Raw genomic sequence first — 115,343 nt, 5'->3', positions numbered from 1 at the left:
TGCCGTCTGCCATCGACCCCGGCGCTACTGCGAGCCGGCGCTTCCCGCCGCCGACGGCGGTTCCTTGGTGGGGTTGACCGCGGGGGTCGCGGGTGCCGCCGCGCCAGGCAGCGCCTCGCCCTTCATGGAGGCCCGGATCTGCTCGAGACGGCTGTGGCCGGCCATCTGGACGGTGGCCTGCTGGACCTCGAGCATCCGGCCGTGCACCGAGTTCTGCGCGAGCTCGGCGGATCCGAGCGCGGTGGCGTAACGACGCTCGATCTTCTCGCGGACCGCGTCGAGACTCGGCGTGGTGCCGGGCGCGGCGAGCGTCGAGTCCATCGAGCGCAGGGACTCGCTCACGCGCTCCTGCATCTTGGCCTGCTCGAGCTGGCTGAGCAGCTTGGTGCGCTCGGCCACCTTCTGCTGGAGAGCCATCGCGTTCTGCTCGACGGCCTTCTTCGCCTGCGCCGCAGCCTGCAGCGACTGATCGTGCAGCACCTTCAGATCCTCGACGGACTGCTCGGCGGTCACCAGCTGGGCCGCGAACGCCTCCGCGGCGTTCGTGTACTGGATGGCCTTCTCGGTGTCGCCGGCGGCGTTGGCCTGATCCGCCATGAGCACGGCCTGCCGCGCGCTCGCGTTGAGCTTCTCGACCTCGTCGAGCTGACGGTTGAGTTTCATCTCGAGCTGACGCTGATTGCCGATGACGGACGCGGCCTGCTGGGACAGTGCCTGGTGCTGGCGCTGCGCGTCCTCGATCGCCTGCTGAATCTGGACCTTCGGATCGGCCTTCTCATCGATCTTCGAGTTGAAGAGCGCCATCAGGTACTTCCAACCCTTGACGAACGGATTAGCCATGGGAGTGATCCTGCCTCCATCTGGTACGCCGCGGCGAACGCGACCCGGTGCGCGGCCCTCGCGCACCGTTTCCGGTCGGCCGTGTGATCCCCGCGTACCCGGCCGCCGTGTGTCCCGAGCCACCCCCCGGTGGTGACCCGAATTGTGTCGCTTTCGGCCGCGTCCGGCCAGGCCGGCGCGGTCCGTCCTCCATGTTATGCGGCGGCCAGCGCGCGTGCCGCCGGCGGCGGGATCACCACACGCGTGTCCTGCGCCACGAGCGCCGCGTGCTCGGCGGCGCGGGCGTCCGAGTCCCGGGACTTCGGCTCGGCCCCGAGACCTGCCGCCGCCCCGACCGGGGTCCGGCCGCGGGCGGGAACCGCATCGGCAAGCGACTCACTGACGTCGAAGAGCACGTCGGACAAGGGGACGTCGAGGGCGTCGCAGATCGCGGCGAGCAGTTCGCTCGACGCCTCCTTGCGCCCGCGTTCGATCTCGGAGAGGTAGCCGAGGCTGACCCGGGCGCTGCTGGAGACCTCACGCAGGGTGCGGCTCTGCGAAACGCGGGTGCGCCGAAGACTGTCACCGATTGCCTCACGCAACAACAGCGCCATCCCATCCTCCTTCGTCCGTCGTCGCTCAACCCGTCAACGCACGACGCACGTCGCCGGGTTCCCGGCTCCCCGCCCGGGCACGAAAACCCTGCCGGGCGCGGCTCCGCACGGGTCCGGCTGCCACCGGTACCGCGGTGTCAAGACACTACATCCCCGCGGCGCCGCGCACGCGGGTGAGTAGGCCCGACACGGCGGCACGGGCAGCGCCGGCCCGGATGTCCCACCGGTCCCCGCGCACCGGCGGGCGGGTGACCACCGTGCCGCCCGGCCCGGCGATCCCGAGATACAGCGTGCCCGGCGGGTGCCCGTCCTGCGGGTCCGGTCCGGCCACGCCGGTGATGCCCACGCCCCACGTCGCTCCGCAGCGAGCCGCTGCGCCCTCGGCCAGGGCCGCGGCGGTGGACTCGGAGACCGGCCCGTCCGCCGCGAGCCGTTCCGGGTCCACCCCGCCCAGGGTGGACTTGAGGTCGGTGGCGTAGACGATCAGCCCCCCGCGCAGCACCACGCTGGCGCCGGGTACCCCGGCGATCGTCGCCGCAATCAGCCCGGCCGTGAGTGATTCGGCCGTGGCCACCGTCTGCCGCCGCGCGGCCAGGGTCGCGACCAGCTCCGCGGCCGCGGTGCCGGGAACGAGCGGGTCGGGCACCGCCTCACTCCCCGTGCTGTTGTTCGACGCGGTGCACCCCGGCGCGCAGCCGCGCCGCCTGGACCACGTAGTCGATGCCGGTGCCCACCGTCAGGATCACCGCAAGTCCCATGAGGGCGACGGCGAAGGGCATCGCCGCCTCCGGCAGCGGCAGCAGGTACAGCACGATCGCGAGCGTCTGGACCAGGGTCTTGGCCTTCCCGCCGCGGCTGGCGGGGATCACCGCGTGCCGCAGCACGAAGAAGCGCAGCGCCGTGACGCCGAGCTCGCGGGCCGCGATGATGCCGGTCACCCACCACGACAGGTCACCGAGCAGCGACAGGCCCACGAGGGCGGCGCCGATGAGCGCCTTGTCGGCGATCGGATCGGCGAGCTTGCCGAAATCGGTCACGAGTCCGTACTTGCGGGCGAGCTGTCCGTCGATGCGGTCCGTGATCGCCGCGACGGCGAACACACCCGTCGCGGCGATGCGCCACGCGACGTCGTGACCGTCGCCCACGAACAGCACCAGAAGGAAGACCGGCACCAGAACGATCCGCAGCATGGTGAGGATGTTGGCGATGTTCCACAGCGGGACCGGCTCCGCGGCCGCGGGGGCATGCGGCCCGGGAGCCGCCGCCGCACCGCCGGTTCCGGCCACCTCCGGATGCGGCGCGCTCACGCCGGCCTCCGCGCCACGGACGTCGCCGCAGGACGAGGCGGACCCGGGTCCGCCGGGGCGACACGTAAGCATGGGGATCCGACCGGCACACGGACACAATATCGGTAGAGCGACCGGCTACTGTTCACCACTATGACTTCGCGGACGACGGACCAGGAGACTCACGACCGCATCCTCGTACGACGTGCGCGAACCGGCGACATTCCGGAGATCAAGCGGCTGGTCGACATCTACTCGGGCAAGATCCTCCTGGAAAAGAACCTCGTCACGCTGTACGAGGCCGTGCAGGAGTTCTGGGTGGCCGAGACGGCGGGCACCGTGGTCGGCTGCGGGGCCCTGCACGTGCTGTGGTCCGACCTGGGCGAGATCCGGACCGTCGCAGTGGATCCCCGGGTCAAGGGTCGCGGGGTCGGCCATCTCGTGGTGTCCCGCCTGATCGACGTCGCCCGCGAACTCGAACTCGAACGGCTGTTCGTGCTCACGTTCGAGGTCGAGTTCTTCGGCCGGCACGGATTCACCGAGATCGACGGCACACCCGTCACCGCCGAGGTGTACGCGGAGATGTGCCGCTCGTACGACACCGGTGTCGCCGAGTTCCTGGATCTGAGCTACGTCAAACCGAACACCCTCGGAAACACCCGGATGCTGCTCACGCTCTGAGCCGCCCCCTTCCGCCCACCTGTCACGAATGCGAGGACCCATGCCCCTGTTCGCCGTCGAGTACACCTACTCCGAGGCCACCGCGAGCGGCCGCGACGAGCACCGGCCCGCCCACCGCGGCTGGCTCGGCGAACTCGTCGAGGCCGGGACGGTGCGCGCGACCGGCCCGTGGGCCGACGGGTCCGGCGCACTGATCGTCGTCGAGGCCGCGGACGAGCCCGCGGTGCGGGAGGTCGTGGCTCAGGATCCGTTCGCCCGTCAGGGGCTGCTCGACGAGGTCCGGATCACGCAGTGGCTCCCGGTAATGGGCGTCTTCAACGACTGACGCCCGTCACCGGCGCGGCGGGAAGGTCAGGTGAGGTCGGCCTTCTCGCTGCGCGTCTTGAGCAGGCTCGCGACGGTCGTCACCACCAGCACGCCGACGATCACGCCCAGCGACAGCCAGGTCGAGATCTCCGGCACCGCGACGTGCTCACCGCCGTTGACGAACGACAGGGTGTTCTCGTGCAGCGCGTGCAGCACCAGCTTGACGCCGATGAACGCGAGGATCACGGACAGGCCGTAGGACAGGTAGACCAACCGCTCGAGCAGACCGCCGATGAGGAAGAACAGCTGCCGCAGGCCCATCAGGGCGAACGCGTTGGCGGTGAACACCAGGTAGGGCTCGCTGGTGAGGCCGTAGATCGCCGGGATCGAGTCGAGCGCGAACAGGATGTCGGTGAAGCCGATGGCGGCGAGGGCGAGCAGCATCGGGGTGGCGAAGCGCTTGCCGTCGATCCGGGTGAACAGCTTGTCGCCGTGGTACTCGTCGGTGGTCGGGTACACCTTGCGGACCAGCGAGACGATGCGGTTCTCCCGCTCCTTCTCGTGCTCGACCTCGTCTCCGTGCTCGCGGATCAGCTTGATCGCGGTGTAGATGAGGAACGCCCCGAACAGGTAGAACACCCAGCTGTAGGCGTTGATGGCCGCGGCACCCACGGCGATGAACGCCCCGCGCATCACGAGCGCCAGGACGATGCCGATCGTGAGCACCTTCTGCTGGTACTCGCGCGGCACCGCGAAGGTCGACATGATGATGACGAACACGAACAGGTTGTCGACGCTGAGGGCCTTCTCGGTGACGTAACCGGCGAAGTACTCACCGCCGTACGTCGGCCCCCAGATCGCGAACACCACGACGCCGAACACCACGGCGAGGCCGATGAACACCGCTGACCAGAAGCCTGACTCGCGCAGCGACGGCGCGTGCGGTTTGCGGACGTGGGCGTAGAAGTCGAAGACGAAGAGCCCGAGAATCACCAGGATGGTGACGATCCAGGTGAGCGGGGTGACATGCATCGGCAGATATTCCTCCGGTAGGTACAGCTAACCACCGGAGGTCTCTCCCACCTCGGATCGCAGCTCGACGGTGCGGCTTCGAGGTCGGCAGCCCCGGAACGACATCGGTGTCGCACGTGTTGACGGAACTGCCGCGGGTTAGGGGATACTCCCCTCCACGTCTCCCATTCAACCACACGCGGGTCGCGGCATCGAACCGTGCCGCCGGCCCTACTCCGCCGGCGCCGACGCCTCCCCGTCCCCGCCGCCGCGGATCGAGAACAGCAGGCCGTCGAGTTCCTCCGGTTTGACCAGGACCTCCCGCGCCTTGGACCCCTCGCTGGGACCGACGACGCCGCGGGTCTCCATCAGATCCATCAGCCGACCCGCCTTCGCGAAGCCGACGCGCAGCTTGCGCTGCAGCATCGACGTCGAACCGAACTGGCTCGACACCACCAGCTCGACCGCCTGCAGGAGAACGTCGAGGTCGTCGCCGATGTCGGGGTCGACGTCCTTCTTCTCGCCCGCCTTCGCCGTCGTGACGCCCTCGGTGTACTCCGGTTCCTTCTGGTTCTTGGCGAAGTCGACGACGGCCGCGATCTCCTCGTCGGTGATGAACGCGCCCTGCATCCGGATCGGCTTTCCGGCGCCCATCGGCAGGAACAGGCCGTCGCCCATGCCGATGAGCTTCTCGGCACCGGGCTGGTCGAGGATGACCCGGGAGTCGGTCAGCGACGACGTGGCGAACGCGAGCCGCGACGGCACGTTCGTCTTGATCAGGCCGGTCACGACGTCCACCGAGGGCCGCTGCGTGGCGAGCACCAGATGGATGCCGGCGGCGCGGGCCTTCTGGGTGATCCGCACGATCGCGTCCTCCACGTCGCGCGGGGCCGTCATCATCAGGTCGGCGAGCTCGTCGACGATCGCCAGGATGTACGGGTAGGGCCGGTAGACGCGCTCGCTGCCGAGCGGCGCGGTGATCTCGCCGGACCTGACCTTGGTGTTGAAGTCGTCGATGTGCCGCACCCGGTTGGCCTGCATGTCCTGGTAGCGCTGTTCCATCTCCTCCACCAGCCACGCGAGGGCGGCGGCCGCCTTCTTCGGCTGGGTGATGATGGGCGTGATCAGGTGCGGGATGCCCTCGTAGGGCGTGAGCTCGACCATCTTCGGGTCGATGAGGATCATCCGGACCTCGTCCGGCGTGGCGCGCACGAGCAGCGACACCAGCATCGAGTTGACGAAGCTCGACTTGCCGGAGCCGGTGGAGCCGGCGACCAGCAGGTGCGGCATCTTCGCCAGGTTCGCGCAGACGAAGTCGCCCTCGATGTCCTTGCCGAGCCCGATCACCAGCGGGTGGTGGTCTTTGCGGGTCGACGGTGCGGCGAGCACATCGGCGAGACGCACCAGCTCACGATCCGAGTTCGGGACCTCGATGCCGACCGCGGACTTGCCGGGGATCGGCGCGAGCAGTCGCACGTTGTCGGTGGCCACGGCGTAGGCGATGTTGCGGGCGAGTGCGGTGATCTTCTCGACCTTCACACCCGGGCCGAGTTCCACCTCGTACCGCGTGACCGTCGGGCCGCGGGTGAAGCCGGTGACGGCGGCGTCGATCTTGAACTGCTCGAGCACCTCGGTGATGGCCTCGATCATCTGATCGTTCGCCGAGCTGTGCTGCTTGGGTGGGTCGCCCTCGAGCAGCAGCCCGAGCGACGGCAGGGTGTAGTCGCCCTCGACCACCCGATCGGGCACGAGCGGCTCGAGCTTGTCGTCGGCGGGTGGCTCCTCCGCCGGCGGGACCGGTGCGGGGGCCGCCTTGGGCCGGGTGCGGGCCCGCGGCGGTTCCGGCGCCGGGTCCGGTTCGGGTTCGGGTGCCGGCGGCGTGGCGGGCGCCGGATCCGGCTCCCACAGGGGCAGCACCTCGGTGCGGGCGTCGCCGTCGAACTCGTCCGTGGGGTAGTTCTCGACCGGGGTGCGCCGCCGGGTCCGGGTGCGCCGCTCGACGGGATAGCCGTCGGCGTCGAACAGGGTCGGGTCGCGCTCCGGGTCGTAGCCGCCGGCAGGGTCCGGGTCGTACTCGCCGTACTCGTCGTCGGCTCGGTAGTGCAGACCGAAGTAGTCGCGGAACATGCCGGGCAGTTCCCGGATCGTCGTGCCGGTGAGCAGCAGGATCCCGAAGCCGGCCGCCATCAGCAGCAACGGAACCGACAGCCACACCGTCAGACCGTCGGTGAGGGGTCCGCCCACCAGGTAGCCGACGAACCCGGCGCCGCCCTCGCGGCCCGGGCCGTCGTCCGGCATACCCGAGGCGATGTGCCACAGGCCGAGTGCGGGAAGCGCGACGAGCAGCGACCCGAGGACGAGCCGGGGCCGGATCTCCGGCCGCGGCTCGGTGCGCATGAGGACGACGGCGATCACGAGGCCGGCCAGCGGCAGCACCGCGCTGGCGCCGCCGACGACCGCGCGGACTGCGGTCTCGAGCCAGCCCCCGAGCGGGCCACCGACCGCGAACCAGACGGTGCCGGCGACGACGACGCTCGCGGCGATGAGCCCGAGGGCGATGCCGTCGCGGCGGTGGCCGTGCTCGACCTCCGTCACCCTGCCCATCGTGCGGGTGGTGGCGCCCACACCGCGGGCGATCATCGTCCAGCCGCTCCCGATCCCGCGACCGAGCGTGTGCAGGACGCTGCCCCGCGACGAGCGGGCGGGCGCCTTGCGCCGGGGGGTGGTGGCGCGGGCCGGGCGCCGCGCGGCCGGTTGCCGGCGGGTCGTCGGGGCGGGCTTGCGGGTGCTGCTCTTCGTCCGCGACGACGAGCCCGCGGCGGCGGACGAGCCGCGCGCGCCCGACCTCGACCGTGAGGTCGTTGACGACGATCCGCGGGCACCCGACTTTCCTGCCATACCCGTCAGGTTAGTCGCAATGTCCACAACCGAACCATCCGCAACACCGGCATCAGCCGCACGCGGTGGTCACACCGGCGCCGGGACGGATCAGATGCCGCGACCGGATGCGGCGACCTCCGCGACGTCGGCCGCCTCCCCGGACGTCTCGACGCGCACCTCGTCGCGGCCGAACGCATGCAGGAGCAGCTCGGCGGGTTCGCCGCGCAGGACCACGGTGCGCGGCCCGCGACGCCGGACCGTCGCGCGGGTGCCGTCGGGGCGTTCGAACACCACCGTGACGTCGGTGCCGCGATAGCCGCGCCGGCCGACCTGCCGGGCCATCTGCCACAGGCGGTCCTGGGTCGACGGGTCGAGCGGTCGCGGCTCCCACCCGGGCGCGGCGCGCCGCACGTCCTCGTGGTGGACGAACATCTCCGCGGCATTGGCGAGTCCGTCGACGAGGTACAGCGGCGACCAGATCGGCGGTCCGGACTCGATGTCGGCGAGCAGTTGCTCCCACGACCCTCCCGCCGCCTCGGCGCGCACCCGCTCGGTGTGCCCGGCCAGGGGTGGCAGGACGATGCCTGGCATCGTGTCGATCCGGCGTTCGCGGACCACGAGGTGGGCGGCGAGGTCCCGGGCGGTCCAGTCCCCGCACAGGGTGGGGGCGTCGGGACCGGTCTGTGTCATGGTGCGGACGAGTGCGTGTCGTTCGTCACGGGCGAGGCTCACGCGGCCCACTGTAGTGCCGGACCGGTCCGGTAGCGCCGGACCGTCCGGCACGGCAGGGTGCGGTTGCGCCAGCGCGGCTACGCCGGGCCCGGGACGGTGATCACCGTCGGCACGATCATCGGCCGGCGACGGTAGGTGTCGGACACCCAGCGCCCGACGACACGGCGGATCGCCTGGGCGATGCGGTGGGCGTCGTCGATACCCTCGGCGGCGAGCTCGTTGAGGACCTTGTCCACGAGTTGCGCGGCCTCGGAGAGCGCTCCCGGGTCGTCGGAGAAGCCGCGGCCGGACACCCCCGGGGTGCTCACGGCGCGACCGTTCTCGTCCACGGCGACGGAGATGGAGATGAAGCCGCCCTCGCCGAGGATCAACCGGTCCGACAGGGTCGATTCGCCGACGTCACCGACGGACAGGCCGTCGACGTAGACGTGGCCGACGGGTACCTGTCCGACGATCTCCGCGAGCCCGTCGACGAGGTCGACGACCACGCCGTCCTCGGCGAGCACGATCCGGTCCCGCGGCACCCCGGTCGCTTCGGCCAGCGCCGCGTTGGCCCGCAGGTGCCGCCATTCGCCGTGCACCGGCATCGCATTCGTCGGGCGCACCGCGTTGTACAGGTACAGCAGCTCGCCCGCGGAGGCGTGGCCGGAGACGTGCACCTTCGCGTTCTGCTGGGTGACGACGGTGGCGCCTCGCTTGGCGAGGCCGTTGACGACCGCGAACACCGAATTCTCGTTGCCCGGGATCAGGGAGGAAGCCAGGATGACGAGATCGTCGGCCTTGATGTTGATCTGGCGGTGCTCGCCGCGCGCCATGCGCGACAGCGCGGACAGCGGTTCACCCTGCGAGCCGGTGGAGATCAGCACGAGCCGGTTGTCGGGCAATGTCGCGGCGGTGTCGAGATCGACGACGAGCCCGTCCGGCACCCGCAGGTAGCCGAGGTCCTGCGCGATCTGCATGTTGCGCACCATCGACCGTCCGACGAAGGCGATGCGGCGGTTGTACCGCCCGGCGACGTCGACGACCTGCTGGATGCGGTGCACGTGGCTGGCGAAGGACGCGACGATCACGCGCTGGGTGGCCTTGCCGATGACGTTGTCCAGGACGCCGCCGATCTCGCGTTCGGGCATCACGAAGCCCGGCACCTCGGCGTTGGTGGAGTCGACGAGGAACAGGTCGACGCCCTCGTCGCCGAGCCGGGAGAATCCGGCGAGGTCGGTGAGGCGGCCGTCGAGCGGCAACTGGTCGAGCTTGATGTCGCCGGTGTGCAGAACGAGCCCGGCCTCGGTGCGGACGGCGACGGCGAGCGCGTCCGGGATCGAGTGGTTGACGGCGAAGTACTCGCACTCGAACGGGCCGTGCGTGGTCTTGTCCCCCTCGACGACTTCGACGAGGTTGGGCCGCAGCCGGTGCTCGCGGCATTTCGCGGCGACGAGCGCGAGGGTGAACTTCGAGCCCACGACCGGGATGTCGGGACGCAGGCGCAGCAGGAACGGCACCGCCCCGATGTGATCCTCGTGTCCGTGGGTGAGGACGACGGCTTCGACGTCGTCCATGCGGTCCTCGATGTGCCGGAAGTCCGGCAGGATCAGGTCGACGCCGGGCTGCTGGTCCTCGGGGAAGAGCACGCCGCAGTCGATGACGAGGAGCCGGCCCTGATGCTCGAAGACCGTCATGTTGCGGCCGATTTCGCCGATGCCGCCGAGCGCGACGACGCGCAGGCCCTTCGGCGGCGCCTTCGGCGGGGTGCCGAGGCGCCCCGACATGTCCGCCACCTTGCGCGGATCGGGCCGCTGGGTGTTGGCCGAGGTCTGCACGGTCCGGCGCGCGGGCCGGCCGCTGGGCGGTCCGGCGTTGCGGGTGGCGCGGCCCCGGCCGCGCGACGGGCGGCTCACGCGAGCACCCCCGCGGCGTGCAGATCCGCGGCGAGCGCGTCGATCTGCGCAGAGGTCGGCGCCACCTGGGGCAGGCGCGGCTCGCCGACGTCGAGACCCATCAACCGCAGACCTGCCTTCGACGCGCTCACCCCGCCGAGGCGGGAGACGGCGCGCAGGATCGGCATGAGGCTCAGGTTGACCGCGCGGGCGCGGACGAGGTCGCCGGCCTGGAAGGCGTCGTACAGCTCGCGCAGCCGGCCGGGAACGAGATGCCCGATGACACTGACGAATCCGACGGCGCCGACGGACAGCCACGGCAGGTTCAGCGGGTCGTCGCCGGAGTAGAACTTCAGGTCGGTGGTGCCGATGAGTTCGGCACCGGCGTTGAGGTCGCCCTTGGCGTCCTTGACCGCCACGATGCGCGGATGCTCCGCGAGCCGTCGCAGCGTCTCCGTTTCGATCGGCACGACCGAGCGCGGTGGGATGTCGTAGAGCATGACCGGCAGGTCGGTGGCGTTCGCGACGGCCGTGAAGTGGGCGTAGAGCCCGGCCTGCGGCGGCCGCGAGTAGTACGGAGTGACGACGAGCAGGCCGTGGGCGCCGGCCCGCGCGGCGTCGCGGGCGAGTTCGACGCTGTGGGCGGTGTCGTTGCTGCCGGCGCCGGCGATGATCTTCGCGCGGTCCCCCACCGCGGCGAGCACGGCGCGCATCAGCTCGAGCTTCTCGTTCTCGGTGGTGGTCGGCGATTCGCCGGTGGTGCCCGCGAGAACCAGCGCATCGCAGCCGCCGTCGACCAGGTAGGCGGCAAGACGCACACCCGCGTCCACGTCGAGCTTGCCGTCGGCGGTGAACGGGGTCACCATCGCTGTGGCGATGGTGCCGAACGGAAGCTCGACAGCAGAAGCGGAATCACCGTTGGTCATGGTCAGAAGGCTACCGCGTGACGGGGGCTGTTCCACACACACCTGCCGGTCAGGTGTCGGCGGCGAAGGCGCTGGCGGCGACCTCGGAGCCGTCGGGCAGGCGGGTGATGGTGAAGTCGCCGAAGATGTTCGGCGCGGCGTCCTGCAGCTGACGCAGGCACTCGACGGCGAGGCGGCGGATCTCGACGTCGGCGTGCTCGGTTGCGCGCATGGCCACGAAGTGCCGCCAGGACCGGTAGTTGCCGGTGACGACGACGCGGGTCTCGGTGGCGTTGGGCAGCACCGATCGCGCGGCCTCGCGGGCCTGTTTCGCGCGGATCGGCCCCTCGGGCAGGTGGGACAGTTTCGCGTCGAGCGCGTCGAGCAGTTCGATGTACGCGGCCCGGCTGGACTCGGCGGCGGCGAGGAACAGTTCCTCGAGCCGCGGATCCCCCGCCACGGCCGGCGGGACCACGACCGGCGCGTCGCTGCCGCGGACGAACCGCTGGGACAGCTGGGAGTAGGAGAAGTGCCGGTGCCGGATGAGCTCGTGGGTGCAGGACCGGGAGATGCCGGTGATGTAGAAGCTCACCGAACCGTGCTCGAGCACGGACAGGTGCCCGACGGTGAGCAGGTGGCGTAGGTACCCGGCGTTCGTGGCCGTGCGCGGGTTGGGCTTGGACCAGCTCTGGTAGCAGGCCCGGCCGGCGAACTCGGCGAGCGCCTCCCCGCCGTCGGCGTCGGTCTCCCAGGGCACGTCGGCGGGCGGGACGAACTCGGTCTTGGCCACCAGCCTGACCTTCAGCGTGACGGGCTCGGGCGCCATCGGTTCTCCTCCAGGTTGTCGATCCAGTCGAACCGTAGCGCCGCCGCGGGCGGCACCGGATGCGGGCCGCGTGTTGACGTCTTGACTGACATCATCGTTGACATCAGTATGGCGTCATGAACCTGGACCCGTACCTGGACGCGATCACCGAGTCCCTCGTCGCCGCCGCGGAGCTCGGCGACGAACAGACCCGCCGGACCGCGGCAGCCCTCGCCACAGCGGTCGCCGCGCCCGCCCGCCTGGCCGTGCTGCGGGCACTGTCGGACATGGCGGCGGAGGTCTCGAAGGAGCTCGGCGACCGGGTGGTCACCGTGCGTCTCGACGGCAGCGCGGCGGTGCTCGAGGTGCACACGGATGCGCCCACCGAAACCACAGGCACCGCACCGACTTTCGAGGACGTCACCGGGGACATCAGCCGGGTGACGCTGCGCCTCGTCGAGCAGATCAAGGCACGCGCCGAGGAGGCGGCGGCCCAGAACGGCGTGTCACTGAACTCGTGGGTGTCGCAGGCCGTCCAGGGGGCGCTGCGCGAGCAGATGCGGTATCAGCGCCGCGCCGACGAGCGCGCCGCGACGCGTCGCGCCGAGGAGACCGGGCCCGGCCCGTCCGCTACGTCGGAACCGTCCGAGCGCAAGGACGGTTGAGCGGGAGGCCGTGCGGTACATTGCCGACGCACGTCACCCGAAAGACGAGGAAGTGAGCCCATGGCCGTCAGCAGTTCCAGCAGTTTCGAGATCAAGGCCGACCCGGGTCGCGTGATGGCGGGAATCGCCGCGGTCGACCGGCTGCCGGAGTGGTCCGGGCCCCACAAGACCGTCGTCGTCGAGACCACCCACCCGGACGGCCGCCCGCACCGTGTGCGCATGACCGTCTCCATCATCGGTCTCCACGACGAGCAGGTGGTGGACTACTACTGGAACGGCGACGAATCGATGTCCTGGACCCTGGTCGAGAGCCACCAGCAGCACCAGCAGGACGGCACCTACACCCTCACCGCCACCGAGAGCGGCACCTGCGTCGACTTCACCCTCACGATCGATCCGAAGATCCCGCTGCCCGGCTTCATGGTCAAGAAGGCGCAGAAGATGGCGATGGAGACCGCCGAGCGGGGCTTGACGAAGTTCGTCGAGCAGCAGCTCTGACGCACCGCGCGGTGTCCGGTGCCTGCGACGTCCCGGACGGTCAGCACTCCTCCGACACGGACACCGCGACGGTCGCCCCGAGTTCGTAGCAGCGTTCACGGACCTTTGCGTCGATCGGCCCGGTGATCTCGAGATCCTCCGTGACCTGCGCCAAGGCGAGGCCGGTGACGAGTTTGCGCACCGAGGCGACGGCGCCCGCGGTGTCGTTGTTGCCGTGTACCCACAACCCGTACGGCCGGCCCGCGACGGCGTCGAGGCACGGGTAGTAGACGGTGTCGAAGAAGTGCTTGAGTGCCCCCGACATGTATCCGAAGTTCGCGGTGGTGCCGAACACGTAACCGTCGGCGGCGAGCACGTCCGGCACGGTCGCGCCCAGCGCCGGCACCGTCCGCACCCGCACGCCCACGATGTCGGGGTCACGCGCCCCGGCCAGCACCGCCTCGAGCAGTTCGCGGGTCGACGGGGACGGAGTGTGGTGGACGACGAGCAGAGTGCGCTCACCGTCGGCGGGGGCCTCGGTCACACCCTGCAGGGTACGTCGCCGACCGATCGGTGTCCCTGCCCCGCAACGACAACCGCAACCGCGGTCAGGCTTCGGCCGGGGCGTGGACCGAGCGAATGTATCGCCCGCTACCGCTGAGGAGATGAACGATACATTCGCTCGACGCCGGGGCGCATGATCAATCGGCGGACTGCGTGCGCTCGAGCTTCTCGAGCGCGACGGCCCGGCGCATGGTCTCCCGGGCCCGGCCGCGGTCGCCGGCGTAGTCGTACGCGCGGGCGAGACGGTAGGAGTTGCGCCAGTTGTCCGGGTCGGCCTCCCACTCCTTCTTGACCCGCTCGAACAGGGCGTCGGCGGCGTCGCGGTCGATCCGGCCCGACGGCCGGCGCGGCAGGTCGCGCACGTCGAGTTCGAGGCCCTCCTCGTGGATCCGCCGGGACAGGTGCTGGTGCTGGAAACCGGCCCGCACGGTGGCGTAGACGATCCACACGCCCACCAACGGCAGCAGCAGCACGCCGATGCCGAGCCCGACGGCCGCGGCGTTGCCGGAGCGCACCAGTTCGAGCCCGCGCCCGCCGAGCAGCACGAAGTAGAACCCCAGCGCGACGACGATGAAGGCGATCGGCGCGAGGACCTTGACCAGGTCGCCCCTCACAGGTCGAGGAGGGGGTCGATGCCGACGGTGAGGCCGGGCCGGCCCCCGATCTCGCGCACGCCGAGCAGCACGCCGGGCGCGAAGGAGGACCGGTCGATCGAGTCGTGGCGGATGGTCAGGGTCTCGCCCTGGGTGCCGAGCAGCACCTCCTGGTGTGCGACGAGCCCGGCCAGACGCACGGAGTGCACCCGCACCCCCTCCACGTCGGCGCCGCGGGCACCCTCGAGTTCGGTGCTGGTGGCGTCGGGGCTGCGGCCCACACCGGCCGCGGCGCGGGCCTGCGCGATGAGCGCCGCGGTGCGGTAGGCCGTGCCCGACGGCGCGTCCGCCTTGTTGGGGTGGTGCAGCTCGATGACCTCGACGGAGTCGAAGAACCGCGCGGCGGCCTGCGCAAAGCGCATCGACAGCACGGCACCGATCGCGAAGTTCGGCGCGATCAGGACGCCGACCTCCGGCTGCGCGGCCAGCCAGCCGCGGACCCGGTCCAGTCGTGCGTCGTCGAATCCGGTAGTGCCGACGACGGCGTGGATGCCGTGCTCGACGAGGAACTGCAGGTTGCCCATCACCACATCGGGGTGGGTGAAGTCCACCACCACCTGCGCCCGGGAGGCGACGAAGTCGTCGAGGCTGTCGCCCCGGTCGACCGCAGCAACGAGCTCGAGGTCGGCGGCCGCCTCGACGGCCGCGCAGATCGCCTGCCCGACCTTGCCCTTGGCGCCGAGCACACCCACCCGAATTGCTGCTGCGTTCACTTGACTCTCCACGCTTCCTCGTCCGATCGCCGTCCCGCAGCAGCCTACGCAACCGGACGACCTCGACCGTGCTCAGCCCGCGGTCACGCGACGAGGACGCGCACCGAGGCGGGCAGGTCCCGGGGCCGGCGGTACGGTCCGGCGACGGCCGCGGCGAACGGCCGGTGCAGCAGTTCGGCGGCGACGGCGCGGACCTCCGCCGCACTCACCGACGAGATCCGCTCGAGCGTCTCGGTGACGCTCCAGTGCGTGCCGTAGCTCAGTTCGCTGCGTCCGATCCGGTTCATCCGGGCCCCGGTGTCCTCGAGGCCGAGGACCAGAGCCCCGCGCAGCGAACCCTTGGCGCGGGCGCACTCGGCCTCGGTGACGCCGTTCTCGGCGACATCGGCGAGCACCTCGCGGACGAGCGCGGCGACCTCACCGAGGTTCTCGGGCTGGCAGCCGGCGTAGACGGAGAACGCGCCGGTGTCGGCGAAGGTGTCCACACCCGAGTACACCGAGTAGGCGAGGCCGCGCTTCTCCCGGATCTCCTGGAACAGCCGTGAGCTCAAGCCGCCGCCGACGGCGGTGTTGAGCACCGACAGCGCCCAGCGCCGGTGGTCGTGGCGGCCGAAGGATCGCACGCCGACCGCCAGGTGGGCCTGCTCGCCGTCGCGGTCGGTGATGCTCAGCGTCGGCGTCGTACGCAGGCGGAGACTGCCCTCGCGGCGCGGGGCGGCGGTCGTGGCGGGGTCGAGGTGCCCGGCGAACGCGCGACGGACCAGTTCCACGGTGTGGTCGTGATCGACATTGCCGGCGACGGCGACGACCATGCGGTCCGGCGTGTACCGCCGCACGTGGAACGAGTGCAACTGGGTACGGGTCATCGCCTCGATCGATTCGACCGAGCCGATGATCGGACGGCCGATCGGGTGGTCGCCGTACAGTGCGGTGAGGAACGCGTCGCCGAGCAGATCCTCGGGATCGTCGTCGCGCATTGCGATCTCCTCGAGGACGACCTGCCGTTCGACGTCGACGTCGGCGCTGCGGCAACGGCCGCGCAGCACGACGTCGGCGACGAGGTCGACGGCCAGGGGCAGATCGTCGTCGAGCACGTGGGCGTAGAAGCAGGTGTGCTCCTTCGCGGTGAACGCGTTGAGCTCGCCGCCGACCCCGTCGACGAGTTCGGCGATGTCGAGCGCGGTCCGGGTCGGGGTGGCCTTGAACAGCAGGTGCTCGAGGAAGTGGGCGGCACCGGCGACGGAGGGCTGCTCGTCGCGGGAGCCGACGCCCACCCAGACGCCGACGGCGGCCGAGCGCACGCCGGGCACGTGCTCGGTGACGACGCGGAGCCCCCCGGGCAGGTGGGTGCGCCGAACCCCGGAGTCGGGCTCGGTGGGTGCCGACGCGGAGGCGACGACGGACGAAACGGCGGCGGACGGAGCGGCGGCGGAGCGGCGGGTGGCGGCCATGAAGATGTTCGACGGTCCTACAGGCGAGTGGGTGTGCTGGACGGAACATCTCACACTACACGCGCCGCCGCGCACCCCTTCCGGTCACCACCCGCGGCGGTGCGGCCGCGACCCGACCAGCTGCCCCTTGGGGGCGACGTCCCTGCTGCGGTAGACCACGTAGGGGCGGAACAGGTATCCGACGGGCGCGCTGAAGGCGTGCACCAGGCGGGTGAACGGCCACAGCGCGAACAGGGCCAGGGCGATCAGCGCATGGAGCTGGAACGACAGGGGTGCCTGCACCATGAGGTCGCCGCGCGGCTGCAGGATCCAGATGGAGCGGAACCACGGCGAGACGGTCTCGCGGTAGTTGTGCTCCTCCCCCACCACACCCGAGCCCATCAGGGTCGTGGCGAGTCCCGCGACGATCGCGGCGACGAGCACCACGTACATCAGCTTGTCGTTGGAGGTGGTGGCCATGAAGACCGGTCCGCGGGTGCGGCGGCGGTAGATCAGCAACAGGATCCCGACGAGGGTGGCGATCCCGGCGACGGTGCCCAGCGTCACCGCCTGCACGTGGTACGCGTGCTGGCTCAGACCGATCGCATCGGTCCACGACTGCGGGATGAGCAGACCGATGACGTGCCCCACGATCACCACGAGGATGCCGAAGTGGAACATCGGGCTGGCGATGCGCAGCAGCTTGCTCTCGTAGAGCTGCGACGAGCGGGTGGTCCAGCCGAACTTGTCGTAGCGGTAGCGCCACCACGTGCCGACGACCACCACGGCGATGGTGACGTACGGCACGACGTCCCAGAAGATCTCCCCTGCGGACATGGTCAGTCGACTCCTTCGGCTCGGGTCTGGGCCGAGACGGTTGCGGTCCGGCGCGGTGGGACGGTGAGGGTGAACGGTTCGAGGCCGATCGCCTCGGCCGGCGGCCCGGCCTCCGCGAGCTGCCGGGCGCGGCGCTCTTCCTGATCGCCGACCGGGGGCAATGTCGCGCACACCGCCTCGATCGCCGCCGCATACGGGGAATCGCGTTCGCCGAGCGCGACCCGGAGCACGTCGATCGGGATGCGGTGCGCGGCGAGCAGCTGCTCCCCCGCGTCCGGGTCGACGGTCGCGGCGAATTCGAGCACCACCGGGAGGTGATCGGGCGCCTCCCCGGGCGGTGGCTCCGCGCCGGCGTCGCGGTAGGCCTGCGCGAACGCGTGGATCGCCGCGCCCCGGTTGCGGGTGTCGCCGCCGGTCCAGTACGTGAGGTACATCGTCGAGCGCCGGCGCATGTCGAACGTGTCGACGTAGTCGGCCTGCGCGGCGAAGGGATCGCCGTCGCGCAGGGCGGCGAGGGTTCGGCCCAGCAGCTCCGCCGGTTCCCCGGTGATGTGCCCGAGAAGCCGGTCGACGGTCGCGAGACGGGACGGCAGTCGCTCGTCGGGGTACGCCAGCAGCAGCGACGCCGCCTGCCGGATCAGCCGGTGCTGCAGGTGCCGCGATGCGGTGTCGCGCGCGCCACGGCGCAGCAGCCCCCTCATCGCCCGCTCCCCCGGTTCTCGACTCGATGCCCGGCCGGGAACAGGCCCTGGGGCACGCCCTTGCCGTCCCAGTTGAGCAGGTTCACGCGGGAGGGATTCGACGCGTTCGCCGCCATCCCCTCGGAGGTCTGCCGCTGCCGGAGCGCGTGGAAGGTTTCCACCGCGACGGGAACGGGACCTCCGCTGGCCTCGCCGAACGGCCCGGAGTCGTACATGCCGGGGCCGCCCTCGAACGACAACGCGCAGTCGGTGGCGGATTCCTCGAGCTGGTGGCCGTCGGCCGCGTAGGCGGTCGGGATCACGTACCGCTCGTCGTACTTGGCGAGGGCGAGCAATCGGTACATCTCGTACATCTGCTCCTCGGTCATGCCGACGGCGTCGGGGATGTCCGGCCGCGTGTCCCGGCCCAGGTTGATGTCGCGCATGTACGAGCGCATCGCGGCGAGCCGGTGCAGCACCGCTTCGACGGCGTCGGTGTCGCCCGCCGTGAACAGTCCCGCCAGGTACTCGATCGGGATGCGCAGCGATTCGAGCGCACCGAACAGGTTCCCGATGTCCTCGCCGTCGTGGCCGTCGCGGGTCACCGCGTCGACGACCGGCGAGAGCGGCGGCACGTACCAGACCATCGGCATCGTGCGGTACTCCGGGTGCAGCGGCAGCGCAACCCGATACGTGTTGATCAGCGCGTACACGGGCGACCGCTGGGCGGCCTCGATCCACTCGTCGGAGATGCCCTCGGCGCGGGCGCCGGCGATCACCTCCGGGTCGTGGGGGTCGAGCAGCACCTGCCGCTGTGCCTCGTAGAGGTCCTTCTCGTCCTCGACGGACGCGGCCTCGAGCACCCGGTCGACGTCGTAGAGCACGAGCCCGATGTACCGCAGCCGGCCCACGCAGGTTTCCGCGCACACGGTGGGCAGGCCTACCTCCACGCGCGGGTAGCACAGCGTGCACTTCTCGGCCTTGCCGGTCTTGTGGTTGAAGTACACCTTCTTGTAGGGGCAGCCGGACACGCACATCCGCCAGCCGCGGCAGCGGTCCTGGTCGACGAGAACGATGCCGTCCTCGACACGCTTGTACATCGCTCCCGAGGGGCACGACGAGACGCACGACGGATTCAGGCAGTGCTCGCAGATACGCGGCAGGTAGAACATGAAGGTCTGTTCGAGTTCGAGCCGGACCTGCTCGCCGACCTTCTTCAGCACCGGGTCGGCGGGGACGATCTCCGGCGAGCCGCCGAGGTCGTCGTCCCAGTTCGCCGACCATTCGACCTTCATCGGCTTGCCGCTGATCAGGCTGCGCGGCGGCGCCACGGGGATCTGGTCGCCGAGCGGCGCGGTGGTGAGGTTCTCGTAGTCGTAGGTCCACGGTTCGTAGTAGTCGCCGATCGCCGGCATCTTCGGGTTCGAGAAGATCCGGAACAGCTTGTTCCACCGGCCGCCGTCGCGCAGCCGCAGCCGGCCGTTCCGGTCGCGGATCCATCCGCCGCGCCAGCGTTCCTGGTCCTCGTACATACGGGGATATCCCAGGCCGGGCCGGGTCTCGACGTTGTTGAACCACACGTATTCGGTGCCGGAGCGGTTGGTCCAGGCCTGTTTGCAGGTGACCGAGCACGTGTGGCAGCCGATGCACTTGTCGAGGTTCATGACCATCGCCATCTGGGCCATCACCTTCATGCCGGCCTCGCTTCCCGGATCGTGGTCGTGGGCGTCGACATCAGTACGTGACCTCCTGCGACCGGCGGCGTACGACCGTCACCTCGTCGCGTTGATTTCCGGTGGGGCCGAGGTAGTTGAACGCGAACGACGTCTGCGCGTAGCCACCCGCCAGGTGGGTGGGCTTGATCAGGATCCTCGTGAGCGAGTTGTGGATGCCGCCGCGGGTACCGGTGGTCTCGGTGAGCGGCACGTCGATGGTGCGTTCCTGCGCGTGGTAGACGTACACGACGCCGTCGGGCATGCGGTGCGAGACGATCGCGCGGCACACCACGACGCCGTTGCGGTTGACGGCCTCGACCCAGTCGTTGTCACGCACCGAGATCTTCGCCGCGTCCCCCGGGCTCATCCACATGGTCGGACCGCCCCGCGAGAGGGACAGCATGAACAGGTTGTCCTGGTACTCGGAGTGGATCGACCACTTCGAGTGCGGGGTGAGGTACCGCACGGTCAGTCCGACGCCGTCGCCGCTGCCCACGGCGGGCTCGCCGAACAGGCGCGACATGTCCAGCGGCGGACGGTAGGTCGGCAACTGCTCGCCGAGTTCCTCGATCCAGTCGTGATCGACGTAGAAGTGCATGCGGCCGGTGAGCGTGTGAAACGGTTTGAGTTCCTCGATGTTCACCGTGAACGGCGCGTAGCGGCGCCCGCCGGTCTCGCTGCCGGACCATTCCGGGCTGGTGATCACCGGGACCGGCCGGGCCTGGGTGTCGGCGTAGGTGATGCGGCGTTCCTCGCTGCCCTCGGCGAGGTGCACGAGCCGGCGGCCGGTGCGCTTCTCGAGTTCACGGAAGCCCTCGACGGCGAGCCGGCCGTTCGAGGTGCCCGACAGCGCGAGGATGACATCGGCCATCCGTTCGGCGCTCGTGACCGCCGGGCGGCCTTCCCCCGCACCGGAATTCATCACACCGAACGTCGCGGCGAGCTCCGCGACCTCCTGCACCGGACGTGTCGTGACGCCCTTGGTGGTCAGGCCGAGGGTGTCGACGAGCGGCCCGAGAGTCGACCATTTGTCGGCGATCGCGGTGTAGTCCCGTTCGACCACCGCGAGCGGGCCCATGGCCCGGCCCGGCACCGGCACCTCCCCGGTGACGCGCCAATCCTTCTCCGTGCCCGACGGATACGCCATCGCGCCCGGCGTGTCGTGCTGCAGTGTGCCGAGCACGATGTCGGTGCGGGTTCCGAGATGCTTCGCCGCCAGCGCGCTGAACACCTTCGCGATGGCGCCGAAGGCCTCGTAGTCGGAACGCGTTTCCCACGGAGGGTCGATCGCGGGACTGAAGGCGTGGATGTAGGGGTGCATGTCGGTGCTCGACAGGTCGCCCTTCTCGTACCACGTCGCGGCAGGCAGCACCACGTCGGAGAACAGCGTGGTCGACGTCATCCGGAAGTCGATCGACATCAGCAGGTCGAGCTTGCCCTCGGGCAGGTCGTCCGGCCAGGCGACGTCGTGCGGGCGCAGGTCCGGACCGGTCGGCACGCCCTGGATGTTCGAGTCGGTCCCGAGCAGGTGCCGCAGGAAGTACTCGTTGCCCTTGCTGGACGAGCCGAGCAGGTTGGACCGCCACACGTTGAGCACCCGCGGCCAGTTGCGCGGGTTGTCCGGGTCGGTGACCGACAGTTTCACCTCGCCGCTCGCGAGTTTCCGGGCGACGTACGCGGGGATGTCCACGCCCGCAGCCCGCGCCTCGTCGGCGATCTCGTGGGTGTTGCGGTCGAACTGCGGGTAGAACGGGGTCCACCCCATCGCGACCGCGGAGGTCATCACGTCCATCGTGTGCTTGTCCCGGAACCGGCCGCGGCCCAGCGGGCTCGCCAGCGCGTCGGCGCGGTACCCGTCGTAGCGCCACTGGTCGGTGTGGACGTACCAGTACGACGTACCGGCCATCTGCCGCGGCGGCCGGCTCCAGTCGGTGCCCATCGCCATCGCAGCCCAGCCGGTGACGGGCCGGCACTTCTCCTGCCCGACGTAGTGGGCCCAGCCACCCCCGTTGCGGCCCATCGACCCGGTGAGAAGGAGCAACGCCAGCACCGCCCGGTAGGTCGCGTCACCATGGAACCACTGGCAGATGCCGGCACCCATGATGATCATCGACCGGCCGCCGGATTCCTCCGCGTTGCGCGCGAACTCCTTCGCGATCCGGATCGCCTGGGCGGCGGGAACTCCCGTGATGCCTTCCTGCCACGCCGGGGTGTAGGGGACGGCGGGATCGTCGTAGCCGGTCGGCCACACGCCCGGTAGGCCCGGACGGGAGACGCCGTACTGCGCAAGCATGAGGTCGAACACGGTGCACACCAGGTGTCCTCCGACGCGCCGCACCGGCACTCCGCGCTCGATGCTCGCCCCGTGCCCGTCGACCGTGTCGAAGCTCGGCAGGTGCACCGTCACCGCGTCCTCGCCGGCGATGCCGCCGGGATGCGCGACGGTCAGTGCCGGCACGAGGTCGCCCAGATCGAGGTTCCACTTGCCGATGCCGTCGTCGCCGTACCGGTAGCCGAGCGAACCGTACGGAACCGCCACGGTGTCGGTCGCACCGTCGAGCAGCGCCGGCTTGAACGCCGCGTTCTCCACGTCCCGACCGAGGTCGGCCGCGGTGAGGTTCTTGCCCGGGACGAGCCGGCCGTCGCGTTCCTCGAGTTTCACGAGGAACGGCAGGTCGGTGTACTGCCGGACGTAGTCGACGAAGAAGGGGACCCGCTGCTCGACGTAGAACTCGGTCAGCAGCACGTGGCCCATCGCCATCGCCAGCGCGCCGTCGGTGCCCGCCGCGCACGGCATCCATTCGTCGGCGAACTTCGTGTTGTCGGCGTAGTCGGGACTCACGGTCACGACCTTCGTGCCGCGGTAGCGGACCTCGGCCATCCAGTGCGCGTCGGGTGTGCGCGTGACCGGCACGTTCGATCCCCACATCATGAGGTAGGCCGCGTCCCACCAGTCGCCGGATTCGGGCACGTCGGTCTGGTCCCCGAACACCTGCGGAGAGGCGACGGGAAGGTCGGCGTACCAGTCGTAGAAGGACGTCATGACGCCGCCGATCAGCTCGACGAACCGGGAACCGGCAGCGAAGGACACCATCGACATCGCGGGGATCGGCGAGAAGCCGGCCACCCGGTCGGGTCCGTATTCCCGGACGGTGTGCACGTGGGCCGCCGCAATCATCTCGGTCGCCTCGGCCCACGTCACCCGGACCAGGCCGCCCTTGCCGCGGGCCCGCTGGTAACGGCGGCGCCGTTCGGGATCGCCCTGGATGTCGGCCCACGCCAGAACGGGATCGCCGAGCCGCGCCCTGGCCTCGCGGTACATCTCGACGAGCACGCCGCGGGCGTACGGGTAGCGCACCCGCGTCGGCGAGTACGTGTACCACGAGAACGCAGCGCCGCGGGGACAGCCGCGCGGTTCGTACTCGGGGCGGTCGGGGCCCACCGTGGGGTAGTCGGTTTCCTGCGTCTCCCACGTGATGATCCCGTCCTTGACGTAGATCTTCCATGAGCACGAACCGGTGCAGTTGACGCCGTGGGTGGACCGGACCACCTTGTCGTGACTCCACCGATCCCGGTAGAAGATGTCGCCTTCGCGTCCGCCGCGGCGGGTGACGGTCCGGCCGTCTCCGGAGATCTCCCCCGGGGTGAAGAACCGTCCGCTGCTGCGCAGCAACTCTTCGGCGGCACCGCCGGTGTGCTGGGTTGTCACGTCATCTCCCGTCGGGTCGCGTCGTGGTGGTCGTGCCGGCCCCGGGTGTGTCGCGCGCGGCGTTCTCGTGGGCCCTCAGCTTGACCGCGGTGTAGAGCAGGGCGACGAGGGCGGTGACGACGAGCAGCGCCAGTCCCACCGTGTAGTCGTTGTCGGCGGGGTCGTAGGTCGCGCCCATGACCAGCGGCGGGAAGTAGCCGCCGAGCCCCCCGGCCGCGGCGACGATGCCGGTGACCGATCCCACGGACTTCGCGGGGGAACGTCGTGCGACCCAGGCGAAGACACCGCCGGTGCCGACGCCGAGGAAGACCGCGAGCAGGATGAAGTCGGTGGCCGCCCACACCTCCGGCGGCGGCTGCAGGATCGCGATGGCGGCCATCACCGCGGTCCCGGCGAACGAGACGAGCACGACGGGCTTGGGTCCGATCCGGTCGGACAGGGCACCGCCGATCGGCCGCGCGATCACCGCGGCGAGGGCGAACGCCGCGGTGCGGGCGCCCGCGTCGACGGCGGAAAAGCCGTAGACGGTCTTGATGTAGGTGGGCAGGTAGTTGCTGAAGGCCACGAATCCGCCGAACACCACGGCGTAGAGGAACGACATCTCCCACGTGACCCGCAGTTTCAGTGCCGCAGCAAGTTTCGGTCCGACAGGGTCGGTGTTCGGGTGGAAGTCCGGGGAGTTGCGCATCACGAGGACGCACACGCCGGCGGTGACGGCGAGGGCGGCCGCGACGATGACATGCGTCGCGAGGAGCCCGAACCAGTTCACGAAGCGTGGGGTGAAGAATGCCGAGAGCGCGGTGCCGACCATGCCGGCGCCGAAAACACCCGTGGCGAAGCCGCGGCGGGCGGGTTCGTACCAGTTGTTCGCGAACGGGATTCCGACCGCGAAGATCGTGCCCGCGATGCCGAGGAAGAACCCGCAGACCAGCAGGAGCGGGTACGACCCGGCCTCGGCCGCGAAACCCACTGCGATCACGGGCAGGATCGACAGGAGGGAGATCGCGATGAACATGATCCGTCCGCCGTGGCGGTCGGTGAGCGAACCGACGGCGATGCGGCCGAGCGAACCGACCAGGATCGGCGTCGCGACCAGCATCGACGCCTGCGAGCTGCTGAGGGACAGCTCACCCGCGTAGGTGGTGGACAGCGGGCCGATCATGTTCCAGGCCCAGAAATTGATGGCGGAAACCCAGGTGGCCAGCGCCAGGTTCGGTCCCCGGCCGGAACCGGGGACACGCTCCGTTGCGGTGTTCACGTCCCCAGAGAACCACCCTCAGGCAACGAGCGAGCCGCTTTGAGGGAAAAGGTGCATGGCGGGCCGGCGGTGGGGACATGCGAACGGTTCCGCCCCGGAATACGGCACGTGGAGTCACCGAACATATTGTGCGTCAACACAGTACAACGATCCGGTCACGCCGGGGCGAATGTCCCGGACCCCGGGGCGCGACCCGGCCGATGCCCGACGCGTGCCTTCCCCCGGAAACACGGCCGCGGCCCCGCACCTTCCGAGGGTGCGGGGCCGCGGTGCGACTCGGAGGCCGGACTACTGCTGCGTGTCCTCGGCCGCGGGAGCCTCGGGTGTCTCGCCCGAAGCGTCGGCGGTGTCCTCGTCGGGCACCGGCACCAGGCTGATCTTGCCCCGGTTGTCGATGTCGGCGATCTCCACGCGGATCTTCGAGCCCACGTTGACGACGTCCTCGACCTTGGCGATGCGCTTGCCGTTGCCGAGCTTGCTGATGTGCACCAGGCCGTCGCGGCCCGGCAGCAGCGAGACGAACGCGCCGAACGCCGTGGTCTTGACCACGGTGCCCAGGAAGCGTTCGCCCACCTTCGGCAGTTGCGGGTTCGCGATGGCGTTGATCTTGTCGATCGCGGCCTGCGCGGACGGGCCGTCGGCGGCACCGACGTACACCGTGCCGTCGTCCTCGATGGAGATGTTCGCGCCGGTCTCCTCGGTGATCGAGTTGATCATCTTGCCCTTGGGGCCGATGACCTCGCCGATCTTGTCGACCGGGACCTTGATGGTGGTGATCCGGGGCGCGAACGGGCTCATCTCGTCCGGGGTCTCGATGGCCTCGGCCATCACCTCGAGGATGGTGGCGCGGGCGTCGTGCGCCTGCGACAGCGCCCCGGCGAGCACCTGCGACGGGATCCCGTCGAGCTTGGTGTCGAGCTGCAGCGCGGTGACGAAATCCTTCGTGCCGGCCACCTTGAAGTCCATGTCACCGAACGCGTCCTCGGCGCCGAGGATGTCGGTCAGCGCGACGTAGCGGGTCTCACCGTCGACCTCGTCGGAGACCAGGCCCATCGCGATGCCCGCGACCGGGGCCTTGAGCGGCACACCGGCGTTGAGCAGCGACAGCGTCGAGGCACACACCGAGCCCATCGAGGTGGAGCCGTTCGAGCTGAGCGCCTCGGAGACCTGACGGATCGCGTAGGGGAACTCCTCCTGGCTGGGCAGGACCGGGATCAGGGCCCGCTCGGCGAGGGCGCCGTGGCCGATCTCGCGGCGCTTCGGCGAGCCGACGCGGCCGGTCTCACCGGTGGAGTACGGCGGGAAGTTGTAGTGGTGCATGTACCGCTTGCTGGTCTCGGGACCGAGCGAATCGATCTGCTGCGCCATCTTCACCATGTCCAGCGTGGTGACACCCATGATCTGGGTCTCGCCACGCTCGAACAGCGCCGAGCCGTGGGCCCGGGGCACGATCGCGACCTCGGCGGACAGGGCGCGGATGTCCGTGATGCCGCGGCCGTCGATGCGGAACTTGTCCCGCAGGATCCGCTGGCGGACCAGCTTCTTGGTGAGCGAGCGGAACGCCGCGCCGATCTCCTTCTCACGGCCCTCGAAGTTGGGGGCCACCTGCTCGAGGACCTCGACCTTGACCTCGTCGGTCCGCTCGTCGCGCTCCTGCTTGCCGGCGATGGTCAGCGCCTCGGCCAGCTTGGTCGACGCGGCGGCCTCGACGGCCTCGTACACGTCGGCTTCGTAGGCCGGGAACAGCGGGAAGTCACCGGTGGGCTTCGCGGCCGCGGCGGCGAGCTGCTGCTGGGCGACGCACAGCCGCGCGATGAACGGCTTGGCGGCCTCGAGACCCTCGGCGACGACGGTCTCGGTCGGCGCCTGCGCACCGCCGGCGACCAGCTCGACGACGTTCTCGGTGGCCTCGGCCTCGACCATCATGATCGCGACGTCGGCGGTGTCGGGGTTGTCGCCGCCACCCACGATGCGACCCGCGACCACCATGTCGAACACGGCGTTCTCGAGCTGCTCGACCGTCGGGAACGCGACCCACTGGCCGGTCTTGTTCTCCTCGGAGGTGATCAGCGCGACCCGCACGCCGCCGACCGGGCCGGAGAACGGCAGGCCGGCGATCTGGGTGGACGCCGACGCGGCGTTGATCGCGACGACGTCGTACAGGTCGTTCGGGTTCAGGCTGAGCACCGTCACCACGACCTGGATCTCGTTGCGCAGGCCGTCGACGAAGGACGGGCGCAGCGGCCGGTCGATGAGGCGACAGGTCAGGATCGCGTCGGTGGAGGGCCGGCCCTCGCGACGGAAGAACGAGCCGGGGATGCGGCCCGCGGCGTACATGCGCTCCTCGACGTCCACCGTCAGCGGGAAGAAGTCGAAGTGCTCCTTGGGCTGCTTGCTGGCGCTCGTCGCCGACAGCAGCATGGTCTCGTCGTCGAGGTACGCGACGACGGAGCCGGCGGCCTGCTGGGCGAGGCGGCCGGTCTCGAAACGAATCTGGCGGGTGCCGAAGGACCCGTTGTCGAGGACTGCGACGGACTCGAACACGCCCTCGTCGACCTCGACTGCTGAATTGCTGGTCATCTCTACTCTTCTCTTCCCTCTCGTCTTCGCCGTACCCGCGCGGGCGCCACAACCCTCGTGGCTGCGGCTGCGCACCGATCGCCCGTGCCCGCGTCTCACGGGCCGAGCGTGCGGAGGCGGTCGTCGATCGAAACCGTCCGGACCGGGTCCGGAAGGTCACTACCGAAGACCGACACCGTCGGTGCATACGGTTCCGCGGGCGGTGTCGCCGTCCGCGGGTGCCGCTGCCGGTGTCCGGTGGGCACGTCACCCACCTCCGGCCGCGCAGCGGCCAAACACCGATAGCCAACGAGGCTCAGTCTAAGCATTGCCTCGTTGGCTATCGGAAAGATCAGCGAACGCAGATCGCGTCGTCGCTTCGCCGCGCTCCTATCGGCGCAGACCCAGACGCTGGATCAGCGAACGGTAGCGGTTGACGTCGACCTTCTCGACGTACTTGAGCAGCCGGCGACGACGACCGACCAGCAGCAGCAGGCCGCGGCGGGAGTGGTGGTCGTGCTTGTGCTGCTTCAGGTGCTCGGTCAGGTCCTGGATGCGCTTGGTGAGCATCGCGACCTGCGCCTCGGGCGATCCGGTGTCGGTCTCGTGGAGGCCGTACTCGCCGAGGATCTGCTTCTTCTGCTCGGTGGTCAATGCCACTGGGATACTCCTGATCGATGATGTCCGCGCGCTTCGTGGAACGGGCCGATGCCCGTCGGTGCGGCCACCGCGAACCGCAGCACACACCAGCGGATGAGCGTACCAGAGGGGCAGGTGCCGGCCCCGGCCACCCTCAGCCGCGGGCTCCGGTGCCGGATCGGCGGCCTCCGGTGGCCTCGATCACCTCGGCGAACGCCTCCTCGAGGAGGGTCGCGTACCGATCGAGATCCGGCATCAGCAGCGGGGAGCTCATGACCGTGACGGCGAACGCTTCGCCGGCCCGGCTGAAGGAGTGCACCAGACCCATCCCCGGGCGGAGGGACTGGATGCCCGCGACGAAACGGAACGTTCCGCCGTGGTAGGTCCAGTCGGCGTCGGCGCCACAGTCGACACTGGTGACCGCGGTCTCGGCGGGTGCCGCGAACCCGCCCGCCGACGCCGCACGGTCGCGCCGGTCCGCCGCCCGGCGGTACAGCGGATACGGCACCGCGCCCGCACCCGCGAGGCGGTGCAGCACCTCGGGGGACGTCGCGACCCGCCGTTCGCCCGCGAGTGCGTCGGCCACGGCCGCCACCCGGTCGCGGGGATCGGCGACCTCGGTACACAACGGAACGATCGCGGCGGTCAGCCGATTGACGCCCAGCGCGGCACCGGCCGCGCCGACCGCGACCGGAACCGCGACGTGGGCGCCGACGACGGGCCGGCCGCGCTCGCCGAAGTAACGCTGCATCGCGAGGGACACCGCTGCCAGGCCCATCGCCGTCACGGTGTAGGTCCGGCCGACGAGACTGCCCAGGTCGGGCCGCACGATCCGGATCACCCGGTCGGGCCCGGGCGCCCCGGCGAGCACCGCTGCGGGCCGCGCCGCCGGGGACGGGACCGTCGGGGCGTCCGCGGACCGCGCCGACGCCGCGCGCCGCACCAGGACCGCGCCGAGCGTCAGGTAGCCGAGCCGCAGGTACCAGCGGGCGAAGCGCGCCACACCCGAGACCGCTGCGGCGACGTGCTGCGGTCGCGCCGCGGCCGGCGGTAGGCCGGGAACGCGCAGCGGTTGCCCGTCCGCGCCGAACAGCGCGCCGAGGAAGGCGGGCAGCGCCGAGCCTGCCATCACGGCGTGACTGACCTGCAGCACGACGACCGTCACGGTCGCGCCCGGATCGTCCGGGTCGGCCACCGCGACGAAGACGTGCAGGCACCACGCGCGCCGCCGGACGTCCAGCGGGTCCGCGCACAGGTCGGCGATGGCGTCGATGCACGCGGTGAATGAGCCGCCGGCCCACTCGTGGCACTCGATGCGCTCCTCGGGCGGCAGCTGCGCCCGCACCCAGTACGGATAGTCCAGCCGGCCGGGCGCCTCGACGACCCGCCGGTCCAGCACGGTCAGCAGATGCGCCCGGGAGCGCAGGTGAGCGGACGCGTCCTCGGGGCCGCGGATCGCACCGTCCCGCTCGTCGAACACGACGAAGGCGGACCAGTCGGTCGGCCGGTCCGATTTCGACTCGTGATAGTTCGCGGCGTCCGCCCAGGTCAGGCGCGCGTGTCGCCACTGACGTATCGACACACCGGGAATTGTCCCCGATCCGGGCGGGGCCCGGACCGGAACGGCCCTAGCCGCGAGTGCGCTCGAGCACCTCGCGGGCCCGCTCGGCGTCGCGGTGCATCGCCGAGATGAGAGCCTCCACCGATTCGAACCGCTCCATGCCGCGCAGCCGCTCGACGAAGTCGACCGCGACGTGCTGGCCGTACAGGTCGGCCTCCTCGTCGAGGACGAACGCCTCCACGGTGCGGGTGCGCCCGGAGAAGGTCGGATTGGTGCCCACCGACACCGCCGCGAGGTACCGCTCCCCCGGCGTGACGGTGCCGAGCCCCCCGGTGCCCGGGCCGAGGACGGTGAACCAGCAGGCGTAGACGCCGTCCGCGGGGATGGCCGAGTACATGGGCGGCGCGACGTTCGCGGTGGGGAAGCCGAGATCGCGGCCGCGGCCGTCCCCGTGCACCACGACGCCCTCGACGCGGTGCGGGCGGCCCAGCGCGTCGGCCGCGGCGGCGACGTCGCCGGCGTCGACGCACGAGCGGATGTAGGTGGAGGAGAACGTCACCGCATGTTCGCTGAGCAAGGTCAGGCCCTGAACGGCGAAGCCGAAGCGCTCGCCGATGGTGCGCAGCAGGTCGACGTTGCCGGCGGCCTTCTTGCCGAAGGTGAAGTTCTCGCCCACGACGACCTCGGCGACGTGGAGCCGCTCGACGAGGATCTCGTGGGCGTACCGCTCCGGGGACAGCTTCATGAACTCGGGGGTGAACGGCATGACGCAGAAGACGTCGATGCCGAGCTCCTCGGCCAGTTCTGCCCGCCGCGCGAGGGTCGTGAGCTGCGCCGGGTGACTGCCCGGCCGCACGACCTCCATCGGGTGCGGGTCGAACGTCATCAGGACGCTGGCTGTGCCGCGTTCCTTCGCCGACTTCACTGCCCGCGCGATCAGCTGCTGGTGCCCGCGGTGCACACCGTCGAACACCCCGATCGTCAGGACACAACGACCCCAATCCGCGGGAATTTCGTCGAGACCTCGCCATCTCTGCACAAGCGCAGCCTACGACCCGGCGGCCGGACGGTCATCTCCGGCTCGCCCGGGGCGTCGCATGGACAACGCCGACGGCACACCGCCATAATTTCGGTATGCCGAACATTTTCGTTGGACTCCGCAAAATCGCCGTGGCGTTCGCGGCCACGGCGATCCTGGCGGGCTGCAGCTCGGCGCAGAGTTCCGACGACGACCGCCCCCTGGTGCTGACCACCTTCACGGTGCTCGCGGACATGGCCCGCAACGTCGCCGGGGAACACCTGCGGGTCGAGTCGATCACCAAGGTCGGTGCCGAGGTCCACGGCTACGAGCCCACCCCGGGCGACCTCCGCTACGCCACCCGGGCCGACCTCGTCCTCGACAACGGCCTGGGCCTCGAGCGCTGGTTCGAACAGTTCCTCGCCGACACCGACGCCGCCCACGCCGTCCTCAGCGAGGGCGTGCCGCCGCTGCCGATCGGCGAGGACGCCTACGCGGGGCGGCACAACCCGCACGCGTGGATGTCCCCGTTGGCGGCCCAGACGTACGTCGACAACATCGCCGCCGCGTTCGCCGAGCTCGACCCCGAGCACGCCTCCGACTACGCCGCCAACGCCGCGGCGTACCGCGCCGAACTGCAGGCGGTGCACGAACAGCTCGTCGCCGACCTGGCCGTGCTGCCGCCGAATCACCGAGCGCTGGTCACCTGCGAGGGCGCCTTCAGCTACCTGGCCCGCGACGCCGGCCTGAGCGAGGCGTACCTGTGGGCGGTCAACGCCGACCAGCAGGGCACCCCCCAGCAGATCGCCCGTACGGTCGACTTCGTCCGGGCCAACGCCGTGCCCGCCGTGTTCTGTGAGTCCACCGTCTCGGACAAGGCCCAGCGGCAGGTCGCCGAGGACACCGGTGCCCGGTTCGGCGGAACCCTGTACGTCGACTCGCTCTCCGAGCCGGACGGCCCCGTGCCGACCTACCTCGAGCTGCTCCGGCACGACGTCCGCACCATCACCGAAGGGCTGCGCCCATGACCGCGACACCCGCCCCCGCACTGGCCGTCTCCCGCCTGAGCGTGCACTACCGCACCGTCACCGCGCTCGACGGCGTCGACCTGACCCTCGCCACCGGCCGGGTGTGCGGGCTCGTCGGCACCAACGGCTCGGGCAAGTCGACCCTCTTCAAGGCGATCATGGGCATCGTGCGGCCGAGCGCCGGCACCGTGTCCATCGGCGGCGCCGACACCGTCACCGCCCGCAAGGCCGGAGCCGTCGCGTACGTGCCGCAGAGCGAGGCCGTCGACTGGGACTTCCCCATCAGCGTGGGCGAAGTCGTGATGACGGGCCGCTACGGCCACCAGAACTGGCTGCGCCGGCCGCGGCCTGCCGACCACGCCGCGGTCCGGGCCGCGCTCGAACGCGTCGACATGGCCGGCTACGAGCAGCGGCAGATCGGGCAGCTCTCGGGCGGTCAGCGCAAGCGGGTCTTCGTCGCCCGCGCCATCGCCCAGGGCGCTCCCCTGTTGCTGCTCGACGAGCCGTTCGCCGGGGTGGACAAGCGCACCGAGGCGGCGCTGACCGGCGTGATCCGGGACCTCGCCGGCTCCGGGCACACGGTCCTCGTCGCCACCCACGACCTCGCCGGGCTGTCGACGCTGTGCGACGAGGCCGCGCTGCTGCAGCGTCGCATCCTCGTGCACGGCGCCCCGGAGGAGGTGCTCCGGCCGGAGAACCTCGCCCGCGCCTTCGGCGTCGACCCGCTGGTGCCGACCCCTTACGTTCCCCAGGAGGCGCGGTGAACCTCGTCGAACTGATCGTCGAACCGCTGCAGTACGGCTTCATGCAGCGTGCGCTCGTCGTCGCGGTGGCCGCCACGGTCGTGTGTGCCCTGCTCAGCTGCTGGCTCGTCCTCATCGGCTGGTCGCTGATGGGCGACGCCGTCTCCCACGCCGTGCTGCCGGGGGTGGTGCTGGCCTACCTGGTGGGGGCACCGTTCGCCCTGGGCGCGTTGCTGTTCGCCGGGGCCGCCGTCGCCCTGATCGGGCTCGTGCGCAGCACCACCAAGGTCAAGGAGGACGCCGCGATCGGCGTGGTGTTCACGACGCTGTTCGCCCTCGGCGTCGTCCTGATCTCCAAGAACCCGAGCCAGGTGGACCTGCACCACGTGCTCTTCGGCAACCTGCTGGGCCTGGCCACCGAGGACATGTGGCAGGTCACCGCCCTCGCGGTGGTGGTGCTCGTCGTGCTGATCGCCAAGCGCCGCGACCTGACCCTGTTCGCGTTCGACCGGGGGCAGGCCCACGCCCTCGGGATCTCCCCGGCCCGGCTGTCCGCCCTGTTGCTCGCTCTCCTCGCGGTCACCATCGTCGCCGCCATCCAGGCCGTCGGGGTGATCCTCGTCGTGGCGATGCTGATCATCCCCGGTGCGACGGCGTACCTGCTCACCGAACGGCTGTCGCGGATGCTGGTGCTCGCCCCCACCCTGGCCGCGCTGACATCGGCGGCCGGGGTGTACGTCAGCTACTACACCGACGCCTCCACCGGCGGTGTCGTCGTCCTGGCGCAGGCCGTCGTGTTCACGGTGGCCTACCTCTTCTCGCCGCACCAGGGACTGATCACCGGGGCGCTGCGGCGGCGGGCACGGCTGCGCGACGCGGATGAATCCGCGGTGAGACTTGCCTAAGCTGTCCCCGTGGGCGAGAGAAGCGGGACGACCGAGGTGGCGACGGCGGACACGCTGACGCCGGTCGCGCAGGACTACCTCAAGATCATCTGGACCGTGCGGGAATGGTCGGGGGAGAAGGTCTCGACGAAGCTGCTCGCGGAGAAGCTCGGAGTGTCGGCGTCGACCGTCTCCGAGGCCGTCCGCAAGCTCGCCGATCAGGGCCTCGTCGACCACGCCCGCTACGGCGCGATCTCCCTCACGGACTCCGGGCGCGCCGCCGCCGTGGCCATGGTCCGCAAGCACCGTCTGCTCGAGACGTATCTGGTCCAGGAACTCGGCTACGGCTGGGACGAGGTGCACGACGAGGCCGAGGTCCTCGAGCACGCCGTCTCCGACCGGCTCGTCGCCGCCATCGACGCCAAGCTCGGCCATCCCGAGCGGGACCCGCACGGCGACCCGATCCCGGCGGACGACGGCACGATCCCCACTCCCCCGGCCCGGCAGCTCAGCGCGTTCGTCGACGGCGAGCACGGCCGCGTCGCCCGCATCTCGGACGCGGACCCGGCGATGCTGCGCTACTTCGACGACGTGGGCATAGCCCTCGACACCGACATCCGGGTCGTCGAACGCCGCGACTTCGCGGGCACCGTCTCGGTCCGCATCGGCGGCGACGGCGGCACCACGGTCGACCTCGGGCATCCCGCGGCCGACGCGATCTGGCTGGTGTAGGCGGCCGCGGCGCCGGTGTGTCCTTCGGGCGGCGGGAGCAGCCCGAAGGACACACCGCTACATGGTGGCCGGGCGCACGACGAACACTGCCGAGGCCCGCTTGCCCTTCTCCTGCAGCAGCGCCGCGGCCCGGCCGGACGGGTCGATCGCCGCGTACACGCCGGGAATCCCCACCGGATCCAGCCATCGGCCGTTCGCCAGCAGTTCCGCCTCCGCCGCGGTGACGTCGCGGCACGGGAACGCGGTGCGGACGGCTGCGTCGATGTCCAGGCTCACGGCCGGGCTCTCCTCGAGCTGGGCGAGCGTGCGGGCGTGCTCGAGCCCGAACGGGCCGACCCGGGTGCGCCGCAGCGCCGTCAGGTGCGCGCCGACGCCCAGGGCGGCCCCCAGATCCCGGGCCAGCGCCCGGATGTAGGTGCCGGACGAGCACTCCACCTCGACGTCGAGATCGACGAACCCGTCCGAGGTGGTCCGCCGGGACAGCACCTCGAACCGCGAGACCGTGACCGGCCGGGCCGCGAGCTCGACGGTCTCCCCCTCGCGCATCCGGGCGTAGGCGCGCTTGCCGTCGATCTTGATCGCGCTGACACTGGCAGGCACCTGGGAGATCTCCCCCGTGAGCGCGGCGACGGCCGCCGCGATCGCCTCGTCCGCGACGGCGGAGGCGTCGGTGGTCGCGAGCACCTCACCCTCGGCGTCGTCGGTGACGGTGCTCTGCCCGAGCCGGATCGTCGCCGAATACGCCTTGGTGGTGAGGGCGAGCAGGCCCAGCATCTTCGTCGCGCGCTCCACCCCGAGCACGAGCACGCCCGTCGCCATCGGGTCGAGGGTGCCGGCATGACCGACCTTGCGGGTGCCGAGCAGCCGCCGGCAGCGGGCCACCACGTCGTGGCTGGTCATACCCGGGTCCTTGTCGACGACGAGCAGGCCGGCACGGGCAAGGGCGGGGTTCTCGGAGGCAGACACGGGGCCCGATTCTGCCACCTGCCGCGGCGGCCCCGGTGTCAGTGCACGACGATCGCGGTGAGCACCAGCCCGTCGGCGATCAACCACCGCCCGTCGAACGCCGACAGCGGCGCACCGTCGCGGGTGTCGCCGGGTACGAGCAGGTCGGAACGGAACGTGCCCGACGCGGCCGCGCCCGGTACGGCGGCCGCGCCGTCGCGCTCGAACGTGATGTGGGCGTCCTCGAAGCCCAGCCAGCGCCCGGTGAGCGGGAACCACGCCTTGTAGGTGGCCTCCTTGGCACAGAAGAGCAGGCGGTCCCAGTGCAGGCTCGGCTCGGTGCCGGCGAGCCAGGTGCGCTCCTGCGGCAGGGACACCGCCTCGAGCACCCCGTCGGGCAGGGGACCGTGCGGCTCCGCGTCGATCCCCAGCGACCGCACCTGCAGCGCGTAGGCCAGGACGGCGCCGCGGTAACCGTCGCAGTGGGTGAGGCTGCCGACGACTCCCCGCGGCCATACGGGCGCCCCCTTGTCGCCCTTGAGCACCGGCCCGGGCTCCATCCCGAGCTGCCGCATGGCGAGCCGCGCGCAGTGCCGCGCCCCCGCGAACTCCCGTCGCCGCTTGTCCACCGCACGGGCGACGAGCGCCTCCTCCTGCGGGTGCGGCCGCAGGCCGGGCGGGTCCTCGAACAACTCCGCGGCGGCGATGCCGTCGGGCAGGATCCGGGTGATCAGCCCGGTGCGGGTCGAGGTCGTCGGGTCGGTCATCGCAGCTCCCCAGTGCGCGTGTTCTGTGCAGCGCGCTCAGCGCGCATCTTCTCGACTTCGGCTTCCATCTCGGGGGTCACCCGGAAGTGCCCGCCCCACTTGTTCAGCGATCCCGGCGGATACTCCGGCACCGGCAGGATCTGGCGCAGCAGCGGCTCGGGCAGACCCCGGCGCTGCCATTCCCGTGGGTAGCCGAGGGAGACCTCCTCGAAGCGGACGCCGTCGTAGTACGTGGTGCGCGGGATGTGCAGGTGTCCGTACACGGCGCACAACGCGCGGTAGCGCAGGTGCCAATCGGCGGTCTCGGTGGTGCCACACCAGAGGGAGAACTCCGGGTAGAACAGCATCCGGGTGGGTTCGCGGACCAGTGGGAAGTGGTTGATCAGCACCGTCGGCAGCGCCGGGTCGAGGGCGTCGAGGCGCTTGCGGGTGTCGTCGAGCCGCACGCGGCACCACACGTCGCGGGTGACGTACGGGTCGGGTGAGAGGAGGAACTCGTCGGTGGCGACGACGTTGCGTTCGCGGGCGAGCGCCAGGCCCTCGGCCTTCGTCGTGGTGCCCTCGGGCAGGAACGAGTAGTCGTAGAGCAGGAACATCGGCACGAGCGTCACCGGCCCACCCTCCCCGTGCCACACGGGATACGGGTCCTCCGGGGTGAGCACGTCGAGTTCGCGGCACATCGTCACGAGGTAGTCGTACCGGGCGGCGCCGTGCATCTGCACCGGGTCCTTGGCGGTGGTCCACAGCTCGTGGTTGCCGGGAACCCAGATCACCTTGGCGAAACGGCTGCGCAGCAGCGACAGCGCCCAGCGGATGTCGTCGGACTTCTCGGCGACGTCGCCGGCGACGATCAACCAGTCGTCCGGGGATTCGGGGTGCAGATCCTCGGTGACGGGGCGATTGCCTCGATGCCCGACGTGGATGTCGCTGACCGCCCAGAGTTTCCCCGTCACCGGTCCTGCCCTTCTGTCTCGTCCCGTACCGTCTCGCGCCGGATCTGCCGGTCCGCACCGGCGACGGCCCACCGCCCCGACCGGGTCCGCCAGACCACGGCCGCCATGCGGAACACGATGAACACCGTAAGCCCCGTCCAGATACCCGCGAGCCCCCAGCCCCACACCAGCGAGCACCAGACGACGGGCAGGAAGCCGAACAGCGCGGACGCGAGCGTGGCAGTGCGCAGGAAGGCGGCGTCACCGGCGCCGAGCAGCACCCCGTCGAGCGCGAACACCACTCCGGCGGCGGGCATGAGCGCGACGAAGAACCACCAGGCGACGTCGATCTGCTCGAGGACCGCCGGATCGTCGGTGAACAGCGCCGGGATCACGTCGCCGCCGAGCAGGAACGCCAGGGCCAGGCCGGTGGCGAACACCGTAGACCAGGCGGTGATCCGCCAGGCCAGGCGCTTCGCGCCGGACCGGGCCCCCGCCCCGAGCGCCGCACCCACCAGGGCCTGCGCGGCGACGGCGAGCGAGTCGAGGGTGAGCGCGACGAAGTTCCACAGCTGCAGCACCACCTGGTGCGCCGCGACGGCCGCGGCACCGAAGCGGGCCGCCACCGCGGCCGCGGACAGGAAGCACGCCTGGAAGGCGAGGCTGCGGGCGATCAGATCGCGGCCGAGGCGCAACTGCGCCACGATCACCGCGCGACGAGGCCGCCGCGGCACACCGGCCCGGAGCAGTGCCCCGACGAACAGGGCCGCGGAGACACCCTGTCCGGCGACGTTGGCGACGGCGGAACCGGCGAGTTCCCAGCGGGGGGCGCCGAGCAGGCCGTGCACGAGCACCGGGCACAGCACCGCCGAGAGCGCGAGCCCGGCGAGCACGTACCGCAGCGGGCGGGCGGTGTCCTGCACGCCTCGCATCCAGCCGTTGCCGGCGAGCCCGACGAGGATCAGCGGTGCGCCGAACAGGGCGACCCGCAGCCACGACACCGCGGCGTCGGCGATCTCCGGGTCCCCGGCGATCAGCGCGGCCACCGGTTCCGCCAGTACCTGCCCGACGAGCAGGATCGCGGTGCCGACACCGAGCGCGAGCCAGGTGGCCTGCACACCCTCGGCGACGGCGGCGTCGCGCCGGCCGGCGCCGTGGAGGCGGGCGGCGCGGGCCGTGGTCCCGTAGGACAGGAAGGTCAGCTGGGTGCTGACCTGGGCGAGGACGAGGCCGCCGATGGCGAGGCCCGCGAGCGCGAGCGCGCCGAGCCGGCCGACGACGGCGATGTCGAACAGGAGGTACAGCGGCTCGGCGGCGAGCACCCCGAGGGCCGGCACCGCGAGCCCGAGGATGCGCCGGGCGGTGGCCTCGGGGACGACGTGCGGGGGCGCGTCCGGTTCCGGGCCGGCGGTGTCCCGCGGTTGCGGCGCCGGCACCGTCAGTCCAGGGCCGCGCGCAGCGCCGTGACGACCCGGTCGCGGTCGCCGTACGCGGTGTATCCGGATGCGAACCGATGCCCACCTCCGCCGAGGGCGGTGGCGGCGACGGAGACGTCGACGGCGTTCTTCGAGCGCAGCGATACCGTCCACACGTCCGGGCCGCACTCCTTGAACACGGCGGCGACCTCCGCTTCGGCGGTGGTCCGGACGATGTCGATGACGCTTTCGACCTCCTCGGCGCCGAGGTGCACCGAATCGGCGCGCAGCACCGTCGCGTGGACGAGTCCGCGTCCGCCGGCGGCGTCGGGAACGAGCGTCGCCGACGCGAGCACCCGCGACAGCATCGGCAGCCACCCGAAGGGGTGCGTGTCGAGGAGCCGTCGCGTGATGGCGGCCCCGTCGATGCCGGTGGCCAGCAGGCGCTCGGCCAGACGGTGTCCCCCGGCGCGTCCCCACCGGAACGAGCCGGTGTCGGTGACCAGCCCCGCGTACAGGCAGTGGGCGAGGTCCGCGTCGATCTCCACGCCCCACTCGTCGAACAGCTCGGCGAGCACGGCGGTGGTGGATTCGGCGGCCTCGTCGATCAGATTGTGGGTGCCGAACCGGGTGTTGGAGCGGTGGTGGTCGATCACCAGGGTGTGCTTCGCGCCTGCCAGCCGGTCCGCGAGATGCCCGAGCCGGCCGGCCGTGCCGCAGTCCACGGTGACGAGCAGGTCGACCTCGCGGCGCACCTGCCCGGCGGGCACCCGCAGGTGCCCGCCGGGCAGGTCGCGCATCGACGCCGGGACGGCGGCCGGCGACGCGAACGCCACCTGCACCGGAATGCCGCGCCGCTCGAGCACCGTGCCGAGTGCCAGGCCGCTGGCGAAGGTGTCGGCGTCGGGCTGGACGTGGCAGAGGATCGTCACCGAGGTGGCGTCCTCGAGGAGCGCGACGGCGTCGCGCAGATCGACCGCCGTGGCGGCCTGGATCGACTCGGCCATCGGTGCGCTACAGGTCGTCACCGTCGTCGGGACGCACCCGTGGTTCCTTGTAGGGATCCGGCTCGCCGGCGGGAGCGGCGCCCTCGCGGGCCTTGGCGAGTTCCTCGTCGGCGGCCCGTGCCCGTTCGAGGAGTTCCTCCATGTGCCGGGCGGTGTCCGGCACGGTGTCGGTGACGAAGGTCAGGGTGGGGGTGAACCGCACCCCGGTGCCCGCCCCGACCTTCGAGCGCAGCACGCCCTTGGCCTTCTCCAGGCCTGCGGCGGCCGCGGCCAGGTCGGGTTCGGTGTCCAGGTCCTCGCCGCGGACCGTGTAGTAGACGGTGGCGTCGTGCAGATCCGCGGTGACCTTCGCATCGGTCACGGTGACGAACGCCAGCCGCGGATCCTTGATCTCGTGATCGATGGCCGTGGCGACGATCGTGGCGATGCGCTTGGCCAGTCGACGTGCCCGTGCTGGATCGGCCATGTCAGTCGGTTCCTCTCCCCGGCCGCCGGCGGCGACCACATGTTTGTTCCACCGGTCCGGTCAGTCCTCCGGACCGAAAATTCTTCGCCGCACGGAGAGCAGCTGCAACTCCGGGCGGCCGGCGACGAGCCGCTCGCACGTGTCGAGCACCTCGTTGAGATAGGGCACCGCCGATGCGGCCACCGCCACGCCGATCTCGGCGCGACGGTAGAGGTCCTGGTCGCCGGTCTCGGCGGCGCTTACCGCCATCCGCCGCAGCTCGGCGAGGACGGGCCGGATCACGGACCGCTTCTGCTTGAGCGAGCGCACGTCACCGAGCAGGACGTCCAGTTCCAGTGCCCCGAGATACATCCACCCTCCGGTGTCGTCCGGTGCCGGTCCTCCGGCACGCCGACGGCGGCGGGCGATCATCTCGCCCACCGCCGCCGACGAGGCCGTCGGTTGTGTCCGGCTGCGTCAGTCGCGCGGCTTCTCGCGCAGCTCGTACGCCTCGATCACGTCACCGATCTTGATGTCGGAGTAGGTGACCGTCAGACCGCACTCGAAGCCTTCCCGCACCTCGGTCACATCGTCCTTCTCGCGCCGCAGCGACGAGATGGTGACCGTCTCGGCGACCACGTTGTTGTCGCGGAGCAGACGGGCCTTCGCGTTGCGCTTGACGACACCCGACTGGACCATGCAGCCCGCGATGTTGCCGACCTTGGACGACTTGAAGATCGCCCGGATCTCGGCGCGGCCGAGCTCGACCTCCTCGTAGATCGGCTTGAGCATGCCCTTGAGGGCCTTCTCCACCTCGTCGATCGCCTGGTAGATGATCGAGTAGTAGCGGATGTCGACGCCCTCGCGGTTGGCGAGCTCGGTGGCCTTGCCCTCGGCGCGGACGTTGAAGCCGATGATCACGGCGTTCGACGCGGCGGCCAGGTTGACGTTGGTCTCGGTGACACCACCGACACCGCGGTCGATGACCCGCAGGCGCACCTCGTCGCCGACCTCGATGCCCATGAGGGCCTCCTCGAGGGCTTCGACCGTACCGGCGTTGTCGCCCTTGAGGATGAGGTTGAGCTCGTTGTGCTCCTTGAGCGCGGCATCGAGGTCCTCGAGGCTGATCCGCTTGCGGCTCTTGGCGGCCAGCGCGTTGCGCTTGCGCGCATTGCGGCGGTCCGCGATCTGCCGTGCGATGCGGTCCTCCTCGACGACGACGAGGTTGTCACCGGCGCCGGGCACCGACGTGAAGCCGATGACCTGGACCGGACGCGACGGGAACGCCTCGAGGACGTCGTCGCCGTGCTCGTCCACCATTCGGCGGACACGGCCGTACGCGTCGCCCGCGACGATCGAGTCGCCCACGCGCAGCGTGCCGCGCTGGACCAGGACGGTGGCCACGGGGCCGCGGCCGCGGTCGAGGTGCGCCTCGATCGCGACGCCCTGCGCCTCCATGTCCGGGTTGGCCCGCAGGTCGAGGGACGCGTCCGCGGTGAGCAGCACGGCCTCGAGCAGCTGGTCGATGTTCAGGCCCTGCTTCGCCGAGATGTCGACGAACATGGTGTCGCCGCCGTACTCCTCGGTGACCAGGCCGTACTCGGTGAGCTGCTGGCGGATCTTCTGGGGGTTCGCACCCTCCTTGTCGATCTTGTTCACCGCGACCACGATCGGCACGTCCGCAGCCTGCGCGTGGTTGATCGCCTCCACCGTCTGCGGCATGACGCCGTCGTCGGCCGCGACCACGAGGATCGCGATGTCGGTCGACTTCGCGCCGCGGGCACGCATGGCGGTGAACGCCTCGTGACCCGGGGTGTCGATGAAGGTGATCAGCCGGTCTTCGCCGTTGAGGTGGGTCATCACCTGGTAGGCGCCGATGTGCTGGGTGATGCCGCCGGCCTCGCCCTCGCGGACGTTGGCCTTGCGGATCGTGTCGAGCAGGCGGGTCTTGCCGTGGTCGACGTGACCCATGACGGTCACCACCGGCGGACGCTGCACGAGGTCTTCCTCGGTGCCCTCGTCCTCGCCGTAGGTGATGTCGAACGACTCGAGCAGCTCGCGGTCCTCGTCCTCGGGGCTGACGACCTGAACGTTGTAGTTCATCTCCGAGCCGAGCAGCTCGAGGGTCTCGTCGTTCACCGACTGAGTGGCCGTGACCATCTCACCGAGGTTGAACAGCGCCTGGACCAGGGCCGACGGGTTCGCGTCGATCTTCTCCGCGAAGTCGGACAGCGACGCGCCGCGGGCGAGACGGATGGTCTCGCCGTTGCCGCGCGGCAGCCGCACACCACCGACCGACGGTGCCTGCATCGAATCGTATTCCTGCCGCTTCTGCCGCTTCGACTTGCGGCCACGGCGCGGAGCGCCACCGGGACGACCGAAGGCACCCGCGGTTCCGCCGCGGCCACCACGGCCGGCGCCACCGCCACCGCCACCGGGACGACCGCGGAAACCACCGGCGGCACCGGCACCGGCACCGGCGCCGGGAGCACCGCCACCGCCACCGCGGTAACCGCCGCCGCCACCAGCGCCGGCCGGACGTCCGCCGGGCGCGCCGGGACGGCCGGGACGACCGGTCGGGCCGGGACGCGCAGCACGCTGCGGCATCGCGGCCGGGTTCGGACGCGGGGGCATCGAGCCGGGGGACGGCCGGGGACCGCCCTGGCCGGGAGCCGGACGGGGACCGCCGGGACCGGCCGCGGGGCGACCCTGACCGGGAGCCGGACGGGCACCGCCGGGACCGGCCGCGGGGCGACCCTGACCGGGAGCCGGACGGGCACCGCCGGGACCGGCCGCGGGGCGACCCTGACCGGGAACCGGACGCGGCGCGCCCGGACGCGGCGCGGGCCGCTCCGCGGGTGCGGACGAGTACGGATTGTTGCCGACGCGCGGCGGCTTCGGGCCGGGACGGGGACCGCCCGGCTTGGGGCCGGCGCTCGGAGCCTGCGGAGCCTGAGCCTGCGGGGCCGGAGCCTGCGGAGCCGGCGCCTGCGGAGCGGCCTGCGCGGCCGGAGCCTGCGGGGTGGCCGGCTTCGGGGCAGCCGGGCGCGGAGCGCCGGGCTTGGGGCCGGGTGCGGCGGGGCGCGAAGCCGGAGCCGGACTCGGCGCGGGGGTTGCGGCCTCGGGCTTCGGGGCCGGGGCGGGTGCCGGCGCGGCCTGGGCGGGCGCTGCCGGACGGGGACCGGGGCGCGGCGCCCCGGGCTTGGGGGCTGCCGCCGACGGAGCTGCGCCGTCGCCGTTCGCCTTCGCGAAAGATTCGCGCAGTCGACGCGCGACCGGCGGCTCGACCGTCGAGGACGCCGACTTCACGAATTCGCCCTGTTCCTTCAAACGGGCGAGAAGTTCCTTACTGGTGACACCGAGTTCCTTGGCCAACTCGTGTACACGGGCCTTGCCTGCCACTGCTCTCCTCACTGATGAGGTCGAGCGGCTGGTGCCCGCACGACCTCGGGTTATCTCCGATGGACGTTCATCGCTGGTGCTTCACGGTGTGCTCATGAGTGCTTGTACCTGTTCTTCTCAGAGTTGGTGTCCCCGGTCCGGCGCGTATCGCTACGCCGAGTCCTCCTCGTTCCGGACCCCGACCAGCTGAACAAGCGCAGACGGGTCGATTGTTCCCGACACCCTCAGCGCTCTGCCGAATGCTCGACGCCGTTCCGCCTGACCGAGGCATTCCGGATCGGGGTGCATCCACGCGCCCCGACCGGGCATCCTCCGCCCCGGGTCCGGCACCAGCACGAAGCCTGACGGCTCCGTCGCCCGCGCCACAACCCTCAGCAGATCGGCAGCCAGCACCCGCTGCCGACACCCGACACAGGTGCGCACCGGACCGGTGCGCTCTCGGTCGGCCGAGGGCAGCTCATGCTGAGCCATCGACCACTCTACCGCTGATCGGGCCGGAACCGTGCATTCCACGCCTATCTGCCTGTCGCGGGCGATCCCGCCGACGCCGGACCGCCGGCCGCGGCATCGCTGCGGATGTCGATCCGCCACCCGGTCAGCCGCGCGGCCAGCCGGGCATTCTGCCCTTCCTTGCCGATCGCGAGGGACAGCTGGTAGTCGGGAACGACGACCCGCGCGGCGCGCGCGTCGGGGTCGACGACTGTGACGGATACCACCTTCGAGGGGGACAGCGCGTTACCGACGAACTTCGCCGGATCCTCGTCGAAGTCGATGATGTCGATCTTCTCGTCACCGAGTTCGCGCATGACGTTGCGCACCCGCTGCCCCATCGGGCCGATGCACGCGCCCTTGGCGTTCAATCCCGGCACCCGTGAGTGGACGGCGATCTTGGAGCGATGGCCGGCCTCCCGCGCGACGGCGACGATCTCCACCGACCCGTCCGCGATCTCCGGCACCTCGAGGGCGAAGAGCTTGCGCACCAGGTTGGGGTGCGTCCGCGACAGGGTGATCTGCGGGCCGCGCTGCCCCCGCGACACCCCGACCACGTAGCACCGGATCCGGTCGCCGTGCTCGTACGTCTCGCCGGGCACCTGCTCGGCCGGCGGGATCAGCCCTTCGGTGCCGGTGGTCTCGGCGCCGATCTTCACCACGACCATGCCGCGGGCGTTGGCGCGGGTGTCGCGCTGGACCACACCGGCGACGACCTCGCCCTCGTGTGTCGCGAACTCCCCGAACCGCTGCTCGTGCTCGGCATCGCGGATGCGCTGCATGATCACCTGGCGGGCGGTGGTCGCCGCGATGCGACCGAAGCCCTCCGGGGTGTCGTCCCACTCGGAGACGAGGTTGCCGTCCGCGTCGAACTCCTGCGCCATCACCCGCACGGCACCGGTCCGGCGGTCCACGTCGACACTCGCGTGCGGCTGGTGCCCGTCGGTATGCCGATAGGCCGTGAGCAGGGCCGTCTGGATCGTCTCGATCAGCGCATCGAACGGGATGTTCTTGTCGGCCTCGAGGACCTTCAGGGCTGCGATGTCGATATTCACTTGTCCACCTTCACTTCGTCCGTGCCGTTGTAGTCCGTGCCGCTCTCGTCGTCCGGGTCGTCGCCGTCGCCCTCGGCGATCTCGCCGGCACGCACCCGGCCGTCCGGCAGGCCGCCCGCGAGCTCGAGTTCGCGCGGATTCGGCGCGTTGAACTCCACCTCGACGACGGCGCGGCGCACCTCCGCGAGCGGGATCGCCCGCACCGAGGGCCCACTGCGGCCGGGAACGACGATCCGGACCTCGTCCCCGACGAGCTCGCCGATGCGGCCGACGATCGTCTCGTCGTCCAGTTCGATCCGGGCCTTGCGGGCCTGGGACCGGCGCCAGTGCCGCTCGCGGGTGAGCGGGCGGCCGATGCCGGGGCTGGTCACCTCGAGCACGTAGGGCGACTCGCCGAAATCGGAGACGGCGTCGAACGCCTCGGAGACCAGGGTGCTCAGGCGGGCGGCCTCGTCGAGGCTCAACCCGGCGTCGCTGTCGACGAACAGCCGCACCGTGCTGTGCTTGCCCGCAGACGTGATCACCACGTCCTCGAGGTCGTATCCCTCGCGCTCGATCGGGCCGGAGACGAGTTCGGCAATTCTCTCCGGGGGCGGCACCGGCATCGCGACAGGCTCCTCGTTCAGTTGTGATCGCAGCGGACGTCATGCCGGCGCACGAGCGGACCGGCAGGTATTCAAGGGTATCGCGCATCCGGCGCTCCCGTGACCAACCCCCCGCGGCCCGACCACCGTCGGATCCGCCCGGACCGGGCTGGCACGATGGTGCGGTGCCGACGCCCGCATCCTCACCGCCCGTGTCCCGACGCACCGTGCTGCGCTGGTCCGGCGCCGCGCTCGGCGGCGTCGGTGCGCTCGCCGTCGCCGGGTGCGGCGCCGGCACGGACGACGGCGCCGGGGAGGTCGATCCCCTGATCGCCCAGGCCGAGCGGGCGCGCGTCGACGCCGCGACCGCCGGTCTGCTCGTCGCGCTGCTCCCCGACCGGGCGGGCGCCCTGAATGCCGTCGGCGCCGAGCGCACGACCCACGCCCAGGTCCTCGACGCCGAGGTGGCCCGGCTCGCCGGGGCCGACCCGGCGTCGACCACCACGGCGTCGACCACCACGGCGTCGACCACCACGACGACGACCGTGGCCCCGGCCGCGGATCCACCCACCCTCGACCTGCTGCGCGAGCGACTGAACGGCTCCCAGCGGGCCGCCGCGGACCTGGCCCGCACCCTGCAGGGCTACCGGGCGGGCCTGCTCGCCTCGATCAGCGCCGCGTGCGCCGTGCACAAGGGGGTGCTGCTGCCGTGAGTTCACAGTCGCTGGGCGTCGAGCAGCAGGCCCTCGTGGACGCGTTGAACGCCGAGTACGCCGCGGTGTTCGGCTACGGCATCGTCGCCGCGTTCTCCAATCCCGCCCGCGCGGCCGAGGTGTCGGCGGACACCGCCGCCCACCGGGCCCGGCGCGACGCCACCACGGACGCGCTGCGGGCCGCCGCCGTCACCCCGCCCACCGCGGCCGCCGGGTACACGACGCCCTTCCCGGTGACCGACGCGGTTTCCGCCGCACAGTTGGCGGTGCAGATCGAGACCGATGTCGCGGTGGCGTGGCGCTCCGTCGTCGAGCGGGCACGCAGCGAGCACACCCGCGGGGCGGCGATCGAGGCGCTCACCGAGTCCGCGATGCGGGCGGCCCGGTGGCGCGCGAACCTAGGGGTCGTCCCGCCGTCCGTCGCGCTGCCCGGGCAGCCCTGACCTCGACCGGGACGCCGCGGCATCCGCTCGCGCCGACCGCGGGCGAAGTGCTCAGTCGGTCACGACCGCTATCGCGAAGCCGTCCCAGCCCTTTGCGCCGACGGTCTGCAGCGCGGTCGCGTCGAGCCGGGGGTCGGTGGCCATGAGTTCCAGCACCTCTCGGGCGCCGCGCACCCGCTGGTCGTCGAGATCGGCGTTGGTGACCGAACCGCCGCGGATCACGTTGTCGACGACGATGACGGTGCCGGGGCGGCCGAGCCGCAGCGCCCACCGCACGTAGTGCGGGTTGTTCTCCTTGTCCGCATCGACGAACACCAGGTCGAACGGGGCCCCGCCCTCGAGGGACGGCAGGGTGTCGAGGGCGGCGCCCACCCGGATGTCGACCCGCTCCCCCACGCCGGCGCGATCGAGGTTGGCGCGCGCGACCTCGGCGTGCCGGGGCTCGTACTCGAGGGTCACCACGCGCCCGTCGTCGCCGACGGCCCGCGCGAGCCAGATGGTGGAGTACCCGCCGAGCGTGCCGATCTCGAGGATGCGCCGCGCACCGCGGATCCGCGCCAGCAGATGCAGGAACTTGCCCTGCACGGGTGCGACGTCGATCGGCGGCAGGCCCGCCGCGGTGTTCGCCGCGAGCGCGTCCTCGAGCTGAGGGTCGGCCCCGATCAGGGTGTCGGTCAGGTAGGCGTCGGTGCGCTCCCAGTCGTCCATGGCATCAGTGTGGTGCCCCGGTGGCCCGCACGCGATCCCGAGGGCCACCGGGGGTGCTACTACGCGCCGAGGATCTCCTTCAGGGCCGCATCGGCCGGCACCTCGCGGGACTCGCCGCTGAACCGGTCGCGCAGCTCGACCTTGCCGTCGGCCCAGCCGCGGCCGACGACGACGACCAGCGGCACGCCGAGCAGCTCGGAGTCCTTGAACTTCACGCCGGGCGAGGCCTTGCGATCGTCGAGCAGCACCTCGACGCCCGCCTTGTCGAGCTCGGCGGCCAGATTCTCGGCACCCTCCCGGGCCGCCTCGTCCTTGTTCGCGATCACCAGGTGCACCCCGAACGGGGCGACCTCGGCGGGCCACCGCAGGCCCTTGTCGTCGTGCTGCTGCTCGGCGATCACGGCGACGAGCCGGGAGACACCGACGCCGTAGGAACCCATGGTCGGGCGCACCGGCTTGCCGTTCTCGCCGAGCACGTCGACGGCGAAGGCGTCGGTGTACTTGCGGCCGAGCTGGAACACGTGGCCGATCTCGATGCCGCGCGCCGACACGAGCGGGCCCGCACCGTCCGGGGACGGGTCACCGTCGCGCACCTCGGCGGCCTCGATGGTCCCGTCCGGGGTGAAGTCGCGCCCGGCGACGAGTCCGACGACGTGCCTGCCGGGCTCGTCGGCGCCGGTGATCCACGACGTGCCGTTTCCGACACGCGGATCGACGAGGTAACGAACTCCGTTGTCGAGCAACGCTTTCGGACCGATGTACCCCTTGACGAGGAACGGGTTGGCCGCGAAGTCGGCGTCCGTGAGCAGCTCGTACTCGGCCGGCTCGAGCGAGGCGCCGAGCCGCTTGTCGTCGACCTCCCGGTCGCCGGGGATGCCGATGCCGAGCAGTTCCCACTCCCCGCCGGGTCGCCGCGTCTTGACGAGGATGTTCTTGAGGGTGTCGGCGGCGGTCACCGGGCGGTCGAGCGCACCGTTGGCCCACTCGACGAGAGTGTCGATGGTCGGGGTGTCCGGGGTGTCGTGCACCACCGCCTCGGGCAGCCCGTCGAACGGAACCGGCTCGGGGGCCAGGGTCTCGACGGCCTCGACGTTCGCGGCGTAGCCCGACTCGAGGCAGCGCACGTACGTGTCCTCGCCCGCGTCGCTCTCGGCGAGGAATTCCTCCGACGCGCTGCCGCCCATGGCGCCCGACGTCGCGGAGACGACCACGTACTTCACGCCGAGTCGGGCGAAGATCCGCTCGTAGGCGTCACGATGCGCCCGGTACGACTCGGCCAGGCCCTCGTCGGTGAGGTCGAAGCTGTAGGAGTCCTTCATCACGAACTCGCGGCCGCGGAGGATGCCGGCACGGGGACGTTCCTCGTCGCGGTACTTCGTCTGGATCTGGTACAGGGTGACCGGAAAATCCTTGTACGAGTTGTATTCACCCTTGACGGTGAGCGCGAACATCTCCTCGTGGGTGGGGCCGAGCAGGTAGTCGGCGCCCTTGCGGTCCTGGAGCCGGAACAACCCGTCGCCGTACTCGGTCCACCGGTTCGTGGTCTCGTAGGGGTCGCGCGGCAGCAGCGCCGGCAGCGAGATCTCCTGCCCACCGATCGCGTTCATCTCCTCGCGCACGACACGCTCGACCTGCCGCAGTACCCGCAGACCCAGCGGCAGCCACGAGTACACCCCCGGGGCGATGCGGCGGACGTAGCCGGCGCGCACGAGCAGCTTGTGGCTGGCGACCTCGGCGTCGGCCGGGTCGTCGCGGAGGGTGCGGAGAAACAGGTGCGACATGCGGGTGATCACGGGAGAGCAGCCTACCTGCCGCCCCGGAACCGACCTCGGTACGGTTACCGCTTGTGCTGGTGCTTCTGCCTCCCTCCGAAACCAAGTCCGACGGCGGCGACGGTGCGCCCCTCGACCTGGGCGAGCTGTCGATGCCGCAACTGACCGCGACCCGCGAGGAGCTGGTGCAGGCGCTCGTCGACCTGGCCGCGGATCCGGAGGCGTCGAGCCTTGCCCTGGGCCTGGGTCCCACGCAGGCGGACGAGATCGAACGCAACGCCAAGCTGTGGGTCTCGCCCACCCGGCCGGCTCTCGCGCGCTACACCGGGGTGCTGTTCGACGCCCTCGACGCCGGCTCGTTCACCCGGGCGCAGCGGGAGAAGGCCCACCGGCGACTCGCGATCGGGTCGGCCCTGTTCGGCGCGGTGCGCGCGGGCGATCCCATCCCGGCCTATCGCCTGTCGGGCGGATCGAAGCTGCCCGGCGTCGGGACCCTCGCGTCGCTGTGGCGGCCGGAGCTGAGCGGCGCCCTGGCCGCCGAGGCCGCCGGGCAGCTCGTGGTGGACCTGCGGTCGGGGGTGTACCGGCAGCTCGGGCCCGTCCCCGGCGCGGTCACCGCGACCGTGCTCACCGAGCAGCCCGACGGGAGCCGCAAGGTGGTCAGTCACTTCAACAAGCACCACAAGGGCCTGCTGGCCCGCGCGCTCGTACTGACCCGCGCGGAGCCGGCCGACGTCGACGGTGCCGCCCGCGTCGCGGCCCGGGCGGGCCTGCGGGTCGAGGTGGCGTCAGCCACCGAACTGGTGATCCTGACCTGACTGCGGCACGCGCCGGGTGTCCTGCACCGCGGTGAGGAACCGGTGCGCCGGGTGCCAGAAGCTACCGAGCACGGCCGCCACCCGAGGGTCGGCGGACCCGGCGGCCGATCGCTGCAGTTCGGCCAGCCGGTCGGCGCACTCGCCGCAGGCCTCGTCGAATCGGACGGGTTCGGCGAATCGGGCGGGGTCGGCGGCGGCGTCCCCGATCCGGTCCACGAGCTCGGCCAGGGCTGTCAGGAGAGCAGGCACCGAGCAGCGCGCCGCGTCGTCCGCCCCGTCGAGAACGCCGTCCGACGCCGCCTCCGCCACGCGGGCGAGTTCGCGGAGCGCCGGCACGGCGTACCACAGCCGGTCGAGGACGTCGTCGGAGGCCGAGGCCTGATCCCGGACCCGGGCCGCGATCGGGCGCGGATTGAGCCGCACACTCTCTCGTGCCCACTGCGACGACTCCGCCGCGCGGTCCATCATCCGGTCGATCTCCCCCGTGCGACGCACCCAGCCCCCGGGCCCCGGACCCGCCTCGTCGCCCAGCCCGGCGGCCATGTCACACAGCAGGGATCGGGCCTCACGGGCGAGTACCCCGAGTTCGTCCCCGACCGGGTAGACCGGCGGGAACAGCGCCGCGGTCACCACGAGTCCGCACGCTGCCCCGATCGCCGTCTCGAGCAGCCGCTCCCCCAGCATCACGGGGCTGCCGGCGGCGCCCGTCGCGATCACCAGCAACGCGGTGATCGCCACCCAGATCCCGTTCGAACCGAACCGCCGCCAGCGGCCGACGAACCAGCCGACGAGCACCACGACGCCGATCGCCGCCGTCTGCCCCGGCACCAGCCATTCCGCCGTTGCCGCGAGTAGCACGCCGGCGACGACCGTTCCGATCTGCACCACCGCCTGCCGGAGGGACCGGAACACCGTGGTCTCGACGAGGAACACCGCGACGTAAGGGGCGAGGAAGGCCTGCGGCAGCGTCAGCCACTCGGCGGCGACGAGCCACGCGAGGACCGCCGCGAGGGCCGACTTCAGCGCCTGCGCGGCGACGTACCGCTCGTGCCCGCGCACGCGTACCGCGCGTGCGGTCCACGTCGCCGGGAACCGCATCCACTCGGTGATGGTCGACAACATGTCCGTCGGCTACCCCGCCGCTGGGGCCGGGCACACCTCGGCGGCAGGGCCGGTACGGGGCTACGCGCCCTGCGCCGCCTTCTCCGCCACCTGGGCCTGCGCCACCTGCTCGGGGGTGAAGCGGATGAACAGCGCCGCGGCACCCGCGATCACGGCGCACACCGCACAGCCGACGAGGGCGAAGAGGTAGCCCTCCCCCAGCGCGTAGAGCTGGCCGGGATCCATGTCGGCGACGGCGCCGGACGTGCCGCCCAGCGACAGGGTCCGCGACGTGGCCATCGCGCCGATCACGGCCAGGCCGATGGGGCCGCCGAGGGTCTGCGCCACCTGGGCGATCGCCGCGAGCGGGCCGATCTCGTGCGAGCCGACGCCGGCGATCGCGCACAGCGGCAGCGGCACCACGGCCAGGCCCACCCCGAACCCGACGACGAGCACCAGGACGAACAGCGTCGGCAGGTAGGCGACGGTGTGCGACATCGTCGAGCCGTACAGGAGGCTGACCGCCATGATCAGCGCCCCGGTGACGACCAGCCAGCGGGGCCGCACCCGCACCGCCAGCTTCGACGCGACCGCCGCGGCGGCGCCCAGGCCGAAGGCGAAGGGCACGAACGCCAGGCCGGCCTGGAGCGGCGAATAGCCGAGGATGTCCTGCACGAACAGGGCGACGAACGCGGCGAGGCTGAACATGACGGCACCGGCGAAGAAGATGGACACGAACGTCGCGACCCGGTCCGCGTTGCGGAACAGCACGAACGGCAGCAGCGGGTTCTCGGCGCGGCGCTCGACGACGAGGAACACCGCGAGCAGCGCGGTACCGGTGATCAGCGCGCCGACCACCGCAGGACTGGTCCACCCCATCTCCGGGCCCTCGGTGAGCCCGAAGACGAGACCGGTGCAGCCGAGTGTGGCGAGCACCGCGCCCGGCACGTCCAGCGGCAGCCGCTCGGCCGCGGTCTCGCGCAGCGCGACCACCGCCAGGCTCACGATCAGCATCCCGATCGGCACGTTGATCAGGAAGATCCAGCGCCAGGACACCTCGGTGAGGGCGCCGCCGATGATCAGCCCCGCGATCGATCCGACGCCCGTCATGGCCGCGAAGATGGCGATCGCCTGGTTGCGTGCCGGTCCGGGTGCGAAGGTGGTGGCGACCAGCGCCAGGGCCGTGGGCGAGGCCACGGCGGCGCCGACGCCCTGTAGCGCGCGGGCCGCGACGAGGGTGCCCTCGTTGACGGCGAGGCCGCACAGCAGCGACGCGACGGTGAACAGGCCGACGCCGGCGATGAACATGCGTTTGCGGCCGAAGGCGTCGCCGAGACGTCCGCCGAGGAGCATCAGCCCCCCGTAGCTCAGGGCGTACGACGTGAGCACCCAGTTGCGGCCCGCGTCACTCAGACCGAGGTCCTCCTGCAGCGGCGCCAGCGCGAGATTGGCGACCGTGCCGTCGAGCACGACCATCAACTGCAGACCGCTGAGGACGATGATCGCCAGGCCCAGCGCACGCGTGGTGACGGGGTAGCTCACGGGCGAGGAGGTTTCGGCCATGTGGATCAACGTTACCGAGCGCCCGGGGCGACCCCGGCCACCGGCCCGATGTCGAACCCGGCCACCGGCCCGATCACGATGATGGCCGGCGGGCGGATCTGCTCCTCCCGGACGCGGGCGGCGACGGTCTTCAGGTCGGCGCGCAGCACCCGCTGGGTGCGCAGCGTGCCCTCCTGGATCACGGTGACCGGGGTCTGCGCGGGCCGGCCGCCCTCGAGCAGGGCGGCGGCGAACTGCTCGATCCGCTCGACCGCCATCAGCAGCACGAGCGTGCCGCGCAGGCGCGCGAGCGCACCCCAGTCGGTGAGCGAATCCGGGTGGTCGGGCGCCACGTGGCCGCTGACCACAACGAACTCGTGAGTGACGCCGCGGTGGGTGACGGGGATCCCGGCCGCGGACGGCACCGAGATGGCGCTGGTAATGCCGGGGACGACGGTCACGGGCACTCCGGCGGCGACGCACGCCTCGAGTTCCTCGTAGCCGCGGCCGAACACGTACGGGTCGCCGCCCTTGAGCCGGACGACGAACTTTCCGGCCTTGGCGCCGTCGATCAGCGCCTGGTTGATGGCCTCCTGCGCCATCGCCCGGCCGTAGGGGATCTTGGCGGCGTCGATCACCTCGACGTGCGGGCCGAGCTCGGCGAGCAGTTCCGGCGGGGCCAGCCGGTCGGCGACGACGACGTCGGCGCGACCCAGCAGGCGCCGCCCGCGGACCGTGATCAGGTCGGGATCGCCCGGGCCGCCACCGACCAGCGCGACCCCGGGGCGGGCGGGCTCGGCGTCGGCGACGACGGCACCGGACTGCAGGGCCTCGCGGATCGCGGTGCGCACGGCCGCGGAGCGGCGGTGGTCGCCGCCGGCCAGCACACCGACGGTCATCCCGTCGTAGTGGGCGGTGGCCGGGGTGACGGCCGTGCCGCGGCGGGCGTTGTCGGCCCGGACGCAGAAGATGCGGTGACGTTCGGCCTCGGCGACGATCGCGGCGTTGGTGTCCGGTTCGTCGGTGCAGGCGATGGCGTACCAGGCGCCGTCGAGATCCCCGTCACGGTAGTCGCGCAGTTCCAGGGTGACCTGCCCGGCGGTGGCCATGCCCTCGACCGCGGGTGTCGCCGCACGGGTGATCACGTGCACGTGGGCACCGGCGGCCACGAGCAGACCGAGCCGTCGCTGTGCGACGGTACCGCCCCCGACCACCACTACTCGCCGGCCCCGCAAATTGAGCCCGACCAGGTAGTTGGTCTCGTCATCGGCAGCACTGGACACCGGCACTTCCCATCTTTCGGCACTGTGCAACGCGCATCACGCTGCGGGGAACGCACAAACACTACGGGCCGGGCCGATCGCGGCGCCATCCGCCGTACGAACATCGTGAGGGACGCCGCAGGCCCGGCACGCACGGCGTCCGAAGGACTCAGCCGACGAGGAGGGACTCGCGGACCTGCCGGCGGAGCACCTTCCCGATCAGGGACCGCGGCAGGTCGTCCACCACCACCACACGCCGCGGGACCTTGTAGGCGGCCAGGCGCGAACGGCAGTGCTCCCGCGCCGCCTCGGGGTCGAAGTCGTCGCCCGAGACCAGCACCGCCGCCACCACCTCCTCGCTGCCGTCAGGGGTCGGCAGACCCACCACGGCGGCGTCGACTACTCCCGGGAACAGCCGCAGCGCCGCTTCGACCTCGGACGGCATGACGTTGAAGCCACCGGTGATGATCAGTTCCTTGATCCGGTCCACGACCGTGACGAATCCGTCGCGGTCGACCTGGACGATGTCACCGGTCCGGAACCAGCCGCCGTCGAGCAGCGCCTCCGCCGTCTGTTCGGGCTTGTTCCAGTATCCGGAGAACACCTGCGGTCCGCGGATCAGCAACTCTCCCCGCTGCCCGGGTTCGACGTCGCGCTCAGGGTCGGCCGGATCGACCACCCGGATCTCGGTGCTCGGGAAGGGAACTCCGACGGCACCGGGCCGGCGGGCGAGTCCGATGGGATTGCCGACCGCGACCGGCGACGTCTCGGTCAGCCCGTACCCCTCGACCAGCACGCCCCCGGTGACCGCCTCCCACAGTTCCAGTGTCTCCGTCGGCAAGGGCATCGCCCCGGAAATCGACCAGCGCGCCGACGTCAGATCCACCGACCGCTCCCGGGCCGCGCGGGCGAGGCGCTCGTAGATCGGCGGCACCGCGGGCATGAACGTGGGTGGGTGCTTCTTCGCGGCGGCGAGCACCAGATCCACGTCGAACTTGGGGAACAGCACCAGACGGGCGCCGATGCTCATTGCGAAGGTCACACACAGGGTGAGCCCGTAGGCGTGGAACATCGGCAGCACCGCGTAGACGACCTCTGCGCCGTCGACCAGCCCCGGCACCCAGGCGCGGCCCTGCGCGGCGTTGGCGCCGAGGTTCGAGTGCGTGAGCATCGCGCCCTTCGGGGTGCCGGTGGTGCCGCTCGTGTACTGGACGACCGCCAGATCGCCGACGGAGGGGCGCGGATGCTCCGGGTCGAGGGGTCCGTCGGCCAGCAACCGCTGCCACGGAATCGTCCCCGGCGCCGGCCCCGTCAGCGCGTCCCGCAACGTGCGCGCTCTCGGGACGGGGAGGGTGAGCGCGAGCCGCTTGGACCACGGCATCGAACGAGTGATGTTCACCGCCACGATGTGCTCGACGGCCGTGTCCCCGGCGATCCGCTGCAGCAGCGGACAGACCTTGTCCCAGGCGATCGCCACCGTGGCGCCGTGGTCCGCGAACTGGTGGGCCATCTCCTCGCCGGTGTAGAGCGGATTGTGCTCGACCACCACGCCGCCGATCCGCAGGACCGCATAGAACGCGATCACGTGCTCCGGACAGTTCGGCAGGACGAGCGCCACCCGGTCGCCGGGGCGCACGCCGAGCCGTCGCAGCCCCTCCGCGGCACGGGGCACCCGGTCGCCGAGTTGCGAATAGGTCAGTTCCGCGCCGAAGAACTCGAGCGCCGGACGTGGCCCGAACCGAGCGACCGACGCCTCCAGCATGTCGACCAGCGAGTGCTCGGGGGGTGCGATGTCCGACGGCACCCCCTCGGCGTAGCTGTCGAGCCAGATCCGTTCCATACCGGTGCCCACAGCCCCGCCCCTCTCAGCGACTGGGATCAGGGTATCCCGCCGGGGCGCGGGCGCCATGGCGTTCCGGCGGACGGCGCGGCCCGCGAGGGCCGGACCCGGCCGAGACCCTCGCAGGCCGCATCGGAGGACGGGCGGTCAGACCGTCGCCGGCTCCGCCGGGGCGGTGGCCTCCACCGCAGAGGCGACATCGAGCTGCAGGGACTTGGTGCCCCAGCGCCAGACCTTGTCGAACAGCGCGGTGTCGTCCGAGAGCTTGACCCCGAGGGACGGCACCATCTCCTTGAGGGTGTCCTGCCACGCCGTCCACCGGTCGGGGAAGCAGCGCTCGAGGACGTCGAGCATCGCCGGAACGGCGGTCGAGGCGCCGGGGGACGCGCCGAGCAGACCGGCGATCGTGCCGTCGCCGGCATTGACCACGGCGGTGCCGAACTCGAGCACTCCACCCGCACCCTTGCGGCGGATCACCTGCACCCGCTGACCGGCGGTGATGAGCTCCCAGTCCGCCATGCGGGCCCGCGGCACGAACTCGCCGAGGGTGCCGATGCGGTCGCGCGGCGACTGCATCAGCTCACCGATCAGGTACTTGGTCAGACCCATCTCGGTGAGGCCGACGCCGATCATCGACAGCAGGTTGTTGGGCTTGACCGAGCCGGGCAGGTCGGTGAGCTTGCCGTTCTTGAGGAACTTCGGGGACCAGCCGGCGTACGGGCCGAACAGCAGGCCCTGCTTGCCGCCGATCACGCGGGTGTCGAGGTGCGGGACCGACATCGGTGGCGCACCCACGGCCGCCTTGCCGTACACCTTCGCGCTGTGCATGGCGATCAGCTCCGGGTTGGTGCAGCGCAGGAACTGGCCGGAGACGGGGAAACCGCCGAAGCCCTTGGCCTCCGCGATACCCGACTTCTGCAGCAGGTGCAGCGCTCCGCCGCCGGCACCGACGAACACGAACCGGGCATGCACCTTGCGGGCCTGGCCGGTGCGGCGGTTGCGGACCTTGACGATCCAGCTGCCGTCGGACTGCTTGTCCAGGTCGGTCACGTCGTGGCCGAAGTGCACGGTGCCGCCCGACGCGGCGACGTTGTTGAGCAGCTGCTTGGTGAGGGCACCGAAGTCGACGTCGGTGCCGTCCTGGGTCCAATTCAGCGCGATGGGCTCGGAGAAGTCACGGCCCTGCGCCATCAGCGGCAACCGCTCGGAGAAGTACTCGGGGCTCTCCGAGTACTCCATGCCGGCGAAGAGCGGATGCCCGGCCAGCGCGTCGTAGCGGGCACGCAGGTACTTCACGTTGTCGGCGCCGTGGACGAAGCTGACGTGCGGAACGGGATTGATGAAGTTCTTGGGATCGGTGAGGATGCCGTTGTCCACCGCGAACGCCCAGAACTGGCGCGAGACCTGGAACTGCTCGTTGACGTTGATCGCCTTGGTGATGTCCACGCCACCGCCCGGCTTGGCGGGCGTGTAGTTCAGCTCGCACAGCGCCGAGTGACCGGTGCCTGCGTTGTTCCAGGGATCGCTGCTCTCCGCCGCGGCGGCGTCGAGCCGCTCGAAGGCGGTGATGGACCAGTCGGGCTGCAGCCGGCGCAGGATTGCGCCGAGCGTCGCGCTCATGATGCCCGCACCCACGAGCACTACATCGGTCTTGGCCTCTACCACGTTCTCTGACACTGGAGGATCGACTTCCTTGTCTGTTCGCACGCGCCGTTGCGTTCCGCACTGCTCCGCGTGAGTGTCCCGTGCACGTCCGTGCTCGTCGGCCGGGTCTCGCTGCACTCGCGGATCCCGGCGACGTCGCGGCCGCGCCGACTGCGACGAACAGGTTACCCGCGCGTTGTCCGGCGTTTGTCTTCACCCAATTGTGCCCCCACGACAGGTCCGCGTAGTGACCAATACAGTGTGATCGTGACTACTTGGATGCCCGATATCCTCGGCGACGGATACGAGCAGCTCACGCTGCCTCTCGGCCCCGATCCGGACGGCGAGGGCGAGGTCACCGCCACCCTCGTCCGCTATCAGCCGTCCGTCTACCCTGGCGGCGAGTCCGCCCCGGACCGTGCCGTGATCTACGTGCACGGATTCACCGACTACTTCTTCCAGCAGCACCTCGCCGAGCACTTCGCGGCCCAGGGGTACCGCTTCTTCGCCCTGGACCTGCGCAAGTGCGGCCGCTCCCGGCAACCGGAGCAGACGCCGCACTTCGTCACCGACCTGACCTACTACGACGCCGAGCTCGAGGAGGCGCTGCGGGTCGTCCGCAGCGAGGTCGGCGGTGGCATCCTCCTCGTGGCGCATTCCACCGGCGGGCTGGTCCTGCCGCTGTGGCTCGACCGGCTGAACCGCCGGCCCGGCGGCACGGGCGGCGCCGGGATCCAGGGCCTGATCCTCAACAGCCCGTGGTTCGATCTGCAGGGGCCCTCGATCCTGCGCAGCCTCGGCACCGTCGCCGTCGACACCGTCGGCCGGGTCCGCAGCCGAGCCGTCATCCCGGGGCAGAGCCTGGACACCTACGGGATGAGCCTGCACAGGAACGCCAACGGCCAGTGGGAGTACGACCTGGACTGGAAGCCGCTGGCCGGGTTCCCCGTCACGTTCGGCTGGCTCCGCGCGGTCCGTCGCGGCCACGCGCGGCTGCACCGCGGCCTCGACGTCGGGGTCCCGTCGCTGATCCTGCGGTCGAAGGACACGCGCTGGGCCCCGGCGTACGACCCCGCGGTGGACACCGCCGACGCGGTCCTCGACGTCAAGCAGATCGCCCGCTGGGCCGGGTGCCTGGGCGACCGCACGACGATCGTCCCGATCACCGGTGCCCGCCACGATGTGTTCCTCTCCACACCGGAGGTCCTCGAGGTGGCATTCCGGGAATTGGATCTGTGGTTGGACTGGTTGGACGGTCACAGCAGAACCCTGTGACCGTCCGCGCGAACCTGACTACGGGAGAACAGTGAGCCACTACGACCTGGCCATCATCGGCACCGGATCCGGAAACTCGATCGTCGACGAGCGATACGACGGCAAGAAGGTGGCCATCCTCGAGCAGGGCACCTTCGGCGGCACCTGCCTCAACGTCGGCTGCATCCCCACCAAGATGTACGTCTACGCGGCGGAGGTCGCGCAGACCGTGCGCAAGGCCGCGAAGTACGGGGTGGACGCGACGGTCGACGGGGTCCGGTGGAACGACATCGTCGACCGCGTGTTCGGCCGGATCGACCCGATCGCGGCAGGCGGAGAGCGCTACCGCACGGAGGACTGCGCGAACGTCACCGTCCACCGCGGGCACGCCCGGTTCGTCGGCGAGCGCGCCCTCGACACCGGCACCGGGGAGATCATCACCGCCGACCAGGTCGTCGTCGCGGCGGGCGCGCGGCCCGTGATCCCGCAGGAGGTACTCGACGGCGGGGTGCGTTACTACACCAACGACGACATCATGCGGCTGCCGAAGCTGCCCGAGTCGCTCGTGATCCTCGGCTCCGGGTTCATCGCGATGGAGTTCGCCCACGTCTTCTCCGCCCTCGGCACCCGGGTGTCGGTGCTGGCCCGCACCGGTCAGCTGCTGCGGCACCTCGACCACGACCTCGCCGAGCACTTCACCGGTCTGGCCACCGACCGGTGGGACGTGCACCTGTCCAACCCCGCGACCGCCTTCCGCGCCGTCGGCGACGGCGTCGAGGTGGACCTGGCCGACGGCACCACCGTCAGCGGCGACGCGCTGCTCGTCGCGGTCGGACGCACGCCCAACGGGGACGCACTGGACGCCGCCGCCGGCGGGATCGCGCTGCACGAGGACGGCCGGATCGTCGTGGACGAGTTCCAGCGGACCACCGCGCGCGGGGTCTTCGCGCTCGGTGACGTCTCGTCGTCGCACCAGCTCAAGCACGTCGCGAACCACGAGGCCCGCGTCGTGCAGCACAACCTGCTCCACGACGCGTGGGGCGGGGACACCTCCGCGCTGCGCCGCTCGGACCACCGTTTCGTGCCGTCCGCGGTGTTCACCGACCCGCAGATCGCGACGGTCGGGCTGACCGAGGAGCAGGCCCGCGCCCAGGGCTACGACGTCGCGGTGAAGATCCAGTACTACGGCGACGTCGCCTACGGCTGGGCGATGGAGGACACCGAGGGCTTCTGCAAGGTGATCGCCGACCGCGCCACGGGCAAGCTGCTCGGCGCGCACATCCTGGGCGCCCAGGCGTCGTCGGTGATCCAGCCGCTGATCCAGGCGATGAGCTTCGGTCTCACCGCGCGAGAGACGGCCACCGGCCAGTACTGGATCCACCCGGCCCTGCCGGAACTGGTCGAGAACGCGCTGCTGGGTCTGTAGGCCGCGTGCGTCCTTCGGGCGGTTCCGGCCTCCCGAAGGACACACCGGCGGCGAAGCCGCCCGCTGCTACCAGCTGCCGGTGCGCAGGGCGATCGCGCTGGCCAGCTCCGCCGGCGCCTCGGCCGGGATGTTGCCCACCCCGCTCAGCTCGACGACGCGGAACTCCGACAGGACGTACCGCATCGAGGCGTCGGCCTCCGCGCGCCGCGTCGCGCTGCCCACGAGCACGGTGGTGGGCACCTCGGCGGGGGCGGCGTTCGCGTCCCGCACGATGCCCTCGGCGTCCGGCACCGCCGGATGGCCCCGGTCGGCGACGACGAGGCTGGCGAACCGGCCGAACCGGCCCGACGCGACGGCCCACGCCAGCTCCGCCCCGGCGCCGCTGCCGACGAGGTGCACCCACGGCAGCTTCAGGGCGTCGAGCAGGGCGTGCACGCCCGCGACGTCGAGACCCTCGATGGTCTCGGGCACGAACGTGCGCAGATCCGAATGGTGCAGCCGCTCGCACACCGCGTCGTAGACGTCGGCGGATTCCCCGGCGCCGGGCAGCAACAGCACCGCGTGCCGGCTCTCGGGGCCGTCGATGCGAACGGTGAAGGTGCCGGCCGGGATCGCCACGTCAGTCGGTTCCATGCCGAAGCACGGTACGCGACACGACGCCGCCGCCGGCACCCGGCCGAGTCACGGCAGCGTGAGGATTTCCGCCCCGGTGTCGGTGACCACGATGGTGTGCTCGAACTGGGCGGTCCACTTGCGGTCCTTGGTGACCACGGTCCAGCCGTCGTCCCAGATCTCGTAGTCCACCGTGCCGAGGTTGATCATCGGCTCGATCGTGAACACCATTCCCGGTTCGAGCACGGTGTCGACGGACGGCTGGTCGTAGTGCAGGATCACCAGCCCGTTGTGGAACGTCTCGCCGATGCCGTGACCGGTGAAGTCGCGCACCACCCCGTACCCGAACCGGTTCGCGTAGGCCTCGATGACCCGGCCGACGACGTTGAGCGCCCGGCCCGGCTTGACGGCCTTGATCGCCCGCATCGTCGCCTCACGGGTCCGCTCGACCAGCAGGCGGTGCTCCTCAGAGACGTTCCCCGCCAGGAACGTGGCGTTGGTGTCGCCGTGCACTCCCCCGATGTAGGCGGTGACGTCGATGTTGACAATGTCCCCGTCCTCGATCACCGTCGAATCCGGAATGCCGTGGCAGATCACCTCGTTCAGCGACGTGCAGCACGACTTGGCGAAGCCCTTGTAGCCCAGCGTGGACGGGTACGCGCCGTGGTCGCACATGTACTCGTGGGCGATGCGGTCCAGCTCGTCGGTGGTCACGCCCGGCGCGACGGCCTTGCCCGCCTCGGCCAGTGCCTGCGCGGCGATGCGGCCGGCGACCCGCATCTTCTCGATGGTCTCCGGGGTCTGCACCCACGGCTCGTGACCTTCCTTCGCCGTCGGCTTCCACGCGTACTCCGGTCGCTCGATCCCGTTGGGGACGGCACGGACAGGCGAGACGGTTCCGGGGACGAGTGCGGTGCGAACAGGCATGCCCACCAGAATAGGCCCCGCGCAGCGGGGGGCGACGCGGTCCGGCGGCCGCACCGCCCCCCACCCGGGGGCTCAGCCCTGGCGCAGGATGTAGCGCTGGATCTTTCCGCTGGGCGTCTTCGGCAGCCGGGGCACGAAGTGCACGGTCCGCGGGTAGGCGTGCGCCGCGAACTTGCGCTTGACCAGCTGCTGCAGCTCCGCCTCGAGCTCGTCGGTGCCGTCGACACCGTCGCGCAGCACCACGAACGCCTCGAGCACCTCACCGCGCAGCTGATCGGGCATGCCGACGACGGCGGCCTCGACGACGTGCTCGTGCATCACCAGCACGCTCTCGACGTCGAACGGGCCGATCCGGTAGCCCGCCATGATGATCACGTCGTCGTCGCGGGCCGAGAAGTAGAAGAAGCCGTCCTCGTCGACCTGCCCGGCGTCGCCGGTGAGGTACCAGCGGCCGTCCTCCGTGAACCGCTGCGCGGTCTTCTCCGGGGCGTCCACGTAACCCGTGAACCACAGCAGGGGGCTGGCGTGGGTGTCGATCGCCACGCGCCCGGGCACGCCGGGGGCGGCGATCTCGTCGGAGTCGTCGGACAGCACGGCGCAGGACCAACCGGGCAGCGGCTTGCCCATCGACCCGGGCCGCACCTCCTCGCGCAGCCCGTCGGCCCACGCGTTGACGACGAACATGCCGTGCTCGGTCTGCCCGTAGTGGTCGCGCACCACCGCGCCGAGGGTCTGCTCCGACCACGCCACGACGTCGGGCGTGAGCGGCTCGCCGGCCGAGGACGCGCGGCGCAGCGAGATCGACTCCGGCACGGGCGCCGAGTCCGCTCGCAGGCTGCGGTAGACGGTGGGCGCGGCCGCGAAGTTGGTGACCCCGAACTTCTCCATCACCTGCCAGGTGAGGGAGGCGGAGAACCCGGCATGCAGCAGCAGGCTGCGCACCCCGGCGGCCAGCGGCGCGAGCAGCGCGTAGTACAGCCCGTAGGCCCAGCCGGGATCGGCGGCGTTCCAGAACACGTCGTCCTCACGCACGTCGAGTCCGAAGTCCAGGTAGGCGTGGAACGACGCGAGCGCCCGTACCGGCACGGGCACGCCCTTCGGAGTGCCGGTGGTGCCGGAGGTGAACAGCTGCACGAGTCCGCCGTGCCCGCCGACGGCGACCGCGGCACCGCGCGGATCGTCCGCGTCGTGCGAGGCCACCAGGTCGGCGAAGCTCACTCCGATGCCGGCGGCACCGCCCTCGGTGTGACCTGCGACGACGATCTGCCAGGGCGCGTCGGCGGGGATGTCCTCGCCGGGCGCGAGCTTGCCCACCTGGTCGGCGTCCGAGACCACCACCTTCGCGCCGCTGGCCTGCAGCCGGAAACCGATCGCCGGGGGTGCGAACGCGGTGAACAGCGGCACGTGCACGGCACCGCGGCGCCAGATGCCGAGCAGCGCCACGACCAGATCCGCGGACTTGCCCATCAGGGTGGCGACGTGGTCGCCCGGCTCGACGCCGAGGTCGGCCAGGGCCGCGGCGAAGCGGGAGGACTGCTCGCGCAGGTCACCGAAGGTCAGATCGGTCGCGCTCAGGTCCGCCTCGACCACCGTGAACGCGACGGCGTCCGCGGGATGCCCGTCGCACAGCAGCTGTGCAGCACACGCGTCGGCGGTGTCGTAGCGGTCCAGCAGTTCCCGCACTCGTGCCTCCTGCTCGGAATGCGCACGCGCGGTGGTCTCGGTGGTCATCGAATCCGTCCTCTCGTGAAGCGCCCCGGGGTGAACGTCCCGAGGATCGATTCCTTTATGATCCAAGTCACAAGTACGTCCCGATACCCCCGGAAAGGGGTGACCGATGGCGCCGGCCGGCACCTCGCCTCTCCTTCGTCCCCGTGACAGCGACGCACTGCGCGGCGAGCTCCGCCGCACCGCGGCGGAGGCACTGATTCCCGTCGTGTTCGCCGGGGAGGTCCGCGACGGGAACCTGCACCTGACCGAGTTCTTCGGCACCCGCACGAACGGCCTCGAGGGGGTCGTGGTGCCGCCGCGGGCGGGCCTGGGTGGCCTCGTGGTGGACCGGGCCCGGCCGGCGACGGTGCCCGACTACGGCCGGTCGTCGTCGATCACCCACCACTTCGACCGGCCCGTACTCAGCGAGGGGCTGCGGTCGATCCTCGCGGTGCCGGTGATGGTGGGAGGGGCGGCCCGCGCCGTCCTCTACGGCGCGATCCGTGAGTGCTCACCGCTCGGCGATCGCGCGGTGGGGGCGTTCGTGCAGGCGGCGCGCCGGCTCAGCAGCGAGATCGCCATCCGGGACGAGGTGGACCGGCGGCTGGCGCTGCTCGGCTCCCTTGATCGGCCGTCCGAGAACCCGGTCGCGGCGGCCCAGATCCGGGACGTGCACGCGGACCTGCGCGGCCTCGCCCAGTCCGTGGAGGACGCCGGCCTGCAGCGCAAGCTGCGGGCGCTGTCGGACCGGCTGGCCGGGGCGCTCGGCGGCCCGGCCCCGCAACCGACCGACGTGGTGCTCTCGCCGCGCGAGACCGACGTGCTCGCGCACGTGGCACTGGGATGCACCAATGCCGAGATCGCCGACCGGCTGTCGGTCGGCCCGGAGACGGTCAAGAGCTACCTGCGCAGCGCGATGGGCAAGCTCGACGCCCACACCCGGCACGAGGCGGTGGTGTCCGCGCGGCGCCTGGGTCTGCTGCCCTGAGCGACCCGGCCGGTGGCTCGTCCGGGTGCCGGCCGGCAACCCCCGCCCGGGCCGGTCAGTACCCCTCCGGGAGTGCCGCGAACATGTCGCGGGTGACGGCGACGGCGTTGTCGGAGCTGCCGCCGCGCACGACGAGCGTGGCGAAGGCCAGGTCGCCGCGGTAGCCGACGAACCACGCGTGGGAGCCACCCTCGACCTCGGCCTCACCCGTCTTGCCGTACACCTCGCCCTGGTCGCGGATGCGGTCGGCGGTGCCGCTGGTGATCACCAGCCGCATCATGCCGCGCAGGCCGTCGATCATCTCCGGGGTGACGGGCGGCCGGTCGCCGGTGACGGCTGTCTCGCGTCCCTGCAACAGGTAGGGCACGGGTGCGCTGCCGTGCGCGACGGTCGCGGCGGCCAGGGCCATCCCGAACGGGCTGACGACGACCCTACCCTGACCGAAGCCGTCCTCGGCGCGCTGGACCAGGTCCTCGGCCGGCGGCACCGACCCGGAGAACGTGGGCATGCCCACCACCTCGTACTCGGGTCCGATGCCGAACTGCGCGGCCGCGACGGTGAGGGCGTCGGGCGCCATCTCGGAGGCGAGTTTGGCGAACGAGGTGTTGCACGAGCGCGCGAACGCCGTCGCCATCGGCACGGTGCCGACCGAGAATTCGTTGTAGTTGGGGACGCTGCGCTCGCCGATCGTGATCCGTCCCGGGCAGGCCACCATGGTGCCGGGCGTGGCGAGACCGCTGGAGATGGCGGCGCCCGAGGTGATGATCTTGAAGGTGGAGCCGGGAGGGTACTGCCCCGCCAGCGCGACCGGTCCGTCGCGGTCGGCCGCCTTGTTCTGGGCGACGGCGAGGACCGCGCCGGTGGACGCCTCGATCACCACCATCATCGCCTGTTCCGCGCGGGCGTCGACGGCGGCCTGCGCCGCCACCTGGATGGGACGGTCCAGGCTGATGGAGAACGAAGGCGCCGGCTCGGGCGGGGTCTCGGTGAGCACACCGGTGTCGACGCCGTTCTGGTTGACGGCGACCACGCTCCACCCGGCCTTGCCGTCCACCTCGTCGATCACGGTCTTCTTGATCTGGCCGACCAGATCGGGGGCGAAGCTGCGGTCGGTGGAGACGAGGTCGGCCTGCTCGGTGATCGTGACGCCGGGAATCGCCGCGAGGGTGCCGGCGACGCGTTCGTAGTCCTCCTCACGCAGCCGCACCACCGAGTGGGCGCCCTCGGCGGCGGTCGCGGTCTCGGCGATCGACTGCGCGGTCAGCGACGGGTCGAACTGTGTCAGCGCCGCCGACAACGCCCGCGCCGCACCCCGGACGTCGCCGGCCGCCGTGGCGTCGAAACCGACACCGTAGACGATGCCCGGAACGAGCACATCCGAGCCGGAATGCTCGTTGACGCGCGCGCGGGGGGCGGGATTGGTCCGCAGCTGCATCCGCTGCCGATCGCCGAGCTGGGGATGCAGGTTCGACCGGGTCCAGCGGACCACCCAGTCGTTCCCGCTGCGGCCCATGTTCATCTCGCCGGAGTACCGCCACACGCGCTCACCGGGCAGGCCCCATTCGTAGACGTAGGTGACCGTCGCGGTGTCCCCGTCGATCCGCACGCCGTCGGTGTCCACCGCCAGCGTCTCCGCCTGTAGTCCGGCCCACGTCTCCGCCAGCGCCTCCTCGGCCGGCTCGGGACGGTCGGTCAGGGCGGCGGCCGCAGCGAAGTCCCGGTCGGCGAAGTCGGTGAGGAACTCCTGTGCGGCGGGCTCGGGGCCGGCCGGCTTCGGGGTACACGCGACGACACCGCCGGCCAGCGCGACGGCGGCCACCAGGACCGCCCCGCGCCGCAGCAGTCGACGCGGTGCCGGGACGAGCGGGGCCGAGACGCGGGCGGATCGAGTTCTCATCGCCGTCATCGTAGGACCGGCGGCCACGCGGATCGGGGAGGCGACACGGGCCGGGCGGAGCGGCCCCTCAGTCCAGCAGCACGGTGCAGAACGTCGCGACCTGACGGAAACCGATGCGGGCGTAGGCCGCGCGGGCCCGGTGGTTGAAGCTGTTGACGTACAGGCTCGGCAGCCGGCCGCCGGCGGTGACGGCGGCGGCGACGGCCGCGGTGCCGGTCGAGCCGAGGCCGGCGTCGCGCCTGCCGGGATCCACCCACACGCCCTGGATCTGCCCCACCGACGAGGACTGGGAGCCGATCTCGGCCTTGAACACGACCCGGCCGTGCTCGAAGCGGGCCCACGCCCGTCCGGTGGCGATCAGGCTCTGCACCCGGCGGCGGTAGCCCGAGCCCCCGTCGCCCGCGCACGGGTCGACGCCGACCTCCTCACGGAACATCGCGATCGCGGCCGGCATGTAGGCGTCGATCTCCTCCGGCCGCACGCGGCGCACCAGCGGGTCGGGGACGACGCACGGTTCCCGGTCGAGTACCAGCAGCGGCTGCTCGGCCCGCACCTCGCGCGCGGGACCCCATTCCGGCTGGAGGACCTCCCACATCGGCAACGCGAGTTCGGCCCGGCCGACGAGCGACGAGCACAGGCGGGGGCCGCGGGCGGCGCGGTCCGCGAAGGCGTGCAGATCGTCGCGGTCGCCGAGCAGCGGAACGAGGTTCGCCCCCGAGAAGCACAACGAGTCGTCGGGCCCGCCCCGGCTCCACATGTCGCCGCCGACGGCGCGGGAATCGAGGCCGTACTCCTCGATCCGGCCGGCCACCATGCACGCCGCCACCGGATCGCGGGCCAGCACCCGCAACACGTGTGCGGTGTCACGGCCACCGAGAGACCGGACTCCCAGAAGCTTGAGCACGTCCCACCACCTGTCGACTGCGGATACGCAATCAGACTGCCAGAAGCCGGGGCCGCGCGGGAGTCCTGCGCCCGCCGAACCGGTTCAGCCGACGGAGACCACCGGGTTTCCGGTGCCGGCGTCACCCTCCATCTCCTCGGCGATGCGCATGGCCTCCTCGATCAGCGTCTCGACGATCTGGGCCTCGGGGACGGTCTTGACGACCTTGCCCTTGACGAAGATCTGGCCCTTGCCGTTGCCGGAGGCGACACCGAGGTCGGCCTCGCGGGCCTCACCGGGGCCGTTGACGACGCACCCCATGACCGCGACCCGCAGGGGCACCTCCATGCCCTCGAGGCCGGCGGTGACCTCGTTGGCCAGTGTGTACACGTCGACCTGCGCCCGGCCGCACGACGGGCACGAGACGATCTCGAGCTTGCGGGGCCGCAGGTTCAGCGACTGCAGGATCTGGGTGCCGACCTTGATCTCCTCGGCCGGCGGCGCCGACAGCGACACCCGGATGGTGTCGCCGATGCCCTCGCTCAGCAGCGCACCGAACGCGACGGCCGACTTGATCGTGCCCTGGAAGGCGGGCCCGGCCTCGGTCACGCCCAGGTGCAGCGGGTAGTCGCACTGCGCGGCGAGCTGGCGGTAGGCCTCGACCATCACGACCGGGTCGTTGTGCTTGACCGAGATCTTGATGTCGCCGAAGCCGTGCTCCTCGAACAGGCTCGCCTCCCACAGCGCGGACTCGACGAGCGCTTCCGGCGTGGCCTTGCCGTACTTGCTCAGGATGCGCGGATCCAGCGAGCCGGCATTGACGCCGATACGGATCGGGATGCCTGCCTCGCCGGCCGCCTTGGCGACCTCCTTGACGCGGCCGTCGAACTCCTTGATGTTGCCGGGGTTGACGCGCACGGCGGCGCACCCGGCATCGATGGCGGCGAAGATGTAGCGCGGCTGGAAGTGGATGTCCGCAATGACCGGGATCTGGCTCTTCTTCGCGATCGCGGCGAGCGCGTCGGCGTCCTCCTGCCGCGGGCACGCGACGCGGACGATGTCGCAGCCGGACGCGGTGAGCTCGGCGATCTGCTGCAACGTCGCGTTGATGTCGTGCGTCTTGGTGGTGCACATCGACTGCACCGACACCGGGTGGTCGCTGCCCACGCCGACGTCGCCGACCATCAGCTGACGGGTCCTGCGCCGGGGCGCGAGGACGGCGGGGACTTCGGGCATGCCCAAACCGACGGGGCTGGTCACGTTTCGCCTTCTTTCGTAGCTACGCGGCAATTCTAGCGATGCGGGTCAGAACAGCTGGATGGGGTTGACGATGTCCGCGGTGAGTGTCAACAGCATGAACGCGCCGCCGATGAGGACGAACACGTAGGTGACGGGCAGCAGCTTCGTGTAGTCGACCGGACCCCCGACCGGCAGCCCGCGCAGCCCCCGGATCCAGTTGCGGACCTTCTCGTACGCGACCACGGCGATGTGGCCGCCGTCGAGCGGCAGCAGCGGGAGCAGGTTGAACATGCCCAGGAAGAAGTTGAGCTGCGCGAGCAGCAGGACGAACATCTGCCAGATGCCCCGCTCGGCGACCTGCCCGCCGATGACGGACGCGCCGACGACGCTGATCGGGGTGTCGGGATCGCGTTCGCCGCCCGTCACCGACTCCCACAGCGCCCCCACCTTGCTCGGCAGGTCGGCGAGGGCCTGCGCGGTCAGGACGAACATGTCACCGGTGAACCGCAGCGTGCCACCCACCGCGGTGAACGCGGTGTACTCGGTGACGGACGGCGGTGCGGCGACGCCGATTGCGCTGACGGTCTCCGAGGTGATCTCGCCCGTCTCGGGATCCTGCACCCACCGCTGGGCGGACTCGACCGGCACCGGGATCGTCAGCGTGCGGTCGTCGCGTTCGACGACGAAATCCACCGTCCCGGTCGCGGCGCGGGTGGCCTCGACCAGGTCCGCGAACGTCGCTACCTCGGTGCCGCCGACGGAGACCACGACGTCCCCGACCTCGAGGCCCGCGGCCGCGGCGGGACCCGGCCCGCTGCACGGCGCCAGCTCGTAGCCCCCGGCCTCACCGGCCTGAGTCGGTGCGACGCACGAGAGCTCCCCGATCTCCGCCGGGGTCTCCCCCAGACGGGGCAGACCCCACGCCACGGCGAGCCCGAAGATCAGCACCATGCCGAGGACGAAGTTCATCGCGATGCCGCCGGACATCACCACGACGCGCTTCCACGCCTTCTGCTTGTACATGGCGCGCTCGTGCTCGTCGGGGGCCAGTTCGTCGAGCGCCGTCATGCCCGCGATGTCGCAGAAGCCGCCCGCAGGGATCGCCTTGAGGCCGTACTCGGTCTCGCCGCGACGGAACGAGTACAGCCGCGGCCCGAACCCGATGTAGTAGCGCCGCACCTTCATCCCGAGGCGCTGCGCGGTCCACATGTGCCCGGCCTCGTGCAGGGCGATGGATACGGCGATGCCGAGGGCGAACAGCACGACGCCCAGAACGAACATCATCGGTGGCCGGTCCTCCTACTTCACGAGCGCGCGGGCTCGGTCCCGAGCCCAGCCGTCGGCGGCGAGCACATCTTCCACGGTAGCGGGTGCCGCGGACCAGTCGTCGGCGTCGGACAGGACCGCCGCCACCGTGCGCACGATCCCCGGGAACGGCAGGGCGCCGGCGAGGAAGGCCTCCGCGGCCACCTCGTTGGCGGCGTTGTACACCGCGGTCAGGCATCCGCCGCCCACCCCGGCGGCCCGCGCCAGTTCGATCGCGGGGAACACCTCGTGCGCCACCGGTTCGAACTCCCAGGTCGAGGCGGTCGCGAAGTCGAGGGCCGGCGCCGCGTCCGCGATCCGGTGCGGCCAGCCCAGCGCGAGTGCGATGGGCAGCTTCATCGACGGCGGTGACGCCTGGGCCAGGGTGGAGCCGTCGGTGAAGGTGACCATCGAGTGCACGATCGACTGCGGGTGCACGGTGACGTCGATCCGGTCGTAACCGATGCCGAAAAGCAGGTGCGTCTCGATCAGCTCCAGGCCCTTGTTCACCAGCGTCGCCGAGTTCAGGGTGTTCATCGGGCCCATCGACCAGGTGGGATGGGCGCCGGCCTGCTCGGGGGTGACCGACTCGAGCCGCTCGGCCGGCCAACCGCGGAACGGCCCGCCCGAGGCCGTGAGCACGAGCCGGGCCACCTCGTCGGGGCTGCCGCCGCGCAGGCACTGGGCCAGCGCCGAGTGCTCCGAGTCGACGGGCACGATCTGGCCCGGGGCCGCGGCCGCGGTGACCAGCGCGCCGCCGGCGACGAGCGATTCCTTGTTGGCCAGCGCCAGGCGCGCGCCCGTCGCCAGCGCGGCCAGCGTCGGCTCCAGGCCGAGGGACCCGACGAGGGCGTTGAGCACCACGTCGGCCTCGACGTCGCGCACCAGCCGCGTGACCGCGTCGGGCCCGCTGCGCACCTGCAGACCCGGGACGTCGAGCCGCGCGGCAGCCTGCGCGTTCGCGACGGCCACCTCGGCGACACCGGTGACGCGGATCTGCTCGGCGAGCAGATCGATGTTGCCGCCACCGGCGGCGAGACCGACCACCTCGAACCGGTCGGGGTTGGCGGCGATCACCTCGAGGGCCTGGGTGCCGATGGAGCCGGTGCTGCCGAGCAGCAGGACACGGGTGCGGGAGCTGGGTTGCGAGTCGACCACGCCGACATTGTCCCCGACCGTCCTGAGGGGATGCTGAATCGCCCGTCCGGCGCGCGCGAGAGCGCCCCCACTTCGTACGACGGACGGTCGTATGTCACGATTGGCCCAACAGCGAAGATCTTTGCGAGCAGGAGGACAAGCGGTGGCCGGTACCGAGTTGAAGACCACTGGCGTCGACACGGCCGAGGTGCCGTCGGCGGAGTGGGGTTGGAGTGGCGAAGCCCCCCGCCTGTTCCGCGTCATGGGCTGGCTCGTCGCACTGTTCCTGCTGGCGATGATCATCGGCAACCATAACGGCAACGTCGAGAACTGGTTCCTGATCGGCTTCGCCGCGGCGCTCGTCGCCATCCTGGTGCGCGACATCGTCCAGCGGCGGCGCCGGCGGTAGCCGCACCCCCGCAGCAGCGTCGAAGGGCCCGCCCGGTTCGTCCGGACGGGCCCTTCGCGTCCCGGGGGGTGGCGCTCAGTTCTCGGCGGCGAGCTGACCGCACGCGGCCGCGATCTCCTGCCCCCGGGTGTCCCGCACGGTGCACGAGACCCCCTGCGCCTGGACGCGACGGACGAATTCGCGCTCGACCGGCTTCGGGCTGGCGTCCCATTCGCTGCCCGGCGTCGGATTGAGCGGGATCAGGTTCACGTGTACCAGCGGGCCGAGCGCCTTGTGCAGCTTCTTGCCCAGCATGTCCGCCCGCCACGGCTGGTCGTTGACGTCGCGGATCAGGGCGTACTCGACGGAGACGCGGCGACCGGTCCGGTCGGCGTAGTAGCGCGCGGCGTCGAGCACCTCGGCGACGGGCCAGCGGTTGTTGACCGGCACCAGCGTGTCGCGCAGTTCGTCGTCCGGGGTGTGCAGCGACACGGCGAGGGTCACGCTCAGATCCTCGTCGGCCAGCCGGCGGATGGCCGGAGCGAGGCCGACGGTGGAGACGGTGACCGACCGCTGCGACAGGCCCAGTCCCTCCGGGGGCGGCGCGGTGATGCGCCGCACGGCGGCCACCACACGCTTGTAGTTCGCCAGCGGCTCCCCCATGCCCATGAACACCACGTTGGACAGCCGGCCCGGTCCCCCGGCGACGTCACCGTCGCGCAGGGCCGCGGCGGCGGCGCGCACCTGGTCGACGATCTCGGCGGTCGACAGGTTCCGGTTCAAACCGCCCTGGCCCGTCGCGCAGAACGGGCAGGCCATACCGCAGCCGGCCTGGCTCGAGATGCACAGCGTGGCACGGTCGGGGTAGCGCATGAGCACGCTCTCCAGGAGGGTGCCGTCCCCGGCGCGCCACAGCGTCTTGCGGGTCTCGCCGCCGTCGCAGGCCACGTGCTTGACCGGGGTCAGCAACGCGGGAAAGAACGCGGCCCCGACCTGCTCGCGCACCTTCGCCGGCAGATCCGTCATCTTCTCCGGATCGGCTTCGAGGCGCCCGTAGTAGTGCCGGGCCAACTGATCGGCGCGGAAGGCCGGCAGGCCGAGTTCGCGCACGGCCTCGCGGCGCTGCTCGGCATCGAGATCGGCGAGGTGGCGCGGCGGCATGCCGCGTTTGGGCGCGTCGAAAACCAGGGGAAGAGAGGAGGGCATAATGAACCATTATCCATCAGGGCGGCAACGCCGGTTTTCCTCGCCGAATGCGGTGTGCACCGGCGGCCGGAGCGAGATGATCGAGCCATGACCGAACGCCCTGCGGATCTCCCCGAACCGCCACCGGACCTTCCGGTCCGGGGTCAGCTCGAGCCTCAGGGGGCGACGAAGGCCACGCCCGAGTCCAACGTCCGCCCGGCACCGGAGATTCCCCTCGACCGCAGCCGGGCGGCCTCCACGTGGACCGGCCTGGTCATCGGTGTTCTGGTGCTGATCCTGCTGCTCGTGTTCATCCTGCAGAACCTCGACCCGGTCACCATGGAAATGTTCGTGTGGGAGTTCACCCTGCCGCTCGGGGTGAGCCTGCTCCTGTCGGCCATCGCCGGGGCCCTCGTCATGGCACTGGCGGGCGGTGTGCGGATCCTGCAGATCAAACGCGCCGCGAAGCGGCGGTAACACCGCGCCGCCCGGCGGCGGGTGACGAACACAACGCACCCAATTTCCCCAAGGCGGCGACAACAGGGCACCCTGGAGACAAGACCTTCACCCGAGGAGCCTGACGTGACCGCCCACCTGGATGCCCCCGCCTCCGCCACCGTCGCACCCGAGCTCGCCCGATCCTGGCTGCTCGTTCCGGGCAACGCCCCGGAGCGGTTCGCCGCGGCCGCCGCGTCCCCGGCCGACGCCGTGATCCTCGACCTCGAGGACGCCGTACCGGCGGCCGGTAAGGCCGCCGCGCGCGATGACGTCGTCGAATGGTTGCGCGGTGGTGGCCGTGCCTGGGTGCGGATCAACGACGCCACCACTGTGCACTGGGCCGACGATCTCGCCGCGCTCGCCGGGGTGCCCGGCCTGCAGGGCGTGATGCTCGCCAAGACCGAGAGCGGCCAGCAGGTCGACGCCACGGCCGCTCAGCTGCCGGCCGGCACCCGCATCCTCGTGCTCATCGAATCGGCGGTGGGCCTCGAGGCCACACCCGAGATCGCCCGCGCCGACGGTACGTTCCGGCTGGCGTTCGGCAGCGGCGACTTCCGCCGCGACACCGGGATGGACGACTCCCCCCTCGCCATGGCCTACCCGCGTTCCCGCCTGGTGGTGTCGAGCCGGGCGGCCCGCCTGCCCGGTCCCGTCGACGGGCCGTCGCTGACCGACGACCCCGAGGTCCTCGAGCGGGAGGCGAAGCTGACCGCGTCGATGGGAATGACCGGGAAGCTGTGCATGACTCCGGCCCGGGCACCGTTCGTCAACGCCGCCCTCAGCCCCAGCTCCGACGAGGTCGGCTGGGCACACGAGGTGATCGACACGCTCGGCGAGGACGGCCGCGGGGTGCGCGACGGCAGCGACCTGCCCCGCCTGGCCAAGGCGAAGAGGATCAGCGAACTGGCGCGGGTGTTCCGCATCCGCGGCACCCACCACCACCGCTAGGTCCGCGGCACGCGCCGCACGCTCAGGGGATCTCCAGGCCCCGGGGCTTGCGGCGCACATGCAGCCGGTAGCGCACCGTGAGGGTGGTGCCCGGGGTGCCGTGCACCGCTCGCTCGGCGACGCGCGGGCCGAACTCGATGCCGAGGACGCGTTCGAGGGTCGCACGGTCCGGGAAGCGCCATTCGGTGTCGACCCGGCGCAGGTCGAAGCCCTGGGCGGCGAAGAACGCCTCCACCGCCGCCGGGTCGTAGTGCGGCAGGTCCGCGCGCATCCATTCGCCGTACGGATGGGCGGTCGCGTCGAGGTCGACGATCGCGAGCGCGCCGCCGGGCCGCAGCACGCGCATGGCCTCGGCGATGCCCGCCCCGCACCCGGGCCCGAAGAAGTAGGCGGTGCGCGCGTGCACGACGTCGACGGTGCCGTCCGGAAGCGGCAACTGCTCGGCCGAACCGGCCTCCACCCGGACGCCCGGCTGGTCCCGCACACGTCGGCGGGCCAGCTCCACCAGCGGCGGGTGCGGTTCGATGCCGGTCACGGTGCGCGCGGTGGCCGCGAACATCGGCAGGTGGAAGCCAGTGCCGCAGCCCACGTCGAGGACGTCGCGACCGGCCCAGTCGCACGCCTCGCGCAGCGCCGCGTACACCACGCCGTGGACGTCCTGGGCGCGGTTCTCTTCCTCGTAGACCTCCGGCCAGTGCCAGATGTTGGGGCTGGGGACCACCCCGTGCGCGTCGGACCGCTGTCTCCTCGCCACCGGCCTAGACGAAGGCGCCGAGGACGAGCCAGGTGACGAACGCGGACGGCAGGATCGAGTCCAGCCGGTCCATGATGCCGCCGTGGCCGGGCAGCAGGGTGCCCATGTCCTTGATGCCGAGGTCCCGCTTGACCTGTGACTCGATCAGGTCGCTCGCCGTGGCCGTGGCCGCGAGGACGACGCCGAGGAGCGCACCGATCCACCAGGCGGCGTCGAGCAGCAGGGTCACCGTGAGGATTCCGGCGACGGTGCAGGCGAGGACCGAGCCACCGAAGCCCTCCCAGGACTTCTTCGGGCTGATCGCGGGCGCCATCGGGTGCTTGCCGAACAGCACCCCCGCCGCATACCCGCCGACGTCGGACGCGACGCACACGATCATCAGGCAGAACACGCGTGCGGCGCCGTTGTCGTCGAGGACCATCAGCGTCGCGAACGACGCGAGGAACGGCACCCACGCCGCGGTGAAGACGGTGACCGCGGTGTCGCGCAGGTAGTTGCGGGGCCGGCCGCGCAGTCCACGGTCGAACAACCGCCACAGCATCGACACGACCGTGGTGCCGGCGAAGGCGCCGAGCACACCGGTGGTGCCGTAGGGCCAACCGAGCCAGATCATCGCCTGCCCCCCGACCAGGAGCGGGATCCGGGGAACCAGGACGTCCGCCTCACGCAGGCGCTTGGTGACCTCCCACGTGGCGATCGCGATGGCCACCGCGACGACGACGAGCCACGCCTTGGGAGCGAATGCGAGCACCACGATGACGAGGGCGCCGAGACCGGCGCCGACGCCCACGGCCGCGGGCAGGTTCCGGCCCGCCCGGGAGGACTTCTTCACCGGCTCCGCGGTGGGGGTGGCATCGGGCCGCACCGGCGGGACCTCGGGGTCCGCCTTCGCGGCCTCGGCCGCCGAGTCGGCGTCGGTGACGCCCAAGGGGAGCTGCGGGTCGGACGACCCGGCGGCTGTACCCACGGTTAAACCTCCAGCAACTCGGCTTCCTTGTGCTTGACCAGTTCGTCGATCTGCGCCACGTACTTCGCCGTGGTCTTGTCGAGTTCCTTCTCCGCGCGGGTGACGTCGTCCTCGCCGGCCTCGCCGTCCTTCTGGATGCGGTGCAGCTCCTCCATCGCCTTGCGTCGCACGTTGCGCACGGACACCTTGGCGTCCTCGCCCTTGGCCTTGGCCTGCTTGACCAGCTCGCGGCGGCGTTCCTCGGTGAGCTGCGGGATGGAGATGCGGATCAGGGACCCGTCGTTGGTCGGATTGACGCCCAGGTCGGAGTTGCGGATCGCGGTTTCGATCGGACCGAGCTGCGATGCCTCGTAGGGCTTGACGACCACCATGCGCGCCTCGGGGACGTTGATGCTGGCCATCTGCGTGACCGGGGTGGGCGCGCCGTAGTAGTCGACGACGATCCTGGAGAACATGCCGGGATTCGCGCGGCCGGTGCGGATGGATCCGAGATCGTCCTTGGCCACCGTGACGGCCTTCTCCATCTTCTCCTCGGCCTCGAAGAGAGCTTCATCGATCACGGCAGTTCCTCCATGTTCCGTTGTCCGTTCATGACCGTACGAGTGTTCCGATCTTCTCACCGGCGACGGCCCGAGCGATATTCCCCTCGGTGAGCAGGTTGAAGACCATGATCGGCATGTCGTTGTCCATGCAGAGGCTGAACGCGGTCGCGTCCGCCACCTTGAGCCCCTTCTCGATGACCTCGCGGTGGGTGATCTCGGTGAACAGGGTCGCGTCGGGGTCGATCCGCGGATCGGCCGAGTAGACACCGTCGACGGCCTTGGCCATCAGGACCACCTCGGCGCCGATCTCGAGGGCGCGCTGCGCGGCCGTGGTGTCGGTGGAGAAGTAGGGCATGCCCATGCCGGCGCCGAAGATCACCACGCGGCCCTTCTCGAGGTGCCGGCGGGCCCGCAGCGGCAGGTACGGCTCGGCGACCTGCCCCATCGTGATGGCGGTCTGGACCCGGGTGTCCACGCCCTGCTTCTCCAGGAAGTCCTGCAGCGCAAGAGAGTTCATCACCGTGCCGAGCATGCCCATGTAGTCGGAGCGGGCGCGGTCGAGGCCGCGCTGCTGCAGTTCCGCGCCGCGGAAGAAGTTGCCGCCGCCGATGACCACAGCCACCTCCACTCCGGAGCGGACGACCTCGGCGATCTCCTCGGCCACGGTCGTCACCACGTCCGGGTCGAGACCGACCTTGCCCCCGCCGAACATCTCCCCGCCGAGCTTGAGCAGCACCCGACGGAAACCGGGACGTTCCTGGGCGTGTTCGGACATGGTTCTCCTCGGATCGAGCGGTGGATCGGCCCTTTCATCCTGCCTCATCCGACCCCGTGGAACCGAGACGGGGGCGCGAGTGTCCGATCGGCCCGGATATCGAGCCGCCGACGCGCCTCGACCCCGCCGGCGAGCGCCGACGGGGTCGAGGAGACGAGAGATCTAGCTGGCGCCGACCTCGAAACGCACGAAGCGCGAGACGGTGGCGCCGGCCTCGTCGAGCAGCGCCTTGACGGTCTTCTTCGAGTCCGTCACCGAGGCCTGCTCGAGCAGCACGACGTCCTTGAAGAAGCCGTTGAGACGGCCCTCGACGATCTTCGGCAGGGCGGCCTCCGGCTTGCCCTCGTTCTTGGCGGTCTCCTCCGCGATGCGGCGCTCGTTCTCGACCGTGTCGGCCGGGACCTCGTCGCGGGTGAGGTACTTCGCCTTCAGCGCGGCGACCTGCATCGCGGCGGCGCGGGCGGCCTCGGCGGCGGCGTCGCCCTCACCGGAGTACTCGACGAGCACGCCGACGGCCGGCGGCAGGTCGGACGCACGCTTGTGCAGGTACACGGCGACGGGGCCGTCGAACACGGCGAGGCGGCGCAGTTCGAGCTTCTCGCCGATCTTGGCGGAGAGCTCCTGCACCAGGGTGTCGACGGTCTTGCCGTCCACCTCGACAGCCTTGAGGGCCTCGAGGTCGGCGGGCTTGGCCTCGGCCGCAGCGGTGACGATCTTCTCGGCGAGAGCCTGGAACTCGTCGTTCTTGGCGACGAAGTCGGTCTCGGAGTTGAGCTCGATGAGCACGCCGTTCTTCGCGGCGACCAGGCCCTCGGCGGTGGAGCGCTCGGCGCGCTTGCCCACGTCCTTGGCGCCCTTGATGCGCAACTGCTCGACGGCCTTGTCGAAGTCGCCGTCGTTGTCGGCGAGCGCGTTCTTGCACGCCAGCATTCCGGAGCCGGTGAGCTCACGCAGACGCTTGACGTCGGCGGCGGTGTAGTTCGCCATGGGAAGCGAGCCTCCTGTGTCTGTTGTGCGCGATGGGTGCTCGCGCGGGAGTTTCCTCTGATGCGGCTCGGTCGCGTGCGTGTGCACTGATGCGGCGCGGTCGCGTGCGACGGCCCCGACCATGATCTCAGGATCTACCGGTCGGGGCCGCGCATCGGATCAGGCTTCGGCGGAGGGCGCCGCGTCGGCGGAGGGCGCCGCGTCGGCGGCGGGGGCCTCGGCCTCGGCGGCCGGAGCCTCGGCCTCGGCGGCGGGGGTGGCCTGCGCGAGCAGCTCCTGCTCCCACTCGGCGAGCGGCTCGCCGGCGCCGGACTCCGGCTTGGCGTCCTTGTCGGCGCTCTGGCCGGCACGGGCCTGCACGCCCTCGGCGACGGCGGAGGCGACGACCTTGGTCAGCAGCGCGGCCGACCGGATCGCGTCGTCGTTGCCCGGGATCGGGTAGTCGACGACGTCGGGATCGCAGTTGGTGTCGAGGATCGCAACGACCGGGATGTTCAGCTTGCGGGCCTCGCCGACGGCGATGTGCTCCTTGTTGGTGTCGACGACCCAGATCGCCGACGGCACCTTGGCCATGTCGCGGATGCCGCCGAGGGTGCGCTCGAGCTTGGTCTTCTCACGCGTGAGCATGAGAATTTCCTTCTTGGTGCGACCCTCGAAGCCACCGGTCTGCTCCATCGACTCCAGCTCCTTCAGGCGCTGCAGGCGCTTGTGGACGGTGGAGAAGTTGGTGAGCATGCCGCCGAGCCAGCGCTGGTTCACGTAGGGCATCCCGACCCGGGTGGCCTCTTCCGCGATGGACTCCTGCGCCTGCTTCTTGGTGCCGACGAACAGCACGGTGCCACCGTGGGCGACCGTCTCCTTGATGAACTCGTACGCCTTGTCGATGTACGTCAGGGTCTGCTGCAGGTCGATGATGTAGATGCCGTTGCGGTCGGTGAAGATGAACCGCTTCATCTTCGGGTTCCAGCGACGGGTCTGGTGGCCGAAGTGGGCGCCGCTGTCGAGCAGCTGCTTCATTGTTACGACAGCCATGGCTGTTCTCTCTTTCGGTTCGGTTGCCGCGGGAGATCGGGTGATCCCCGCCCTGGCGTCCGCATGCCCGTCGGACCCTTGCGGGACCGGCCGACGGCCATTTTCCGATGACGCCCGGCACACCGGGCGGCGATCAGCGCGCGGACGCGCGAAGTCGATCTGCGAACACAGACCGCTCGAACAGTGTACGGCCTTGCCCCGCGGGAACCACAACTGCCTGATCAGCAGGCCGGTTCGGCCGATCTGTGGATGGATCGGGTGGTTGTCCACAATGTCGACGAGGCCCTGTCGCACGCCGGCGCCGCCCGGCACGCTGGGCGGATGAAGATCGCCGGGATCGCCGTCCTGACCGCGCTCACCGCGCTCGCGGGTTCGGTTCCCGCCGCGGCCGCCCCGCGCGAGTTCGGCTGGCCGCTGCATCCACGGCCGACCGTGGCCCGCCCCTTCGACGGTCCCGAGCACGACTGGCTTCCCGGACACCGCGGCGCCGACCTCACCGGCCGGCCCGGTCAGCCGGTGCGCGCCGCCGGCGCCGGGGTGGTGGTGTTCGCCGGGACCGTCGCCGGCAAACCCGTCGTCTCGGTGGCGCACGCCGGCGGGCTGCGCACCACCTACGAGCCGGTGACCGCGACGGTGACGGCCGGCCGGCGCGTGGAACGGGGTGATCCGCTCGGCACCCTCGAACCGGGCCACGAGGGCTGCCGCGCCCCGGCCTGCCTGCACTGGGGTCTGCGCCGGGACCGCGACGACTACCTCGACCCTCTGCCGCTCGTGCGGTCGGTGATCCGTCTCCAGCCGGTTTCCCGTAGGCCGCGGCTCCGCTACGCGCGACGGCCGATCAGGTCGCGGCTCCGCTCCGCTACGCGCGACGGCCCATCAGGTCGCGGCTCCGCTCTGCTACGCGCGACGGCCCATCAGGTCGCGGCTCCGCTCCGCTACGCGCGACGGCCCATCAGGTCGCGGCTCCGCTCCGCTACGCGCGACGGCCCATCAGGTCGCGGCTCCGCTCCGCTACGCGCGACGGCCCATCAGGTCGCGGCTCCGCTCCGCTACGCGCGACGGCCGGCGGCGTGACGCCCCGACACCGTCGCGAAGTCGTCGGCGACCATGGCGGCGAGCTCGAGGAAGGCCCGGCGGGTGGCCGGGCGGAGCAGGCCGAGGTCGATCTCGGCCCCCTCGGCGAGGTGCTCGTCGAACGGCACCACCTGCACGGCCCGGCACCGCGCGAGGAAGTGGCCCGTCACAGCCTCCATGTCGATGTTGGTGGCCCCGGGCCGGGCGGCGCTGATCACCACGACGGTGCGTTCGACGAGCGCCCCGAACCCGTGGTGCTGCAGCCAGTCGAGGGTCGCCGCGGCGCTCCGGGCGCCGTCGATCGCCGGGGACGCGACCAGCACAAGGGCGTGGGCGAGGGCGAGCACACCACGCATGGCCGAATGCATGATGCCCGTGCCGCAATCGGTGAGGACGACGTTGTAGTACACCCGCAGGATGTCCACGACCCGGCGGTAGTCGTCCTCGCTGAACGCCTCCGACACGGCCGGGTCGCGTTCACTCGCAAGCACCTCGAGGCGGCTCGGTGCCTGGGAAGTGTGCGCGCGGACGTCGGAGTAGCGGGAGATCCGCGGGGCCGCGGCGAGCAGGTCGCGCACCGTGGACTCGGTCTGCTGCGGCACCCGCTGTGCGAGCGTGCCGAAGTCGGGATTCGCGTCGACCGCGATCACGCAGTCGCCCCGCAACGAGGCGAACGTGGCGCCGAGCCCGACGGTGGTCGTCGTCTTTCCGACACCGCCCTTGAGGGAGAGCACGGCGATCCGGTAGTCGCCGCTGATCGGCTGCCGGACCCGGTCGACGAGCTCGCGCCTGTGTGCCTCGTCGGCCGATTCGCCGGGCGCGAGGATTCCCCCGGTGAGCCGGTGCACGCCGCGCCGCCAGCCGGTCACCGGGGTGCGACGGGACCGCCGGACGAGCGCACCGGAGGTCAGGTCCAGGTTCGACGGCCGCGGCTCCGACGCGTCGAGCTCCGACGAGACCCCTCGGGACGACGTGGATAATGTCGAACAAGGCTGCCCCGCATTATCTTCCGACATCCGCGGGGGCACCTCGTCGGGTTCCGAGCCGGACTCCGGCGAAGCCGGCACGGGCTCGGCGGGGCGACGCCCCGCCGGATCACTCGGCGGCACGGCCTCTTCCGGACCCTCGGCGGCTACCGGCCCGGTGACCGCGGCTTCGGCTACCGGTGGTTCGGCGACCACCGGTTCCGTCGCCGCCGGCTCGGTCGTCGCCGGCTCGGTCGTCGCCGCCTCGGGAATCGCGGGTTCGACGACCGGCGATTCGGGCACGGAGTCGGGACGGCGTCGTGGTGGCATGCCGAACGGAATCGACGGCACCGGAGCCGGGAGGCGAACGGGCTCGGCAGCCGCCGGCGGCTGCACGGACGGCTCTCCCTCGACGGGCCCCCCGACCGTCCGGTCACTCCCCCGGCGCCTGCCCCGGCGACCGGTCGGCGCCGGGTCGGGCGCCGGCTCGTCCCGAAGCCAGGCCGGCAGAGCGTGCGTCGACTCGTCGTATGCCACTGATCCCCCCGGATTGCACAGCAGATGCGGCGGCGACCGTACCAAACCGCACCGCGGCCGTCGCCGCGTACAGGTCACGCCCGCGGATGCGCCTGTTCGTGTGCCGCACGCAGCCGTGCTACCGAGACATGGGTGTAGAGCTGGGTCGTCGCCAGGCTCGAGTGCCCCAGCAGCTCCTGCACCACCCGCAGGTCGGCGCCCCCCTCGAGCAGGTGTGTTGCGGCGCTGTGCCGCAGCCCGTGCGGCGCGAGATCCGGCGCGCCGGGGACGGCGGCCACGGTCTCGTGGACCACGGTACGGACCTGGCGCGGGCCCAGCCGACCGCCGCGTTTGCCGAGCAGCAGGGCGGGCCCCGAATCCGGGCGCGCGAGGGCGGGCCGCCCGGTGCGCAGCCACGCGTCGAGCGCGGCGGCCGCGGGCGCCCCGTACGGCACGGTCCGTTCCCTGTTGCCCTTGCCGACCACGCGCAGCGCCCTGCGCTCGGTGTCGACGTCGTCGACGTCGAGTCCGCACAGCTCACCGACCCGGATACCCGTCGCATACAGCAGTTCCAGCACGAGCCGATCCCGCAGTGCCACCGGCTCCATCTCGCGCGCACCGGCTTCCGCAGCGGTCATCACCTCACAGGCCTGGTCGGCACGCAGTACCGGCGGGAGAGTGCGATGGGTGCGGGCCGATGCCAGCCGCGCCGCGGGATCGTGGTCGAGCCGGCCCGTGCGAGCCAGCCACGCGCAGAAGGTGCGGGCGGACGAGGTGCGCCGCGCCAGGGTCGTGCGGGCGGCGCCACTCGTCACCTGGCCGGCGAGCCAGGAGCGGAGCACCTCGAGAGTGAGGTCGGCGATCCGCGCATCCGGGTGGCCGGCCTCGAGGTGAGCGAGGAGGGTGCGGATGTCGGTGGTGTACGCGCGGATCGTGTGGGCCGACCGGCCGCCCTGCAGGTCGAGGTGCTCGACGAACTCCTCGAGGTGCACGGCGAGGGGCGGCGGCAGCGCGGTGTCCATGGCCGTCACCGTGCGCCGTGGGCACCGCCCACGCAACCGAACACGCCGACCGAGGGCACACTAAGGTTAGTTCGTGAGTAAAACGATTCCGTTGCCGATGCTGTTCGGACTGGCATTGCTCTCCGCCACCGCGCCTCTGGCCACCGACATGTATCTGCCCGGACTGCCGGTCATGTCGGAGAGCCTCGGCACCAGCACGGTCGGTATCCAGCTCACTCTCACCACGTTCATGGCCGGCCTGGGTGTCGGGCAGCTGATCGTGGGGCCGCTCTCCGACGGGTGGGGCCGGCGCCGCCTGCTGCTGGCGGGCACCGTCGTCCTGGCCCTGAGCAGCGCCCTGTGCGCGACGGCACCGACGGTGGAGGTGCTCATCGTGGCCCGGTTGATCCAGGGCTTCAGCGGCGGCACAGGAATCGTGCTGGCGCGCGCGGTGATCGCGGACCGCGCCCGCGGCAACGAGGCCGCCCGCCTGTTCAGCGTCATGATGATCATTGGCGGTGTGGCACCGATCGTCGCGCCCCTGCTGGGCGGCGTCCTCCTGGGGCCCATCGGCTGGCGCGGCATCTTCTGGGTCCTGACGGGCCTGGCCGTGCTGATGATCGTCGCGGTGCTCACGGTCGTCCCGGAGACCCTACCGCCCGAGCGACGCCACAGCGGGGGCCTGGCGATGCTCGCCCGCAACTTCGGCACGGTGATCGGCAACCGACGGTTCGTGGGCTATGCCGCGACGTTCGCGCTCGGCTTCGGCGCGATGTTCTCGTACATCTCCGCGTCACCGTTCGTGGTCCAGGAGGTCATGGGCATGACGCCGGGACAGTTCTCCCTGATCTTCGCCGCCAACTCGGTGGGCCTCGTCGCAGGCAACATCGTCAACACCCGGCTCATCGGCCGCTTCGAGGTGCGGGACCTGTTGCGCTACGGCGTGACCCAGATGCTGACCGCCGGGGTACTGCTGGTGCTCGCGGTCCTGGTGGCCGACACGAACCGCTGGTTGGTGCTGCCGCTGCTGTTCCTCGTCGTCTCCAGCCTGGGCTTCGTCATGGGCAACGCGACGGCGCTGGCGCAGGGGCAGGTACCGAAGGCCGCGGGCACCGGTTCCGCGGTCATGGGCGCGTCCCAGTTCGGCCTGGCCGCCCTGGTGTCGCCGCTGGTCGGGCTCGGCGGGGAGGACACCGCGCTGCCGATGGCGCTGGCGATAGCGATCTCGGCCGCGCTGTCCATGACCGCGCTGCTCACCCTCACCCGCGAGCGCGCCTGAGCACCGTCACCGCGCCTCGACCGTCGCGAGTTCGCGCTTCCACTCCCGGAAGCCCTCCTCGCTGCGGCCGCGCCGCCAGTACCCGGAGATCGACGCGCGTGCCGCCGGAACCCCGCGGGTCTTGCGGATGTACGGCCGCAGGTGGTGCATGACGGTCTCCGCCTCGCCGTGGATGAACACGTGCGGATCTCCCGGAAGCCACTCGGCGCCGGTCACCGCGGCGACGAGCGGCGCGTTCGCGCCGGAGAGGTCCGGCCCGACGGCCCCGGCACCGGAGCCGCGGTGCAGCCAGGTGACCTCGACGCCGGGGGGCGCCGCGAGGTCGATCTCGTCGGCGGCGTCGGTGACCTCGAGGAACACCCGGCCCACTGCGTCCGGCGCCAGCGCCTCGAGCGCCGCGGCGACGGCCGGTATCGCGGTGTCGTCACCGGCGAGCAGGTGCCAGTCGGCCTCCGGATCGGGCCGGTAGGCGCCGCCCGGCCCGCGGACCACGACAGTCTGCCCCGGCCGGACGGATGCCGCCCAGGGTCCGGCGACACCGTGATCGCCGTGGACGACGAAGTCGATCGCGATCTGCCTGGACCGCGGGTTCACTGCTCGCACCGTGTAGGTGCGCAGGACCGTCTCGCCGCCCGCCTCCAGTTCGAGTTTGACGTACGAGTCGGTGTACGGGCCGGGTTCGAACTCGTCGAATCCGGGACCGCCGAAGTGGACCCGCACCAGGTGCGGGGTCAGGCGTTCGCTGCCCGTCACCGTCAGGGTTGTCGATCGCGGGGTCTTCGGGGCCACGCCCACCTCCATATTTGCTCAGGCTTACCTAACCAGGGCAGCCTACGCGTGCGGTCCGGCCGCAGCCACAGCACCGCCTCGCCGTGGCACCAGCGGGATCGCCCGATCCGCCGAAATCGCGACGGAATTCCGCCATCGTTGCGGTATGCGAGAAACGATGAGCACCGTCACGTCGCAGTACCTGACCAGCCTGGTCGGCGCCCTCGAGGACACGGACCGGCGGCGCGAAACGATCGGCGCACAGCTGGCCGAACTCGAGTACGTCCTGCTCCAGACCGGAGAGACCGAGCTCGCGGCCCAGGTGACGAAGGTACTCGGCGACAGGTACTACAAGCCGATCCTGTCCAAGGCCGAGGAGCTGCGCGGGCACGAGCAGTCCTGACCGTCACACGCTGCGCGCCCAGCCGGCCCCCTCCCGCTGCACGTGTCCCTCCAGCTCGAGCAGCGGCAACGCCGCCCGCACCCGCTCCACGAGCAGCCCCGACGCCTCCGACAGCTGCTGCACCGACACCGCCCCCACCGCCGGCAGGGCCTCGTACACGGACGCCATGTCGCCCGAGAGCCCGTCGAGCGCACGCGCCCACCGCCCGTCGCCGTCGTCGCTCACGCCCATCGGGCCGATCTCCTCGACGACTTCGCGCGCGGTGCCCACCAGCCGCGCCTCCTGCTCCCGGATCATCCGATGACAGCCCTGCGACGCCGCCGAGGTCACAGGCCCCGGCACCGCCAGCACCGGACGCCCCAGCCGCCGCCCCCACGCCGCCGTGTTCCGCGCCCCGCTGCGCCACCCCGCCTCCACCACCAGCACACCTCCGCCGAGCGCGGCGACCAGCCGATTGCGGGCCAGGAACCGGAACCGCGCCGGCACCGTCCCGAGCGGATACTCGCTGACCACCGCCCCGTGCTCGGCGATCTGCCGCAGCAACCCGGTGTGCGCCGCCGGATACGCCCGGTCCACCCCGCACGCGAGCACCGCCATCGTCGCGCCGCCGACCCCCAGCGCCGCCCGATGCGCCGCGGCATCGACCCCGAAAGCCGCCCCCGACAACACCGCCCACCCGTCCATCGCCAGGTCCCCGGCGATCTCCGCGGTCACGTTCTCCCCGTAGCCGCTCGCCGCACGCGTGCCGACCACGGCGACGGACCGCTCGACCAGCTCGTCGATGCGCCGCCGACCCACCACCCACAGCGCCACCGGCGCCGCATCGGTGTCCGCGCCGTCGAGGCCGTCGAACGCCAGCAACTGCCACGCCGGCCACTCCGCGTCGTCCGGCGTCACCAACCGTCCACCCAGCCGCGCGACGAGCTTGAGATCCTGCGCCGCCGAGTCGAGATGGGCACGTGCGACGGTGCGACGGCGTAACGCGCCGCCGATCGAGCCGTCGCGCACGGCCGCGGCGACCGCCTCCGGGCCGTCCGCCTCGATCGCAGCATTCAGCATCCGCGACGCACCCTGGGCGACCGTCGACAGGTACGCCCACGCCAGCCGGCGCGGCTCCGCCGCGCTCACGCCGTCCCCCGATCCCGGAAATCCAGCGCCGCCGCCACCTGCACCTCACCCGGTGCGTCCAGTTCGGCCAGGTCCGCCAACGTCCAGGCGACTACAAGAGCCACGCCGTGGCGGTTGTACCGCGTCGTCGTTATCGCGGAGCCCGACGTTACCCAGCCCGCCCGGTCATATCCCCGAACCGGCGGGGCGCTCTCCCGGTGAGTCTGGCCAGGCGTCGCGGAGAGTCCACAACGAGCTCGTCCCCGATGGGGCCGGGCTACTCGTCGTGGTCCGACGCGGTGCGGAGAGGCGGTCCGTGGGAGCTCCGGGGAGGGGTATTCGACACCGGCACCCTTGGGTGCTCCTCGAGGTCCGGGACAGCACGGGCCGCCAGGCCCGTTCCGTTTCCCTCCGCCCTACCGGGACCCTGTGCTGGCGGTGTCCGGGCGCGTCCGTACGCTCACTCCTCGGGTCGGGACAACACGATTACAGGAGGGGAACGTGGCAGCAGAGCCGGGTATTCGCGTGTGGGAGCCGGTCGGTACGGACTTCATCGCCTACGGGTACAGGGTGTCCGACGCGAACAGCGAGCCCGTTGCAGTGACGCCGCCCGGGAGCCCGGAGAGGCTCTTTGCAGAGGTATCCGACATTCTCAAGGGCGGGGCGGGACCGTTCGTCCAGCAGGGGGACGAGAAGTTCTACGTACACAAGGTGGAGGCAGACGGCCCTACACTTCGGCGGGTCCACTCGGAGACCGCTCCGCCGTTCGGTGAGTGGCGCGAGGTGACCGAGTAGCCACCGCCCCCAAACACGGAGAGGCCCCGCCGGGGAAGGACCAGCGGGGCCTCTCGTCGTCCCGGCGGTGCCCACCGCCGGACGTGTCGGGTTACGGCGTGGCGGCGGTGGCCACCTTCACCACGCCGGACGGGTCACCCACCACGACCTCGAACCGCGACTCCACACGAGCCCGGATGAGGTTGCGCTGGAAGTCCTCGCCCACCTCCGTCCACCGCACGGCCACCGCCCCGTCCCAGTAGACGGAGACTTCCGTCCGGTCCAGCACGAGGCCGGTACCGACCGGCAGGGCGGTGGAGACGATCACCGGCACGCCCCAGAGGGTCCGCGTGGCCCGCTCCGTGATGCTGGAGACCGCCTCGAGGACGCCGGAGCCCTGGGCACGGGCCGTTTCCGCCAGCTCCCAGTCCTCCGGGCGAAGCACGATCACGTGGTTGTCCTCGTGGCCCACCGCCTCGAGCTTGGTGATGGCAGCACGGACGGACCGGGCCACGTCCGTGGTGAACGCCTGCACCTGGATCCCGGACGTGGCGAGGATGCCGTGGAGGTTCGGATTCACGCCGTCCCCGTTGAGGACCTGGCCCTCCACGGCGTCGTACAGGCCGCGGATGAGCTCGTTCCCCACGAACGAGTTGAGGGACGGATTGTCCGACAGCCAGTAGTGCGGGACCGGCTCCGACAGGTGCGCGATCACCTCCAGCTTGGCCTCGAGCTTCTCCAGGCCCAGCACGGTGGTGGGCTTGAGCTCACCCTCCGCCACCGGGGCGGCGTTGTTGTCGCGGACCCGCTGGACGAGGACCTCGAACGTGGGGGACACCGGCACGATGGCCGGGAGGATCTCCAGGAGGCGATTGGACGGGTGGCCCAGCTCCTCCACCTCCGGCAGGAGCAACGAGGAGGTGACCGCGGCCCCGGTGGGAGCCAGTTCCTTGGCTCCGTCCGGCTTCATTGACTTGGCCAGATCGCGGCCCAGGGCCTTGCCGGCCTTGCCGGACAGTCCGATACGGCCCGTGAAGCCACCGCCCCCGCTGGGGAGGTTGCTCGGGTCCGCGATACCGGCGGCCAGCCGCCTGGCCTTGGCGGTGATCTCGTCGTCACTCTGGATCTGGCGGAGCGCGTCGGCATGGCGCTGGGCGTTGGCCAGGGCCTCGTCATACGTGGCCTTCTCGGAGGTGGTCAGGTCGTCGCGCCCCGCCGCCTTGGCGGTGTCCAGGATGCGGCGGGCGGCGTTGGTGTGCTCCAGGGCCTTGGCCCGGAGGTCCGCCATACGTTCACTCTTGGTCTTGTACATGAGATGTGCTCTCTCCGTGTGAGATTGGGCGATTCTCAGACGGACGGATTGAGGTCCGGGTCATGGCCCCCGATGGCGGGGACGGCTCCCGCGGACTGTGACCGCTGGCCTGGGAGGTGACCGGGGCGTGGTTTCCGCTGGCGGTGGCGTCCCACCACGGGCGGCTACAGCCCGACGCCGGACCGGTCCCTCACGAGCGAGTGTATCGACTTCCGTTACGTAACGTGTCACGACACGAAACGAAAGCCGGGGCGGTGGGAGCATGTGCCCACCGCCCCGGCGCCCGGCCTACCGGGCTACGAGGACCCGCCCGCGTACGGGTTGTCCGTCTCGTCCGGCTCCACCGCCTTGGCGGACAGGCGGCCCTCCGCGGACGGAGTGAGCCCGAACTCCTGCGCCCACGACCTCACAGACCGCTCCGCGGCCTCCAGGATGGCCACCGCCGGGTGCTTGACGAGCGAGCCCGTGGAGCCCGGCACGGTGAGCCCGTCGCGGTCTATGGCCTCCTGGGCGTCGTGGAGCCGTTGGACGGCCCGGCAGTACGTCTCGAACGCCGTACGGTCGATGGCCTTGGAGAGCTCGAGGCGGTCCAGCTCCGGGGCCACCGCCGCCCACTCCGCCGCCGCCCTGGGCGGTAGATCCTCCGGCGGCGGCCCCAGCGGCTCCCGTTTGAACCCGGGACCCGGGTTGATCCGCCGTCCGCCGGAGTCGTAGCCCTCCCGGCGTCCGGTGACCAGTTTCAGAGCCGGTGGCCGTGGCGCCGGCCCCCGCCTACCCACGGTCCCCACCGCCCTCGTCCGTCTGCTCCTCGTCCAGGACCGCGTGGACCGCGGTCTCCGGGAGCGCGTACGCCGCCTCCAGGAGCTCCGCCTCCGCGGAATCGGCCAAAATCGCCAGGGCGGCGGAGCGTCCACCGGCCATCTTGGCGACCGTGGCGGCGGTCCACCGGGCCATCGTGGCGAACGCAACGGGGGCCACCTCCCGGTCCATCCCGGCGGCGAGTTCGGTGAGCCGTTCCACGTCCCCCGCCGCCGCCGCGTAGAGGGCGGCGGAGACGGTGAGCGTTGCCTCCGCCTCGTTGAGCTGGCGAGTGATGTTGTCTGTCATGGCATTACCTCCATCTTGGTACAGATTATGGTTCAAAATCGGGTCGTTACCGGAGCCCGCGCGCAGAACACCGAGTGGCCGGGCTTCATGGCCACGAGCTGTGGACTCTCGCGGTCCCCCTCCCCGGGGGTGGCCCGTCCCGGCTCTGTGCGCCACGGAGACGGACGAGGACGGGCCGGGAAGGGCAGAGGGTCACCGCTTCCGCCTCCGGCCACGCTGGGCCTCGTCTGCGGTCTTGCGGTCATGGCACGGCTTGCACATCGGAGCCAGGTTGGCCTCACTCCACATGGCCCCGCCCTCCGCCACCGGGACCACGTGGTCCAGCACGGTCGCCAGCTCCCGATGGCACGTGGAGCACAGCGGGGACTCCTGGAGGATCCGCTCCCGGAGCCGCCGCCACCGCCTGGAGTTGGTGCCGGAGGTCTGGCCGGTCCGCGTGGATCCTTCCCACGGCTTACGGCACGGGCACCGCGGCCCGGTGAACGTGCGCCTGCAGCGGTCGCACTGGCGCGGCGGTGCGGTGGGCATTACGCCACCTCCTCGTGGTCGTGGGTGAGTCGCTCCCGTGCCCGCTTGCGTTCCCGGAGCACGTCGGTCCTCGTGGCGTAGCGGTTGGTCGATCCCCGGGCGGGGACGAGCTGGGAGGGCACCGCCCCGTCCTGGACGCCGGGGACGTTGTGGAGCCGCCCCGCTACCACGCCCGCCAACCCTCCCGTGGCCGCCACGTCCCGGCACGAGGCCAGCACGGGACACGTGAGGCAACGGGCCTCCGCCGCCTGCCAGCGGTCCAGGGCGGCCTCCCGGGACTCTCCGGCGTCGTCCAGGCCGGCGTCCCAGAGGTACGCCTGGGGACCGGCACATGCCGCCCCGCGGAGGTCCGGCGTGGCCCGGAGGATGGCGGCGGCCAGGAGGGCGTCCCGTTGGCGGGGCATCCGGCCCATGTACGTGGTCACGCCTGGGCCTCCGCCGCCGCCACGGGAGGGATACGGGCCGGGATGGCCTGGCCCTCCCCGACGAGTCGGGTCCGGTCGATCGGGGCCGCCTCGTCGGCGCGGACGATGCCACCGCCCTTGACGACGAGGGGGACGACGAGGACGCCGCCCTCCGTGGGGATGGTGGCCAGGGCCACGGCGGGATGGCTCCAGCCGTGCTCACCGTTGTCCCGGTAGCGGGCCAGCGTGAGGTCCGCGGGAGCCGGGACGATGGTCGATCCGGCGGGGAGGGTGGGGTAGCTCATGGGTTGCTCCTGGGTTGTGAGGTTCGGGGAGGGACGAGGGACGCCGCCGCCCGGCGGATCCGTCCCGGTGGCCGCCGCCCCGACGAGTGCCACCGCCCCCGCCTCCACGACGGCCTCTGCCGCCCTGTTCAACCTCCACCGCCCTGTACCCGCGGACGTGTCCTGTCCTGGGGCTACTACGTAGCCCCCAGGACGCCAGGACACTCGCTCCGAAACCGTCCTAGGACACTTCCAGGACACTCCAGGACACTCCCCCTCTTGGGCGGCGTCAGCGCAGGTAGGCGGCGGTGAACAGTGTCCTGGCGGTGTCCAGGACACTCCGGCCCCCAGAGTGTCCTGGAACGCTCCAGGACACTCCGCCCGAAAATGGCCCCTCCGGGGGGCGGTGTGAACGGCCATCACCGCCCCTTGGCCGGGTTGTGGAGGCGGGGCGGGCGGTCCTGTTCCGGCACGACCACGAGGGCGGGGCGGGAGGCGGTGCCCACGTCCTTGAGCCATCCGTCCGCCAGGAGTTCCTTGATCGTGGACTCCAGGCGGTTCTTGGTCACCCTTACGTCCACCACGCGGTCCCCGTCGTTGACCGCGTACGTGGTCCCGGCCTCCCAGAGGCCCGTGTAGTGGCGAGCGGAGTGCTCCGGGTCCTTCTCGATCCGCTCGAGGATCCACCCGCGGTGAGCGGTGTCCGCGGCGGTGCGCTCCGCCAGCCGCTTGGCGTCCCGGCCCTCGGTCTCCGGGACGAACCGGAGCCGGTTGTCCTCGCCCAGGACGAGCTCCCCCAGCGGGACACCGACGCCTCGGCCCTTGGCGGTGAGAAACCGCCGGGCGTCGAAACCCTCCCCGTCCCGGGACATGTCCCAGAGGACGGACGGCCAGCCGGAGATGGCGGAGCTACCACGGGCACGCCCACCGCCACCGTGGCCGGAATGGTGGGTGAGGATCACCACGTCCAGCCCAGCCCGCCGCTTGAGCTCGTTGAACGCCTCCAGCGGCTTCTGGGCGTCGGCGTCGTTCTCGTCCACGCCCATGGCGATGAACAACGGGGCCAGCGGATCGAACACGAGGGCGGAGACGTTCCCCTCCTGGAGCATGGCCACCGCCCGGTCCATGTTCTCCGGGATGGTGAGGTCCCAGTCCCCGACGATGCCGGAAGTGTCCACGAGGTCCACGCGGTCCGTCCGCCGGATACCACGGGCGGCGAGGACCTCCAGGAGCTCCGCCCTGCCCTGCTCCGTGTCCACAACCATGACGCGGCCCTCGTGCGCGACCACCGGGAAATGGTCCAGGTACGGGTCCCCGTCCGCCAGGGACCGTACGAGCTCCGCCACCAGGAGCGACTTCCCGCCCTTGTACGGGCCGGAGAGGACACACGTGGCGTCGGCTTTGAGGAGTCCCTCGATACGCCAACGGGTTTCGGGGACGCCCTCCGCCAGCGCGTCGGCCAGCGAGACCGGATCAGCCGGCGGCAGGTCCCCGCGACGGGCGGCGGCGTCCTCCCGGCGGAGGATCTCCTGGGCCTCCTGGCGCGCACGGAGCCGGACGAGCTCCCGGCGGACCAACCGCTTGTACTCGTCCCCCTGCCCGTTGGCCGTGGCCTCGTTCCGGGCGTCGTTCTCTGCCTTTCGCTTGGCCTCCGCCGTCTGGGCGTGGGCCTCGTGGGTCCGGATGGCCTCCTCCGCCTGGGCGGCCCCGTGTCGTTTCACGAGACGCCGCTGGAGCTCCTCGAACGCCACCCGCAGGATCTGGGTAGGTGCCAGCGACTCCCGGAAGGCGGGAGGGTGCTGGAGGTACCGGGACGCGAGCGTCTCCAGCGCATCGTCCGGCCATGAGGACGGCTCCCCCGGGCGGTCCTTCACGGCCCGGTACGCCTCACTCCACCGGGTCGTGCTGCCGGAACCCTGGAACGGGAACACGGGCATCGTGGACCGCGGGGAGCCGCCATGGGGAGGCGGTGGCGGGGTGGCCGCGAACGGGTCGGTTACGGGCTCCGCGGCCGGATCTCCGGTACGCTGGGATCCGTTGGCGGATTGCACTCCTGCCGATACGTCCAGGGAGGCGGCCTCACCGGAAACGGTGGGGCCGTTTTCTTTGCGGCTCATGCCGATGCACCGCCCCGGATGATGGCGGCCAGGCGGTCCTTCTGGGCGGCGGTGAGCGGCGGGGCGGAGGCCAGGACCTCCTCTATGTGGTCCTGGATCCGGGACGCGGCCAGCTCACGACGGAGGTCCGTCGTGTCGGCGTTCGGGTCCTTCCGGAGGGTGACTCCGAGATGGCCCGCGATGGAACGGGAACGGGTAGAGATGGCCACGGGTACTCCTGGTGAGCGTGAATCAACTCACCAGGCACCTGGGGGAAGTCACCGCCCGGACCGCCGGTTGTCCCCACGTAGGCCACTGGTCCGCTACCCGCCGGGATCGGCCCGGTGGGGCGGGTGCTGGGGAGGTCTCCCCCTCCAGCCAACGCCGTCAGCTTTCCGGTGACGAATCACCGGGCGGGTCTACGGTCCAGGTGTCCCCGCTGGAGGCCAAGGTACATGGTGTCCAGGGACCATGCAACCAAAGCCGTCATAAGATCCGTTGCCCTGCAGTCAAATTGACTTCACTCTCCGGTACGCCACACGATGCCCACGGTCCGCGGATCGAATGTCCGCCGCCCCCGCCCCGGGGAGTAGAGCGTCACCTCCGCCAGGGTCTCGATTACCGAACGCCTACGGGCCGTGGACAATTCGCTCCACGCCGCCGCCACGTCCCCGGAGGACACGAGGGGTGCGATCACGTCGGAGGCCCCAGCGGCGGCTATCTCCGCCTCCAGCTCCGCCAGCCGGGACCGCGCGCGCTCGTTGGCGGTGCGGAATTGTTGCCGGGTCATGATCCCGTCCGCGTAGTCCACCGCCAGGTCCTCGAGGCGGCGACGGAGAACGTCCGCCTCCGCGGACAGGTCCCTCGTGTCCGCCTCCACCGCCGGAGCGAACACGGCCAGGGCGTCCGGCTGGGACAGACGGGCCACCATCACCGCCTCCACGTACTCGTCCACCGGGTCCGCCATCCGCTGCATATGGGCGGCGGCGGAGCAGCGATAGGCCCGGACGTTGCGCCGGGCTCCGCCCGCGTGGACCGTGGCACCGCATACGCCGCACCGCCCCACGCCCGTGAGGAGGGCCACCGCTCCGGGGGTGCCCTTCCGCCGCCCCGGGTCCGTGAGGACGGCGACGACGGCCCGCCAGGTCTCCTCCGGGACGATGGGATCCCACACGGCCCGGCCCACCACGAACGAGGCCGGATCCCGGCGGTACTCCCGGTGGGAGCCCTCCGGGCGGTGGCGGCGGAGGCCGGCGTTCCGGGCGTTGAGGAGCACGTCCCGGACCGCGGAGCGTTCCCAGCGGCTCCCCTGGGGCGTGGTGAACCCGGCGGCGTCCCAGGCCCGCGCGATGGTGGCCACGGACTCCCCCGCCAGGACCGCCTCGTACCCGGCCTTGACCGCCGCCGCCTCGTCGTCGCGGATCGTCACGCCGTCCGCCTCGTAGCCGAACGCCCGCCGCCCTCCCACGTACCGGCCCTGGGCGGCGGCCTGGGCCACCGCGGACCGTTGCCGGGCGGACTTGCGTTCCACTTCCCCCTGGGCCACCGCCGCCAAGATCCGGACGACGAGGCGGCCCGCGTCCGTGGACGTGTCCACGCCATCGGAGGCGGTCACCACGGCCACGCCGTGGGCCTCGCACCGCTCCAGGACCGCCTCGAGGTCCCCCAGCCGCCGGACGAGTCGGTCCACGTGGCGGGCCGCGATCACGTCCACGTCGCCACGGTCCACCGCCGCCATCATGTCCTCGAACGCGGGACGCGGCTTACGGGCGGTGGCGGACGTGTCGTTGTCCACGTACTCCCCCGCCACGGTCCAGCCGCGGCCCTGGACGAGCCGGAGCACGTCCTCCCTCTGGCGCGAGATGCCGTACTCGTTGCCGTCCCGGTCCTGGGACTGTCGGAGGTACACGGCCACGCGCTTGGTCATGCGCCATAGACTACGGAGTCCTTAGTCCGCTATGGTGTCGTCCACGCGACGCGCAACGCCCGATCGGCACCGCGGGCGGTGATCGCGCCCTTCCGCAGCGCCCATTCGACCGGCTTGAGCGCCGCGGCGGGCAGGCGGAACTTCTGCCGGAGTGCAGGGCCGGGCACCTCGGCGTTGGTGCTCCAGCCGTGGACCCCCCACCGCTCGGCCGCCGCGGCCCGGGCGCGGGCCACTCGGGCGCGGACGTCCTCGGTGCTCTCCCCCGCCTCCCCCATGAGGGCGCCGGTGGCCACCGTCTCCATCCGGACCCGCAGGTCCACCCGGTCCAGCAGCGGACCCGACAGCCTGCCCAGGTAGCGACGTCGGGCGGTGGGCGGGCACACGCAGTCGGCGTCGCGCGGCGGGGCACACGGGCACGGATTGGCGGCGAGGATCAGCTGGAACCGCGCCGGATAGCGCGCGACGCCGTCGCGGCGGGCGATCCGCACCTCGCCGTCCTCGAGCGGGGTCCGCAGCGCCTCGAGCGCCTTGGTGCCCATCTCGGCGACCTCGTCGAGGAACAGCACGCCCCGGTGTGCACGGCTGACCGCGCCGGGTTTGGCCATGCCGCTGCCCCCACCGACGAGCGAACTGACCGAGGCGGTGTGGTGCGGAGCGATGAACGGCGGGTCGGTGACGAGCGGCCGGTCCGCCGACAGGGTTCCGGCGACGGAGTGGATCGCGGTCACCTCGAGCGCCTGTTCCTCCGTCAGCGCCGGCAGCACGCCGGGAAGCCGCTGGGCGAGCATCGTCTTCCCGATTCCGGGTGGGCCGGTGAGCATCAGGTGGTGCGCGCCGGCGGCGGCGATCTCGATGGCCCGTCGCGCCTCGTGCTGACCGACCACCTCGCTCATGTCCGCCCGCCCCGGCCGCTCCCCCACCGGCCGGGGACCGGGCCGCTCGAGGGGGCCGTCTCCGCGCAGCCACAGCACCACCTCGGTGAGGGTGTCCGCCCCGTAGATGTCGATGCCGTCGACCAGCCCGGCCTCGGACATCGTGGAGGCCGGGACCACCACCCGCTCCCACCCGGCGCGTTTGGCGGACAGCACCGCCGGCAGTACCCCGCGCACCGACCGCACCCGGCCGTCGAGCGCCAGCTCTCCGAGCAGAACCGTCCGCGAAACACCCTCGGGCGGAATCGACTTGGCGGCGTTGAGCACCGCACACGCGAGGGCGAGGTCGTACACGCTGCCCACCTTCGGCAGCGTCGCCGGCGACAGGGCCAGCACCACGCGCGAATCCGGCCATTCACCACCGGAATTCGTCACCGCCGCGCGCACCCGATCCCGGGACTCCTGCAGCGCGGTGTCGGGCAGGCCCACCATCTTCACTCCCGGCAGGCCGCGGCCGATGTCGGCCTCGACTTCCACGACCTGCCCGTCCACCCCCGTGACGGCCACCGAGTACGCCTTCCCCAGCGCCATCACAGCACCTGCCGCCGGTGGGTGATCAAGGGTTCGCCCCGCTGTGGGAGCAGCACCGTGACCACGTCGACCCGCACCCGCCGCCACCGTTGCTGCCGTCCGGACAACCACAGCGCGGCCAGTCGGCGGATCCGGTCCGCCTTCACCGCGGTCACCGCCTCGGCGGGCGTGCCGTATCCGAGGCCGGTGCGGGTCTTGACCTCCACGAACACCACCGTGTCGCCGTCCTCGGCGATCAGATCGAGTTCCCCGTACCGGCTGCGCCAGTTCCGCGCGAGCACCACCATGCCCGCCGACTCGAGAAACTCGGCCGCCAAGTCCTCCCCCAGCGCCCCCACCTGCTGATTGCGTCCCATCCCCGTCCCTCCCTGTGTGGCGACCACTGTGCGCCACGCGAAGGTCCTCCGCGGTCCGCACCGGGCCGGATCACGAAATCTGTGGATGAACTCGCCGGGTGTGGACAACTTCGGCCGACGCGGAGGAGGCCCGGAACGGCACGTGGCCGAATGTCACACCGCTTCGATCAGATCGAAGGAATGTGACATTCGGCCACGTACGGGAGGTCGTAGGGGCGCTACCCCAGCTTGTCGGGCAGGCGCAGGTCCGGCTTGTCGAGCTCTTCGATGTTGACGTCCTTGAAGGTGATGACCCGGACGTGCTTGACGAAGCGGGCGGGGCGGTACATGTCCCACACCCACGCATCGGACATGCGCACTTCGAAGTACACCTCGCCGCCGGAGTTGTGCGGCAGCAGCTCGACCGCATTGGCGAGATAGAACCGTCGCTCGGTCTCCACGACGTACGCGAACTGACCGACGATGTCCCGGTACTCCCGGTACAGCGAGAGCTCCATCTCGGTTTCGTACTTCTCGAGATCCTCGGCACTCATCGGTCTCGGTGTCCTCCCGTTCTGGTGTGTTGATCCATCATCCCGCATCCGCCTCGTCGGAGCCGAATCGGCCGGGGCCGGCGTCGTCGCCGAGGAGGGCGGCAACGTTGGCGTACCGCAGCCGATGCTCCCGGCTGGGGCCGAGGTCCCGCAATGCCGCCATGTGCGCGGGGGTGCTGTAGCCCTTGTGGACGGCGAAGCCGTAGCCGGGCAGTTCGCCGTCGAGGTCGACCATGATCCGGTCCCGGGTGACCTTGGCGAGCACGCTCGCCGCCGCGATGCAGGCCGCCGCGGCGTCGCCGCCGATGACCGGCAGCGACGGCGCCGGCAGGCCGGGCACGCGGAAGCCGTCGGTGAGGACGTACCCGGGCGCGACGGACAGCCGCATCACCGCGCGGCGCATGCCCTCGATGTTGGCCACGTGCACGCCGATGACGTCGATCTCGGCCGCCGGCACGATCACCACGCTCCACGCCACCGCGCGACGGCGGATGATCGGGAACAACTCCTCGCGGGTCTTCTCGGTGAGCCTCTTGGAGTCGTCGAGGCGCGCGAGCGACGGGTGCGGTTTGGGATCGAGGATGCAGGCGGCGACGACCAGCGGCCCGGCGCAGGCGCCGCGGCCGGCCTCGTCGACACCCGCGACCGGCCCGAGCCCGCACCGCACGAGCGTCGACTCCATGGTGCGCAGGCCCGCGGACCTGCGGATCACGGCACGCGGCGGCCACGACGTCACGGTTGCTGGATCTCCGGGGAATCGATGGTGCCCCACCGCGACGGCGGCAGGACGATGAACCGGGCCTTGCCGATCACGTTGTCGATCGGGATGGTGCCCTGGTTCTCGTCGGCGACGTGGTAGCGGGAGTCCGCGGAGTTCGAGCGGTTGTCGCCCATGACCCAGATGTGACCGTCCGGCACGGTGACCGGCCCGAAGCACCGGCCCGAGCGCACCTCGGTCTCGCAGGTGACCACGCCGGGTGTGAACGGGAAGTCCATCTCGATGTACGGCTCGTCGAGGGGCTTGCCGTCGACGAGGACGCGGCCCTGGTCGTCGCAGCATTCGACGGTCTGCCCGCCGACGGCGATCACACGCTTGACGAGGTCGTTCTCGTCGGGCGGGACGAGTCCGACGAGGGATCCGACCTCCTGCACGCCGCGGATCACGACGTTGTCGGAGCGAGTGGAGACGTAGCCGGTGGACCAGGAGTCGGGGCCACGGAAGACCACGACGTCGCCGGGCCGGGGGTCGCCGAAGCGATAGCCGATCTTCTCGACGACGATCCGGTCGCCGGTGCAGCCGGGGCAGCCGTGCAGCGTGGGTTCCATCGACTCCGAGGGGATGAGGTAGACCCGCGCGACGAAGGTCTGGAGCAGGAAGCTCAGCACGAGTGCGACGAGGATCAGGACGGGCAGTTCCCGCAGGAACGACTTCTCCTTCTTGTCCTGTTTCCGATCGCGTTCGGGGGTGTCGTCGGTGCTGCGCTGCTGCATCTCCGGCACGGCCGGGTCTCGCGATGAATCTGCCACCGAATCAGAGTAGCCCGGCCCGGAACGAATCCGGACCGGGCTACTCGGGGCCTGGCGGTCAGCGCGACGAGGTCAGCGCTTTTCCTTGATCTTGGCGGCCTTGCCACGCAGCTCGCGCAGGTAGTACAGCTTGGCGCGACGCACGTCACCGCGGGTGACGACCTCGATCTTGGCGAGGTTGGGGCTGTGCACCGGGAAGGTCCGCTCGACGCCGACGCCGAACGACACCTTGCGCACGGTGAAGGTCTCGCGGATGCCACCGTTCTGGCGACGGATCACGACGCCCTTGAAGACCTGCACGCGCTCCTTGGAGCCCTCGATGACCTTCACGTGCACGTTCAGGGTGTCGCCGGCACGGAAGTCCGGAATGTCGTCGCGCAGGGACTTGGCGTCCAGGAAGTCCAGGGTGTTCATCGGTTGTCATCCTCGCTTGTTCGCATGAGCAGAGGAACCGAGCGGCAGCCGCCGGAAGGCGGTGCTCGACTGGTTCGTGCCCAGGTCAGGTATGCGTGCCCGAGCCGGGCAACCCGTCAATTGTGCCAGACGGTGCCGGGGTGGCGGAAATCGGCGGGGGCGCGGCGTGCACCGTGCGGGCCAGTTCGGCTTCGGCGGCGACGCGGGAGTGCTCGACGGCCCCGTGCACGGTGTCCATCGTCGGTTTGCCCGCGACGAGGTCCTGCACGAAGATCTTCGCCCGGATCACCGGGCGCCGATAGCGCCTCTCGCGTTCGATCGCGCGGCGCATCTTGCGGACCTTGCCGCTGTAGCGCCACCGCGCCCAGGGGGCGCCGGGCCGCGACAGGCGCACCGCGCCGATCACCAGCAGTGGGAAGACGAACAGGCCGATCAGGCCCGTCCAGATCTTGCCCTTGGCCAGCACGACCGCCGCGAGGGCGAGATTTGCGAGCGCGGAGAGGGCGATCAGCGTGCGGGTGACCCACGACGGGTCCTCCCGGAAGTTGGTGACGTCGGCGAACTCGAGGGGCTGCAGGCCGAGCAACACCAGGCCGGTGACGGCGATCGCGACGAAGACCGCATCCACCGAGACGCGTCCCTCCTGCTCCCAGTACACGTCGTTGAGATAGAAGATCAGGGCGAACTCGTCGAGCACGAGCGCGGTCCCGATGCCGAAGAGCGTGGCCAGGGCCGCTCCGGTGGTCTGCGTGCCGTCCTCGTAGACCGCGATCAGGGACCCGCCCGCGATCACCATGGTGACCACGCCGAACACCACGTGGTGCACGTGGTGTCCGCCGGGGGTGACATTGCCGGGCCACCAGCGCACCTGGGCGCGGATCATGCGGACGCTGAATCGGATGAAGAGGAACGCGAGGAGGAAGCCGAGCAGGAAGAACAGCAGCGGCAGCCGCCCGCGCTCGATGATCTCGCGCTGCAGCCACTCGGTCACCGCAGTCACCGCGCGATCGCCCTCGGAACGCCGTCGACGAGGCGGAGCGGGTCCTTCGGCGCGCGGCCGGTCGTCACCGTGGGCTGCATGCTCCCGAGGATGTCAGGAACCGGGCCGCGCCGGTAGTCGGCGCGGCCCGGGGCGCATCTACTTGCCGAATCCGGCACGCCGCAGCGCGTCCGCCATCGATCCGGCGGCGGGCGCGGCGTCCTGGCGACGGTCGCCGCGGCGGCCGCCCTGCCCCTGCCGCTGTCCGCCCTGCCGCTTCCCACCCTGCCGCTGGCCGCCGGGCCGGCGCCCGCCGCGGTCCTGCGGACCGCCCGGGTCGGCACCGCCGGTGGGGGCGCCGGGGGCGGGGATCTCGTCGTCGAGGCGCAGCGTCAGGCTGATCCGCTGCCGGGGCACGTCCACGTCGAGCACCTTGACCTTGACCACCTCGCCGGACTTGACGACGTCGTGCGGGTCCTGGACGAAGCTGCGGGACATCGCGGACACGTGCACGAGGCCGTCCTGATGCACCCCGACGTCGACGAACGCGCCGAACGCCGCGACGTTGGTGACCACACCCTCGAGCACCATGCCGGGCTTCAGGTCGGCGACCTTCTCCACGCCGGCGGCGAACGTCGCGGTCTTGAACTCCGGGCGCGGGTCGCGGCCCGGCTTCTCGAGCTCGGCGATGATGTCGGTGACGGTGGGCAGGCCGAAGCGGTCGTCGACGAACTCCGCCGGCCGCAGCCGGCGCAGCACCGCGGTGTTGCCGATGAGCTCGCGCACGTCGCCGCCGTTCCGTTCGACGATGCGACGCACCACCGGGTACGCCTCGGGGTGCACGCTCGAGGTGTCGAGCGGGTCGTCGCCGTTGGGAATCCGCAGGAAGCCGGCGCACTGCTCGAACGCCTTCGGACCGAGGCGCGGCACGTCCGTGAGGGCCTTGCGGGTGCGGAACGGGCCGTGCTGGTCTCGATGGGCGACGATGCTCTCCGCGAGGGACGAGGCGATGCCCGACACCCGGGCGAGCAACGGCACCGAGGCGGTGTTGACGTCCACGCCGACGGCGTTCACCGCGTCCTCGACGACCGCGCCGAGGGAGCGGGCGAGCATCGTCTCGGACACGTCGTGCTGGTACTGGCCGACGCCGATGGACTTGGGATCGATCTTGACGAGCTCGGCGAGCGGGTCCTGCAGGCGCCGGGCGATGGACACCGCACCGCGGATCGACACGTCGAGATCCGGCAGTTCCTTCGACGCGTACGCCGACGCCGAGTACACGGACGCGCCGGCCTCGGACACCACGATCTTGGTGAGATTCGTGGCACCGGACTTGGCGATCAGCTCGGTGGCGAGGGCATCGGTTTCGCGGGAGGCGGTGCCGTTCCCGATCGCGATCAGTTCCACCCCGTGCTGCGCGACGAGCCGCGCGAGGGTGGCCAGGGCCTGGTCCCACTTGTTGTGCGGCTGGTGCGGGTAGATCGTGTCGTGCGCGACGACCTTACCGGTGGCGTCGACGACGGCGACCTTGGTGCCGGTGCGGAAGCCGGGGTCGAGTCCCATCGTCGGCCGGGTGCCGGCGGGGGCGGCGAGCAGCAGGTCGCGCAGGTTGGCGGCGAACACGTCGACGGCGTCCTTCTCGGCGGACTGCCGCAGCCGCATACGGGTGTCGAGGGCCAGGGAGACCAGCAGCTTGGTGCGCCACGCCCAGCGGACGGTGTCGAGGAGCCACTTGTCGGCGGGCCGGCCCTCGTCGGCGATGCCGAAGCGGGCGGCTATGCGGCCTTCGAAGTAGGTGCGCTGCCCGGGCTCGGGTTCCTCGGTGTCCGGCTCGAGCGACAGGCTGAGTACCTCCTCCTTCTCGCCGCGCAGCACCGCGAGGATGCGGTGCGAGGGCAGGTCGGTGAAGGGCTCGGAGAAGTCGAAGTAGTCGGCGAACTTGGCGCCCTCGGTTTCCTTGCCGGGACGCACGGTGGACTTCAGCTGTCCGCGGGTCCACATCGCGTCACGCAGTTCGCCGACGAGGTCGGCGTCCTCGGCGAAGCGTTCGACGAGGATGGCGCGGGCGCCGTCGAGCTGTTCGGCGCTGTACTGCGCGGGATCGGTGGTGGGGTCGCCGATCAGGGCGTCGGCGACGGGCTCGTGGCCGGCCTCCCGCGCGATCTGCGCCTTGGTGCGCCGCTTCGGCTTGAACGGCAGGTAGATGTCCTCGAGCCGGGCCTTGGTGTCGGCGAGGAGAATCTGCGTGCGCAGCTCGTCGTCGAGCTTGCCCTGCGACTCGATGGATTCGAGCACCGCGGTGCGGCGCTCGTCGAGCTCACGCAGGTATCGCAGGCGTTCCTCGAGCAGCCGGAGCTGGGCGTCGTCGAGCGTGCCGGTGACCTCCTTGCGGTAGCGCGCGATGAACGGCACCGTTGCGCCGCCGTCGAGCAGGTCGACCGCCGCGGCGACCTGACCTTCCCGGACGTCGAGTTCCTCGGCGATGCGCTGATTCACGGTCTTGAGAGCGGTCGTCACAGCGGTCGACCCTACCGTTATCCTTCCTCCGCCCTCGGTGACGCGCGTGGGCGCGCCCGTCTCCGAGGTGGACGGTGGGGCGAGCTCGCCGGACAATCGACTACAGGAGCGTGGGAATGTCCCGGGTGCGCGGCGGCCGCTGGGCGGTGCTGGCGCTGTCGTTGCTGACGGCGGCGACGGTGGGTTCGTGCGGCCCGGAGCCGGTCGTGTCGCCGGTCGCCCTGCCGTCCGCCGCCGTCGAGTCCCCGGGCCCGCTGGAACCGTTCGGTTCGCTGCCCGACCGGATGACGGCCGCGGCGGCGACCGCCGCCGGACGCGGCGCCGACGTGTCGATCGCCGCGCTCGATCGTCGGACCGGGCGCCGGGTCGTCGGGGGCGTCGACGCGCCGATCGAGACCGCGTCGGTGGCCAAGCTGTTCATCGCCGACGACCTGCTGTACCGGGCGGCGACCGGCGAGTTGCCGCTCGGCGGCAGTGACTACGACCGGATCACCGCGATGCTCGAGTCGTCGGACGACTCGGCGGCGAACGACCTGTGGTTCCGGCACGGCGACTCGGAGATCGTCGAGCGCACCGCCGCACGGCACGCGTTCACCGGCACCGTCGCGCCCGCGGACGGGCTGTGGTGGAATACCGTCACCACCGCGGCCGACCTGCTCACCTGGTACGCGGACCTGCTCGACGGCACGGGCGGGCTGGACGAGTGGGGCCGCGCGACGATCGTCGGGCACCTGCGGGCCGCCGCTCCGGTCGGCGCCGACGGGTACGACCAGCATTTCGGGTTGCCGGACGGGCTGGTCGACACGACGGGACTCGGCGTGAAGCAGGGCTGGATGTGCTGCCTCGACGGGCGCTGGATCCACCTGTCCACGGGGTTCGTCGGCGAGGACGAGCGGTATGTGCTGGTGGTGCTCGCCCGCGAGCTCGTGCATTACGACGACGGCGACGACCGGTGGGCCGATCTGCCGGACACGGCGCTGTTCGACGTGACCGGGGATGCGAGTGCGCAGCACGCGCGGGACACGGTCACCGAGGTGGTCCGCACGGTGTTCGGCGGCGCCGGCGCGCACTGACCGTGACCGGTCAGTCGGCGAGGAGGTCGGGTCGGCGTTCGCGGGTGCGCTCGAGCGCCCGCTCCCGGCGCCATGCGGCGACCTTGGCGTGGTCCCCGGACAGCAGCACCGGCGGCACCTCGAGGCCGCGCCAGCTGACGGGGCGGGTGTAGCTGGGGCCCTCGAGGAGGCCGTCGGAGAAGGAGTCCTCCTGGTGGGACTGCTGATTGCCGAGAACGCCGGGCAGCAGTCGCACGACGGCCTCGGTCATGACGAGGACGGCGACCTCGCCGCCGATGAGGACGTAGTCGCCGATGCTGACCTCTTCGACCCGGACCCGGCGGGCGGCGTCGTCGAAGACGCGCTGGTCGATGCCCTCGTAGCGGCCGCAGGCGAACACGATGCGCTTCTCGCCGGCCCAGCGCTGCGCGGTGGCCTGGTCGAACGGCACGCCGGCCGGGGTGGGGACGACGAGCAGCACGTCGGGGTCGGGTTCGCCGTCGGGGCCGGCGAGCACGTCGTCGAGGGCGGGCCCCCACACCGTGGGCTTCATGACCATGCCCGGTCCCCCGCCGTACGGGGAGTCGTCGACGGCCTTGTGCACGTCGTGGGTCCAGTCCCGCAGGTTGTGGATCCCGACGGAGACGAGGCCCTTGTCGATGGCCTTGCCGAGCAGCGCGACGCGCAGCGGCTCGAGGTATTCGGGGAAGATGGTGACGACGTCGAATCGCACGGGAGGTTATGTCTCCGAGCCGAAGTCGGGGTCGAGCAGACCCTCCGGCGGGTCGATCTCGATGACGCCGCCCGCGAGCGACACCGTCGGCACGATCGCGGTGACGAACGGGATCAGCAGTTCGCGCCGTTCGTCGCCGGCCGGGCGGACGGCGAGCAGTTCGCCGGCGGCGGTGTGCAGCACCTCGCGAACGGTACCGATCTCGGTGCCGGCGTCGGGCCGGCCCGCGACGATGCGTACGGCCAGGCCCTCGAGCTCGTGGTCGTAGAACTCGTCCGGGTCGTCGGACGGCGGCAGGTCGGCGCTGTCGACGAGGAACAGGGTGCCGCGTAGGGCGTCGGCGGCGCTGCGGTCGGCGATCCCCCGCAGGCGCAGCAGAAGCCGCCCGGAGTGTTCCCGGGCGGCTTCCACCGTGTACGTCTGCAGGGTCTGCTCGCGGGGCTTGCGGCCGTGCAGCACGGCGCCGACGGCGAAGCGCTCCTCGGGTTCGTCGGTGCGAACCTCGACGACCACCTCACCCTTGATGCCGTGCGACTTGGCGACACGGCCCACCACGAGCTCCACCGCGGCGCGCCTACTGGTCGGTGTCGACGACGTCGACGCGGATCCCACGGCCCCCGATGCCGGAGACGAGGGTCCGCAGGGCGGTCGCGGTGCGGCCGCCACGGCCGATGACCTTGCCGAGATCGTCGGGGTGCACGTGCACCTCGACGGTGCGCCCCCGACGGCCCGTGATCAGCTCGACGCGCACGTCGTCGGGGTTGGCGACGATCCCACGGACGAGATGCTCGACGGCATCGGCGACAACGGTGCTCATTACTCGGCAGCCTCGGTGGACACGGAGGACTCCTCCGCGGTGTCTTCCTTGGCGGCCTTCTTCTTCTTGGGCGTGACGGCCTCGGCAGCCGGCGCGTTCTCGGCCTGAGCGAGGGCGGCCTGGAACAGCTCGAGCTTGGACGGCTTCGGCTCGGCCTTGCGCAGGGTGCCCTCGGTGCCGGGGAGACCCTTGTACTTCTGCCAGTCGCCGGTGATCTTGAGGAGGTTCTCGACCGGCTCGGTCGGCTGCGCACCGACGCCGAGCCAGTACTGGGCCCGCTCCGAGTCGATCTCGATCAGCGAGGGCTCTTCCTTCGGGTGGTACTTGCCGATGGTCTCGATGGCGCGGCCGTTGCGGCGGGTGCGCGAGTCGGCAACCACGATGCGGTACTGCGGGTTGCGGATCTTGCCGAGACGGGTGAGCTTGATCTTGACAGCCACTGCTGTGAATCTCCTTCGGCGCATGCGAAATACGCCTGTCACGTGCAATTCGGACGACGTGCCCTTCTGGCACGCCCGGTTTTGCCTCTATCCTGTGACCGCCGCGCGGTACGTAACCGGATGCGACGACAGCGATCCATTCTGCCAGATCCGCTCGCCGGGACGAAAACGGGAGGTCAGAGCAGAAACAGCAGGCTCAGCGCGGGCAGGGTGTTGTTGAGCGAGTGCGCCACCCAGGAGGAGAACACCGACCCGCCGCGCAGCCGCGCGAACCCCATCGCCGCTCCGCCCCACAACAGGACCGGCAGCCGCCACCACTCCTGATGCCACATGGCGAACACGACGGTGGTGATCGTCAGGACGCCGATCGGGCGTCCCCACCATCGCTCGGGCCGGCGTTCGAGCGCCCCCCAGAGCATGCCGCGGAACATCAGCTCCTCGCCGAGCGGGGCGCCGAACCACACCCAGGCCACGAGCAGCAGTTTCCACACCGTGGGCAACCCGACCAGGGCGGTGAGCGGGGAATCGGCGGCGTCGATGCCGAGGGCGACGACGAGGATCGCTGCCAGGATCAGCGCGCCGAGCAGCGCGATTCCCCCGCCGAGCAGACCGATTCCGAGCTGGTTGCGGAACTCGGGCCACGACCGCGGCAGTCCGAAGTCGGCGACGGGTCCGCAGCCACGCCACACGCTGAACGCCACGGCCGCCGCCCCCGCGAGCAGGGTGGGGGCCATGATGGCGAGCACGTATGTCTCGGCGACGAAGCCCTCCCCGGCCAGGACCGGTCCCAGCGTGAAGCCGGCGAGGTTCACGGCCAGCACCACCAGCGCGGCCGGGAGGCCCCACCGGTGCGCGGGGGGCGAGGGCGCGGGCCGGGGCGGGGCCGCAGCGGTCTCCGGGTCGGGTGGCTCGGGGACGGTCATGCGAAGGCGGCGCGGCGGGTGACGACGGCACCCCGGAGCATCACCAGGCCCGGCCGGGCCAGCACGTCCGGCCCGGTCCGCGGATCCAGCTCGTACACCGTCAGGTCGGCGGGGGCGCCCGGCTCGAGGCTCGGATGCCCCAGCCAGGCCCGGGCCGTCCAGCTGGCGGCGCCGAGCGCCTCGGTCGGGGTCAGCCCCACCTTGCCGAGGGCGGCGACCTCGTCGGCGATGCGACCGTGCCGCACCGAGCCGCCGGCATCGGTGCCGGCGTAGATCGGGATCCCGGCGTCGTGGGCGGCGCCGACGGTGTCCGCGACACGGGCGTGCAGGTCCCGCATGTGCGCCGCGTAGACCGGGAACCGGGTGGCCGAGTCGGCGATCTCGGGAAAGTTCTCGATGTTGACCAGGGTCGGCACGAGGACCGTGCCCTGCGCGGCCATGGTGGCGATCGTGTCGTCCGTCAGCCCGGTGCCGTGTTCGAGGCAGTCGATGCCGGCGGCGAGCAGGCCGGGCAGCGCGTCCTCCCCGAACACATGGGCGGTCACGCGCGCTCCCGCGCGGTGGGCCGCGGCGATCGCCTCGACGAGGATCCCGTCCGACCACAGCGGCGCGAGATCGCCGGTGCCACGGTCGATCCAGTCGCCGATGAGCTTGACCCAGCCGTCCCCCGCGCGGGCCTGGCGAACCACCTCGTCCGGCAGCTGCGATTCGTCTTCGAGGTCGACGGGCAGCCCGCGGATGTAGCGCTTGGGGGCGGCGATGTGCCGTCCCGCGCGCACGATCCGCGGCAGGTCGGCCCGCTCGTCGAGGTGCCGGGTGTCGACCGGGGATCCCGCGTCGCGCAGCAGCAGCACCCCGGCGTCGCGCTCGGTGACGGCCTGCGCGATCAGCCCGTCCGCGTCCTCCGCGCCGCCGCCGAAGCGGATCCCGACGTGGCAGTGGGCGTCGACGAGACCGGGCAGGATCCAGCCGTCGGCGGTGAGCAGCTCGGCCCCGGGGATCGGCTCGGCGGCGAACGTGCCGTCGTCGCCGATCCACAGCTCGATCGGTTCGCCGTCCGGCAGGGACCGTCCGCGCAGGGTGAACGCCACGGCGGACTACTTCTTCGGCAACTTCAGCTGCGAGAGGTCGAAGTTCTCGAGACCGGGCGGCAGCTCGTCGAGGCCCTTCGGCATCTTCGACAGGTCCGGGAACCCGGCGGGCATCCCGCCCATGCCGGGCATGCCGGCGGGCATGCCACCGGGGAATCCGCCCTTGATCTTCGGCGGGGTCGGCCCGCGGCCGCCCTTCTTGCCCTTCTTGCCCTTCTTCGCGCGCTGCGGCTTGCGGGACCCGGGCATGCCCATGCGCCCGGCCATCGCGGCCATCATCTTGCGGGCTTCGAAGAACCGGTCGACGAGCTGGTTGACGTCGGAGACCTTGACGCCGGAGCCGTTGGCGATGCGCAGCCGCCGGGAGGCGTTGATGATCTTCGGGTTGGCGCGTTCCGCCGGCGTCATGCCACGGATGATCGCCTGGATCCGGTCGAGCTGCTTCTCGTCGACGTTCGCGAGGGCGTCCTTCATCTGTCCCGCACCCGGCAACATGCCGAGCAGGTTCGCGATCGGGCCCATCTTCCGTACGGCCATCATCTGCTCGAGGAAGTCCTCGAGGGTGAGTTCACCGGAGCCGATCTTCGCGGCGGTGGCCTCGGCCTGCTCGGCGTCGAAGACCTGCTCGGCCTGCTCGATGAGGGTGAGCACGTCGCCCATGCCGAGGATGCGGCTGGCCATGCGCTCGGGGTGGAAGACGTCGAAGTCCTCGAGCTTCTCACCGGTCGACGCGAACAGGATCGGCTGACCGGTCAGCTCGCGGACGCTGAGCGCGGCACCGCCGCGGGCGTCGCCGTCGAGCTTGGTGAGCACCACGCCGGTGAAGCCGACACCGGCGCGGAACGCCTCGGCGGTGCTCACGGCGTCCTGGCCGATCATCGCGTCGAGCACGAACAGCGTCTCGTCGGGCTGCACGGCGTCGCGGATGCCGGCGGCCTGGGCCATCAGCTCCTCGTCGATGCCGAGGCGGCCGGCGGTGTCGACGATGACCACGTCGTAGTGCTTGGCGCGGGCCTCGGCGACGCCGTCGCGGGCGACGTTCACCGGGTCGGCGGCGGTGATGCCGAGCGGGTTCTCGCCGCCGCCGATGGAGGTGCCGGGGTGCGGGGCGAACACGGACGCACCGGCGCGTTCACCGACGATCTGCAGCTGGGTGACCGCGCCGGGCCGCTGCAGGTCACAGGCGACCAGCAGCGGGGTGTGGCCCTGGTCCTTGAGCCACTTGGCGAGCTTGCCGGCGAGGGTGGTCTTACCGGAACCCTGCAGGCCGGCGAGCATGATCACCGTGGGCGGGGTCTTGGCGAACTGCAGCCGCCGGGTCTCGCCGCCGAGGATCCCGACGAGCTCCTCGTTGACGATCTTGACGACCTGCTGGGCGGGGTTCAGCGCGCCGTGTACCTCGGCGCCCTTGGCTCGTTCCTTGATCTTGGCGATGAACGAGCGCACCACGGGCAGGGCGACGTCGGCCTCGAGCAGCGCCAGGCGGATCTCCCGGGCGGTCGCGTCGATGTCGGCGTCGGAGAGGCGCCCCTTGCCGCGCAGGTCCTTGAGGGCTCCGGTCAACCTGTCGGAAAGGGATTCGAACACCGAATGCGCTCCTGGGTCTGGCGAAGATGCGGACAGTTCTGCGCTCCAGGGTAGCCGCTCGCGGCACGAGTTCTCGCACGTGCACGAGCGGCCGCCCCGCCCTCAGCCCTTGTCCTCGGGATTCTTCGGCTCCGGAGCGGGCACCACTGCGAGCACCGCCCGCTCGACCCGCTCCCGGTTCTCCCGGGTGTCGGAACCTCCCAGATCGATGCAGAACGCGTCCACGACGGTGCGGCCGAGGGTGGAAACCCGGGCCCAGCGCACGTCGGTGCCGCACCGTTCGAACGCGTCCGCGAGCCGGCACAGCATGCCCAGCCGGTCCTCGGCGCGCAGTTCGAGGATCGCCTGCCCCGGATCCGGGGCGTCGATCCAGATCAGGTGCGGCGGCGCCTGCGCGTAGGTGCCCGGCACGGCCCGCTCCGGGCGTTCGGGCAGCTGCGCCTCCCGCGCCGCCTGCTCCTTCGCGTCGAGCGTGGCGAGCAGGTCGAGGTCCCCGGCGCGGGCCCGGATGAGTTCCTGCCGCAGCAGACCCGCCGGCGGCGGGGCCCCGAACAGCGGCGCGACGGCGAAGCTGTTGACCGCACTACCGGCGTGGCTGCCCACCGAGGCGGACAGCACGCGCAGGCCGTGCAGGGCCAGCACCCCGGCGGCGTCGGACAGCAGGCCCGGCTCGTCGGGCGCGACCACCGTCACCGTGTAGGCGTGCGGGTTCTCGCCGGGTTGGAGCTCGACGTGGATGCCGCCCTGTTCCGCCTGCTCGGCGAGCTGGGGGTCGATCGGGTCCGGTCTCGGCAGCTCCTCCCCCGCCATCACCAGCCGGCAGCGCCGGACCAGCTCCCGGATGAGCGCCGCCTTCCAGTCGCCCCACACCCCCGGGCCCGTCGCGAGCGAGTCCGCCTCGGCGAGGGCGTGCAGCAGCTCGAGCAGCACCGGGTCGCCGTCGATGGCCTCGACGACGGACTCCACCGTGGCGGGGTCGTCGAGGTCACGGCGGGTCGCGGTGTGCGGAAGCAGCAGATGGTGGCGGACCAGCGCGGACAGCACGGCGACGTCGGACGGCCACAGACCCATCCGGCGGCCGATCTGGGTGGCGAGTTCCGCCCCGACGACGCTGTGGTCGCCGCCGCGACCCTTGCCGATGTCGTGCAGCAACGCCCCGAGCACCAGCAGGTCGGGGCGCGCGACGCGGGTGGTCAGCCCGCCGGCGTACACCGCGGTCTCCACCAGGTGCCGGTCCACCGTCCAGGTGTGCACGGCATCGCGCGGGGGCAGATCCCGCACCGCCCCCCATTCGGGGAGCAGCCGGCCCCACAGCCCCGTCCGGTCGAGCGCCTCGATCGGGTCGATCGCGCGGGTTCCCGAGCCGAGCAGCACGAGCAGGTCGTTCAGCGCGGTGCGCGGCCACGGTTCCCGCAGTTCGGGGGCGCTGTCGGCCAGGCGGCCGAGGGTGGACGCGGAGATCGGCAGGTCGTGCTGCGCTGCGGCCGCGGCGACCCGCGTGATCAGGCCGGGGTCCTTGCGCGGGTGCGCGTCGCGGGCCAGCGTCACTTCGCCGCCGTGTTCCACCACACCCTCGTCGAGCGGGCGCCGGACGGGGACGCGGCGCAGCCGGGACAGGCCCTTGCGGGGCAGCGAGTTTCCTGCCGTGCGTACCCCGACCTCCACCGAGTAGCTCACGGTCCGGGCCGCCTCGGTCAGCACGCGGGCCAGGTCGAATCGGTCCCCGATGCGCAGGGCGGCGCCGATCTCGTCGGCATCCTGGGCGCGCAGCTGGTCGCGGGCCCGGCCGGCGACGCGGTGCAGCTCGGTGCGCACGTCCAGCAGGCGGCGGTGCGCGGCCGCGAGCCCGCCGCCGGGAACGTCGGGCCCGAGCCCGGGCATGCCGTCGGTGAGCTGTGCGACGGACAGTGCGTTGAGCAGTTGCACGTCCCGCAGCCCGCCGCGGCCGCTCTTGAGGTCGGGTTCGGCCCGGTGCGCGATCTGCCCGCTGCGTTCCCACCGGGCCTCGGTCAGGGCGATGAGCTCGTCGAACCGGCTGCGGATGCCGGTGCGCCACTGCCGCCGCACGCCGCCGATCAGCAGATTGCTCAGTTCGAGGTCGCCGGCGATGTGCCGGGCTTCGAGCAGGCCGAGCGCGGCGGTCAGGTCGGACGCGGCGACCTGCAGGGCCTGCGGGACGGTCCGGACGCTGTGGTCGAGCTTGATGTGCGCGTCCCACAGCGGATACCAGAGCCGGTCGGCGACCCGGGACACGACAGCGGGGTCCATGTCGTCGTGCAGCAGGACCAGATCCAGGTCGGAGTAGGGGAGCATCTCGCGGCGGCCGAGGCCGCCGACGGCGACGATGGCGAAGCCGCAGTCGGGCTTGATTCCGAGTTCGGTTCCCTTGGTGACGAGCCAGAACTCGTGGAGATCGACGAGGGCGTGGCGGAGGGCGGGGGCGTCGAGCCGGCGGTTGCGGGTGCCGCCGGCGAGCAACTGGGTACGAGCCCGGGCGAGGTCGGTGGCGGCGGTGCCGGATCCGGCCGGCCCCGGAGACACCGGCGGCCCCGATCCCGCTGCGGAGGCAGCGGGACCAGGGCCGCGAGTTCCGGACCCCTTCGGGTCAGAGTGCATCGGCGCCTCGTTCACCGGTGCGCACTCGGACGACCGTTTCGACCGGGGTGACCCACACCTTGCCGTCGCCGATCTTGCCGGTGCGGGAGGCCTCGACGATGGTCTCGACCACCTTGTCGACGGCGGCGTCGTCGACGACGACCTCGACGCGGACCTTGGGAACGAAGTCGACGGAGTACTCGGCTCCGCGGTAGACCTCGGTGTGGCCCTTCTGGCGACCGTATCCCTGCACCTCGCTGACGGTCATGCCAAGCACACCCGCCTGCTCGAGGCCTGCCTTGACGTCCTCGAGGGTGAACGGCTTGACAATTGCCGTGATCAGCTTCATATCCTCATCCCTTCCCAGTCTCCAGTGCCCTGATGTCTTCTTATCACTTGAGGGCGGCGGCGAAGTCGTATGCCGACTCCGCATGCTCGGCCTCGTCGATGCCGCGTGCCTCTTCCTCCTCCGACACCCGCCAGCCGAGTGGCTTGAGCGCGAAGGCGACGATCACGGTGATGATGCCGGTGTAGACCAGGGCGGAGACTGCGATGACGATCTGGATCACGAGCTGCTTGTAGTCGCCGCCGTAGAACAGGCCCGTCTCGGTGCCGAGGAACCCGATCGCGATGGTGCCCCACAGGCCTGCGACGAGGTGCACGCCGACGACGTCGAGCGAGTCGTCGTAGCCGAACTTGTATTTCAGGCCGACTGCCAGGGCGGACAGGACGCCGGCGATCGCGCCGAGCACGATCGAACCGACCGGGCTGAGCGCACCGGCGGCCGGGGTGATGGCGACGAGGCCGGCGACGGCACCCGAGGCGGCACCGAGGCTGGTGCCCTTGCCGTCGCGGATGCGCTCGGTGAGGAGCCAGCCGAGGATCGCGGCGGCCGCGGCGGTGGTGGTGTTGACCCAGGCCAGGCCGGCCACACCGTCGGCGGCGAACGCGGAACCGGCGTTGAAGCCGAACCAGCCGAACCACAGCAGGGCGGCACCGAGCATGACGAACGGCAGGTTGTGCGGGCGGAAGGCGGTGCGACCGAAGCCCGCGCGCTTGCCGATGATCAGCGCCAGGACGAGCGCGGCGATGCCGGCGTTGATGTGCACGACGGTGCCGCCGGCGAAGTCGATGGGCGCGACGGTCGCGACGAGCCCGCCTTCTCCGTCGTCGGAGGTGCCGAAGATCTTGGCGGCGAGGCCGTCCTCGGAGCCGGAGAGCAGGCCGCCGCCCCACACCATGTGGGCGAGGGGGAAGTACGCGAGGGTGACCCAGATTCCGGCGAAGGCCAGCCAGGTGCCGAACTTCACGCGTTCGGAGAGGGCACCGCTGATGAGAGCGGTGGTGATGACCGCGAACGTGACCTGGAAGCCGATGTCGATGATCTGCGGGTAGTCGCCGAGGCCGGGCAGGAACTCACCGGCGTCGTCGTAGATGGCGCCCTGTAGACCGAACATCTGGAACGGGTTGGCGAAGATGCCCCCGATGTCCTCGGTGCCGTAGGACATCGACCAGCCCCACAGCACGTAGATCACCGCGATGACCGCCATTGCCCCGAAGGACATCATCATCATGTTCAGGACGGCCTTGGTGCGCGACATGCCGCCGTAGAAGAACGCCAGACCGGGCGTCATCAACAGCACCAGGGACGCCGATATCAGCATCCATGCCGCGTCGCCGGTGTTCACCACTTCCTCCACTTGCAACCTCCCTGTTGGCCGCGCCGGTCAGCGCGTCGTCGAGAGAAGAATGCTGTGGTGATGTTTCGGCCGGAGCGCCGCGCTGTTTCAGCGGAGTGAACGCAAATCGGACATGTGTTTCGTTCCTGTTTCGTGGCTCATCCACCGGCGCCGGCCGCCGAACCGGGTCCGTCGCACGGCGTTTCGCGGCGGTGCTCCCGCGAGCCGGGAGGGGGTGGATCGGGACGGATCGCGACCCGAGCCGGGACGGACCCGGCGGGGCCGGGTGGCCAGCGCGGCGAGCTCCCGCAGGAGCCTCTCGTCGCTGCTTCCCCGTCGCCACCCGCCCCGCGGGATCCGTCCGGCACCTGTTTCTACCGAACCGGAGTGGCAGATGGGAACCGAGTGACGATTTGTGACCTTTCCGTGACCAAAACCGGCCACCCGGTCGGAGGCCGGGTGGCCGGTGGTGAGCTGGCGGTGGTGCGGTGGATCAGCCCAGCAGGGCGTCGACGAATGCGCCCGGCTCGAACGGCGCGAGGTCGTCCGCGCCCTCACCGAGACCGACGAGTTTCACGGGGACCCCGAGCTCGTGCTGGACCTGGAAGACGATCCCGCCCTTGGCCGTGCCGTCGAGCTTGGTCAGCACCACGCCGGTGATGTCCACGACCTCGGCGAACACGCGCGCCTGCATCAGGCCGTTCTGCCCGATCGTCGCGTCGAGCACGAGCAGCACCTCGTCGACCGCGGCCTTCTTCTCCACGACCCGCTTGACCTTGCCGAGCTCGTCCATCAGACCGGTCTTGGTGTGCAGCCGGCCGGCGGTGTCGATGAGCACGGCGTCCACACCCTGATCGGTGCCCCTGGCGACGGCGTCGAAGGCGATCGCGGCCGGGTCGCCTCCCTCCTTGCCGCGCACGACCTCGGCGCCGACCCGCTCGGCCCACGTCTGCAACTGGTCGGCGGCGGCCGCACGGAAGGTGTCGGCGGCGCCCAGCAGGACGCGGCGGCCGTCGGCGACGAGGACCCGAGCGAGCTTGCCGGTGGTGGTGGTCTTACCGGTGCCGTTGACCCCGACGACGAGCAGCACCGCCGGGTGATCCTGGTGCGGCAGCGCCCTGATCGACCGGTCCAGCTCCGGGTGCAGCGCCTCGACCAGCACGTCCCGCAGGACGGCCCTGGCCTCGGCCTCGGTGCGCACACTGCGGGCGGCCATCTGCACCCGCAGCCGCTCGACGATCTGGGTGGTGGTGGCGGCACCGAGGTCGGCGATCAGCAGGGTGTCCTCGATCTCCTCCCACGAGTCCTCGTCGAGGTCGCCGCCGCCGAGCAGGCCGAGCAGGCTCTTGCCCACCGCCGACTGCGACCGGGCAAGTCGGCCGCGCAACCGGTCCAGCCGGCCCTCGGTCGGGGCGATCTCCTCGATCGGGGGAACGAGCGGGACAGCCGCTACCTCGGGCTCGGCGGTCGGCGGCGGGGCCACCTCGGGTTCGACGGCGGGTGCCGGCGGAGCTTCCTCGACCGGCGGGACGACCTCGACCGGCGTAACTTCCTCGACCGGCGGGACGACCTCGGACGGCGCCGGGGCGGTCTCCGGCTCGACGCCCGGGACGGGCTCGACCCTGGGGGCCGGTTCCACGGTGGGGGCGGCGCCGGCCTCCGGGGCCCGCTCGGGCTCCACCCGGGGTTCGACCGTCGGCGCCGGAGCCTCCGACACCTCCTGGGGCAGTGACACGACCTTCGGTTCCGGCACGACCTTCGGTTCCGGCACCACCGTCGATTCCGGAGCGACCGGCGGTTTGGGGGACGCGGGCGGTTCCGGGACCACCGGCGGTCTCGGAACCGGCCGCTCGACCGGCTGGGGCGGCGCGGTCGCGGTCGCCCCCTGGGTGAAGCTGAAGCCGCCCGCGGCCTTGTAACCGCCGGAACGATCCTTCTGCTCGGCGGTGCCGAGCTGCGGCGTCTGCTCGGCCGTCAGCGACACTCGCCGTCTCCGGTACAGGGTCAGGCCGACGACGAGCGCGACGAGGAGGACGGCAAGTGCCGCCGCGATGGCTATCCAGGCTCCGGTACTCACGCCCCCATACTGTCAGGCGCAACGGCCGCGCTCAGCTCTGGGCGAGAAAGATCCTGACCACGCATCCGCTGCGAGATGACGCGGGTGATGCCGTCGCCGCGCATGCTGACCCCGTACAGGGCGTCGGCGATCTCCATCGTCGGCTTCTGGTGGGTGATGACGATGAGCTGGGACTTCTCCCGAAGCTGCTCGAACAGCCCGATGAGCCGGCGCAGGTTGGTGTCGTCGAGAGCGGCCTCCACCTCGTCCATGACGTAGAACGGGGACGGCCGGGCCCGGAAGATGGCGACGAGCATGGCCACCGCCGTCAGCGACTTCTCGCCGCCGGAGAGCAGCGACAGCCGCTTGACCTTCTTGCCCGGCGGCCGGGCCTCGACCTCGATGCCGGTGGTGAGCATGTCCGACGGATCGGTCAGCACGAGGCGGCCTTCGCCGCCGGGGAAGAGCTTGGCGAACACCTGCTCGAACTCGCGCTCGACGTCCGCGTACGCCTCGGTGAACACCTGCAGGATGCGGGCGTCGACGTCGGCGACCACGCCGAGCAGGTCCTTGCGGGCGTTCTTGACGTCCTCGAGCTGCGTGGCGAGGAAGTTGTACCGCTCCTCGAGCGCGGCGAACTCCTCGAGCGCCAGCGGGTTGACCTTGCCGAGGGTCGTCAGGTCCTTCTCCGCACGCTTGGCGCGCCGCTCCTGGGTGGCGCGGTCGTACGGCTGCGGCTGCGGCGCGACGACCTGTTCTCCGCGTTCCCGCGCCTGTTCGAACTCGGCGATCTCGAGGTCGGACGGTGGCAGCGGCACCTCGGGGCCGTACTCGGCGACCAGATCGTCGGGCGCGATGGCGTACTGCTCGACGACGGCCTGCTCGAGCTGTTCGATCCGCAGCGCGGCCTGCGCGCGGGC

General features: G+C 71.3%; 109 protein-coding genes and 2 pseudogenes (1 of these 111 running past the window's edge). 22 read left to right on the top strand and 89 right to left on the bottom strand.

The window, feature by feature from the left end; genetic code table 11:
* Positions 1–24: 24 nt before the first annotated feature.
* The 4 genes from ISO16_RS01585 to pgsA all read right to left on the bottom strand — a co-directional run bounded on the left by ISO16_RS01585 (position 25) and on the right by pgsA (position 2,740).
* Positions 25–840, bottom strand: coding sequence for a PspA/IM30 family protein (locus ISO16_RS01585; protein WP_003935651.1), 816 nt, complete (start codon positions 838–840; stop codon positions 25–27).
* Positions 841–1,034: 194 nt separating this feature from the next.
* Positions 1,035–1,433 carry a helix-turn-helix domain-containing protein gene (locus ISO16_RS01580; protein WP_006948280.1) on the bottom strand — a complete coding sequence of 133 codons (399 nt, stop codon included), beginning with the start codon at positions 1,431–1,433 and terminating at the stop codon, positions 1,035–1,037.
* A 145-nt stretch (positions 1,434–1,578) separates the two neighbouring features.
* Complete coding sequence (locus ISO16_RS01575) at positions 1,579–2,079, bottom strand: CinA family protein (protein WP_072635129.1); 501 nt, start codon at positions 2,077–2,079, stop codon at positions 1,579–1,581.
* A gap of 4 nt (positions 2,080–2,083) precedes the next feature.
* Positions 2,084–2,740, bottom strand: coding sequence for a CDP-diacylglycerol--glycerol-3-phosphate 3-phosphatidyltransferase (gene pgsA, locus ISO16_RS01570; protein WP_006948282.1), 657 nt, complete (start codon positions 2,738–2,740; stop codon positions 2,084–2,086).
* Positions 2,741–2,872: 132 nt separating this feature from the next.
* Between pgsA and ISO16_RS01565 the strand changes: the two genes are divergently transcribed.
* Positions 2,873–3,400 carry an amino-acid N-acetyltransferase gene (locus tag ISO16_RS01565; protein ID WP_170914076.1) on the top strand — a complete coding sequence of 176 codons (528 nt, stop codon included), beginning with the start codon at positions 2,873–2,875 and terminating at the stop codon, positions 3,398–3,400.
* A 40-nt stretch (positions 3,401–3,440) separates the two neighbouring features.
* Positions 3,441–3,725: a YciI family protein gene (locus ISO16_RS01560; RefSeq protein WP_072635128.1), complete on the top strand. Its 285-nt coding sequence runs from the start codon at positions 3,441–3,443 to the stop codon at positions 3,723–3,725.
* A gap of 26 nt (positions 3,726–3,751) precedes the next feature.
* Here ISO16_RS01560 and ISO16_RS01555 read toward each other — a convergent pair whose 3' ends face one another.
* The 6 genes from ISO16_RS01555 to thyX all read right to left on the bottom strand — a co-directional run bounded on the left by ISO16_RS01555 (position 3,752) and on the right by thyX (position 11,934).
* A complete protein-coding gene (locus ISO16_RS01555; RefSeq protein ID WP_006948285.1) occupies positions 3,752–4,738 on the bottom strand; it encodes a TerC family protein in 987 nt (328 codons plus the stop codon).
* Positions 4,739–4,948: 210 nt separating this feature from the next.
* Positions 4,949–7,615, bottom strand: a complete 2,667-nt coding sequence (locus ISO16_RS01550) for an FtsK/SpoIIIE family DNA translocase (RefSeq protein ID WP_170914075.1) — start codon at positions 7,613–7,615, stop codon at positions 4,949–4,951.
* Positions 7,616–7,705: 90 nt separating this feature from the next.
* Positions 7,706–8,329 (bottom strand): TIGR03085 family metal-binding protein, encoded by a 624-nt coding sequence (locus tag ISO16_RS01545; protein ID WP_029543318.1) that lies wholly within the window; start codon positions 8,327–8,329, stop codon positions 7,706–7,708.
* 77 nt (positions 8,330–8,406) lie between these two features.
* The gene (locus tag ISO16_RS01540) at positions 8,407–10,224 is read right to left on the bottom strand and encodes a ribonuclease J (RefSeq protein WP_006948291.1); all 1,818 of its coding nucleotides are present in this window, start codon (positions 10,222–10,224) and stop codon (positions 8,407–8,409) included.
* The gene (dapA, locus tag ISO16_RS01535) at positions 10,221–11,129 is read right to left on the bottom strand and encodes a 4-hydroxy-tetrahydrodipicolinate synthase (RefSeq protein WP_006948292.1); all 909 of its coding nucleotides are present in this window, start codon (positions 11,127–11,129) and stop codon (positions 10,221–10,223) included. Before dapA ends, ISO16_RS01540 begins: the two co-directional genes overlap by 4 nt.
* A gap of 49 nt (positions 11,130–11,178) precedes the next feature.
* Positions 11,179–11,934, bottom strand: a complete 756-nt coding sequence (gene thyX, locus ISO16_RS01530) for an FAD-dependent thymidylate synthase (RefSeq protein ID WP_006948294.1) — start codon at positions 11,932–11,934, stop codon at positions 11,179–11,181.
* 116 nt (positions 11,935–12,050) lie between these two features.
* On the opposite strand from thyX, the gene ISO16_RS01525 reads away from it, so the two are divergent.
* Positions 12,051–12,578, top strand: coding sequence for a toxin-antitoxin system HicB family antitoxin (locus tag ISO16_RS01525; RefSeq protein ID WP_072635127.1), 528 nt, complete (start codon positions 12,051–12,053; stop codon positions 12,576–12,578).
* Positions 12,579–12,638: 60 nt separating this feature from the next.
* Positions 12,639–13,076, top strand: coding sequence for an SRPBCC family protein (locus ISO16_RS01520; RefSeq protein ID WP_072635126.1), 438 nt, complete (start codon positions 12,639–12,641; stop codon positions 13,074–13,076).
* A gap of 40 nt (positions 13,077–13,116) precedes the next feature.
* On the opposite strand, the gene ISO16_RS01515 is transcribed toward ISO16_RS01520, so the two are convergent.
* The 13 genes from ISO16_RS01515 to ISO16_RS01455 form a co-directional block, all read right to left on the bottom strand.
* Entirely contained in the window at positions 13,117–13,599 is a 483-nt protein-coding gene (locus tag ISO16_RS01515) for a flavodoxin family protein (protein ID WP_006948298.1), read from the bottom strand.
* A 157-nt stretch (positions 13,600–13,756) separates the two neighbouring features.
* A complete protein-coding gene (locus tag ISO16_RS01510; RefSeq protein ID WP_006948299.1) occupies positions 13,757–14,233 on the bottom strand; it encodes a hypothetical protein in 477 nt (158 codons plus the stop codon).
* On the bottom strand, positions 14,230–14,985 hold the full coding sequence (dapB, locus tag ISO16_RS01505) for a 4-hydroxy-tetrahydrodipicolinate reductase (RefSeq protein WP_170914074.1): 756 nt from the start codon (positions 14,983–14,985) through the stop codon (positions 14,230–14,232). Before dapB ends, ISO16_RS01510 begins: the two co-directional genes overlap by 4 nt.
* Positions 14,986–15,068: 83 nt before the next feature.
* Entirely contained in the window at positions 15,069–16,436 is a 1,368-nt protein-coding gene (locus ISO16_RS01500; RefSeq protein WP_029543310.1) for a M16 family metallopeptidase, read from the bottom strand.
* 84 nt (positions 16,437–16,520) lie between these two features.
* Positions 16,521–17,252 carry a respiratory nitrate reductase subunit gamma gene (gene narI, locus ISO16_RS01495; RefSeq protein ID WP_072635124.1) on the bottom strand — a complete coding sequence of 244 codons (732 nt, stop codon included), beginning with the start codon at positions 17,250–17,252 and terminating at the stop codon, positions 16,521–16,523.
* A gap of 2 nt (positions 17,253–17,254) precedes the next feature.
* Positions 17,255–17,953 carry a nitrate reductase molybdenum cofactor assembly chaperone gene (narJ, locus tag ISO16_RS01490; protein WP_029543308.1) on the bottom strand — a complete coding sequence of 233 codons (699 nt, stop codon included), beginning with the start codon at positions 17,951–17,953 and terminating at the stop codon, positions 17,255–17,257.
* Complete coding sequence (gene narH, locus ISO16_RS01485) at positions 17,950–19,626, bottom strand: nitrate reductase subunit beta (protein WP_072635123.1); 1,677 nt, start codon at positions 19,624–19,626, stop codon at positions 17,950–17,952. Before narH ends, narJ begins: the two co-directional genes overlap by 4 nt.
* A 40-nt stretch (positions 19,627–19,666) precedes the next feature.
* Complete coding sequence (locus ISO16_RS01480; RefSeq protein WP_072635122.1) at positions 19,667–23,356, bottom strand: nitrate reductase subunit alpha; 3,690 nt, start codon at positions 23,354–23,356, stop codon at positions 19,667–19,669.
* A 1-nt stretch (position 23,357) separates the two neighbouring features.
* Positions 23,358–24,614 (bottom strand): nitrate/nitrite transporter, encoded by a 1,257-nt coding sequence (locus ISO16_RS01475; protein WP_072635121.1) that lies wholly within the window; start codon positions 24,612–24,614, stop codon positions 23,358–23,360.
* A 288-nt stretch (positions 24,615–24,902) separates the two neighbouring features.
* On the bottom strand, positions 24,903–27,194 hold the full coding sequence (locus ISO16_RS01470) for a polyribonucleotide nucleotidyltransferase (RefSeq protein WP_006948313.1): 2,292 nt from the start codon (positions 27,192–27,194) through the stop codon (positions 24,903–24,905).
* Positions 27,195–27,563: 369 nt separating this feature from the next.
* Positions 27,564–27,833 (bottom strand): 30S ribosomal protein S15, encoded by a 270-nt coding sequence (rpsO, locus tag ISO16_RS01465; protein WP_003935677.1) that lies wholly within the window; start codon positions 27,831–27,833, stop codon positions 27,564–27,566.
* 133 nt (positions 27,834–27,966) lie between these two features.
* Positions 27,967–29,394 (bottom strand): WS/DGAT domain-containing protein, encoded by a 1,428-nt coding sequence (locus tag ISO16_RS01460; protein WP_072635120.1) that lies wholly within the window; start codon positions 29,392–29,394, stop codon positions 27,967–27,969.
* 46 nt (positions 29,395–29,440) lie between these two features.
* A complete protein-coding gene (locus tag ISO16_RS01455; RefSeq protein WP_006948316.1) occupies positions 29,441–30,412 on the bottom strand; it encodes a bifunctional riboflavin kinase/FAD synthetase in 972 nt (323 codons plus the stop codon).
* 95 nt (positions 30,413–30,507) lie between these two features.
* Here ISO16_RS01455 and ISO16_RS01450 point away from each other — a divergent pair, with 95 nt between their 5' ends.
* From ISO16_RS01450 to ISO16_RS01435, 4 genes are read left to right on the top strand one after another with little or no spacing between them, the layout of a single operon-like run.
* Positions 30,508–31,419 carry a metal ABC transporter substrate-binding protein gene (locus tag ISO16_RS01450; RefSeq protein ID WP_006948318.1) on the top strand — a complete coding sequence of 304 codons (912 nt, stop codon included), beginning with the start codon at positions 30,508–30,510 and terminating at the stop codon, positions 31,417–31,419.
* Positions 31,416–32,183 carry a metal ABC transporter ATP-binding protein gene (locus ISO16_RS01445; RefSeq protein ID WP_006948323.1) on the top strand — a complete coding sequence of 256 codons (768 nt, stop codon included), beginning with the start codon at positions 31,416–31,418 and terminating at the stop codon, positions 32,181–32,183. The genes ISO16_RS01450 and ISO16_RS01445 overlap by 4 nt, the downstream gene beginning before the upstream one ends.
* Complete coding sequence (locus ISO16_RS01440; RefSeq protein ID WP_006948325.1) at positions 32,180–33,067, top strand: metal ABC transporter permease; 888 nt, start codon at positions 32,180–32,182, stop codon at positions 33,065–33,067. Before ISO16_RS01445 ends, ISO16_RS01440 begins: the two co-directional genes overlap by 4 nt.
* A 36-nt stretch (positions 33,068–33,103) precedes the next feature.
* A complete protein-coding gene (locus ISO16_RS01435) occupies positions 33,104–33,778 on the top strand; it encodes a metal-dependent transcriptional regulator (protein WP_029543295.1) in 675 nt (224 codons plus the stop codon).
* A 57-nt stretch (positions 33,779–33,835) separates the two neighbouring features.
* On the opposite strand, the gene truB is transcribed toward ISO16_RS01435, so the two are convergent.
* From truB to rimP, 11 genes are all read right to left on the bottom strand, one after another.
* Positions 33,836–34,744, bottom strand: coding sequence for a tRNA pseudouridine(55) synthase TruB (gene truB, locus ISO16_RS01430; RefSeq protein ID WP_072635119.1), 909 nt, complete (start codon positions 34,742–34,744; stop codon positions 33,836–33,838).
* A gap of 38 nt (positions 34,745–34,782) precedes the next feature.
* Positions 34,783–35,490, bottom strand: a complete 708-nt coding sequence (npt, locus tag ISO16_RS01425; RefSeq protein WP_006948331.1) for a 4'-phosphopantetheinyl transferase Npt — start codon at positions 35,488–35,490, stop codon at positions 34,783–34,785.
* Positions 35,487–36,443 carry a metallophosphoesterase family protein gene (locus ISO16_RS01420; RefSeq protein ID WP_006948334.1) on the bottom strand — a complete coding sequence of 319 codons (957 nt, stop codon included), beginning with the start codon at positions 36,441–36,443 and terminating at the stop codon, positions 35,487–35,489. Before ISO16_RS01420 ends, npt begins: the two co-directional genes overlap by 4 nt.
* Positions 36,440–37,858 carry an MATE family efflux transporter gene (locus ISO16_RS01415; protein ID WP_083662502.1) on the bottom strand — a complete coding sequence of 473 codons (1,419 nt, stop codon included), beginning with the start codon at positions 37,856–37,858 and terminating at the stop codon, positions 36,440–36,442. Before ISO16_RS01415 ends, ISO16_RS01420 begins: the two co-directional genes overlap by 4 nt.
* 2 nt (positions 37,859–37,860) lie before the next feature.
* Positions 37,861–38,844: a DHH family phosphoesterase gene (locus ISO16_RS01410; RefSeq protein ID WP_050035100.1), complete on the bottom strand. Its 984-nt coding sequence runs from the start codon at positions 38,842–38,844 to the stop codon at positions 37,861–37,863.
* Between the two features lie 7 nt (positions 38,845–38,851).
* Positions 38,852–39,310, bottom strand: coding sequence for a 30S ribosome-binding factor RbfA (gene rbfA / locus ISO16_RS01405; RefSeq protein WP_029543285.1), 459 nt, complete (start codon positions 39,308–39,310; stop codon positions 38,852–38,854).
* A 60-nt stretch (positions 39,311–39,370) separates the two neighbouring features.
* Positions 39,371–39,661, bottom strand: a complete 291-nt coding sequence (locus tag ISO16_RS01400; RefSeq protein ID WP_029543284.1) for a DUF503 domain-containing protein — start codon at positions 39,659–39,661, stop codon at positions 39,371–39,373.
* A 105-nt stretch (positions 39,662–39,766) separates the two neighbouring features.
* Positions 39,767–42,691, bottom strand: coding sequence for a translation initiation factor IF-2 (infB, locus tag ISO16_RS01395; protein ID WP_075288599.1), 2,925 nt, complete (start codon positions 42,689–42,691; stop codon positions 39,767–39,769).
* Between the two features lie 150 nt (positions 42,692–42,841).
* Positions 42,842–43,162, bottom strand: a complete 321-nt coding sequence (locus ISO16_RS01390; protein WP_072635117.1) for a YlxR family protein — start codon at positions 43,160–43,162, stop codon at positions 42,842–42,844.
* Between the two features lie 44 nt (positions 43,163–43,206).
* Positions 43,207–44,235 (bottom strand): transcription termination factor NusA, encoded by a 1,029-nt coding sequence (gene nusA, locus ISO16_RS01385; protein ID WP_006937408.1) that lies wholly within the window; start codon positions 44,233–44,235, stop codon positions 43,207–43,209.
* Entirely contained in the window at positions 44,232–44,840 is a 609-nt protein-coding gene (rimP, locus tag ISO16_RS01380) for a ribosome maturation factor RimP (protein WP_006937409.1), read from the bottom strand. The genes nusA and rimP overlap by 4 nt, the downstream gene beginning before the upstream one ends.
* A 164-nt stretch (positions 44,841–45,004) precedes the next feature.
* On the opposite strand from rimP, the gene ISO16_RS01375 reads away from it, so the two are divergent.
* Complete coding sequence (locus tag ISO16_RS01375; RefSeq protein ID WP_072635116.1) at positions 45,005–45,532, top strand: conserved transmembrane alanine RICH protein; 528 nt, start codon at positions 45,005–45,007, stop codon at positions 45,530–45,532.
* Positions 45,529–45,975 (top strand): ferritin-like domain-containing protein, encoded by a 447-nt coding sequence (locus ISO16_RS01370; protein WP_006937411.1) that lies wholly within the window; start codon positions 45,529–45,531, stop codon positions 45,973–45,975. Before ISO16_RS01375 ends, ISO16_RS01370 begins: the two co-directional genes overlap by 4 nt.
* A 51-nt stretch (positions 45,976–46,026) precedes the next feature.
* Here the strand turns inward: ISO16_RS01370 and ISO16_RS01365 are convergent, their stop codons facing one another.
* Both ISO16_RS01365 and ISO16_RS01360 read right to left on the bottom strand, forming a co-directional pair.
* On the bottom strand, positions 46,027–46,683 hold the full coding sequence (locus ISO16_RS01365; RefSeq protein WP_072635115.1) for an O-methyltransferase: 657 nt from the start codon (positions 46,681–46,683) through the stop codon (positions 46,027–46,029).
* 59 nt (positions 46,684–46,742) lie between these two features.
* On the bottom strand, positions 46,743–48,476 hold the full coding sequence (locus ISO16_RS01360) for a proline--tRNA ligase (RefSeq protein ID WP_072635114.1): 1,734 nt from the start codon (positions 48,474–48,476) through the stop codon (positions 46,743–46,745).
* A gap of 53 nt (positions 48,477–48,529) precedes the next feature.
* Between ISO16_RS01360 and yaaA the strand changes: the two genes are divergently transcribed.
* Positions 48,530–49,273, top strand: coding sequence for a peroxide stress protein YaaA (gene yaaA / locus ISO16_RS01355; protein WP_029543262.1), 744 nt, complete (start codon positions 48,530–48,532; stop codon positions 49,271–49,273).
* On the opposite strand, the gene ISO16_RS01350 is transcribed toward yaaA, so the two are convergent.
* From ISO16_RS01350 to mqo, 5 genes are all read right to left on the bottom strand, one after another.
* The gene (locus ISO16_RS01350; protein ID WP_072635113.1) at positions 49,244–50,395 is read right to left on the bottom strand and encodes an FUSC family protein; all 1,152 of its coding nucleotides are present in this window, start codon (positions 50,393–50,395) and stop codon (positions 49,244–49,246) included. The genes yaaA and ISO16_RS01350 overlap by 30 nt on opposite strands.
* A 60-nt stretch (positions 50,396–50,455) precedes the next feature.
* Complete coding sequence (locus tag ISO16_RS01345) at positions 50,456–51,937, bottom strand: MFS transporter (protein WP_006937416.1); 1,482 nt, start codon at positions 51,935–51,937, stop codon at positions 50,456–50,458.
* 11 nt (positions 51,938–51,948) lie between these two features.
* Positions 51,949–53,205, bottom strand: coding sequence for a uroporphyrinogen-III C-methyltransferase (cobA, locus tag ISO16_RS01340; RefSeq protein ID WP_373566473.1), 1,257 nt, complete (start codon positions 53,203–53,205; stop codon positions 51,949–51,951).
* Positions 53,206–53,347: 142 nt separating this feature from the next.
* Positions 53,348–55,030 carry a long-chain-fatty-acid--CoA ligase gene (locus ISO16_RS01335; protein ID WP_083662501.1) on the bottom strand — a complete coding sequence of 561 codons (1,683 nt, stop codon included), beginning with the start codon at positions 55,028–55,030 and terminating at the stop codon, positions 53,348–53,350.
* A gap of 135 nt (positions 55,031–55,165) precedes the next feature.
* A complete protein-coding gene (gene mqo / locus ISO16_RS01330; protein WP_072635112.1) occupies positions 55,166–56,695 on the bottom strand; it encodes a malate dehydrogenase (quinone) in 1,530 nt (509 codons plus the stop codon).
* Positions 56,696–56,929: 234 nt separating this feature from the next.
* Between mqo and ISO16_RS01325 the strand changes: the two genes are divergently transcribed.
* Together ISO16_RS01325 and mtr are read left to right on the top strand one after the other, a co-directional pair.
* Entirely contained in the window at positions 56,930–57,937 is a 1,008-nt protein-coding gene (locus ISO16_RS01325) for an alpha/beta hydrolase (protein WP_029543255.1), read from the top strand.
* A gap of 31 nt (positions 57,938–57,968) precedes the next feature.
* A complete protein-coding gene (gene mtr / locus ISO16_RS01320) occupies positions 57,969–59,342 on the top strand; it encodes a mycothione reductase (protein ID WP_072635111.1) in 1,374 nt (457 codons plus the stop codon).
* Positions 59,343–59,408: 66 nt separating this feature from the next.
* Here the strand turns inward: mtr and ISO16_RS01315 are convergent, their stop codons facing one another.
* The 3 genes from ISO16_RS01315 to ISO16_RS01305 form a co-directional block, all read right to left on the bottom strand.
* Entirely contained in the window at positions 59,409–59,975 is a 567-nt protein-coding gene (locus tag ISO16_RS01315; RefSeq protein WP_072635110.1) for an alpha/beta fold hydrolase, read from the bottom strand.
* 48 nt (positions 59,976–60,023) lie between these two features.
* Positions 60,024–60,881: a type I methionyl aminopeptidase gene (map, locus tag ISO16_RS01310; protein ID WP_029543248.1), complete on the bottom strand. Its 858-nt coding sequence runs from the start codon at positions 60,879–60,881 to the stop codon at positions 60,024–60,026.
* Positions 60,882–60,953: 72 nt separating this feature from the next.
* Entirely contained in the window at positions 60,954–62,612 is a 1,659-nt protein-coding gene (locus ISO16_RS01305; protein WP_072635109.1) for an AMP-binding protein, read from the bottom strand.
* A gap of 106 nt (positions 62,613–62,718) precedes the next feature.
* Between ISO16_RS01305 and ISO16_RS01300 the strand changes: the two genes are divergently transcribed.
* Positions 62,719–63,579 carry a helix-turn-helix transcriptional regulator gene (locus ISO16_RS01300; RefSeq protein ID WP_072635108.1) on the top strand — a complete coding sequence of 287 codons (861 nt, stop codon included), beginning with the start codon at positions 62,719–62,721 and terminating at the stop codon, positions 63,577–63,579.
* 55 nt (positions 63,580–63,634) lie between these two features.
* Here the strand turns inward: ISO16_RS01300 and ISO16_RS01295 are convergent, their stop codons facing one another.
* From ISO16_RS01295 to dxr, 5 genes are all read right to left on the bottom strand, one after another.
* Positions 63,635–65,476 (bottom strand): penicillin-binding transpeptidase domain-containing protein, encoded by a 1,842-nt coding sequence (locus ISO16_RS01295; RefSeq protein ID WP_083662499.1) that lies wholly within the window; start codon positions 65,474–65,476, stop codon positions 63,635–63,637.
* A gap of 67 nt (positions 65,477–65,543) precedes the next feature.
* Positions 65,544–66,380 (bottom strand): GNAT family N-acetyltransferase, encoded by an 837-nt coding sequence (locus ISO16_RS01290; RefSeq protein WP_006937430.1) that lies wholly within the window; start codon positions 66,378–66,380, stop codon positions 65,544–65,546.
* 84 nt (positions 66,381–66,464) lie between these two features.
* Complete coding sequence (gene ispG, locus ISO16_RS01285) at positions 66,465–67,619, bottom strand: flavodoxin-dependent (E)-4-hydroxy-3-methylbut-2-enyl-diphosphate synthase (RefSeq protein WP_072635107.1); 1,155 nt, start codon at positions 67,617–67,619, stop codon at positions 66,465–66,467.
* Between the two features lie 45 nt (positions 67,620–67,664).
* Positions 67,665–68,882, bottom strand: a complete 1,218-nt coding sequence (locus ISO16_RS01280) for a M50 family metallopeptidase (RefSeq protein WP_072635106.1) — start codon at positions 68,880–68,882, stop codon at positions 67,665–67,667.
* 15 nt (positions 68,883–68,897) lie between these two features.
* Positions 68,898–70,061 carry a 1-deoxy-D-xylulose-5-phosphate reductoisomerase gene (dxr, locus tag ISO16_RS01275; protein ID WP_065923488.1) on the bottom strand — a complete coding sequence of 388 codons (1,164 nt, stop codon included), beginning with the start codon at positions 70,059–70,061 and terminating at the stop codon, positions 68,898–68,900.
* A 142-nt stretch (positions 70,062–70,203) separates the two neighbouring features.
* Here dxr and ISO16_RS01270 point away from each other — a divergent pair, with 142 nt between their 5' ends.
* Positions 70,204–70,449 (top strand): DUF2631 domain-containing protein, encoded by a 246-nt coding sequence (locus ISO16_RS01270; protein WP_006937434.1) that lies wholly within the window; start codon positions 70,204–70,206, stop codon positions 70,447–70,449.
* 75 nt (positions 70,450–70,524) lie between these two features.
* On the opposite strand, the gene rlmN is transcribed toward ISO16_RS01270, so the two are convergent.
* Positions 70,525–71,634 (bottom strand): 23S rRNA (adenine(2503)-C(2))-methyltransferase RlmN, encoded by a 1,110-nt coding sequence (rlmN, locus tag ISO16_RS01265; protein WP_065922642.1) that lies wholly within the window; start codon positions 71,632–71,634, stop codon positions 70,525–70,527.
* 87 nt (positions 71,635–71,721) lie between these two features.
* On the opposite strand from rlmN, the gene ISO16_RS01260 reads away from it, so the two are divergent.
* Entirely contained in the window at positions 71,722–72,090 is a 369-nt protein-coding gene (locus ISO16_RS01260; RefSeq protein WP_006937437.1) for a LapA family protein, read from the top strand.
* 105 nt (positions 72,091–72,195) lie between these two features.
* Entirely contained in the window at positions 72,196–73,059 is an 864-nt protein-coding gene (locus tag ISO16_RS01255; protein ID WP_006937439.1) for an HpcH/HpaI aldolase/citrate lyase family protein, read from the top strand.
* A 22-nt stretch (positions 73,060–73,081) separates the two neighbouring features.
* Here ISO16_RS01255 and ISO16_RS01250 read toward each other — a convergent pair whose 3' ends face one another.
* The 6 genes from ISO16_RS01250 to rpsB all read right to left on the bottom strand — a co-directional run bounded on the left by ISO16_RS01250 (position 73,082) and on the right by rpsB (position 78,116).
* Complete coding sequence (locus tag ISO16_RS01250; protein WP_065922643.1) at positions 73,082–73,780, bottom strand: class I SAM-dependent methyltransferase; 699 nt, start codon at positions 73,778–73,780, stop codon at positions 73,082–73,084.
* A 37-nt stretch (positions 73,781–73,817) separates the two neighbouring features.
* Entirely contained in the window at positions 73,818–74,780 is a 963-nt protein-coding gene (locus ISO16_RS01245; RefSeq protein ID WP_072635105.1) for a phosphatidate cytidylyltransferase, read from the bottom strand.
* Positions 74,781–74,782: 2 nt separating this feature from the next.
* Positions 74,783–75,340, bottom strand: coding sequence for a ribosome recycling factor (frr, locus tag ISO16_RS01240; RefSeq protein ID WP_006937444.1), 558 nt, complete (start codon positions 75,338–75,340; stop codon positions 74,783–74,785).
* A 28-nt stretch (positions 75,341–75,368) separates the two neighbouring features.
* Entirely contained in the window at positions 75,369–76,097 is a 729-nt protein-coding gene (pyrH, locus tag ISO16_RS01235; RefSeq protein WP_006937445.1) for a UMP kinase, read from the bottom strand.
* A 162-nt stretch (positions 76,098–76,259) separates the two neighbouring features.
* Positions 76,260–77,084 carry a translation elongation factor Ts gene (tsf, locus tag ISO16_RS01230; protein ID WP_006937446.1) on the bottom strand — a complete coding sequence of 275 codons (825 nt, stop codon included), beginning with the start codon at positions 77,082–77,084 and terminating at the stop codon, positions 76,260–76,262.
* Between the two features lie 159 nt (positions 77,085–77,243).
* A complete protein-coding gene (gene rpsB, locus ISO16_RS01225) occupies positions 77,244–78,116 on the bottom strand; it encodes a 30S ribosomal protein S2 (protein ID WP_043800040.1) in 873 nt (290 codons plus the stop codon).
* 321 nt (positions 78,117–78,437) lie between these two features.
* Here rpsB and ISO16_RS28555 point away from each other — a divergent pair.
* Positions 78,438–78,923 (top strand): annotated as a pseudogene (locus ISO16_RS28555) (M23 family metallopeptidase); the annotation flags it as partial.
* A gap of 242 nt (positions 78,924–79,165) precedes the next feature.
* Here the strand turns inward: ISO16_RS28555 and ISO16_RS01215 are convergent.
* A complete protein-coding gene (locus tag ISO16_RS01215) occupies positions 79,166–80,551 on the bottom strand; it encodes a MinD/ParA family ATP-binding protein (RefSeq protein WP_139311003.1) in 1,386 nt (461 codons plus the stop codon).
* A 215-nt stretch (positions 80,552–80,766) separates the two neighbouring features.
* Positions 80,767–81,693, bottom strand: a complete 927-nt coding sequence (locus tag ISO16_RS01210; RefSeq protein WP_006937450.1) for a tyrosine recombinase XerC — start codon at positions 81,691–81,693, stop codon at positions 80,767–80,769.
* A gap of 97 nt (positions 81,694–81,790) precedes the next feature.
* On the opposite strand from ISO16_RS01210, the gene ISO16_RS01205 reads away from it, so the two are divergent.
* Entirely contained in the window at positions 81,791–82,951 is a 1,161-nt protein-coding gene (locus tag ISO16_RS01205; RefSeq protein ID WP_072635096.1) for a multidrug effflux MFS transporter, read from the top strand.
* A 6-nt stretch (positions 82,952–82,957) separates the two neighbouring features.
* On the opposite strand, the gene ISO16_RS01200 is transcribed toward ISO16_RS01205, so the two are convergent.
* Complete coding sequence (locus ISO16_RS01200; RefSeq protein WP_072635095.1) at positions 82,958–83,752, bottom strand: siderophore-interacting protein; 795 nt, start codon at positions 83,750–83,752, stop codon at positions 82,958–82,960.
* 145 nt (positions 83,753–83,897) lie between these two features.
* Here ISO16_RS01200 and ISO16_RS01195 point away from each other — a divergent pair, with 145 nt between their 5' ends.
* Positions 83,898–84,122 (top strand): hypothetical protein, encoded by a 225-nt coding sequence (locus tag ISO16_RS01195; protein ID WP_072635094.1) that lies wholly within the window; start codon positions 83,898–83,900, stop codon positions 84,120–84,122.
* Positions 84,123–84,125: 3 nt separating this feature from the next.
* Here ISO16_RS01195 and dprA read toward each other — a convergent pair whose 3' ends face one another.
* The gene (gene dprA / locus ISO16_RS01190; protein WP_072635093.1) at positions 84,126–85,250 is read right to left on the bottom strand and encodes a DNA-processing protein DprA; all 1,125 of its coding nucleotides are present in this window, start codon (positions 85,248–85,250) and stop codon (positions 84,126–84,128) included.
* Positions 85,251–85,730: 480 nt separating this feature from the next.
* Between dprA and ISO16_RS01185 the strand changes: the two genes are divergently transcribed.
* Positions 85,731–86,024, top strand: a complete 294-nt coding sequence (locus tag ISO16_RS01185; protein WP_139311002.1) for a hypothetical protein — start codon at positions 85,731–85,733, stop codon at positions 86,022–86,024.
* Between the two features lie 91 nt (positions 86,025–86,115).
* On the opposite strand, the gene ISO16_RS01180 is transcribed toward ISO16_RS01185, so the two are convergent.
* The 17 genes and pseudogenes from ISO16_RS01180 to ISO16_RS01100 all read right to left on the bottom strand — a co-directional run bounded on the left by ISO16_RS01180 (position 86,116) and on the right by ISO16_RS01100 (position 101,450).
* Complete coding sequence (locus ISO16_RS01180) at positions 86,116–87,291, bottom strand: phage major capsid protein (protein WP_170914073.1); 1,176 nt, start codon at positions 87,289–87,291, stop codon at positions 86,116–86,118.
* Between the two features lie 320 nt (positions 87,292–87,611).
* Entirely contained in the window at positions 87,612–88,094 is a 483-nt protein-coding gene (locus ISO16_RS01175) for a phage terminase small subunit P27 family (protein WP_072635104.1), read from the bottom strand.
* Positions 88,087–88,422 (bottom strand): hypothetical protein, encoded by a 336-nt coding sequence (locus tag ISO16_RS01170; RefSeq protein WP_072635090.1) that lies wholly within the window; start codon positions 88,420–88,422, stop codon positions 88,087–88,089. The genes ISO16_RS01175 and ISO16_RS01170 overlap by 8 nt, the downstream gene beginning before the upstream one ends.
* 192 nt (positions 88,423–88,614) lie before the next feature.
* On the bottom strand, positions 88,615–88,950 hold the full coding sequence (locus ISO16_RS29030) for an HNH endonuclease signature motif containing protein (RefSeq protein ID WP_072635089.1): 336 nt from the start codon (positions 88,948–88,950) through the stop codon (positions 88,615–88,617).
* Complete coding sequence (locus tag ISO16_RS01160; protein WP_072635088.1) at positions 88,950–89,375, bottom strand: hypothetical protein; 426 nt, start codon at positions 89,373–89,375, stop codon at positions 88,950–88,952. Before ISO16_RS01160 ends, ISO16_RS29030 begins: the two co-directional genes overlap by 1 nt.
* Positions 89,372–89,659 carry a hypothetical protein gene (locus ISO16_RS01155; RefSeq protein ID WP_072635087.1) on the bottom strand — a complete coding sequence of 96 codons (288 nt, stop codon included), beginning with the start codon at positions 89,657–89,659 and terminating at the stop codon, positions 89,372–89,374. Before ISO16_RS01155 ends, ISO16_RS01160 begins: the two co-directional genes overlap by 4 nt.
* 398 nt (positions 89,660–90,057) lie before the next feature.
* Positions 90,058–91,512 carry an AAA family ATPase gene (locus ISO16_RS01150; protein ID WP_170914072.1) on the bottom strand — a complete coding sequence of 485 codons (1,455 nt, stop codon included), beginning with the start codon at positions 91,510–91,512 and terminating at the stop codon, positions 90,058–90,060.
* Between the two features lie 239 nt (positions 91,513–91,751).
* Positions 91,752–91,964 carry a hypothetical protein gene (locus ISO16_RS01145; RefSeq protein WP_072635085.1) on the bottom strand — a complete coding sequence of 71 codons (213 nt, stop codon included), beginning with the start codon at positions 91,962–91,964 and terminating at the stop codon, positions 91,752–91,754.
* 290 nt (positions 91,965–92,254) lie between these two features.
* Entirely contained in the window at positions 92,255–93,661 is a 1,407-nt protein-coding gene (locus ISO16_RS01140) for a recombinase family protein (RefSeq protein WP_072635084.1), read from the bottom strand.
* Positions 93,662–93,699: 38 nt separating this feature from the next.
* Positions 93,700–95,124, bottom strand: a pseudogene (locus ISO16_RS01135) (YifB family Mg chelatase-like AAA ATPase); the annotation flags it as partial.
* Positions 95,124–95,480: a YraN family protein gene (locus ISO16_RS01130; protein ID WP_006937458.1), complete on the bottom strand. Its 357-nt coding sequence runs from the start codon at positions 95,478–95,480 to the stop codon at positions 95,124–95,126. The pseudogene ISO16_RS01135 and the gene ISO16_RS01130, both read right to left, overlap by 1 nt.
* A 218-nt stretch (positions 95,481–95,698) precedes the next feature.
* Positions 95,699–96,013, bottom strand: a complete 315-nt coding sequence (locus tag ISO16_RS01125; protein ID WP_003939014.1) for a DUF2469 domain-containing protein — start codon at positions 96,011–96,013, stop codon at positions 95,699–95,701.
* 37 nt (positions 96,014–96,050) lie between these two features.
* A complete protein-coding gene (locus tag ISO16_RS01120) occupies positions 96,051–96,749 on the bottom strand; it encodes a ribonuclease HII (protein WP_006944319.1) in 699 nt (232 codons plus the stop codon).
* Positions 96,746–97,504 (bottom strand): signal peptidase I, encoded by a 759-nt coding sequence (lepB, locus tag ISO16_RS01115; protein WP_050036344.1) that lies wholly within the window; start codon positions 97,502–97,504, stop codon positions 96,746–96,748. Before lepB ends, ISO16_RS01120 begins: the two co-directional genes overlap by 4 nt.
* 108 nt (positions 97,505–97,612) lie before the next feature.
* On the bottom strand, positions 97,613–97,954 hold the full coding sequence (rplS, locus tag ISO16_RS01110; RefSeq protein WP_003939017.1) for a 50S ribosomal protein L19: 342 nt from the start codon (positions 97,952–97,954) through the stop codon (positions 97,613–97,615).
* Between the two features lie 85 nt (positions 97,955–98,039).
* Positions 98,040–98,945: a hypothetical protein gene (locus ISO16_RS01105; protein WP_029543207.1), complete on the bottom strand. Its 906-nt coding sequence runs from the start codon at positions 98,943–98,945 to the stop codon at positions 98,040–98,042.
* Between the two features lie 147 nt (positions 98,946–99,092).
* Positions 99,093–101,450: a Tex family protein gene (locus tag ISO16_RS01100; protein ID WP_072635082.1), complete on the bottom strand. Its 2,358-nt coding sequence runs from the start codon at positions 101,448–101,450 to the stop codon at positions 99,093–99,095.
* 116 nt (positions 101,451–101,566) lie between these two features.
* Between ISO16_RS01100 and ISO16_RS01095 the strand changes: the two genes are divergently transcribed.
* Positions 101,567–102,523 carry a hypothetical protein gene (locus ISO16_RS01095; protein WP_072635081.1) on the top strand — a complete coding sequence of 319 codons (957 nt, stop codon included), beginning with the start codon at positions 101,567–101,569 and terminating at the stop codon, positions 102,521–102,523.
* 10 nt (positions 102,524–102,533) lie between these two features.
* Here the strand turns inward: ISO16_RS01095 and trmD are convergent, their stop codons facing one another.
* The 12 genes from trmD to smc form a co-directional block, all read right to left on the bottom strand.
* Entirely contained in the window at positions 102,534–103,235 is a 702-nt protein-coding gene (gene trmD / locus ISO16_RS01090; protein ID WP_006933695.1) for a tRNA (guanosine(37)-N1)-methyltransferase TrmD, read from the bottom strand.
* A 6-nt stretch (positions 103,236–103,241) separates the two neighbouring features.
* On the bottom strand, positions 103,242–103,799 hold the full coding sequence (gene rimM, locus ISO16_RS01085) for a ribosome maturation factor RimM (RefSeq protein ID WP_029543205.1): 558 nt from the start codon (positions 103,797–103,799) through the stop codon (positions 103,242–103,244).
* A gap of 10 nt (positions 103,800–103,809) precedes the next feature.
* The gene (locus tag ISO16_RS01080; protein ID WP_006933693.1) at positions 103,810–104,052 is read right to left on the bottom strand and encodes an RNA-binding protein; all 243 of its coding nucleotides are present in this window, start codon (positions 104,050–104,052) and stop codon (positions 103,810–103,812) included.
* Positions 104,052–104,492, bottom strand: coding sequence for a 30S ribosomal protein S16 (gene rpsP, locus ISO16_RS01075; protein WP_006933690.1), 441 nt, complete (start codon positions 104,490–104,492; stop codon positions 104,052–104,054). Before rpsP ends, ISO16_RS01080 begins: the two co-directional genes overlap by 1 nt.
* A 176-nt stretch (positions 104,493–104,668) precedes the next feature.
* Entirely contained in the window at positions 104,669–105,415 is a 747-nt protein-coding gene (locus ISO16_RS01070) for a CPBP family intramembrane glutamic endopeptidase (protein WP_006933689.1), read from the bottom strand.
* Positions 105,412–106,506, bottom strand: coding sequence for an amidohydrolase family protein (locus ISO16_RS01065; protein ID WP_006933685.1), 1,095 nt, complete (start codon positions 106,504–106,506; stop codon positions 105,412–105,414). Before ISO16_RS01065 ends, ISO16_RS01070 begins: the two co-directional genes overlap by 4 nt.
* A gap of 6 nt (positions 106,507–106,512) precedes the next feature.
* Positions 106,513–108,093: a signal recognition particle protein gene (gene ffh / locus ISO16_RS01060; RefSeq protein ID WP_006933683.1), complete on the bottom strand. Its 1,581-nt coding sequence runs from the start codon at positions 108,091–108,093 to the stop codon at positions 106,513–106,515.
* Between the two features lie 102 nt (positions 108,094–108,195).
* Positions 108,196–110,709 carry a [protein-PII] uridylyltransferase gene (locus tag ISO16_RS01055; protein ID WP_072635103.1) on the bottom strand — a complete coding sequence of 838 codons (2,514 nt, stop codon included), beginning with the start codon at positions 110,707–110,709 and terminating at the stop codon, positions 108,196–108,198.
* Positions 110,699–111,037, bottom strand: a complete 339-nt coding sequence (locus ISO16_RS01050; protein ID WP_006933679.1) for a P-II family nitrogen regulator — start codon at positions 111,035–111,037, stop codon at positions 110,699–110,701. Before ISO16_RS01050 ends, ISO16_RS01055 begins: the two co-directional genes overlap by 11 nt.
* A 43-nt stretch (positions 111,038–111,080) precedes the next feature.
* Positions 111,081–112,388 carry an ammonium transporter gene (locus ISO16_RS01045; protein WP_072635080.1) on the bottom strand — a complete coding sequence of 436 codons (1,308 nt, stop codon included), beginning with the start codon at positions 112,386–112,388 and terminating at the stop codon, positions 111,081–111,083.
* Positions 112,389–112,860: 472 nt separating this feature from the next.
* Positions 112,861–114,444 (bottom strand): signal recognition particle-docking protein FtsY, encoded by a 1,584-nt coding sequence (ftsY, locus tag ISO16_RS01040; RefSeq protein ID WP_072635079.1) that lies wholly within the window; start codon positions 114,442–114,444, stop codon positions 112,861–112,863.
* Positions 114,441–115,343 carry the final stretch of a chromosome segregation protein SMC gene (gene smc / locus ISO16_RS01035; RefSeq protein ID WP_072635078.1) on the bottom strand. It continues 2,733 nt past the right edge of the window, so the window shows 903 of its 3,636 coding nt (coding positions 2,734–3,636); its start codon lies beyond the right edge, outside the window; it ends in the stop codon at positions 114,441–114,443. The genes ftsY and smc overlap by 4 nt, the downstream gene beginning before the upstream one ends.

The sequence above is a fragment of the Rhodococcus sp. M8 genome, assembly GCF_015654185.1.
In the GTDB taxonomy this organism is placed as follows: Bacteria; Actinomycetota; Actinomycetes; order Mycobacteriales; family Mycobacteriaceae; genus Rhodococcus; species Rhodococcus aetherivorans.
This window is presented reverse-complemented; position numbering and strand designations above follow the sequence as displayed.

Excerpts from the sequence above, each read along its gene's own strand:
- ISO16_RS01280 (WP_072635106.1), bottom strand. The coding sequence starts at position 68,882 with ATGATGTTCGTTCTGGGCGTCGTGCTGTTCGCCCTCGGCATCGCCGTA.
- ISO16_RS01155 (WP_072635087.1), bottom strand. The coding sequence starts at position 89,659 with ATGAGCTACCCCACCCTCCCCGCCGGATCGACCATCGTCCCGGCTCCC.
- ISO16_RS01580 (WP_006948280.1), bottom strand. The coding sequence starts at position 1,433 with ATGGCGCTGTTGTTGCGTGAGGCAATCGGTGACAGTCTTCGGCGCACC.
- ISO16_RS01500 (WP_029543310.1), bottom strand. The coding sequence starts at position 16,436 with ATGGCCGCCACCCGCCGCTCCGCCGCCGCTCCGTCCGCCGCCGTTTCG.
- ISO16_RS01390 (WP_072635117.1), bottom strand. The coding sequence starts at position 43,162 with ATGGCTCAGCATGAGCTGCCCTCGGCCGACCGAGAGCGCACCGGTCCG.
- ISO16_RS01560 (WP_072635128.1), top strand. The coding sequence starts at position 3,441 with ATGCCCCTGTTCGCCGTCGAGTACACCTACTCCGAGGCCACCGCGAGC.
- ISO16_RS01205 (WP_072635096.1), top strand. The coding sequence starts at position 81,791 with ATGCTGTTCGGACTGGCATTGCTCTCCGCCACCGCGCCTCTGGCCACC.
- rplS (WP_003939017.1), bottom strand. The coding sequence starts at position 97,954 with ATGAACACCCTGGACTTCCTGGACGCCAAGTCCCTGCGCGACGACATT.
- ISO16_RS01410 (WP_050035100.1), bottom strand. The coding sequence starts at position 38,844 with ATGGCCGAGTCGATCCAGGCCGCCACGGCGGTCGATCTGCGCGACGCC.
- narI (WP_072635124.1), bottom strand. The coding sequence starts at position 17,252 with ATGTCCGCAGGGGAGATCTTCTGGGACGTCGTGCCGTACGTCACCATC.
- ISO16_RS29030 (WP_072635089.1), bottom strand. The coding sequence starts at position 88,950 with ATGCCCACCGCACCGCCGCGCCAGTGCGACCGCTGCAGGCGCACGTTC.
- ISO16_RS01300 (WP_072635108.1), top strand. The coding sequence starts at position 62,719 with ATGGCGCCGGCCGGCACCTCGCCTCTCCTTCGTCCCCGTGACAGCGAC.
- ISO16_RS01365 (WP_072635115.1), bottom strand. The coding sequence starts at position 46,683 with ATGGACGACTGGGAGCGCACCGACGCCTACCTGACCGACACCCTGATC.
- ISO16_RS01210 (WP_006937450.1), bottom strand. The coding sequence starts at position 81,693 with ATGGACACCGCGCTGCCGCCGCCCCTCGCCGTGCACCTCGAGGAGTTC.
- narH (WP_072635123.1), bottom strand. The coding sequence starts at position 19,626 with ATGAAGGTGATGGCCCAGATGGCGATGGTCATGAACCTCGACAAGTGC.
- pyrH (WP_006937445.1), bottom strand. The coding sequence starts at position 76,097 with ATGTCCGAACACGCCCAGGAACGTCCCGGTTTCCGTCGGGTGCTGCTC.
- ISO16_RS01050 (WP_006933679.1), bottom strand. The coding sequence starts at position 111,037 with ATGAAGCTGATCACGGCAATTGTCAAGCCGTTCACCCTCGAGGACGTC.
- dapA (WP_006948292.1), bottom strand. The coding sequence starts at position 11,129 with ATGACCAACGGTGATTCCGCTTCTGCTGTCGAGCTTCCGTTCGGCACC.
- rimP (WP_006937409.1), bottom strand. The coding sequence starts at position 44,840 with ATGCCGGTGCCGCCCCCGGAGAGAATTGCCGAACTCGTCTCCGGCCCG.
- rpsB (WP_043800040.1), bottom strand. The coding sequence starts at position 78,116 with ATGGCTGTCGTAACAATGAAGCAGCTGCTCGACAGCGGCGCCCACTTC.
- narJ (WP_029543308.1), bottom strand. The coding sequence starts at position 17,953 with ATGAGGGGGCTGCTGCGCCGTGGCGCGCGCGACACCGCATCGCGGCAC.
- ISO16_RS01550 (WP_170914075.1), bottom strand. The coding sequence starts at position 7,615 with ATGGCAGGAAAGTCGGGTGCCCGCGGATCGTCGTCAACGACCTCACGG.
- rbfA (WP_029543285.1), bottom strand. The coding sequence starts at position 39,310 with ATGGCCGATCCAGCACGGGCACGTCGACTGGCCAAGCGCATCGCCACG.
- map (WP_029543248.1), bottom strand. The coding sequence starts at position 60,881 with ATGCCTGTTCGCACCGCACTCGTCCCCGGAACCGTCTCGCCTGTCCGT.
- ISO16_RS01350 (WP_072635113.1), bottom strand. The coding sequence starts at position 50,395 with ATGTTGTCGACCATCACCGAGTGGATGCGGTTCCCGGCGACGTGGACC.
- ISO16_RS01400 (WP_029543284.1), bottom strand. The coding sequence starts at position 39,661 with ATGTATCTCGGGGCACTGGAACTGGACGTCCTGCTCGGTGACGTGCGC.
- rlmN (WP_065922642.1), bottom strand. The coding sequence starts at position 71,634 with ATGCCCTCCTCTCTTCCCCTGGTTTTCGACGCGCCCAAACGCGGCATG.
- ISO16_RS01055 (WP_072635103.1), bottom strand. The coding sequence starts at position 110,709 with ATGCACTCTGACCCGAAGGGGTCCGGAACTCGCGGCCCTGGTCCCGCT.
- ISO16_RS01140 (WP_072635084.1), bottom strand. The coding sequence starts at position 93,661 with ATGACCAAGCGCGTGGCCGTGTACCTCCGACAGTCCCAGGACCGGGAC.
- ISO16_RS01520 (WP_072635126.1), top strand. The coding sequence starts at position 12,639 with ATGGCCGTCAGCAGTTCCAGCAGTTTCGAGATCAAGGCCGACCCGGGT.
- ISO16_RS01565 (WP_170914076.1), top strand. The coding sequence starts at position 2,873 with ATGACTTCGCGGACGACGGACCAGGAGACTCACGACCGCATCCTCGTA.
- ISO16_RS01170 (WP_072635090.1), bottom strand. The coding sequence starts at position 88,422 with ATGACAGACAACATCACTCGCCAGCTCAACGAGGCGGAGGCAACGCTC.
- tsf (WP_006937446.1), bottom strand. The coding sequence starts at position 77,084 with ATGGCGAACTACACCGCCGCCGACGTCAAGCGTCTGCGTGAGCTCACC.
- ISO16_RS01345 (WP_006937416.1), bottom strand. The coding sequence starts at position 51,937 with ATGGCCGAAACCTCCTCGCCCGTGAGCTACCCCGTCACCACGCGTGCG.
- npt (WP_006948331.1), bottom strand. The coding sequence starts at position 35,490 with ATGACCGACCCGACGACCTCGACCCGCACCGGGCTGATCACCCGGATC.
- ISO16_RS01305 (WP_072635109.1), bottom strand. The coding sequence starts at position 62,612 with ATGACCACCGAGACCACCGCGCGTGCGCATTCCGAGCAGGAGGCACGA.
- ISO16_RS01095 (WP_072635081.1), top strand. The coding sequence starts at position 101,567 with ATGTCCCGGGTGCGCGGCGGCCGCTGGGCGGTGCTGGCGCTGTCGTTG.
- ISO16_RS01070 (WP_006933689.1), bottom strand. The coding sequence starts at position 105,415 with ATGACCGTCCCCGAGCCACCCGACCCGGAGACCGCTGCGGCCCCGCCC.
- ISO16_RS01195 (WP_072635094.1), top strand. The coding sequence starts at position 83,898 with ATGAGCACCGTCACGTCGCAGTACCTGACCAGCCTGGTCGGCGCCCTC.
- ISO16_RS01200 (WP_072635095.1), bottom strand. The coding sequence starts at position 83,752 with ATGGAGGTGGGCGTGGCCCCGAAGACCCCGCGATCGACAACCCTGACG.
- thyX (WP_006948294.1), bottom strand. The coding sequence starts at position 11,934 with ATGGCGCCCGAGCCCGTCACGCTGAAGGTCAGGCTGGTGGCCAAGACC.
- ISO16_RS01080 (WP_006933693.1), bottom strand. The coding sequence starts at position 104,052 with ATGAGCACCGTTGTCGCCGATGCCGTCGAGCATCTCGTCCGTGGGATC.
- ISO16_RS01555 (WP_006948285.1), bottom strand. The coding sequence starts at position 4,738 with ATGCATGTCACCCCGCTCACCTGGATCGTCACCATCCTGGTGATTCTC.
- ISO16_RS01585 (WP_003935651.1), bottom strand. The coding sequence starts at position 840 with ATGGCTAATCCGTTCGTCAAGGGTTGGAAGTACCTGATGGCGCTCTTC.
- ISO16_RS01470 (WP_006948313.1), bottom strand. The coding sequence starts at position 27,194 with ATGACCAGCAATTCAGCAGTCGAGGTCGACGAGGGCGTGTTCGAGTCC.
- ISO16_RS01295 (WP_083662499.1), bottom strand. The coding sequence starts at position 65,476 with ATGAGAACTCGATCCGCCCGCGTCTCGGCCCCGCTCGTCCCGGCACCG.
- ISO16_RS01130 (WP_006937458.1), bottom strand. The coding sequence starts at position 95,480 with ATGGGACGCAATCAGCAGGTGGGGGCGCTGGGGGAGGACTTGGCGGCC.
- ISO16_RS01125 (WP_003939014.1), bottom strand. The coding sequence starts at position 96,013 with ATGAGTGCCGAGGATCTCGAGAAGTACGAAACCGAGATGGAGCTCTCG.
- ISO16_RS01525 (WP_072635127.1), top strand. The coding sequence starts at position 12,051 with ATGAACCTGGACCCGTACCTGGACGCGATCACCGAGTCCCTCGTCGCC.
- ISO16_RS01450 (WP_006948318.1), top strand. The coding sequence starts at position 30,508 with ATGCCGAACATTTTCGTTGGACTCCGCAAAATCGCCGTGGCGTTCGCG.
- lepB (WP_050036344.1), bottom strand. The coding sequence starts at position 97,504 with ATGCAGCAGCGCAGCACCGACGACACCCCCGAACGCGATCGGAAACAG.
- ISO16_RS01180 (WP_170914073.1), bottom strand. The coding sequence starts at position 87,291 with ATGGCGGACCTCCGGGCCAAGGCCCTGGAGCACACCAACGCCGCCCGC.
- ISO16_RS01260 (WP_006937437.1), top strand. The coding sequence starts at position 71,722 with ATGACCGAACGCCCTGCGGATCTCCCCGAACCGCCACCGGACCTTCCG.
- ISO16_RS01315 (WP_072635110.1), bottom strand. The coding sequence starts at position 59,975 with ATGGAACCGACTGACGTGGCGATCCCGGCCGGCACCTTCACCGTTCGC.
- ISO16_RS01445 (WP_006948323.1), top strand. The coding sequence starts at position 31,416 with ATGACCGCGACACCCGCCCCCGCACTGGCCGTCTCCCGCCTGAGCGTG.